Source organism: Bradyrhizobium sp. BR2003, assembly GCF_009720285.1.
GTDB lineage: Bacteria > Pseudomonadota > Alphaproteobacteria > Rhizobiales > Xanthobacteraceae > Bradyrhizobium > Bradyrhizobium elkanii.
In genome coordinates, this window is the sequence record NZ_SMYJ01000026.1 from 393,047 (window position 1) to 506,203 (window position 113,157).

A 113,157-nucleotide genomic window follows, 5' to 3' on the forward strand; every position below is an offset into this window, starting at 1 on the left:
GTCAGGAGCGGGCTCGATCCGATCGCCGCCGGCGCGACGCATTAGCGAGGCATCGCCGCGCAAAGCGCGGCCCGATGACAGGCTCCGCGCGTCTCGAAGGATGCACGGCCCGGCTCGTGGCCGTCGACCCTTGGAGACGCGCGCAAGAGCGCGCTTCTCAGGGTGACACAGGCCGGCGGATTTGATTTTCCCTACCGCAAATGATGCGCACCGTAGGCCAGCAGCAGCACCACGACCAGCGCCAGCAGCAGCGTGGTCGACTTCCAGAACAGCACCGGGTTGCGCTCGATCAGCGGGGTCGATGACGTCGCCAGATATTTCGCGTTGGGATTGCGCAGGTCGAACAAGAACTCCGAAAAGCTCTCGTAGCGCTTGAGCGGGTTGGCGTGCACGGCCCGCTCCAGAGCGCCGTCGACCCAGGTCGGGACGTCGCGGCCGCCATGCGCGGCCGGTCGGTAGACCAGCCGGTTGAAATCGGATCGCGTCCGTGCGCGCGCGATCTGCGCGCCATAGGGCAAGCGTCCCGTCAGCATCTGGTAGGTAACGACGCCGAGCGAGAACAGATCGGAGCGCGCGGTGCCGCCCTCGCCCAAAAAATACTCCGGTGCGGTGTATTGCTGGGTGCCCAGAATATCCTCGACGCCCATCGGCACCGCCTCGGCGACACCCGAGATCCGCGTCGAGCCGAAATCGATGATCTTCACCGTGCCGGTGTTGTCGATCATGATGTTGTCGGGCCTGATGTCCTGATGCAGCATCTCCTTGCGGTGGAAGGCGCGCAGCCCTCTTGCAATTTGCTCGGTGATGTCGCGCACCGTCTCCAGCGCCGGTGCGGGATTGTCCGTGATCCACTGCGTCAAGGTCTGACCGTCGATATATTCCATCGTGACGTAGAGGAAGTTGCGCTTGCGCTGCGGCAGAAACGGCTTCAGCACATGCGGGCTGTCGATCCGCCGAGCGACCCACTCCTCCATCACAAAGCGCTTCAGATAGGCCGGATCGTCGCGCAGGTCGATCGAGGGGATCTTGATCGTGACCGTGGTGGCGCTGTCCTCGTCGACCGCGAGATAGATGTGGCTGCGGTGTGATGCGTGCAGCTCGCGCACGATGCGATAGCCGTCGAACAGCATCCTTGCGTCGAGCAGCGGCGGCAGCGGAAGTTCGGTCGGCTGGCCGAACACCTCGCTGGCATCGCCGTCGGGCAATTCGTCGATCCGGACGATCTGCACGGTGAGATTGTCCGGGCTGCCGTTCTCATAGGCCTGCTCGACGATCGACTTCGCTGTCGCGTCGAGATCGGCGGCGCCGTCTTTGATGGTCTTCGCCAGTTGCCGCGCCGGGACATGCTCGTAGATCCCGTCGGTCACCAGCAGGAAGATGTCGCCGCGCTCCAGCGGGAGCGCCTGGTAGTCGATCTCGAGCTGCGGGTTCACACCGAGCGCACGGCCGAGATAGCTCTGCTGCGAGGAGATCACGACGCGGTGGTCGTTGGTCAGTTGTTCGAGGCTGTTGCCGGCGACGCGGTAGATTCTCGAGTCGCCGACATGGAACAGATGCGCCGTGTTCGACCGGACGACCAGGGCGCTCAGCGTGCAGACGTAACCCTTGTCCTTGTCGTAGGGATTCTGGCTGCGCCTTGTCTGCGCGTGCAGCCAGGAATTGGTCGCCTCGAGCACGCGCTGCGCCGAGCTCTTCACTGACCAGGATTCCGAGGTGCAGTAATAGTCGGTCAGGAAGCTCTTGACCGCGGACTCGGCGGCAATGCGGCCGACGCTGCTCGAGGAGATGCCGTCGGCGAGCACCACCGCGATGCCCTTCAGGCCGAGCAGCGGCTCGTCGGGAATCAAGGCGCCGTGGAAGTCCTGATTGGCGTCCTTGCGGCCCTGATCAGAGAATTGCCCGACTGATATGTTCAGCGCGCGCGGCATCGACCGTCCCAAAGCAATGGGGCCCTCCACGACAGGAGAGCCCCATAAGCCGGCCAGGATCAAGCCGCGAGGCGCTGGCGCTTCGGCGCCGTCTTCACATGCGTCGTGTAGAGCGTGAGCCCGGTGAAGGCGAGGCCGCCGGCGAGATTGCCCAGCACGGTCGGGATCTCGTTCCAGATCAGGTAGTCCATGATCGAAAACTTCGCATGCAGCATCAGTCCGGACGGGAACAGGAACATGTTCACCACCGAATGCTCGAACACCATGTAGAAGAACACCAGGATCGGCATCCACATCGCAATCACCTTGCCGGGCACCGTGGTGGAGATCATCGCACCGACGACGCCGGTCGAGACCATCCAGTTGCACAGCATGCCGCGGATGAACAGCGTGGCCATGCCCGCCGCGCCATGCGCCGCATAACCCAGCGTTCGCCCTTCGCCGATGTTGCCGATGGTCATGCCGACCTTGTCGGGCTCCTGCGTGAAGCCGAACGTCGTCACGAACGCCATCATGAACGCCACCGTGAGCGCGCCTCCGAAATTGCCGATGAAGACGAGAGCCCAGTTGCGCAGCACGCCTCCAAGCGTGACGCCGGGACGCTTGTCGAGCAGCGCCAGCGGCGAGAGCACGAACACGCCGGTCAACAGATCGAAGCCCAACAGATAGAGCATGACGAAGCCGACCGGAAACAGCAGTGCGCCGACCAGCGGCTGACCCGTATTGACGTTGATCGTCACGGCGAACCAGGCCGCCAGCGCGAGGATCGCGCCGGCCATATAGGCGCGGATCACGGTGTCGCGCGTCGACATGAAGATCTTGGATTCCCCGGCATCCACCATCTTGGTGACGAATTCGGACGGAGCGAGATAGGCCATTCGTAAAATCCCCTTGCGCAATTCGGCCGCGCCGGTTGCCTGCCGGAAGCGACGCGGGTTGGTTGTAATGCTCGTTCGTCCGGGAGAGGGGGATTCAACGATTGCTCGAGACGCCCGGGCCGGGCGCCTTGATCCCCTCGCCTCGGCCAGCACTGGCCTAAAGCAATCCGGAGGACGGCAGTCGTCATTGACTGGTGCAGTCAAAAGCAATGGATGTGCCAAGCGGCGACGCTGGCGGTTGGCGTTAAATCGCTGTCAATGCAATGAGTTAGGCTGGTGGCGCAGGAACCGTGCGACGCGATGGCGCGGAATTATGCAGGATGCCCAGATGTCGCCCAGAGGATGCGCGCCCCTCGATCACCGTCATCCCCGCGCAAAGGCCTCGCCTTTGTCGCTGGAGGAGCCGCGGAACGGCGTCTCGAGGATGGACGGCCCGGCTGGTGGCCATCGACCCTTCGAGACGCGCTGCGCGCTCCTCAGGGTGACGGAGAAAGAGTCGATAGGCACCGCTAGTTCACTTCACCTCGGTGCGGACCGGCGCGCCCTTCAGCCCGTTGTTGTCGTAGGCCTTACGCAGCGTGCCGTTGCCAATCGCCTCCGTCATGAACCTGGTGGCGAAGGCCGCGGCGAGCGGATGGTTGAGCGGCACCGCGACCGCGGTGACGGTCTGCTTGAAGGTCTCGTCCAGCACGCGCGTGCCCGGGATCTTCTTCGCCATCGCATTGAGCTGATCGCGCGACAATGCGAACGCGTCGATCTCGCCGCTCTTCAGCAGATTGAAGATCTCGTCATAGGTCTGATAGCCCGTGACCTTGGCGTGCTTGAGATGGGCGATCGCGCCGCGCATCGTCGTGGTGGCGTTGACGGCGGCGACCCTGACGCCGTCCTGGTCGAGCGTGGCGAAATTCGTGATCGTCGAGCCGGGCTTGACGATATAGGTGGCGTCGGCAACCTCATAGATCGGCCCGAACGTCATCTTGGTCTCGCGCTCGGGATCCTTGGGCAGGAAGGTGATATCCCAGGTGTTCTTGGCCGCCGCGTCAGTGATCTGGCCGGAATTCTGATGCACAACATATTCGACCGGGATGCCGAGTTGCGCCGCCATCTCGCGGCCGAGATCGACGGGAACGCCCGCATAGCCGTTCTCGGTCTTGGTCGACCAGAACGCGCCGCCGGCCGGGCTGATCGCGATCGCGACCCGGAGCTTTCCGGTCGGCGCGATCTGATCCTTCAAGGCGTCGGCATCCGCTGAAGTGGCCATGACAATCACTCCCAGAACGAGGCCAGCCAGACGCAGCAGTCGAGACGACATCGGACGTCCTCCACGCCGAATCTCGCTGTCCGGCAGGCGCGCAAGAAACCGCACGGCGCGGCCTTGCGCAAGCGCCGGTTCCCGCAAGGGAGCTATCCGTATCGGGCTATCTGACGCGGATGGTGATCTTTTCGGAGACGACCGGCGGGCTGAATGGATAGTGCTTGGCGTCGCCCAGCACCAACTGCAAGGTGTGCTTGCCGGGCGCCAGATCGAGCTGCGTCTCGGTCTGGCCCGCACCGAAGTGCAGATGAGACTTGTCCGACGGAATCGGCTCATTCGGGTTCAACGGCTCATTCACGTCGATCAGAAGATGGTGATGGCCGCTGTTCGGGTAGTCGTCGCCGGCATGGGTGACGCCCATGTTGCGCAACCCGAAGCGGCACCAGAACGGGCTCTTGAGCTTGGCGCCGTCGCGCGGCCAGATGAAATACAGCTTGGTGTCCTTGCCGGCCGGCTTGTTCTGGGCGTCGGCCGGGGCCGCGAACAGCGTCAGTGCCGCAGCGAGCATGATCAAGCCTGCACGTTTCATAGCCCCTCCATGAAGCCTGGCGATCAGGGATGACCGCTCAGGGAGACAGCGCGACCCGGAAACCGTGGGTCGGATAACGAACATTGGTGTCGTAATTATCGCGATTGGCCGGACGCACATAGCGTGCGTCATTCTTCCAGGAGCCGGAACGGATGACATGCGAGGCGCAGTCGCCGCCGGACCAGACTGCACCGTCGGAAGGCGCGCCCTGGTAATTCCTGTGCCAGCAATCCTCGACCCACTGATCGACCCCGCCGCCCATGTCGTAGAGGCCGAACGGATTCGGCTTGAGGCTGCCGACCTTGGTCGGCTGTTCCGTGGCGGCATCACCGCCGCAATCCTTGCACCCGGCGTGGCCCGGTTGCATCTGGTCGCCCCACCAGTACTTCGATTGCGTTCCGCCGCGCGCCGCATATTCCCACTCGGCCTCGCTCGGAAGCCGGTAGGGCTTCTTGGTGCGCTCGGCGAGCCAGGTCACATATTGCTTCGCATCGCTCCAGCTCACATTGGTGACCGGAACGTCGTCCTTGCCGCTGGCCGTGAAGCCACAGGCCTTGGCCGCCGCGCAGGCGTTCCATTCGCGGACCGTGACCGGATATTTGCCCATGGCAAAGGGCTTGACCGTCACCCGGCGGATCGGCCGCTCGGTAGGATCGTCATTGCTTCCCATCGAGAAGCTGCCAGCTTGAAGCAAGACCAGTTCGGGCTCCGGCAGGTCCGGGGTGGGGCTCGCGGAGGGCGCAGGCTGAGGCGACGCTTGCTGCGTCGGTGCCGCCGGGGTCGGACTTGCGGTTTGCGTCGGAGCCGGGCTTGGTGCCGGCGGCTGGATGGCAGGCGATGCCGTCGGTGACGGAGGCGCCTGCGCCACGTCGGCCGGCTTGCCGCGCGGTTGCGCCAGCAGATACCACAGCACGCCTCCGGCGATGATCGCGACCGCCAATCCGAGCAGCGTGAGCAGAATGGACTCACGGCGCCTGCGCGTCCGTTGGTACGCGGCGGCATCCGGCAACACGCGATAAACCCGGACCGGATCGGTGATGTTCTTGACCTTGCGGTCGCCGAGCGATTCGTATCCGCAGACCATCTTGTGCTTGATCTGCTCGTAGATGCCGCCGGAGATGAAGACGTCACCCGGCGCCGCGATCCCTTCCAGACGCGAGGCCACGTTGACGCCGTCGCCATAGATATCGTCGGGCTCGATGATGACGTCGCCGAGGTTGACGCCGATCCGGTACTCGATCCACTGATCTCTGGCGATCGCCGCATTGCGGCCGATCATGTTCTGCTGGATCACGATGCTGCAACGGACGGCCTCGACCGGACTGTCGAACATCGCGATAAAGCCGTCGCCGGTGGTCTTGACCAGCTTGCCATGGTGCTCGGCAATGGTGGGCTCGATCAGATCGCGCAGGATCCGCTTGACGCGCGTATGGGTGCCTTCTTCATCGCGTTGCATCAACCGGCTGTAGCCGGCGATATCGCCGGCAACGATCGCGGCGAGGCGCCGCGGCATTGAATCGCCGGGAGGCTGTGTATTGTCGGGCTGTGACCGGCCTGACTTGAAGTCGCGAATTTCTCCCATGGCGCTCCGGCTGCTCCAAAAAAATTGCGTGCTCGAGGCGCAACCGGCGCCGTCGTCCCCGAGGCCCGCTTGAACCTACCACACCTTCGGGTTGGAACAAAGTTGGCGAACCGTGACCTGGTCACGGTTCGCCGGCGGTACCCGAGCGGCGCACCGCAGGTCGGCGCACGCATTGCCTCAACGGCAGATGGCGCAAAACGCCCCGTGTCAGCCCGCCTGCGTCGCTGGCGTCCGGATCTCCCGCGGCAGGATGATCGCGGCCGCGATCGCCAGCAGGCACAGTGCCGCGAAGGCGCGCAGCATCATCGAGAAGCCGCCCTGGTCGTACAGCCAGGCCACCAGGCCGACGGAAGCGCCGGCCGCGGTGAAGCCGACGAAATAGCGCACCGCATAGGCGCGCGAGCGCCATTCCTCGGTGGTGTACTTGCCGACCATGGCATCGTTCACCGTGACTTGGCCGAACGCGCCCATCACGATGCCGATCGAGACCACGATCAGCGGCAGGTTGGACAGGCTCGCCGCCAGATAGAGGAACGGCGCCAGCAGGAACGACAGCGGCAGCGCCACCGTCTTCAGCGAATATCGGTCGAGCAGCTTGCCGATGGTGTACTGCGTCATGGCGCCGAATACATAGACCCCGGCCGCGATCACGCCGAGCAGCGCCGGGCTCCTGGTCAGATCGGCGAGCCGTTCGGCGAACAGCTTCGGCAGCGCTACCGTCACCGCGTTGAAGGTGGTGGAGATCGCGATCACCACGATCAGCAGCGACAGCACCACGCGCCACATGTCCTCCTTGGCGACCCGCACCTGCGCGGCGGCCTGCCTGGAGCCCTTGCGGTCCTCATGCACCACCGTCATCGCGAAGGCGATGCCGATCAGCACGGTGACCGTGCCGGGCGCGATGAACGCCCAGCGCCAGCCGAGATACTGGCCGATCACGCCGGTGACCAGCGCCGACGAGGCAACGCCGAGATTGCCCCAGACGCCGTTGATTCCCATCTGGGCGCCGAGCTTCTCGGCATAGGAGACGATCATCGCGGTGCCGACCGGATGATAGATCGAGGCGAAGATGCCGATCGCCAGCAGCGCGGCGCCGAGCTGCAGCGGCGTCTGCACGAAGCCGACCGAGATCATCGACAGGCCGATGCCGACGAAGAAGATCACCATCATATGGCGGCGGCTCCAGCGGTCGCCGAGCCAGCCCGTGACCAGCGAGCCGGCGCCGAAGGCGATGAAGCCCGGGGTCGCATAGGGCAGCAGTTCCGAGTAGGCCATGCCGAGCGCCGGGCCCATGATGATGACAGCGGCGGCGAAAATCAGCATCGCGTAGTGATCGATGAAATGGGCGGCGTTGACGAAGGTGATCACCCGGCTGGGACTGTTGCTTGGACTGTTCATCGGCACGGCTCTCACGCGATTCTTCAATTGCTCGAAAATAGGTTATAGGTGCTTGTCCTGACGGGATGTCGCCAATGACTATCGCTGAGCCGCCAATAAGAGCCCTCCACCAGGACCGGCGCGTCACCGGGGACGGCGTGCATCTGGTGGCGCGCAGCTACCGCAAGGGCGTCCGGCTCGACCCGCACATGCACCGCGAGGCACAGCTGGTCTACGCCGCCAGCGGCACCATGCAGGTGACGACGCCGAAGGGGCGCTGGCTGGTGCCGCCGGACCGCGCGGTGTGGGTCCCTGCCCTGCTCCCGCACGCGATCGACGTGCTCGCCGACATCGAGATGCGCACGCTGTATTTCGACCAGGCCTGGCTGGGGCGCGAAAAGCGCAGCGACGGCCTCGACCACGAATTCGTGGTGCGGGTGTCGCCGCTGGTGCACCAGGCGATCCTGGCGCTGTTCGACGCCCCATGCGGACGCGAGCGCACCGATCTGTTGATCCGCCTCGTGATGCTGGAGCTGCACCAGGCCGAGGATTCCGCGACCTTCATCCCGCTGCCGCATGAGCCGCGCTGCCGACGTGCCGCCGACATCGTGCTGGCCGATCCGACGAAGGACCACGACATCGATGCGCTGGCGCGCGCGGTCGGCACCTCGGCGCGGACGCTGTCGCGGCTGTTCTCGGCGGAGACGCAGCTCTCGTTCAAGAGCTGGTGCCAGCGCGCCCGCATCGCGGCTGCGATCGAGCGCCTGTCGAGCACCGCGAACGTTTCGGTCAAGCAGGTCGCCTCCGACCTCGGCTATGCCAGCGTGCCGGCATTTTCCCACGCGTTCCGCCAGGTTACCGGCAAGACACCGACCGCGTTCGCGGAGAAAACGTGAACGGGATTTGCCACCGGGCGCAGCGACGACGAATTATACCGCTGTCGCGCTGCGACATATTTCCGTACGATCGATGCGCTTGATTGCAGTGCTCCCGACCTTAAATCCCGTGTAAGGTCCGGCTTCACTGGATACGACCTGCTGGATACGACCTGCTCATGGCCAATGCCTTCTTCTCCGATCTGCTCTCGACGATTTCCGAACGCGGCCGCGTCCTGCTCGGCCGCGCCAGCCCGGCCAACGACAAGCAGGATGCTTCCGAACTGCTGGAATTGTGCGAAGCGCTGCTGTCCGGCCGCGGCGAAGCTTCCGGCACCGCGATGGCCCGCGAGGTGCTCGACCGCTACCACCACCTCGATGCCGCCGGTCGCCTGTCGTTCTTCCAGACGCTGGCCCGCGATTTCGGCCCCGATCACGCCAAGCTGGCGCAGGCGATCGAAAGCTGGCGCGCCAAAGCCAATGGCGACGACGCAAGCGACCTGCATTTCGCCTCCGAGCCGCGCCGCCAGGAATTGATCCGCCGGCTCAACCGCGCGCCGGGCGGCACCGGCGAGCTGGTGTCGATCCGCTCGGATCTGCTTTCATTGATGAAGGGCAACAAGGACCTTGCCGCGCTCGATCGCGACGTGGTGCATCTGCTCTCGTCCTGGTTCAACAGGGGATTCCTCGTGCTGCGCAGGATAGACTGGTCGTCTCCGGCCAATATTCTGGAGAAGATCATCCGTTATGAGGCCGTGCACGAGATCCGCGATTGGGACGATCTGCGCCGCCGCATCGATCCGATCGATCGCCGCTGCTACGCGTTCTTCCATCCAGCGCTGGCCGATGAGCCGCTGATCTTCGTCGAGGTCGCACTGACCGAAACCATCCCGGGCGCAATCGCGCCGCTGCTTGCGGAAGAGCGCGAGCCGGTCCCGGTCGAGCGCGCCCGCACTGCGGTGTTCTATTCGATCTCCAACACGCAGCGCGGCCTTGGCGGCATCTCCTTCGGCAGCTTCCTGATCAAGCAGGTGGTCGAGGAGCTGCGCCGCGAATTGCCGAAGCTCGACAACTTCGTGACGTTGTCGCCGGTGCCGGGCTTCATGCAGTGGGTCAAGCAGGCCGACGACGTGCCGCTCACCGATGAGGACCGCCAGCTGCTGGAAAGCCTCGGCAAGCCCGACTGGTTCGAGAACGCCGAGCTCGCCACCCAGCTGCGCGCGGTGCTGGAGCCGCTTGCCGCCTACTATTTCCTGAAGGCGCGCACGCCGAAGGGACGACTGATCGACTCGGTCGCGCGCTTCCATCTCGGCAACGGCGCACGGCTGGAGCGGATCAACTGGCTCGGCGACCTCTCGCCCAAGGGCCTGCGCGAATCCGCAGGCATCATGGTCAACTACCTCTATCGCCTCGACGACATCGAGAAGAACCACGAGGCCTACGCCAACAACGGCGAGGTGATCGCTTCGAGCGCGGTGAAGAAGCTGTTGAAGGGCGAAGGCCGGCGGCTGCTGGACATGCGGCTGTCGTAAGCGGCGACGGCTCGCATCACGCAGTCGCGGACCGCGGCCGCAACGCCGCCGGCAGATGCGCGTCGATCCAGCCAGTGATCGCACGCTCGTTGCGATGGTAGAGCAGGCCGGCGGCGATCACGGCAATGCCGATCAGAGACAGCGAGAACGGAAACCACAGCGAGTCCTTGAACACGACGTCGGCAAGATGGCCGAGATAGAGGCAGATACCGAACGCACCGAACACCGCATAGGCGCGTCGCGACAGGATCACGGCGATCGCGATCAGGCCGACATTGAGCAGGCAGTAGACCGCTTTGCCCAGTTCGGTCGCGCCTTCGGACGCGGTGATTCCGCCCCAGAACGCCATCAGGCCGAACAGATGCAGCCAGAACGCAAAGTCGCCGTTGCGACTGCGATAGTCCACGATCCACGCCACCGCGAGCACGGCCAGCCCGAACCAGATCGACACCCTGCGGCGCATCTCGAAATCGGCGTGAGCCATGCCGCTGAACCACGGCGCCAGGTCCATCGACATGAACCACAGCGCGACCGAGATGATCGCGACGATGAAGGCGAAGCGGTAGTAGCGCAGCGCGACGATGCCGGCGGCGACGGTCGCAATCTCCATGAATATCCAGCTGCCCTTCACCCAGACGTAGAAGTCCTGCACGGTTCCCGGCTTGCCGAACTTGCCCCACCAGCCAAGCTCGTCCTGGATGCCGTAGACCGCGAGCGGCGCCATCGAGACCGCGATCGCGATCAGCAGGCCGCCGGGAACCCGCAGATTCTTCCGGTGCCAGAGATGGTGTCCTGCGAAGGTGAAACCGGTGGCGTAGGCGATCGCGCAGATCGTCAGCGCCCGGCCGCCCATCTGGGTGAAGGCCAGGGTCGAGAGCAGACCCATGGCACCGATCACGATGAGCGCGCCGGCGTACCAGAGCACGTGCGCGGCATCGAATTTGGCGGTGGGGCTAACATCGCCCGCCGGACCCTGCCCGGCGCTGCTCGTCAGGAAGGCAAGCAACCGTTCCAGATCGGCCGGGCTGATCACCCCGGCATTTGCGGCTTCCCGGAGATCCTTGGCTGAATATGGCATGCGGCACTCCTCACGGCCGGTTCCGCGCCTTCTCCCGATCATCCGGGAGAAAGACGCCCTGTTCTCATGAGTATATCCAGAAATGAGCAACGTTCAATAATTTCTTGAGCATCGCTCACAAAATTTTGCAAGCGGGCTCAAGCCACCCCGCGTCCGGTGGATCGGCGGTCGCTGGCCGGGCTTAGTCCGCCAGCGCCTTCATCTCCTTGTAGAGATCCGACTTGCCCTCGAAGCCGATGCCGGGAAGCTCGGGCATCACGATGTGGCCACCCTCGACGCGCACGCCGTCCGGGAAGCCGCCATAGGGCTGGAACAGGTCGGGGTAGCTCTCATTGCCGCCGAGGCCGAGGCCGGCCGCGATGTTCAGCGACATCTGGTGGCCGCCATGCGGGATGCAGCGGCTCGGCGACCAGCCGTGGGTCTTCAGCACCTCGAGCGTCCGCTGATACTCGCAGAGCCCGTAGGACAGCGCGCAATCGAATTGCAACCAGTCGCGGTCCGACCGCATGCCGCCGTAGCGGATCAGGTTCCGCGCATCCTGGTGGCTGAACAGGTTCTCGCCGGTCGCCATCGGGCCGGGATAGAACTCGGCCAGCGCCGCCTGCAGCGCGTAGTCGAGCGGATCGCCGGCCTCCTCGTACCAGAACAGCGGGTACTCGCGCAGCATCTTGGCGTAGGCGATCGCGGTCTCCAGATCGAAGCGGCCGTTGGCGTCGACCGCAAGCTGCGCCGCGCTGCCGATCTCCTTCAGCACCGCCTCGATGCGCTCGCGGTCCTCGGCGAGCGGCGCGCCGCCGATCTTCATCTTCACGACGTTGTAGCCGCGATCGAGATAGCCGCGCATCTCCTTGCGCAGCGCGCCGAGATCCTTGCCAGGATAATAGTAGCCGCCGGCGGCGTAGACGAAGACGCGCGGATTGGCGGTCAGGCCGTGACGCTCGGCGAGCAGCCGGAACAACGGCTTGCCCGCGGTCTTCGCCACCGCGTCCCACACCGCCATGTCGATGGTGCCGACCGCGACCGAGCGCTCGCCATGGCCGCCCGGCTTCTCGTTCGACATCAGCGTCGACCAGACCTTGTCCGGATCGAGATTGCAGCCATCGGCATCGAGCAGCGATTTCGGATCGGCTTCCAGCAGGCGCGGCGCAAAGCGCTCGCGGATCAGACCGCCCTGCCCGTAGCGGCCGTTGGAATTGAAGCCGTAGCCAACCACCCGCTTGCCGTCGCGCACCACGTCGGTGACCACGGCCACCAAGCTCGAAGTCATCTTGGTGAAGTCGATATAGGCGTTGCGGATCGGCGAGGAGATCGGTTTGGTCACCTCGCGGACGTCGACGATACGAACGGACATGGGGAGCTCTTCAACTTGCTGGCACGTCATTCCGGGATGGTGCGCAAGCACCAGACCTCAGATGCGCAGCGCGCATCGGGGAATCTCGAGATTCTCGGTGCGCAATTGCGCACCTGGGGGTTCGATGCTTCGCATCGCCCCGGAATGACGGTTGCTACTTCTTATCCCGGAAATAAGGCTCGACCGGCCCGTGCACCTTGATGGTGAGCGGATTGCCGTAACGGTCCTTGGCATTGCCGGCAGTGACCCGCACCCAGCCTTCGCTGATGCAGTACTCCTCGACATTGGTCTTCTCGACACCCTTGAATCGGATGCCGACATCGCGGGCAAGAATATCCGCGTTGTAGTACGGGCTGTTCGGATCGACCGAGAGGCGGTCGGGGAATTGGTCGTTGGTGTCGTTGTCGTCGCTCATAGCAGCGCCTCGATGTCCTTCCTCAATCCTTCGGGCCGGGCGGTCGGCGCATGCCGCGCCACGACCTTGCCGGCGCGATCGACCAGGAACTTGGTGAAGTTCCATTTGATCGCGGGCCCGAGCAGGCCCGACTTCTCACGTTTCAGGTGTTCGTACAATGGATGCGCACCTGAACCATTGACGTCGATCTTGGCGAACATCGGAAACGTCACGGCATAGTTGGTCTCGCAGAACGCGGCGATCTGCTTCGCATCGCCCGGCTCCTGCGCGCCGAACTGGTTGCAGGGGAAGCCGAGCACGGCAAAGCCGCGCGCCGAGAGGCCGGCGTGCAGCTCCTGCAGGCCCTTGTATTGCGGCGTGAACCCGCAGGCGCTCGCGGTGTTCACGATCAGCAGCACCTGGCCCTCGAACCGCTGCAGCGGCACGTCGTCGCCGGCAAGCGATTTCGCGGTGAAATCGTAGACCGTGACCATCTCAGCTCACCGGATCGATCGGCGACGACGGCGTGCCGCCGGCCTCGACCGCCTCGCCGGCGGCAAGGCAGAGATCCTCGCGGTAGCGTCCGGCCACCAGCTGCACGCCAACCGGAATCCGTCCGACGAGACCGGTGGAGACGACGAGCCCGGGAAGCCCCATGAACGGGATCGCGATCTGCGGCAGCTGCGCGTGCCACACCCGCGCGAACGACGCCTCGTCCTTGCGATCGAGATGGTCGGGGAACGGCAGCTCGCCGGACACCGGCATCAGCAGCACCGGATATTTGTCGAAGAAGGCGAACCATTCGCGCGTCAAGGTCGCGCGGCGGGTCAGCGCCTGCGACAGGTCGAACGGATGCACGCGGGCGCGGACGCCGCGCAGGCAAGCCAGTGCGCCGGGATCGCCCTCGCGCTCGGCGAAGGCGAGCTGGGCCTCATAGCCGTCGCCGAGCCAGAGCCGGGTCTGGATCTCGGCCGCCTCGCGCAAGGACGGCGTGTCGGCGATCTCCTCGACGATCCAGCCGGCCTTCTGCAAGCGCTTGCCGGCATCGGCCACCGCGGCGACCACTTCCGGCACCGGGTTGAGACCATCGGGATTGAGGCACATCGCAACGCGCTTCTCGCGCGGCGGGCCCTCGAGCGGCACCGGCGCATACCAGGGATCGCGATAGTCCGGCGCCGACATCGCCGCGAGCGAGATGCGCAGGTCGTTGACGGTGCGCGCCAGCGGGCCCGACACCGCGCTGATCTGCGGGCCGATCGGCCGCTCCGGCAAAGCCGAATTGAACGCCGGGATGCGGCCCATGCTCGGCCGCAGGCCGTGCACGCCGCAGGCATAGGCCGGATAGCGCACCGAGCCGGCGATATCGGTGCCGTGGGCGATATGCCCGATGCCGGCCGCGACCGCCGAGCCCGCGCCGCCGGACGAGCCGCCCGGCGTGATGCCGCCATCGCGCGGGTTCTTGGTGTCGCCGTGAATGAGGTTGGTGGTGAACCAGCGATATGAGACCGCCGGGCAATTGGTGCGGCCGAGCAGCACCGCGCCGGCCTTGCGCAGATTGGCGACCACCGGATTGTCGACCTTGGCGATGACGTCGCGCTGCGCCTTCAACCCGTTGGTGGTGGCGTAGCCCTCCTGGTCGACATTGACCTTGATGGTGACGGGCACGCCGGCGAGCGGGCCGACCGCCTCGCCGCGCGCAATGGCCGCATCGACCTTGGCGGCCTGCGCCAGCACGTCGTCCGGCCGGTGATCGACCACCGCGTTGAGCTTCGGGTTGACCGCATCGAGCCGGGCGAGCCCGGCCTCCGCCGCCTCCTTCGCCGACACCTTCTTCGATTTGATGAGGCTGGCGAGCTCGGCCGCCGACAGACGCCAAATATCCTGCATGTGACACTCCGTATGACGCAGGCTTTTTACAGCATGATCCGGAAAAGTGTGCAGCGGATTTTCCGAAAAGATCATGCTTACACGAGGCGCACGGAGAACATGGCCAGCGGCCATCCGCCTGATGGTTCAACGGACATGCGCGATGTAATAGGCAAGGTCGCCGATCTGCTCCTTGGTGACCGTCTGCATCACGTCGGCCATGGTGGCGTCATAGCCGTGGCGGCTGTTGTCCTTGTATTCGGCCAGCGTCTTGGCGAGATAGTCCTCGCGCTGATTGGCGATGCGCGGGACATTGTCCTTGCCGGAAAAATCGGTGTTGTGGCAGCTGTTGCAGCGGTTCTGCTGCGCCAGCGCCTGGCCGCGCGCCATCCGTGCCGGATCGCCGGCGTCCGCGGGCGGCGCGGGCTTCGGCAGGGTGGCGATGAAATCGGAGAAGGCGCGCAGATCGTCGTCGGTCATCGACTTCGCCATCTCGTTCATCGGCTCGAATACCCTGAGCTTCTCGCGGAACATGAAGAGCTGGATCAGCGCATAGGGCGCCGTCTGGCCGCCGAGCGACGGCGTGTTCTCGGTCTCCGAGGTGCCATGCTCGCCGTGGCAGGCGAAGCACGCCGCAGCGCGCTCCTGGATGGTCTCGGCATTTGCGGAGAAAACAGTTGAAGCAAGCAGGAGCGCTGGAATGTTCATCTTACGCATCGGTCGCTCCTGGCAATTTCGTCATTCCGGGGCGATGCGCAGCATCGACGAATCTCGAGATTCCGGGTCTGGTGCTAACGCACCAGCCCGGAATGACATCAGCGGTTGTTACTGATTGGCGACCTTCGGCTTGCCGTAGCTGACGCGATAGACCGCGCCGTTCCAGTCGTCGGAGACCAGCAGCGAGCCGTCCTTCAGCAGCATGACGTCGACCGGGCGGCCGACATACTTGTTGTCCTCGAGGAAGCCGGTCAGGAACGGCTCCATCGACTTCACCGTGCCGTCCTTGTTCAGCCTGACGGCGACCACGTCACCACCCTGCTTCTGCGACTTGTTCCAGGAGCCGTGGCGCGCGACGAAGATCACGTTCTTGTAGGTCTTCGGGAACATGTTGCCGGTGTAGAAGCGCATGCCGAGCGAGGCGGTATGCGGACCCATCAGGCCGACCGGCGCGGTGTAGTCCTTGCAGTTCTTGCCCCAGCCGAGCTCCTGGTCGATGATGTTGCCCTGGTAACAGTACGGCGCGCCGAAATCCTCGCCCGCCTTGGTGACGCGGTTGAGCTCGTCTTCCGGCACGGTTTCCGACAGCCAGTCGCGGCCGTTGTCGGTGAAGTACATCTGCTTGTTCTCGGGATTCCAGTCGAAGCCGACCGTGTTGCGCACGCCGAGCGCATAGACCTCGGCGCCGGAGCCATCGAGATTCATGCGACGGATCTGGCCGTGGTCGGCGTCATGCAGCACGTTGTTACCGGGCTGGCCGACCGGAACATAAAGCTTGTTGTCGGGGCCGATGGCGATGAACTTCCAGCCATGCGCCTCGTCCTTCGGCAGCTTGTCGTAGATGACGGTGGGCTTCGGCGGATTGTCCAGATTGTCCTCGATCTTGTCGATCTTGGACACCTTCGAGAGCTCGGCGATGTAGAGCGTGCCGTCCTTGAAGGCGACGCCGTTCGGGCGGTAGAGGCCGGAGGCGATCACCTTGACGGAGCGTTTGCCGTCCTTGTTGACGATCGCATAGACCTTGTCGACGAGCCGGCTGCCGACGAACACCGTGCCCTTGTCGCCGAGCGCCAGCGAGCGCGCATTGGCCATGCCGGCCGCATAGACCTCGACATTGAAGCCGGCCGGCACCTTGAGCTTGGCGAGCGGCAGCTTGTCGGGCGCGGACGGCAGCGGCGGCGGCGCCACCGGCGCGAGCTTGGCGGCAGCCTCATTATCGGGACGCCCGATCAGCGGCGAGCCAGGCGGCAGCGGCTGGGCGGCCGGGGCGGCGCCTGCCGCCGGCGCGGCCGGCTGTTGCGCCGCAGCAGAGAGCGTGAACGCCCCGAGCATGGCCCCCGCGAGCAGCAAGCTGCGCGGTGCGAACGAGTGTTTTTTCATGATGATCTCCCCTGGGTGGAAGCCGTTTTTGATTGCGCCATTGACGTCACGCGGCGCCGTTCGGCTTACCGTTCATAGTCTTGCGAATTTGTCCGGACAATTGCAATCGGAAACATGCTGGCATCGGCCAACGCATGGTTGTGACCACGCGGGCGGGCCAGCGCGCGTCAGTGCCTTGTCATCGAGCGATCCGGGCGGTCGAGAATCGCCTCCGTGAATGGAAACTCCAGCACGATCTCGCCCTCATCGTCCGTCACCTCGATCACGGCGCTGAGCAGCGCGCCGTCGGCGCCCTCGGTCTTGAGCAGTTCGCGAATCATCGCGCGCGCCATCTCCCACGCGCGATCCGGATCCCGCAGGATTTCGCCGTCGGGATCGGAGATCAGCTCGTCGCCGATACGGGTATTGAAGAAATAGCGTGGCATCGGCTGAACTCGGCTCGGTTAGTCGCCTCCCGTCACGGGGAAGCACAGGATCGTCACCAGGACCTTCGGAGGACCGCGGGGCTACTGTCTACTTATTCCAACATCACCATTCACCGTGTGGCGAACAACAGGAAAAAGGTCTGATGCCACGGGCTTTTGACGGGAAATGCGCGCACAAATTTGTGAGTGGGCAGAACTTGCCTGCCGCGGTGCAGCATGCCTTGCGAGGCGGCACCTTACAGAAAATTTAACTGGCGAACTTTTCCAACCACAGTAGTTTACTCTGCAGGGCGGAAAGTTCGTCCGGTTGCAACAAGGAGAGCCAAATGGCCTGGAAAGCACCGAAGATCGTGGAAGTGTCGGTCGGCATGGAAATTAACATGTATATGTGCGCAACCCGCAAGTAAGCGGCAGCGCCCCATACACGTTTAGCGTTTTAGCGCAGGTGGACATCCGGGCGTAACGCGCTCCCGAGCAAGGGAGTGTGTTTCAAATCCGGGGTCCACCTCGTAATGTTTCTGGGTCCAACAGACTTCTCCAGGCCAAGCTTCTCCAGGGGACGGATCATGCTTCGTGTCGTCGTCCTGGGTGCCGCGGCGGGTGGCGGCGTTCCGCAGTGGAACTGCGGCTGTGCCGTCTGCAGGACGGCGCGAAGCGACCATCCCGAACTGCAGAGCACACAAGCCTCGATCGCCGTCAGTGGCGATGGGGTGCACTGGTTCCTGGTCAATGCGTCCCCGGATCTGCGCCAGCAGTTGATTGCCACGCCACAGCTGCATCCGAAGCACGGCGCATTGCGCCATAGCCCGATCGCGGGCGTCATCCTCACCAATGGCGAGATCGACGCGGTCGCCGGGCTGCTGTCGATGCGTGAGGGCTCGCCGTTCACGATCTACGCGCATGAGCGGGTGCTTGCGATCCTGCGCTCCAACAGCATCTTCAATGTGCTCAGCGACAAGAACGTCGACCGCCGGCCGATTGCGGTCGACGAGACCTTCGAACCGGCCCTGCCCGACGGATCGCCGTCCGGGCTCGAGGTGCTGCCGTTCGAGGTTCCCGGCAAGGGCGCGTGGTACCTCGAGGGCAAGGCGCATCCGGCGGGCGCCGACGGCGTCGGCGATACGCTCGGCCTGCGTATTGCGGACAGGCGCAGCGGCAAATATTTCTATTTCCTGGCCGCCTGCGCGCGGGTGACTGACGAGCTGAAATTCCGGCTGAAGGGCGCGCCGCTGGTGTTTTTCGACGGCACGGTGTGGCGCGACGACGAGCTGATCTCGGCGGGCCTTGGCAACAAGACCGGCCAGGGCATGGGACATATCTCGATGTCTGGCGATCAGGGTGCGATCGCAAGCCTCGCCGGGCTCGACATCGGACGAAAAGTGTTTTTGCATATCAACAATTCCAACCCGGCGCTGCTTGGGACCTCGGCCGAACGCAGGGCGGCCGAACAGGCGGGCTGGCAGATTCCCTCCGACGGAACGGAGATCGTGCTGTGAATGTCGTGCCTACAAACGGAATGACCGCGCTCTCGATCGGCAAGGGCATCACGCTCGACAGTGCCGAGGAGATGGAGACGACGCTGCGCACGATCGGTGCCACGCGCTATCACAGCCTGCACCCGTTCCACCGCCTGCTGCACGGCGGCAAGCTCAACAAGGGCCAGGTCCAGGCCTGGGCGCTGAACCGCTATTACTACCAGAGCACGATCCCGCTGAAGGACGCGATGGTGATGACACGCTTCCGCGACCGCATGACACGAGTCGAGTGGCGCCATCGCATCGAGGATCATGACGGCGACCTCGGCAGCGAGGGCGGCATCGAGCGCTGGCTGAAGCTGACCGAGGGCCTCGGCCTCGACACGGCCTATGTCGAGTCCACCGAAGGCATCCTGCCGGCGACGCGCTTTGCCGTGGAAGCCTATGTCCATTTCTGCCGCGACCGCACGCCGCTGGAGGCGATCGCCTCCTCGCTCACCGAATTGTTCGCGCCGAACCTGCACGAGGAGCGCATCTCGGGGATGCTGAAGCACTACGACTTCGTCAATCCCGACATCATGAGCTATTTCAGCCGCCGCCTGACCCAGGCGCCGCGCGACGCCGGCTTCGCGCTTGACTACGTCAAGCAGCACGCCAGGACGCCCGCCGAGCGCGAGGCAGTCTGCAACGCGCTGATCTTCAAGACCAACGTGCTGTGGGTGCAACTCGATGCGCTCTATTACGCCTATGTCGACGGCCAGATTCCACCCGGCGCCTTCGTGCCGAAGGCAAGTTAGGGACGACATCATGGCCAGCCGCAACATCAGCGTCAGCGAAACCAGCCGGCCGCAACTGCCGCGCCATACCAAGCTGAAATTCGACGAGACGCGGCAGGTCTGGGTGATCCTGGCGCCGGAGCGCGTGCTGGCACCGGATGACATCGCGGTCGAGGTGCTGCAACTCTGCGACGGCATGCGCAGCGTCGCCGCGATGGTGGACCAGCTTGCGGAGAAATACGCCGCCCCGCGCGAGGCGATCGCGACCGACGTGATCGCCATGTTGCAGGATCTGGCCGACAAGGGCTTTCTGACCGAAGCGCGCGAGAGCACAGCATGAGTGACACGCTCGCCGACAACAAGACAACGACAGCAGGCCCAACCGACGGGCTCGCGGTGCTCGAGCAAACGCGCTCGGCGGCCGAGACCTACGGCATTCCCCTTGCGGTGCTGCTCGAGATCACCCACCGCTGCCCGCTGCAATGTCCCTATTGCTCCAACCCGGTCGAGCTCGACCGCGCCTCGACCGAGCTCACCACCGAGGAATGGAAGAAAGTGCTGAGTGAGCTCGCCGAGCTCGGCGTGCTCCAGGTCCATTTCTCCGGCGGCGAGCCGACTGCGCGCAAGGACATCGTCGAGCTGGTGCAGCACGCGACCGATGTCGGGCTCTACTCCAACCTGATCACCTCGGCGGTGCTGCTGACGAAGGACAAGCTTTCGGCGCTGGCCGATGCCGGCCTCAGCCATGTGCAGATCAGCTTCCAGGGCAATGAGCCTATCGTCGCGGATCGTGTCGCAGGCCTGAAGGACGCGCACCGGAAAAAGCTCGAAGTCGCGAAATGGACCCGCGAGCTCGACATGCCGCTCACGGTGAATGCGGTGATGCACCGGCAAAACCTGCATCAGCTGCCCGACATCATCCAGATGGCGGTCGACCTCGACGCCGACCGGCTCGAGGTCGCCAACGTGCAGTATTACGGCTGGGCGTTGAAGAACCGCGCCGCGCTGATGCCGACGATCGAGCAGATCGAGGAGACCAGCCGCATCGTCGAGGAAGCCCAAATGCGCCTGAAGGGCACGCTCGCGATCGACTATGTGGTGCCGGATTATTACGCGCTGCGCCCGAAGAAATGCATGGGCGGCTGGGGCCGCCAGTTCTTCAACATCTCGCCGGCCGGCAAGGTGCTGCCGTGCCACGCCGCCGAAAGCATCACCGGGCTCGAATTCGAATCGGTGCGCTCGAACCATTCGATCGCCTGGATCTGGCAGAACTCGGAGGCCTTCAACCGCTATCGCGGCACCGGCTGGATGCCGGAGCCGTGCAAGTCTTGCGAATTCCGCGAGGTCGATTACGGCGGCTGCCGCTGCCAGGCCTTTGCGCTGACCGGCGATGCCGGCAACACCGACCCCGCCTGCGCGCTGTCGCCGCGGCACGAGGAGATCTTCAAGCAGGCCGAGCGAGAGGCGGCCGCCCATCTGGACCGTTTCATCTACCGCAACTTCGCCGGCGGCACGCTGGAGACGGACGAACGCCAGAACGAATCCCGGGACAAGCGCAATGGCGCCTGACGCCGACATCGGCAAGGCCGCGAGGCGTGCCGATCCCTTTGCGCCGCTGACGTCGGAATGGCTCGATGTCGGCGACGGCCACGACCTCCATGTCGAGAGCGTCGGACGTGAAGGCGGCATTCCCGCGGTCTATCTGCATGGCGGCCCCGGCAGCGGCTGCCAGCCCGATCATCGCCGGCTGTTCGATCCCGAGCGCTTTCACGCCGTGCTGTTCGACCAGCGCGGCTGCGGCCGCAGCCGGCCGAAGGGCAGCCGCGACAACAACACGACGCAGCACATGATCGCGGACATGGAGAAAATCCGCGAGCGGTTCGGCTTCGCGCGCTGGATGGTGGTCGGCGGCTCCTGGGGCGCGACGCTGGCGCTGGCCTATGCGCAGGCCCATCCCGAGCGGGTCAGCGGGCTGGTGCTGCGCGCGACCTTTCTCGGCACAGCCGAGGAGCTGGACGACGTTTTCCTGCGCGCCTTGCCACGCTTCTATCCCGCCCTCTCCGAGGACTTCCTCAACTTCCTGCCCGAGAGCGAGCGTGCATCGCCGCTTACGGCCTATTATCGCCGCATCCTCGATCCCGACGCCACCGTGCATGCGCCGGCCGCACGCGCCTGGCACGACACCGAACGCGCGTTGTCGGAGCACACGCCGAAGCAGACGCGGCTCGACCTCAAGGCTTCAGGCGCCCTGCCCTCGACGCCGTTCATGGAGGCGCACTACTTCGCCAACAATTGCTTCATGCGGCCCAACCAGCTGATGGACGAGGCCGGCCAGCTCGCCGGCATTCCCGGCATCCTGGTGCAGGGCCGCTATGATCTGTTGTGCCCGCCCGCAACATCGCACGCGCTCGCCGCGCGCTGGCCGGGCAGCGAGGTCCGTATCGTCGATGGCGCCGGCCACATCCTCTACGATCCCGGCATCCGCAACGCTGTGATGAAGGCGATCTCCGACATCGCCGGCAAGGGATAGGCCGCCGCAGCAACGCCCTCGACATCAGGAGCCGGTGAAGACCTCGACCGGCTCCCTTGCTTCTCTCAATGCTTGCACTTGCCGGGCGGACATGCCGGCGCTGCCCGTGGCGCGGGCGCAGGCCTTGGCGGCGCCGCCATTCGCGGCGGCGGTGCTGCGCGTTGCGCCTGCATCGCCGGCCGTGGCGGCGGCGGCGCAACGTGCGGGGCCGGCGCCGGACGCGGCGCAACGGCGGCGGCGCGCGGCGGCGGGGCAACCGGCCGCGGCGGCGGAGCTGCGGCCCGCACTGGCGGAGCGACGGCATGGACCGGCGGAGCTGCCGCGTGCGCCGGCGCGGGCCGGGAGACCGGCGCCGGCGACACCGCGGCGTGCGGGGGTGCCGGACGCGCGGCCGGCGTCGGCCGTGTCGACATCGCGCGGTTCGCCGGTGACGGCGGCGCCGAGGGCTTCACGTTTGCGGTCGGCGCGGTCGCCGCATGCGGGAGCGGTTGCGCGCCCGGCTTGCCGGCGGTCGCCGGCGAGGCCGGCGCGTTTGTTGCCGGGGCGACACCGGGCTTGGCCGCAGGAGCAGGCTGCGCATTGGCAGGCGCCATCGCGGTCGCCGGCTTGCCCGGCACCACCGCATTCGGCTTTGCCCCCGGTTGCGCGGCGCCGGGTTGCGCGGCTGCCGGCGGTACAGCGCCATGCTGCATGGCATTGGCCGGTGCGGTCGCCGACTGCGGCAGCGGCGGTCCATTCTTTGCGCCCGGCAGGGTATGCGCACCCGGTGTGCCCGGCGCGCCCATCGCATTCGGTGTGGCGGCAGCGTTCGGAGTGGCTGCAGCGTTCGGTGCCGCAGCAGCGTTTGGTGCGGCGCGCGAGGCTCCCATCGCAGCGCCTTGCGCGGGCGTCGCGCCTTGCGGAGCGCCGGGTCGCGCCAGATTGGCGCGCTGCATAGCAGCGGCCGGCAGTCGCGGTGCCGCCGTCACCGGCGCGCCGCCCATCGCCGCCGTCACCCCGGCCGCATGGAGCTGCGCCGGCGTCGGGTTCGGATTGTTGATGACCGTGTTGATGACGGTGGTGTTGTGGATGTTGTTGAACACGATGTTGTTCTGCGGCGGCACGACATAGGCCGGTGCGGCAACATAGGCCGGCATCGCCACGAACATCGGCGTCGGCAGCACGTACAGGCCGATCGGTGGCGGCGGGGGCGGCAGCACGACGAAGTCCGGCGGCGGCGGCGGCAGGAAGACCACCGGCGGCGGCGGGGGCGGTGCGAAGTCGAACACCGGATCGCTGTAGTACAGCACCGGACGGTCGACATAGACGACCTCGTCGGGCGGCGGCGGCGGCACGTCGTAGTCGAGCACGGTGAACTGCGGCGGCGGCTCGAGCGCAGCCGACAGATAGGCGAGCCGGCGCCGGGCGTCGTAGGCATGCGGTCCGCGCGGATAACGCCGCAGGTACGACCAATACGCATCAGGCGTGTCGGCGCTGTAGGTGCGTCGCCAGGTGATCGCCTCGCGCCGCGCCGCCACGATCGCGCGCACGCGCTTGGCCAGCGGATCGCTCGGATAGGCCTGCAGATAATCCTCGTAGCCCTGCAGCGTGTCGCGCTCCAGCGCCGCGGCGTAGGCATCCTGCGCCGAGAAATCGCGGATCGGCTTGGTGCGCAGCCCGGCATCGACCTGCTGCGGCGGCGCGTCCGGCTTGCGCTCGAAGAACATGAAGGGCGCGTCGACCTTGTGCGCATCCCACGGGATCTCGGCGCCCTTGGTCATCTCGTTGACGCGCAGGCGGACGCGGTCGAACACCTCGGGCAAGGTCAGGCCGCCGGTGCGGATCATTTCCGCCAGCGCTTGCGCGTAGGGCCCGTAGGGCGGGGCACCGTCAGGGGCAACGGTGCCGGGCGCCGAATTGAAACCGATCAGCATCTTCGGATCGGGATCGACCAGCGCAAGACCGCCGGCCAGCGGCGGGCCTTCCTTGGCGAAGGGATTGCTGCGCGCCGCATCGAGCACGATCACGCCGGCCTTGATCGGCAGCGCCGAGAGTTGATGGCTGTAGTCGGAGATGCGGATCGCCTCGACCGGCACGTCGGTGTCGCGGGCGATCTTGGCGTCGACCGGGACGAAGTAGTTCTCGCCGGTGAGCTGCACGCCGTAGCCGGCGAGATAGACGAAGGCGACGGCATTGGGCCCCGCCTCCTGCACCTTCTGGATGAAATCGCGGAACGATTTGCGCAGCGTCTCGCCATCGAGATCGCGCGCGCCGGTCACGTCGAATCCGGCGGCCTGCAAGGTCTGCGCGATCAATCCGGCATCGTTCGCGGCGGTCTGCAACGCGCCAGCCTCATAGGCGCCGTTGCCGACGACAAGTGCGAGACGCTTCTCCTGATCCTGCGCATGCACGGGAAGCGAGGCGAGCGACACCAGACCGACGATCAATGCCCACAGAATGCGTGCCATGGTGGTCGTCCCTTTTCTTCTCGAGAGTTGGTGTAACGAATGAAATGCTACCTCTGTGAACCGGTGCTGAACAGCATTGCAGCAATTGTGGCAATCCTTGGTCTGCGGTGCCGGGAACCGGCTTCCCTGGTCCACGCGATCAGGCGATATTGCGTGGATAAAACAGGCAAAAAAGGAGCACTCGATGCCAATCGCCGGACAAGGCATGCTGCTGACCTCGATGGATATCGACAGCTTGCACGAAGCTGAGTTCAATCGCTGGTACGACCGCGAGCATCTCGAGGAACGGGTCGCCATCGACGGCTTCCTGGAAGCCCGCCGCTACGTCGCCCATGACGGCAAGCCGAAATATCTCGGCCTCTACTCGACCGCGACCTTCGACGTGCTCGAGAGCCCGGCCTATCGCAAGGCGCTCGCCAACCAGACCGACTGGTCGAAGGCCAACATCGCGCGCTTTCAGAACATGATCCGCGGGGTTGCGCGCATCACGATCAGCCGCGGCGTCGGCAGGGGCTCGGCCCTCGGCATCATCCGCCTGCGCCCGCCCGCCGAAGGCGCGGACAAACTCCGCGCTGCTTTGCGGGAGCAACTCGATCCAGCTTCGCGCGACGGCATCGTCTCGATGCACCTTCTGGAGAACGACCCTGACCTGTCGAAGCCGCTGACGCCGGATGCGGAGAAACCCGATCCCGGTGCCGGCGACTGGTTCGTGCTGATCGACGCCACCGATGTCAGCGCGGTCCCTGCGGCCGCTACAGCCATCACCGGCAATGCCGCGTTGAAGCCGCTCGTGGTCACCAGCGGCGTCTACAGGCTGTTGTGGGATATCGCGAAGAGCGATCTTCCACGCGAGCAAACCTGATCCGGAAACGTGCGCAGCGGTTTTCCGAAAACATCTTCTCAACAAGCCGGCGGGCGCAGATCATGCTGCACCGCCACATAACGCAATCGAGATTAACGCTACACGCGCATCAGCCGCGCGAAAGCTGATGGTCGGACAATTTAGCCTTTGCCTTCCCTGGAACGGCTCTAATAAGATAAGCCTATGATCCAATTCAAAAACCAGAACAACGCCACGTGAGCGTTCGTCGTCAACGATAAGGCCGCGCGGGTCTGGCATTTTCGCGCGGGTCAAAGGTAGGAATGAAACCGACTGATATCTCGGCGCCGGATTACTTTCACAAAGTAGTCGATTGCCAATGGGCCTGTCCCGCACACACCCCTGTTCCCGAGTACATCCGGTTGATTGCTGAGGGGCGTTACAGCGACGCCTACATGATCAATTGGAAGTCCAACGTGTTCCCCGGCATTCTCGGGCGCACCTGTGACCGTCCGTGCGAGCCGGCATGCCGCCGCGGCCGGGTTGAGGACAATCCGGTCGCGATCTGCCGCCTGAAGCGCGTCGCGGCGGACTTCAAGGACGACATCAAGCACCGGCTGCCGAAGCCCGGGCCGAAGAACGGCAAGCGCGTCGCGCTGGTCGGCGGCGGCCCCGCCTCGCTCGCGGTGGCGCGCGATCTCGCGCCGCTCGGCTATCACTGCACCGTGTTCGACGGCGATCCGAAGGCCGGCGGCATGATGCGTAGCCAGATTCCGAAATTCCGCCTGCCCGACAGCGTGATCGACGAGGAGACCGACTACATCCTGAACCTCGGTGTTGAATTCAGGGGTGGCCAGCGCGTCGACAGCTTGAAGCAGCTGCTCGCCGAGAACTATGATGCGATCTTTGTCGGCAGCGGTGCGCCGCGCGGCCGCGAGCTCGACATTCCCGGCCGCAAGGAGGCGGCCGCCAACATCCATATCGGCATCGAGTGGCTGGCCAACGTGTCGTTCGGCCACGTCGACAAGATCGGCCGTCGCGTCATCGTGCTCGGCGGCGGCAACACGGCGATGGATTGCTGCCGCACCGCGCGCCGCCTCGGCGGCGAAAGTGTCAAGGTGATCGTCCGCTCCGGCTTCGAGGAAATGAAGGCCTCGCCGTGGGAGAAGGAAGACGCGCTTCACGAGGACATCCCGATCCTCAACTACATGGTGCCGGTGGCGTTCAAGCATGTGGCCGGCAAGCTGATCGGCGTCACCTTCCAGAAGGTGAAGGCGGAGTACGACGCCAAGGGCCGGCGCAACCTGGTGCCCTCGGGCGAGCCTGACGAGACCGTGCCCTGCGACGATGTGCTGGTTGCGGTCGGCCAGGAGAACGCGTTCCCCTGGATCGAAGCCGATTGCGGCATCGAATTCGACAAGTGGCACATGCCGAAGGTCGATCCCAAGACGTTCGTCTCGACCAATCCGAAGGTGTTCTTCGGCGGCGATGCGGCGTTCGGGCCGAAGAACATCATCTGGGCGGTGGCGCACGGCCACGACGCCGCGCTCTCCATCCACCGATTGCTGTCCGGCGAGGACATCAACGAGCGCCCGCTGCCCGAGGTGCACATCTCCTCGCAGAAGATGGGCATCCACGAGTGGAGCTACGACAACGACATCTCCGCCGACAAGCGCTTCAAGGTGCCGCATCGCGACAAGGTGGTCGCGCTGAAGGACATCCGCGCCGAAGTCGAGCTCGGTTACGACCTCAAGCTCGCGCTCGGCGAGGCGCAGCGCTGCCTGAATTGCGACGTACAGACGGTGTTTTCCGCGCCGCTCTGCATCGAGTGCGACGCCTGCGTCGACATCTGTCCGATGGACTGCATCACCTTCACCCAGAACGGCGAAGAGGATGAGGTGCGGCAGCGGCTGAAAGCGCCCTCGCCGCATCACGACCAGGCGCTCTACGTCTCCGGCGGCCTCAAGACCGGCCGCGTCATGGTGAAGGACGAAGACGTCTGCCTGCATTGCGGGCTGTGTGCCGAGCGCTGCCCGACCGGCGCCTGGGACATGCAGAAGTACCTCATCGATATGGTTCAAGCGGGATCAACATGCCAGTCCAAAGCCCGATCAGCAGCGTAAACGACTTCGTCGTCCGCTTCGCCAACGTCAACGGTTCGGGCTCGGCTTCCGCCAACGAACTGTTCGCGCGCTCGATCCTGCGCCACGGCGTGCCGGTCTCGCCACGCAACATCTTCCCGTCCAACATCCAGGGCCTGCCGACCTGGTATGAGGTGCGCGTCACCGAGGACGGCCATCTCGGTGCCCGCGGCGGCGTCGACATGATGGTGGCGATGAACCCGCAGACCTGGGACAAGGACGTCGCCTCGATCGAGCCCGGCGGCTATCTGTTCTACGACTCGACCAAGCCGATGCCGTCGTCGAAATTCCGCGAGGACATCACCGTCATCGGCGTGCCGCTGACCGCGATCACCAACTCGACCTACACCGATCCCAGGCAGCGCCAGCTGTTCAAGAACATCATCTATCTCGGCGCGCTCTGCGCCCTGCTCGACCTCGATCCCAAGCTGGTCGAGCAGCTGATCGGCGAGCAGTACAAGGGCAAGGAGAAGCTGCTCTCCTCGAACGTCCACGCACTGCATCTCGGCCGCGACTGGGCGCTGCAGAACCTGAAATGCCCGCTTGGGCTGCGGGTGAAAAAGTCCGACAAGGTCGGCGACCGCATCTTCGTCGAAGGCAACAGCGCGGCCGCGCTCGGCGCCGTCTATGGCGGCGCCACCGTGTGCGCCTGGTATCCGATCACCCCGTCATCGTCGGTAGCGGAAGCCTTCACCAGCCACTGCAAGAAGTATCGCCACGATCCCGAAACCGGCAAGGCGAAATACGCGATCGTGCAGGGCGAGGACGAGCTCGCCTCGATCGGCATCGTGATCGGCGCCTCCTGGAACGGCGCGCGGGCCTTCACCGCGACCTCGGGTCCCGGCATCTCGCTGATGACCGAGTTCATCGGCCTGTCCTATTTCGCCGAGATCCCGGCCGTGATCATGAACATCCAGCGCGCCGGCCCCTCGACGGGCATGCCGACCCGCACCCAGCAATGCGACGTGATCGCCTGCGCCTATGCCTCGCATGGCGATACCAAGCACGTGCTGCTGTTCCCGGAGGATCCGGCGGAGGCGTTCGAGTTCGCCGCGGCCGCCTTCGACCTCGCCGAGCGGCTGCAGACCACGATCTTCCTGATGCTCGATCTCGACATCGGCATGAACCACCGGCTGTGCCGTCCGCTGAAGTGGGACGACGCGAAGCAATACGACCGCGGCAAGGTGATGACGGCGGAGATGCTCGAGGAAGGCCGCGACTTCGGCCGCTATCTCGACGTCGACGGCGACGGCATCCCCTATCGCACCTATCCCGGCACGCATCCGACCAAGGGCTCCTACTTCACCCGCGGCACCTCGCGCGACCGCTACGCGCGCTATTCCGAGGAAGGCGCGGTCTACGCCGACAACATGCAGCGCCTGGTACGCAAGTTCGAGACCGCCCAGGACATGGTGCCGCGGCCGCTGCAGGCCAATGCGGCGAAGCCGACCAAATACGGCGTGATCTATTTCGGATCGACGTCGCCCGCGATGGACGAGGCGATCGGGATCCTGGAGGCGCGCGGCCACCAGCTCGACCGCATGCGCATCCGCGCCTTCCCGTTCCACTCCAGCGTCGCGAGCTTCATCGCCGACCACGACTTCGTCTACGTTGTCGAGCAGAACCGCGACGCGCAGCTTCGCCAGCTGATCGTCAACGAGAACGGCATCGACCCCGTCAGGCTGGTGCCGATCCTGCACTATGACGGCACGCCGATCACCGCGCGCTTCATCGCTGGCGCGATCGGCGACCACCAGGATCATCTCAAGGTGACCCCACTCCGCAAGGCCGTGACATGACCTACATTGCAAAGCCGAAGTTTCACCATCCCGGCCTGAAGAAGAACGAGCTGGGCTATACCCACCGCGACTACGAGGGGAAGATCTCGACCCTGTGCGCCGGCTGCGGCCACGATTCGATCACCGCCTCGATCATCGAGGCCTGTTACGAGCTCTCGATCGAGCCGCACCGGGTGGCGAAGATTTCCGGCATCGGCTGCTCGTCGAAGACGCCGGACTACTTCCTCGGCAATTCGCACGGCTTCAACTCGGTACACGGCCGCATGCCGTCGGTCCTGACCGGCGCCAACCTCGCCAACCGCGACCTGATCTATCTCGGCGTCTCCGGCGACGGCGATTCCGCCTCGATCGGCTTCGGCCAGTTCGCGCATTCGATCCGGCGCGCCGTCAACATGACCTATATCGTCGAGAACAACGGCGTGTACGGCCTGACCAAGGGCCAGTTCTCGGCCACCGCCGACCGTGGATCGAAGTCGAAAAAGGGCGTCACCAACACCGACAATGCGATCGACCTGGTCGCGATCGCCCTGCAGCTCGGTGCCACCTTCGTGGCGCGCAGCTTCTCCGGCGACAAGACCCAGCTGGTGCCGCTGATTGCCGCTGCTATTCGCCACAAGGGCGCGTCGTTCATCGACGTGATCAGCCCCTGCATCGCCTTCAACAACCACGCCGGCTCGACCAAGAGTTTTGACTATGTCCGCGAGCACAATGACGCGGTGAACCGCCTCGACGTGCTGGTCGGCCGCGATCCGATCAGCGTCGACTATGCGCCGGGCACCGTGCAGGTGGTCGAGCAGCATGACGGCTCGCGCCTCGCGCTGCGCAAGCTCGACGCCGACTACGATCCGCATGATCGCCTGGGCGCGATGACCTTCCTGCAGAAGCATGCGGCCAAGGGCCAGATCGTCACCGGCCTGCTCTATGTCGATCCGGACGCCGAGGATCTGCACACCCATCTCGACACCGTCGAGACGCCACTCAACACGCTGGACGAGAAAGCGCTGTGCCCTGGCTCGGCGGTGCTCGACAAGATCAACGCGAGCCTGCGCTGAGCACTCATTCTCGCCGTCACAATGACGTGGCGAGGACGGGCAACAAACTCTGTGTCGTCCCTGCGAAAAGCAGGGACCCATAACCACCGATGCAGATTGTCTAACTACGCCGGGACGACGAGTCCCGTTTACAAAAGAAGCCGCGGCGTATGGGTCCCTACTCCCGTGCGCAATTGCGCACCAGGCAGGGACCACAGCGAAGTTGGTGACGGCTACTTGTCGCTCAAGACGTCGCCGAACAGCGCCCACGACTTGCCGTCGAACCGCGCCATCTGGATTTGCCGGATCGGCGTCACATTGTCGGGCTCGGTCTGCACCTTGATGCCGGGCAGCAGCATCGGCAATTCGAGCGCCTTCAGATTGGTCGCCTGCTTGATGATGTTGTCGCGGCTGTAATCGCCGTTGCAGTTCTTCAGCACCGCCGCCATCACCTGCGCCACCGTATAGCCCTGCACGTTGAAGAGGTCGCCCGGGCTCGCATTCGGCTGGTACTTCTTCATCCAGGCCGCAAACTCCTTCTGCGCGGGATCGTCGGCCCAGCGCGGATCGGTCGGATCCTTCAGATAGAGCCCGGTCACGACGCCGATCACGTTCTCGAGGCCGGCCGGTTCAAGCACCGCGGAGACGGAATTGGAGACGGTCGGCAGGATGGTCAGCGGCTTCCAGCCCATGCTCGCCGCCTTGCGCAGCGCCTGGGCCGCGAATTTCGGCGTCGCCTCGGCGAAGAAGACGTCCGCGCCGGACTCGCGCATCGTCACCATCTGGGAATCGATGGTGGGATCGGTCGTGAGATACGTGGTCTCGGCGACGATCTGGCCGACATGCTCGCCGAGCCCGTCCTTGAAACCCCTGAGATAGTCCTTGCCGGCGTCCTCGTTCGGCGTAATGACGGCGATCTTCGCATCCGGCTTGGTCTTCAGGATGTATTTTGCGTAGAGCCGGCCTTCGAGCTCGTAGGTCGGATTGAAACCGACCGTCCACGGGAACTGCTTCGGATCGTTCCAGCGCGTCGCGCCGGAGGACACGAACAGCTGCGGCACGCGCTTGATGTTGAGGTACTTCTGCACCGAGATGTTCGGCGCGGTGCCGACCGCACTGAAGACCGCGAGCACCTCGTCCTGCTCGACGAGCTTGCGGGTCTGCTCGACCGTCTTCGACGGCGAATAGGCGTCGTCGAGACTCTCGAAGTCGATCTTGCGGCCGTTGATGCCGCCGTGATCGTTGAGCATCTGGAAATACGCGGCTTCGGCACGCGCGATCGTGCCGTAGGCCGACGCCGGGCCACTATAGGGCGCGGTGTTTCCTATTCTGATCGCGGTGTCGGCTGCGATGGATGGCGAGATCGACGAGGCCGTGAGCGTGGCGACGGCGAGAAAGCCCGCCAGGCGGGAGCGAGTTGACAAGAGCATATCCTTTTCTTGGTTTTCTTGACGCGGCGCACATTATCCATCGCGCCCGCGCAGGCAATCACCAAGAACGTCTCGCGAGATTTCCGCATGCCGGCAATGCACGTTCGCGCACGGAACGTCATGCGCTTCAAATCCGAAATGTTTCCGTGATGTTCATGATGTGAGCCTTCGATAGAAGCGAAGGTTCACCGAGCAAGACTCGCATTCCGCGCGGCGGTGTCCGCCGTGCTCATGTCAGCGAGAGCCTCATCCTCAAGCCGCGACGGCAGCCGCGCGCGGGCTGACGACATATTCCTTCAGCACCTTGTCGGTGCCGTCGATTTCGGTCAGCGCGACGTCGTAGGACCACAGATCGGCGAGATGCTGCAGCACGCGCCGCGCGTCGGTCTCGTTGAGCTGGGCGCCCTTCACGGTGGTGTGACGCAGCATCAGGCGGCGATCGCCGTCGAGATCGACATCCACGACCTCGATATTGGCGTCGACGAAGCCGACGTCGTATTGCCGCGCCAGCTCGCGGCGGACCCGGCGGTAGCCGCGCTCGTCGTGGATCGCGTCGACCTTGATCCCCTGGCTTTCCGCGGGGTCGTCGTGCAGATGGAACATGCGGAAGCGCCGGATCAGCGCCGGGCTGAGAAACTGGTTGATGAAGCTCTCGTCGCGGTAGTTGCCCCAGATCTCGCGCAGCACGCCCTCGACGTCGCCCTTGCCGGCGATGTCGGGGAACCACTCGCGGTCCTCGTCCTCCGGATTTTTCACGATCCGCTCGATATCCTGCATCATGGCGAAGCCGAGCGCATAGGGATTGAAGCCGGAATAGCGGCGGTCGTCGAATTCGGGCTGGAACACCACGTTGGTGTGCGACTGCAGGAATTCGAGGAAATTGCCGTCGGTGATCCGGCCCTGCTGATGCAGCCGGCTCATGATGCGGTAATGGACGTAGGTCGCGGTGCCCTCGTTCATCACCTTGGTCTGACCCTGCGGGTAGAAATACTGCGCAATGTGGCGCACGATGCGGATGAGCTCGCGCTGCCAGGGTGCAAGGCGCGGTGCGGTCTTCTCGAGGAAATAGAGGATGTTCTCCTGCGGCAAGCCGAGCAGCGCGCGGCGGCGCTCGGCCGTGAGCGCAGCCTTGCTCTTGGCCTTGGTATTCGGCACCGTCCGCCACAAATCGTTGAACACGCTTTCCTCGTGCTGCCGGCGCTCGCCGGCCCGCTTCTCCTCGGCACGCAAATCGAGCGTCTTCTTTCCGGGATAGCGGTCGACGCCATGCGACATCAGCGCATGCGCGGCATCGAGCGTCCGCTCCACCGTCTCGCGGCCATGGCGGTCCTCGCAGACCGCGATGTAGCCCTTGGCGAATTCCAGATAGTCGAGAATGCCGTCGGCATCGGTCCACTGCTTGAACAGATAGTTGTTCTTGAAGAAGTGATTGTGCCCGAACGCCGCGTGCGCGATCACCAGGGTCTGCATCGTCGCCGTATTCTCCTCCATGAGATAGGAGATGCACGGCGAGGAATTGATCACGATCTCATAGGCGAGGCCCATCAGGCCCTTGCGATAGGACGCTTCCTGGAACGCGAACTGCTTGCCGAACGACCAGTGCTTGTAGAACAGCGGCATGCCGACCGAGGAATAGGCGTCGAGCATCTGCTCGGCGGTGATCACCTCGATCTGGTTGGGATAGACGTCGAGCCCAAGCTCGGTGCGCGCGATCTTCTCGCAGGCGTCGTGAACCCGCTGCAATATCTGGAAATCCCAATCGGCGCCCTCGAACAGCCGTTCCCCGGAAGAACCCATCACGCTACACCCTTTCCTGCTTGCTGCGGCGCTTGAACAGGTCCTGGAACACCGGGAAGATCTCGCCGCGCTCGCTGACCTTGCGCATCGACAGCGGCGCGCCCTCGTTGCGCAGACGCTCATAAAGCGTCCAGAGCGAGGAGTCCGGCATGTCGAAGGTGTAGTTGGCGGCTTCACCGACCTCGAGATAGGCGAAGAACTGGCAGATCGGCAGGATCTTGTCGGTCAGGAGGTGACCGGTCAGCGCGCTGTCGGAGGTCATATTGTCGCCGTCCGAGGCCTGGGCGGCATAGATGTTCCAGTCGGCCGGACGGAAGCGGGTCCGGACGATATCGTTCATCGCGACCAGCGCGCTCGACACCAGCGTGCCGCCGGAAGCCGGGCCGTGGAAGAACGTATCCTCGTCGACCTCCTCGGCGCGGTCGGTGTGGCGGATAAACACGATCTCGACGTGCTTGTAGCGCCGCTTCAGGAAGACGTAGAGCAGCATGTAGAACCGTTTCGCCAGATCCTTCATGTGCTCGGACATCGAGCCCGAGACGTCCATCAGGCAGAACATCACGGCCTGCGCCACCGGCTTCGGCACCGTCTCGAAGCGGCGGTAGCGGATATCGATCGGATCGATGAACGGGATCCGCTTGGCCTTGGCCTTCAGCGCTTCGAGCAGCGCCAGCAGCTCGCGGCGCCGCGCATCATCGTCGCATTCCGCAAGCTCGGCCTCGAGCGCCTCGATGTCGTCCTTGCGCGGCCGGCGCAGTGCCACGCGCCGTGCCAGCGCCCGGCTGACCGTCCGGCTGATCGAGATGTTGGCGGGCGAGCCCGAGGTCGCGTAGCCGGCGCGTTGAATGCCCTCGCTCTCGGTCTCCGCGAGCTTGCGCTTGGCAAGATCGGGCAGTTCGAGGTCGTCGAGGAAGAGATCGACGAATTCGTCGCGGCTGAGCACGAAGCGGAAGGCGTCCTCGCTGTCGCCCTCGCCTGCGCCGGAGCCCTTGGCACCGCTTTGGTTCGGGCGCTGCAGCCAGTCGCCCTCGACGAACTTCTTGTTGCCGGGCAGCACCATGTCACGCGTGCCGCCCTCGCGCCGGAACCGCGGCTCGTCCATGCCGTCCAGCGGGATTGTCACTTCGCCGCCCTCCAGGACATCCTTGATGTCCCGGTCCTGCGACGACTTCTTGACGGCTCCCTGCACCAGCGCCTTGGCGCGCCGCAGGAAGCGCTGGCGGTTCTCCAGGCTCTTGCTACCCGGATTCAACCGCCGATCGACGATATGCATGACCACGTTGCATCTGCCTCACCGGATGCGATCATGACAGTCGCATCGCATTTTTCTTGGACGGGACGGGACGAAACGGAAAGCCGGTGCCGGCTTTCCGGATCGTGCATTAGCCGGCTTGCTTCACCCGCATGTACCACTCGACGAGCCGGCGGACCTGGCGCTCGGTATAGCCGCGCTCCACCATCCGCTCGACGAACTCGCCGTGCTTCTTCTCGGTCTCGCCGTCCTTCTTGGAGCCGAACGAGATGACCGGAAGCAGATCCTCGACCTGCGAGAATATCCGCTTCTCGATCACGTCGCGAACCTTTTCGTAGGAGGTCCAGCTCGGATTCTTGCCGCCGTTATGCGCCCGCGAGCGCAGCGAGAACTTGACGACCTCGTTGCGGAAGTCCTTCGGGTTGGCGATGCCGGCAGGCTTCTCGATCTTGGTCAGCTCCTGGTTCAGGAGCTCGCGGTTCATCAGCTGGCCGGTGTCGGGATCCTTGAAGTCCTGATCCTCGATCCAGGCGTCGGCGTAGTCGACATAGCGGTCGAACAGGTTCTGGCCGTAGTCGGCGTAGGATTCCAGATAGGCCTTCTGGATCTCGTTGCCGATGAACTCGGCATAACGCGGCGCGAGGTCTGCCTTGATGAACTCGAGATAGCGCTTCTCGGTCTCGTCAGGCAGCTGCTCGCGGCGGATCGCCTGCTCGAGCACATACATCAGATGCACCGCGTCGGCACCGACTTCGGTGGTGTCGTGGTTGAAGGTCGAGGCCAGCACCTTGAAGGCAAAGCGGGTGGAAGCGCCATCCATGCCCTCGTCGACGCCGGCGGCGTCCTTGTACTCCTGCACGCTGCGCGCCTTCGGATCGGATTCCTTGAGGCTCTCGCCGTCATAGACCCGCATCTTGGCAAACAGCGTCGAGTTCTCGTGCTTGCGCAGGCGCGACATCACCGAGAAACGGGCCATCGTTTCCAGCGTCGCCGGCGCGCAGGGTGCGGCGGCGAGCTCCGAGCCCTGGATCAGCTTCTCGTAGATCTTCTGCTCCTCGGTCACCCGCAGGCAGTACGGGACCTTGATGACGCAGATGCGGTCGATGAAGGCCTCGTTGTTCTTGTTGGTCTTGAAGCTCTGCCACTCGGCTTCGTTCGAGTGCGCCAGGATGATGCCGGTGAACGGGATCGCACCGATATTCTCGGTGCCGATGTAGTTGCCCTCCTGCGTCGCGGTCAGCAGCGGGTGCAGCATCTTGATCGGCGCCTTGAACATCTCGACGAACTCGAGCACGCCCTGGTTGGCGCGGTTGAGGCCGCCGGAATAGCTGTAGGCGTCGGGATCGTTCTGGGCATAGGTCTCGAGCTTGCGGATGTCGACCTTGCCGACCAGCGAGGAGATGTCCTGGTTGTTCTCGTCACCGGGTTCGGTCTTGGCGACCGCGATCTGGCGCAGCCTCGAGGGCTGGATGCGCGCGACGCGGAATTGCGAGATGTCGCCGCCGAAGGCCTCGAGCCGCTTGTAGGCCCAGGGCGACATCAGCCCGCTCAACCGTCGGCGCGGAATGCCGTACTTCTCCTCGATCATCGGCCCGAGTTGCTCCGGATCGAACAGCCCGAGCGGGCTCTCGAACACCGGCGAGAGCTCGTCACCCGCCTTCAGCACATAGATCGGATGAATTTCCATCAGCGCCTTGATGCGCTCGGCGAGCGATGACTTGCCGCCGCCGACCGGCCCGAGCAGATAGAGGATCTGCTTGCGCTCTTCGAGACCCTGCGCGGCGTGGCGGAAGAAGCCGACGAGGCGCTCGATCGTGTCCTCCATCCCGTAGAAGCCGGCGAAGGCCGGATACGACCTGATCGTACGGTTCAAAAAGATACGGCCAAGGCGTGGGTCCTTGGCCGTGTCGATCATCTGGGGCTCACCGATTGCCGCCAATAACCGCTCGGCCGCATTTGCATATCGCATCGGATCGCTTCGACACGACTCCAGATACTCGGCCATCGACATGTCGGTCTGGCTTCGCGCTTCAAACGACCTTGCGAAGGCGTTGAACAAAGAATCGTTGTACATGATCCCTCTCTCCACGATATGTATCGCCGCACGACTGACACGAGTCGTAACAAGAGCGTCCTAGGATCGAATCAGCGTCGGCACGCTGGGTCCATTGGACACTCGACCGACTCAGTTCGGCAATGCACGGCGCGTGCAGCCTCTGCCTTATCAACAGGCAGGAAGCTTAATGGTTCATCAATATCCCCTTGTTTTTGGTGGTTGTAACCCCTTCGCCACATCCGTGGTTTACCGGGGCCCAGGCCTCCGAAGCGGACATCCGAGCGGGGCAACTTCCCCGTCCGGCGATGAACGTTGGCTTCCTTGAAAAAGTGTGACCGTCCAGCCGTGGCGTCAAGATGTACGCGTCACAGACTTGCATGAACAAACGTTCAGCAGCCGTTGAACGTGCCTTCGTGTCGCCGCGACTAAGGCAACGAGCCCGCGCAGTTCCGCGCGGCACCATTGCCGCGCTTTAAAGATGACACCTTGGAGGCGCCGGCTATTCCCGAGGCCCGGCCATGAAGCTGGCGGTCCTTGTTGTCGCACGCGCAGCCACCGCCTGTACCGGCGCGCCGTCAACCGTCCAGGCGCAGGAAGGCGTCGACAAAGGCCGCGGCGGCCGCCTTCGATAACAGGATGTTCGCTGGCCCGCCCGGCGGCGCGGAAGCCTATGCCTGCTTTGTGCGGCGCTACGATGCAGATCATCTGGCGCAGCATCCGAAGCAGACGCGATGAAACCCTTGGTGTCGGCGGAATGCGGCGTGGATTGTAAGGGCGCCGGTATCACCGTGGCGTTATGCGGAATCGCGACGCGCCCGACCACGAAGCAGGCGAAGCGCTGTTCGCCGGCGCCGACGACAAGGTCTTCGCGTCGATCGCGCGGACTTGAGCGAATGCGCCGAACTTGTGACCGGAACTGGCTGCGCGCCGGCACGAATGACAGGCTTGCCCCGGTCAACAATAATTGCGCGATGGACGCCATGCGCCAACGGAGCATCCTCTGAGGCACGCTCTCGGCGATCAGCGCCGTCCTCGCAGCGGCAGATGCCGCTGCAAAAGCCGAAGGCGGTCTATCACCTCGACGACCTCGACAAGGTCAATTTCGTGATCGGCAACATCCAGAACCATCTCGACGGCGTCGGCGGCCCCGGCAATGTGACGATCGCGCTGGTGGTGCATGGCCAGGCGCTGAAGGCGTTTCATTCAGCAGCCGCCAACCCCGACCTGTCAAAACATGTCGCGCGGTTCACCAAGGATGGGATCGCGTTCGCCGCCTGCGCCAACACCGTGAAATCGCAGAACATCGGCCTCGCCGACTTGCTCCCCGGCATCGTCGCCGCCGAACGCGGCGGGGTAGTCCGCCTCGCCGAGCTGCAATCCCAGGGTTACCTCTACCTGCGGCCCTGACCCGCGGTCGTGCGCCGCAACGCGTCATAAAAATGTGCTGAGATCAGGGTCTGCTCGGACCGCGTCCGAGGGGATCGAACTGTTGTGAGTGGCGTTATCCCTTGGAAACACTGATATTCCGCCCGGGCCTCCCGTCATGTTGACAATCCCCCTCCGCCCCCGAAAGCTGCCCGGGAACCCAAAAATCGACCCTCGATCGAACGAGAACAGGCACCCATGAACCCCGTCAAAGCACTCGAAAACCACCGCCAGGCCGTCTGGCTGGACTTCCTCGCCCGCGGCTTCGTCGCCAACGGCGACCTGAAGCGGCTGATCGAGACCGACGGCGTCAAAGGCGTGACTTCCAACCCCTCGATCTTCGAGAAGGCGATCGGCAGCTCCGACGAATATGACGGGGCGATCGGCAAAGCCCTCAAGAACGGCGACCGCTCGGTCGCCGACCTGTTCGAGCACCTTGCGGTCGAGGACATCCAGCACGCCGCCGACGTGCTGCGCCCGGTCTACGACCAGAGCCACGGCGGCGACGGCTTCGTCAGCCTCGAGGTGTCGCCCTATCTCGCGATGGACACCAAGGGCACGATCGCGGAAGCCGAACGGCTCTGGAAAGACGTCCACCGCAAGAACCTGATGGTCAAGGTACCGGCGACGCCGGAGGGCCTGCCGGCGATCGAGTACCTGATCGGCGAAGGCATCAGCATCAACATCACGCTGCTGTTCTCGCAGAAGGTCTATCGCCAGGTCGCCGAGGCCTATCTCAAGGGCCTGGAGAAGTACGTCGGCAAGGGCGGCGATCCCTCCCACGTCGCAAGCGTCGCGAGCTTCTTCGTCAGCCGCATCGATACCGCCGTCGACAAGCAGCTCGACGAAAAGATCGCAAAGGCCAACGATCCGCACGAAAAGGAGCGGCTCGCGGCCTTGAAGGGCAAGGTCGCGATCGCCAATGCAAAGCTCGCCTATCAGGACTACAAGCACCTGTTCGCAGGCAACCGCTGGGACAAGCTCACGGCCAAGGGCGCCAAGCCGCAGCGGCTGCTCTGGGCCTCGACCGGCACCAAGAACAAGGACTATAGCGACGTGCTCTATGTCGAGGAGCTGATCGGCCCCGACACCGTCAACACCGTGCCGCCGGCGACGCTCGATGCCTTCCGCGACCACGGCAAGGTCCGCGACAGCCTCGAGGAGAATGTCGAGGACGCCCGCCATGTGCTGGAGGAGCTGGAGAAGTCCGGCATCTCGCTCGATGCGATCACCGAGGAGCTGGTCAAGGACGGCGTCAAGCTGTTCGCCGACGCGGCCGACAAGCTCTACGGCGCGGTCGCCAACAAGCGCGCCACCTCGCTTGGTGGCGGCATCGACCGCCAGAAGCTCGCGCTCGGCGCCGCCATCGAGAAGGCGGTCGAGAAGAGCACCGAGGAATGGCGCGCCTCGGCCAGGATCCGAAGGCTCTGGCACAAGGACAAATCGGTCTGGACCGGCGACGACGAGGACAAATGGCTGGGCTGGCTCACCAGCGCGGCCACCGCTGATGTCGCCGACTACGAGGACTTCGCCCAGCGCGTGAAGGGGCAGAACTTCACCGATGCCGTCGTGCTCGGCATGGGCGGGTCGAGCCTCGGGCCGGAGGTCCTGGCCCAAACCTTCCCGCACCGGTCCGGTTTCCCGCGGCTGCACGTGCTCGACTCCACCGATCCGGCGCAGGTGCGGGCGATGGAGGAGTATGTCGACATTGCAAGGACGCTGTTCATCGTCTCTTCCAAATCCGGCGGCACCACCGAGCCGAACGTGATGAAGGACTATTTCTTCGATCGGGTGGCGAAGGCGATCGGCAAGGACAAGGCCGGCCACCGCTTCATCGCGGTGACCGATCCGGGCTCATCGCTGCAGAAGGTTGCGATCAAGCAGGGCTTTGCCCGCATCTTCTACGGCGACCCTGCGATCGGCGGCCGCTATTCCGTGCTGTCGCCGTTCGGCCTGGTGCCGGCGGCCGCTGCCGGCATCGACGTCCGCAGCCTGCTCGGCCATACGCTCGCCATGGTGCGCTCCTGCGGCGCCGACGTGCCGCCGCAGCAGAACCCGGGCGTGCAGCTCGGGCTCGCGATGGGCATCGCGGGGCTCGAAGGCCGCGACAAGGTGACGATCTTCGCCTCGCCGGACGTCGCCGATTTCGGCGCCTGGGCCGAGCAGCTGATCGCGGAATCGACCGGCAAGGACGGCAAGGGCCTGATCCCGATCGAGGGCGAGACGATTGGCGACGCCGCGGTCTACGGCAACGACCGGTTCTTCATCGACCTCCGGACTGATGGCGAGAACGACGCCGCGCATGAGGCCAAGCTCGCGGCGCTCGAGGCCGCCGGCCATCCCGTGGTTCGGATCGTGATGAAGTCGATCGACCATATCGGCCAGGAGTTCTTCCGCTTCGAGATCGCGACCGCGGTCGCCGGCTCGATCCTCGGCATCAACCCGTTCAACCAGCCCGACGTCGAAGCCGCCAAGATCAAGACCCGCGAGCTGACGGCGGCGTTCGAGAAGACCGGATCGCTGCCGGCCGAACAGCCGGTGGTGTCGGCGGACGGGGTCGATCTCTACACCGACGCGCAGAACGCCGAGGAGCTGCGCAAGGCCGGTGCGAACGGCGATCTCAACTCCTGGATAAGAGCGCACCTCTCGCGCTCCGGCCGCGGCGACTATGTCGCCCTGCTCGCCTATATCGAGCGCGACGGCGACACCATCGACGCCATGCAGGCGATGCGGCTCAAGCTGCGCGACGCAAAGCACCTTGCGACCTGCGCCGAGTTCGGTCCGCGCTTCCTGCATTCGACCGGGCAGGCCTACAAGGGCGGGCCCGACAGCGGCGTATTCCTGCAGGTCACGACCGACGACACGGAGGACCTGCCGGTGCCCGGCCAGAAGGCGAGCTTCGGCGTGATCAAGGCGGCGCAGGCCCGCGGCGATTTCGACGTGCTCACCGAGCGCGGCCGGCGGGCGCTGCGCGTGCATCTCAAGGGCGATCTCACCTCCGGGCTCGCGGCGCTCGATGCCGCGATCTCGGCTGCACTGAACTGACGGAGGCGAGGGATGCAACTCGGCATGATCGGCCTCGGGCGGATGGGCGGCAACATCGTCCGCCGCCTGATGACCCAGGGCCACACAACCGTGGTCTACGACAAGGACCCGAAGGCCGTCGCGGCGCTCGTCGCCGACAATGCCACCGGGTCCTCGTCGCTGGAGGATTTCGTCCTCAAGCTGGAGGCGCCGCGCACCGCCTGGGTGATGCTGCCGGCCGGCAAGATCACCGAAGCCACCATCGAGGCGCTGTCGAAGCTGATGCAGCCGGGCGACGTCATCATCGACGGCGGCAACACCTTCTGGCAGGACGACGTCCGCCGCGGCAAGGCGCTCAGGGAGCGCGGGCTGCATTACGTCGACGTCGGCACCAGCGGCGGCATCTGGGGCATCGAGCGCGGCTACTGCATGATGATCGGCGGCGACAAGAAAGTCGTCGACCGGCTCGACCCGATCTTCAAGACGCTGGCGCCAGGGATCGGCGACATTCCGCGCACCTCCGGTCGCGAGGGCCGCGATCCGCGCATCGAACAGGGCTACATCCACGCCGGCCCGATCGGCGCCGGGCATTTCGTCAAGATGATCCATAACGGCATCGAATACGGCCTGATGCAGGCCTATGCCGAAGGCTTCGACATCCTGAAGAACGCCAATATCGAGGCGCTGCCGCCGGAGCATCGCTTCGACCTCGACATCGCCGACATCGCGGAGGTCTGGCGGCGCGGCAGCGTGATTCCGTCCTGGCTGCTCGACCTCACGGCATCGGCGCTGGCGCAGAACCACACGCTCGACAAATATTCCGGCTTTGTCGAGGATTCCGGCGAAGGCCGCTGGACCGTCAATGCCGCGGTCGACGAGGCGGTGCCGGCCGAGGTGCTGACGGCCGCGCTCTACACGCGCTTCCGCTCGCGCAAGGATCACACCTTCGCGGAGAAGATCCTCTCGGCGATGCGCGCAGGTTTCGGCGGCCACAAGGAGCCGCCGAAAAAAGCTTAATGCGAACCGCGGAAGGTCACGTGCAGAAGAAACCCGATCCTTGCTCCTTCATCATCTTCGGCGCCACCGGTGATCTGACGCACCGGCTGGTCATCCCGGCGCTCTACAATCTCGCCGCCGGCAATCTGCTGCCGGACAAATTCTGCGTCGTCGGCATCGCCCGCAAGGGCATGTCGAGCGACCAGATGAAGGACAGCCTGATGCAAGGGCTGCGCAAATTCGCGACCCGGCCGCTCGATGAGGCGGTCGTCACGCGGTTGTTCGAATGCGTCACCTCGGTCGAAGCCGATCCGAGCGATCCGCCCTCCTTCGATGCCATGAACGAACGGCTCGACAAGCTCGAGACGGCGCGCGGCACCGGAGGCAACCGGCTGTTCTATCTCGCAACCCCGCCGCGAGCGTTCCTGCCGATCAGCCAGCAGCTCGGGCGCACCGGCATGCTGGAGGAGAACGGCGCCTGGCGGCGGCTGATTATCGAAAAGCCGTTCGGCACCGATCTGGCGTCGGCCAGGGCGCTGAATTCAGCGCTGCTGAAGCTGATGGACGAGCACCAGATCTACCGGATCGATCACTATCTCGGCAAGGAAACCGTCCAGAACATCCTGGTGCTGCGCTTCGCCAACGGCATGTTCGAGCCGATCTGGAATCGCAACCACATCGACCATATCCAGATCACCGTGGACGAGAAGCTCGGCGTCGGTCATCGCGGCAGCTTCTACGACGCCACCGGCGCGCTGCGCGACATGGTGCCGAACCATCTGTTCCAGCTGCTGTCGCTGGTGACGATGGAGCCGCCGGCGCGGTTTGACGCCCATGCCGTGCGCTCCGAAAAGGCCGAGGTGCTGAGCGCGATCCAGACCCAGAGCGAACAGGAAGCGCTGCACAATTCGGTGCGCGGCCAGTATCGCGCCGGCCGGATCGGCGACACCGAGATCGAGGATTTTCTCAAGACGCCCGACGTCAGGCCCGACAGCTCGACCGAGACCTACGCCGCGCTGAAGCTGACCATCGACAATTGGCGCTGGGCCGGCGTGCCGTTCTACCTGCGCACCGGCAAGGCGCTCACCACCAAACGCACCGAGATCGCGATCAAGTTCAAGCAGGCGCCGTTCGCGATGTTCCGCGACACCGCGGTCGACCGTCTGTCGCAGAACTACCTCGTCATCTCCACCGAGCCGACCGAGGGCATCGAGCTGCAGTTCAACACCAAGGTACCCGGGCCGATCATCAATATCGACGGCGTCGAGATGAAGTTCCGCTACAAGGACTACTTCAAGGCCGAGCCGTCGACCGGCTACGAAACGCTGATCTATGACTGCATGATCGGCGACAACATCCTGTTTCAGCGTGCCGACAGTGTCGAGGCCGGGTGGCAGGCGGTGCAGCCGTTCCTCGACGCCTGGAAGAGCGCCGGCGGGCGCGGTCTGCAACCCTACAAGGCCGGAAGCGAAGGCCCGGAGGCGGCCAACGCGCTGCTGACGCGCGACGGCCGCAGCTGGCGGAAACTGGGCTGACATGACCGCGACCGGCGAGCGCAGGATCATCACGGTCGCCGATCCGGTGGCACTGGCGCAGGCGGCCGCCGAGCGGCTGATCGCCAGGATCGATCAGAACACCGGCCGGATCGCCGTGTGCCTCACCGGCGGCTCCAGCCCCAAGGCGCTCTACCAACTGCTGGCGACGCCCGACTATCGCCAAAGGATTCCGTGGGACCGCGTCGACTGGTTCATCGGCGACGAGCGCCTGGTGCCGCGCAAGGACCCGCTGCACAACATGAGCATGGCGCGTCAGGCCTTCCTCGACCGCTGTGCGCCGGCCGCGAATGTCCATCCGATCGCGACCGACACCGCCGATCTCAGGGATCCCGACGTCAGCGCGGCGCTGTACGAGAATGAGTTGATGGCGTTCTACGGCGCCGAACAGCTCGATCCGAAGCGTCCGCTATTCGACCTGGTGCTGATGGGCATCGGCCCCGACGGCCACACCGCTTCGCTGTTTCCGGGTTATCCCGCGGTCGAGGAAACCCAGCGCTGGGTGGTCGGGGTGCCCAAGGCCAATGTCGAGCCGTTCGTGCCGCGCGTGTCGCTGACCCTGCCCGCGCTCGCCTCATGCCGCGAGATGCTGTTCGAGGTAGCGGGCGAGAACAAGCGCGCGATCTTGACGCGCCTGTTCGCAGGCGAGAACCTGCCGGCAAACCGCGCGCGATCGCAGGGCGAGACCGTCTGGCTGATCGATCAGGCCGCGCTGCCGGAGGACTTTCGTGGGTGACAGGCAAAACCCCTGCGCGCTGGTCGTGATGGGCGTGTCGGGTTCGGGCAAGAGCACCATCGCTGATCATCTCGCGGTCAGGATCGGCTGGCGCTACGAAGACGGCGACACGTTTCATCCGCCGAGCAATGTCTCGAAGATGCACTCCGGGCAGCCGCTGACCGATGAGGACCGCTGGCCGTGGCTCAGGGCGATCGCGGCCGAGATCGACCGGACCTGCAAGGCGAGCGAGCGCGCGGTGATCGCCTGTTCAGCCCTGAAGCGCAGCTATCGAGACATCCTGGTGCATGGCCGCCACGATGTCCGCATCGTGTTCCTCGAAGGCACGCAGGAGCTGATCGCCTCGCGGTTGATCGCACGCAAAGGCCATTTCATGCCGGCCGGACTGTTGGCGAGCCAGTTCAGGACGCTGGAGCCGCCAACGCCGGATGAACGTCCGATTACAGTTGCAATCGATCGCACTGTGGACATCATCGTCGAAGACATCGTCACTCAACTGAAGCTGGACCGCCCATGACCCGCATCGCCCTTGTCGTATCCGATGTCGACGGCACGCTGCTCACCAAGGACAAGACCTTGACCGACGGCGCCAGGGCGGCGGTGCGCAGGCTGCATGAGGCCGGCATCGGCTTCACCATCGTCTCCAGCCGACCGACGATCGGGATGGGCTTCCTGATTGCGCCGCTTGCGATCACACAGCCGATTGGTGCCTTCAACGGCTCCTCGATCGTCGATCCGCAGCTCAAGCCCCTCGAGCAGCATTTGATCCCGGCAGCGGTCGCAAAACGCTGCATCGACATGCTGCACGAGCGCGGCGTCGATATCTGGCTGTTTACCAACGATCGCTGGCTGACGCTGAACCCCGACGGCGAGTACACCGCTCACGAGCAGCACACGATCAAGCATGATCCGACCATCGTCGGCGATTTCACGCCCTATCTCGACCAAGCCTGCAAGATCGTCGGCGCGAGCTCGGATGCAGCCCTGCTGCAACGCTGCGAGGCGGAGATGCAGCAGATGGTCGGACGCGATGCCACCGCGGTGCGCTCGCAGACCTACTATCTCGACGTCACCCCGCCCGGTCACGACAAGGGCACCTTCGTCGAGGGCATCGCGAAGCGCCTTGGCGTGCCGCCGGAGAATGTCGCCACGATCGGCGACATGCAGAACGATCTGCCGATGTTCGCCAGGAGCGGCGTCTCCTTCGCGATGGGCAATGCCAGCGATGACGTCAAGGCGCGCGCCACACATGTCACCGAAACCAACGAGCGCGACGGCTTCGCGCGCGCCATGGACACGGTGCTGCAGCTTCGCTGAGGCGTCTGCCGCGGTCCTCGGACCGCTTGCGTTATTTCGGAATATTGGAAATATATTCCTGATTTGCCCGACGTGTCAAGTTGCCTGGTCGCAGCCGCCGGCTCCTTTGCATGGGGTTGTTTTCGATATTTTGGCGGGGCGCACCTGCGGCGGTCCCGCAAGCGGAAGACGGACGGCGGCATCGCCGCGGTGGTTTAAGTCGACCGCTGCACCGCGGGCTTCTCGGCGTCGGACCTGGCGGCGCTGAGATTGTGCGCGGTGTTGATCAGCGCGATATGGGTCAGCGCCTGCGGGAAATTGCCGGTCTGCCGGCCGGCGCCGGAATCGAACTCCTCTGCCAACAGTCCGAGATCGTTGGCGACCGCGACCACGCGGTCGAACATGATCTGCGCCTTGCCGACATCTCCCGCCAGCACATGAGCGTCGGCAAGCCACAGGCTGCAGGCCAGGAACGCGCCCTCGATCGGCTGGATCTCATCGGACACCTCGCGCGGATCGTGCCGCAGCACGAACCCGTCGCGCATCATGTGCCGCTCGACCGCGTCGATGGTGCCGCGGATGCGCGGATCGGCCGGCGGCAGGAAGCCGATCGACGGCAGCAGCAGCAGGCTGGCGTCGAGCAGCTTTGAGCCATAGCTCTCGACGAAACTGTTGAGGTCAGGGTCGAAGCCACGTTGGCAGACGTCGCGATGAATGGCCTCGCGCAGCACCCGCCATTTGACCAGCGGCCCCTTGAAGCCGAACCGCTCCGCGCTCTTGATGGCGCGGTCGAAGGCGACCCAGCACATCACCTTGGAGAACACGTAGTGTCTGGGCACGCCGCGGCGCTCCCAGATGCCGTGATCCGGCTGATCCCAGACATCGGCGAGATGGGTGACGACGGTACATTCGAGCGACCAGCTCTCTTCGTCGAGCTTCAGCTTGGCCATGCGGGACTGGTGGAAGGCGTCGATCAACTCGCCATAGACGTCGAGCTGAAGCTGCGCGTGCGCGGCGTTGCCGGCGCGGACCGGCTGCGCCCCTTCATAGCCGGACAGCCATCCGGCCTCCCATTCCAGGAGGCGCCGCTGGCCTAGGATGCCGTACATGATCTGCATGCTGGCCGGCGCGCCGGCCGCGGCCCGCAGCAGCCAGTTGTGCCAGGCCGCCGCCTCCTCGGTGTAGCCCGAATTCATCAGGGCCAGCAGCGTAAAGGTGGCGTCGCGCAGCCAGCAGAACCGGTAGTCCCAATTGCGCCCGCCGCCGAGCTTTTCCGGCAACGACGTGGTGGGTGCCGCGACGATGCCGCCGGTCGGCCTGAAGGTCAGCGCCTTCAGCGTGATCAGCGAGCGCATCACGAGGGCGCGTTGATAGCTGCCGTCATAGGTCGAACGGCTGCACCATTCCCGCCAATATTCCTCGGTGTCCTTCAGCGCAGCCTCAGGGTCGATCGCCTCCGGCACCGGGTGATAGGACGGTCCATAGGTCAGGACGAACGGCACCGTGTCGCCCTCGCCGACCTCGAAATCGGCAATCGTGGTCAGGTCCTTGCCGCGGGTTTCGACCGGCGTGCGCAGCACGGTCATGTCCTGACCGCTGATCGCCAGAAGTCCGTCGCCATCCGGATTCTTCCTCACCCAGGGGACATCGACCCCGAAGCCGAAGCGGATCACCAGCTCCATGCGCATCTTGACGCGGCCGCTGATGCCGCGAACCAGGCGGACCACATCGGAGGCGTTGCCGCGCGGCGGCATGAAGTCGATCAGCGCGACCGCGCCGGCTTCGGTCTCGAACCGGGTCTCCAGGACCAGCGTATCGTCCCAGTAGCGCCGCGCGGTCTGCTTGATCTCGCCTGTGGGCGCCAGCAGCCAGCGACCATTCCTCGAGGTGCCAAGCAGCGCCGCGAAGCAGGGGTCGGAATCGAACGCGGGCCAACACAGCCAGTCGATCGAGCCGTCGCGGCCGACCAGGGCTGCGGTCTCGCAATCTCCGATCAGTCCATAGTCTTCGATACGAGAGGCCACGCGCTGCGCTCTGCGTTGTCAGGTGTGGGAGCGCTCACGGGTCGCGCGCTTGAGCGCGTCGACGTCGATCGCCGAGGCGAGATGCTCGATCGAGACCGGGAGCCGCCGCTTCCAGTTCGGATGCTCGTAGACGGTGCCGGGGATGTTCGGCTGCTCGACAATGCCGAGCAGGTCCTCCATCGAAACCGCCAGCATCCGCGACCGCGTCCGTGCCAGGAAGCTCGCCACCGAATAGAAATCGTTGGCGTGGATGTCGTGCCGACGCAGCACGTCGTCGAGTTGGCCGAGCGCGTGCCAGCGCCCCTCGTCGGTCTCGCCGGGATCGATCCCGAGCGCACGCTTGGTCTTGAGGTCGCTGAACGAGCGCCAGCCCGCATAGGTCGAAAGGTCGTGGGTGTTGAAGGTCACCAGCGCATCCGGCAAATAGTAGTCGGCGTTGCGGAAGACGCCCCGGTCGTCGGTCTCGAACATCATCACGAGATAGGACCAGATGCCCCAGCCGTTCATCTGCTCGCGGAACCCGGGAGGTACGGTGCCGAGGTCCTCGCCGATCACGACGCAGCGGCTCGCCGCGCTCTCCTGCGCGGTCGCCGCCAGCAGCGCTTCGAACGGCATCAGCACATAGGCGCCATTGGCCGGGCCGAAGCCGCGTGGCACCAGATAGAGCCGCTTCAGCCCGAACGCGTGGTCGAGCCTGATTGCGCCGGCATGGTGCATCGAGGCGCGCAGCATCTGCCTGAACGGCTCGAACGAGCGCTGTTCAAGGCCCGCGGCATTGAAGCCGGCAAGCCCCCAGTCCTGGCCCGCCGTGTTGAGCGGGTCCGGCGGCGCGCCGACGCCGAGATGGCGCGAGATCGCGGTCTGCTCATTCCAGGCGTCGAATCCGTCCGACTGCACGCCGACGGCAACGTCGAGATAAAGCCCGACCCGCATGCCGAGCTTGTGCGCAAGCGCCTGGCAGGCGCCGAGTTGACGGTCCGCGGTCCATTGCACGAATTCGACGAACTCGACCTCGGCGGCAGAGTCGCGCGCACGGCGCAATCTGGCGCAAGCTGCATCGCTCGGCCGCCGCCATTCGTCCGGCCATTCCCACCACGGCGTGTTGAATTTGTGCCGCATCACCTCGAAGCAGGCGAAGCGCGACAGCAGCGTGCCCTGCTCGTTGCGATAGGCCTCGAAATCCTGCCAGCGGCCAAGGCCGGGATTGGCCTTGAAGGCCGCGAACGCCGCGCGCAGCGCGGGCCATTTCTGCGCGGCGACGCCGACATAGTCGACCATGTCGTGGCTGCGGAGCTGTGCCAGCGTGGCCTTGGTCTCGGCATCGACGCGGAATTCGGGAATCTGCTCGACATCGATGTAGAGCCCATTGAGGAACAGCCGGCTGTTCGGTGAGTACGGACTGCAATCGCCGGGCCGATCGTCGAACAGCGCATGCAACGGATTGAGCCCGACGCCGTCGGCGCCGAGCCGGTGGGCGAATTCGAGCAGGTGCTGCAGGTCGGTGAAGTCGCCGATGCCCCAGTTGCGCGCTGACCGTACGCCGTAGAGCTGCACCGCGATCACCCAGCAGCGGTCGAATTCGCCGCCGAACGCGCCCTGCGGCGCCACCAGCAGCGGCAGTTCCTCGCTGACGCCCGATGCGTCCGACAGCTGCAGCCGATGCACGCCTTCGGGCAGACCGGACGGCCACGTCACACTCCGCTCACGCGCCTCGCCCTGCGCGAGCACCTCGGTGCCATTCGCAAGCTTCCATTGCACCGGAAGCCGGGCAGCCTCCGCGAGCTGCGTTCGCGCAGCGTGGCCGCCTCTGACCACCACGGGATCGGCGATGATCCGACGGGGCGCCTGCGGCGGCAGCGCGTCGAGGATCGCCGTGAGCGCCTCGGGGGTTGTCACACGGCGGTGACCGCTGCCATCGATATACTCGCTCTGGATTCCCAGGGTCTGGGCTTTGGCGTAAAGGTCCATTCGGCACGCTGCCTGCTCGCAACGGTAGGTGGGTCGTTGCTAAATTGTACAGATACGGGAAAGGGATAGTTGATGTTCAACGCTCTACCCTATCCGGCGTTCCCGCCGGGAACCATTGCCCGGCGAGCGGCTTTCTATATGGGTCTGGCGCGCCTCCTTCCCGGCGCCGGGACGTCATTTGCATTTTTAATGGCGGCATCACCGTGAACAAAACCCTCCGGCCTGTCGAGAGTGCCAATGGCACTTTTCATATCACCGATGTCTATCCGTCGGTTGATGGCGGCCGCTTTCCGGTCAAGCGCATTGTGGGCGAACCTGTCGAGGTGTGGGCCGACATCTACCGTGCCGGACATGACGTGATGTCGGCGGCATTGGTGTGGCGGCGCGAGGGCGACGACGAATGGCAGGTCGCGCCGATGGCGCCGCACAGCGATGACCGCTGGGGCGGCGCCTTCGTGCCCGACCGGCCTGGCCGGTACGCGTTCGCGATCGAGGCCTGGACCGATGAATTCGCCAGCTGGCGGCATAGCTTCGAGCAGAAGCCGCGCGATGGCAGCGATCACACGCTGGACGCGCTCGAAGGCGCGGGCATGCTGACCCGGGCGCAGGCCGGCAGCCCGGCGGCGGCGGCCGTCATCATCAGGCAGTGCGAAATCTTTCTGCAGACCGGCGAACCAGGTGCGCTGCTCGCGCCCGGATTGCGGGAGGCGATGGCCGGCAGCCAGTTTCGCCGCGATCTGATGCGATCGCAACTCTACCCCCTCACCGCGGACCGCCCGCGGGCACGCAGCAGTGCGTGGTACCAGATGTTTCCGCGCAGCCAAGGCAAGACACCAGGCATGCATGCAACCTTCAACGACTGCATCGCGCGACTTCCCGACATCGCCGCGATGGGCTTTGACGTCGTCCTGCTCGCGCCGATCCACCCGATCGGCCGCCAGCACCGCAAGGGCCGCAACAGTGCCGCGATCGCACAGGCGGACGATCCCGGCAGCCCTTATGCGATCGGCGCAGCCGAGGGTGGCCACGACGCCGTGCATCCGGAACTCGGCACGCTCGACGACTTCCGCGCCTTCGTGGCGGCATGCCAGGCGCATGGCCTCGAGGTCGCACTCGATTTCGCCGTGCAGTGCTCCCCCGATCATCCCTGGCTGACCGAGCATCCGGAGTGGTTCAAGCGGCGCCCGGACGGATCGATGCGCACAGCTGAGCATCCACCGCAGCGCTGGGATGATGTCGTCAACCCGGATTTCGGGTCCGAAAATGCCGGCGCCTTGTGGCGCGCGCTGCGCGACGTCGTGCTGTTTTGGGTCGAACAGGGCGTCAGGATCTTCCGGGTCGACAATCCGCACACCAAACCGCTGGCGTTCTGGGAATGGCTGATCCGCGAGGTGAGAGACCGCGACGCGGACGTGCTGTTCCTTGCGGAAGCCTTCGCGCGCCCGAAACTCATGAAGGGCCTCGCCAAGCTCGGCTTCACACAGTCGTACAGCTATTTCACCTGGCGGACGCAGCGCTTCGAGCTCGAACAATATCTCGGCGAGTTGACCTCCTATCCCGAGCGTGACTTCTTTCGGCCGAATTTCTTCGTCAACACACCGGACATCCTGCCCTTCCACCTGCAAAGCGGCGAATCCTGGATGTTCAAGTCGCGTCTCGCGCTGGCCGCGACGCTTTCAAGCAGCTATGGCATCTACAGCGGCTTCGAATTGCTCGAGCACACGCCGGTCCCCGGCCGCGAGGAATATCTCAACTCCGAGAAGTACGAGATCAAGGTTCGTAACTGGGAGCAGCCGGGGAACATCAAGCCCTATATCGCGGCTCTCAACCGGATCAGGCGCGGCAATCCGGCCCTGCAACAATTCGCCAATTTGCGCTTTATCAGTGTCGATGACGGTGGCGTGATCGGCTTCATCAAGGAGGCGGTCGATCAGAGCAATGTGATCGCGGCCGCGATTGCATTGTCGTCCGAGCCGCGTGAGGTCTGGCTGCCGCTCGGCGACGTCATGGTCGGCCGAGGCGATGCCCGCCGCCCCGTCTCGGCAGTGGAAGACCTTGTCACCGGCGAGCGCCACGCGCTCGAATGGGGAGGCATCCGCCTACATATCGATCCTGCGCGCGATCCCGCGTTGCTGCTGCGCTGTGTCGCCTGAAGGAGCCGTCATGAACGTATTCTCCTCCGTCAATACCCAGGAGAAGATCGCAACCGAGACTGCGGACCAGCTGTGGTACAAGGACGCGATCATCTACCAGTTGCATGTCAAGGCATTTGCCGACAGCAACAATGACGGCATCGGCGACTTCGCGGGGCTGACGGAGAAACTCGGCTATCTGCAGGAGCTCGGCGTCACCGCGCTGTGGCTGTTGCCGTTCTATCCCTCGCCCGGCCGCGACGACGGCTACGACATCGGTGACTATGGCGACATCAATCCCGATTTCGGGACGATGAAGGACTTCAAGCGCTTCATCCAGGAGGCCAAGAAGCGCGGCCTGCGCGTCATCACCGAGTTGGTCGTCAATCACACCTCGGACCAGCATGCGTGGTTCAAGCGCGCGCGCCGCAGCCCGCCGAATTCGAGCGCGCGAAGCTGGTATGTCTGGAGCGACACCGACCAGAAATACCTCGATACAAGGATCATCTTCACGGATACGGAGAAGTCGAACTGGACCTGGGATCCGGAGGCCGGTCAGTTCTACTGGCATCGCTTCTTCTCGCACCAGCCGGACCTGAATTTCGACAATCCGCGCGTGGTGCGCGCCATCGTGCAGGTGATGAAGCGCTGGCTCGACACCGGCGTCGACGGTTTCCGGCTCGACGCCATTCCCTATCTGTGCGAGCGCGACGGCACCAACAACGAGAACCTGCCGGAGACGCATGCCATCATCAAGCGGCTGCGCCAGGAGCTCGACGCCTATGCCAAGGGCAAGATCCTGCTGGCCGAAGCCAATCAATGGCCGGAGGACGTGCAGGAATATTTCGGCCATGGCGACGAATGCCACATGGCCTATCACTTTCCGCTGATGCCGCGCATCTACATGGCGATCGCCCAGGAAGACCGCTTTCCGATCACCGACATCCTGCGGCAGACACCCGACATTCCCGCCGCTGCCCAGTGGGCGCTGTTCCTGCGCAATCACGACGAGCTGACGCTGGAAATGGTCACCGACGTCGAGCGCGACTATCTGTGGTCGACCTACGCCAACGATCCGCGCGCCCGCATCAATGTCGGCATCCGCCGGCGCCTTGCGCCGCTGATGGACAACGACCGCCGCAAGATCGAGCTGATGAACTCCCTGCTGCTGTCGTTCCCGGGCACGCCGATCATCTATTACGGCGACGAGATCGGCATGGGCGACAACATCTATCTCGGCGACCGCAACGGCGTGCGGACGCCGATGCAGTGGTCGCCGGACCGCAACGGCGGCTTCTCGCGCGCCGACCCGGCGCGGCTCTACGCGCCGATGATCATGGACCCGGTCTACGGCTATGAATCGGTCAATGTCGAGGCGCAGTCGCGCAGCCTGTCGTCGCTGCTTTCGGCGACCAAGCGGCTGATCGCGGTACGCAAGTCGACGCTTGCCTTCGGGCGCGGCACCATGACCTTCATCCGCCCGGAGAACCGCTCGGTGCTGGCCTATGTGCGCCAGTACCAGGGTGAGGCGATCCTGTGCGTCGCCAATCTGTCGCGGTCGGCGCAGGCCACCGAGCTCGACCTCTCCGCCTTCAAGGACCGCATTCCGCTCGAGATGCTCGGGCGCACGCGCTTTCCGGCGATCGGCGAGCTGCCCTACATGATCACGCTCGCGCCGTACGGCTTCTACTGGTTCCAGCTGCAGGAGCGCGACAAGTCCGAGCCGGTGACGCCGCGCGCGGTGCCGGAATTCGAGACGCTGGTGGTGCCGCTGAATTCGACCTGGATGTCGCTGGCACGCACCCGCGGCGTGTTCGAGCACGACGTGCTGCCCGGCCACCTCGCCCGCACGCGCTGGTATCCGGAGCGCTCGGCTAGCGCGATCCAGCCGATGCTGGTCTCCGCGATCCCGTTCTGCGACATCGGCGACAACCGGCCGTGGCTTGCCTTCTTCGAGACCACGCAGCGCGGCACCACCAGCCGCTACGTGCTGCCGATGCAGATCGAGTGGGTGCGCTTCGACCGCGAGCGCTACAATCCGCGCGCGTTCGCCGCCGTACGCCAGGGCGCGCGCGAGGGCACCTTGCTCGATGTCGCCACCGACCAGATCTTCACCGGCCTGTTCCTGCGAAACTTGCGGGAAAACCTCACGGTCGACGAAGGCGAGCAAGGCCTCAAGCTCGAATTCCGCCCGACCAGCCGCTTCTCCGACCGGCCGGTGCGGCAGCCCGAGCGCATCCGGGTCTTCGAGAACGACCAGCCGCATTCGACCGCGCTGGTCGACAACGAATATGTCACCAAGATCTATCGCAAGCTCGAGGTCGGCATCAATCCGGAGATCGAGATGGGCCGCTTCCTCACCGAAGTGGTCAACTTTCCGAACACTCCTGCCTTGCTCGGCACCGCCGAGCTGATCGAGGGCGACAAGCGCAGCGCCATCGCCGTCCTGCATGCGATGGTCGTCAACCAGGGCGACCTCTGGACCATTGCAGGCGCGCACCTCGACCGCCTGGTGGAACGGCAGCGCCTGCTCACGGTGAGCGAGCACCCGGTGGAGAACGGCGACCAGGCGACCTATCTGCGCCACATGTCGCATAGCGGAAAGCGGCTCGCCGAGCTGCATATGGCGCTCGCCAGCAACCGCGACCTGCCGGACTTCGCGCCCGAGCCGACCAAACCCGACGACCTGCAGCGCTGGGCCGACGAGATCATGGCGCGCGCCGAGCGCGTGTTCGATACGCTGAAGCAGCGGCGCGGCTCGCTGAAGGAGGCCGACCGGCTGCTGGCCGATCAGTTGCAGGCCCAGCACGACACGCTGCCGGAGCGGCTCAAGGCACTGCTGCCGCGCGAGACCGACGGCTTCAACATCCGCCATCACGGCGACCTGCATCTCGGTCAGCTGCTGGTCGTCAAGGACGACGTCTTCATCATCGATTTCGACGGCGGACCGGGCCGCACCATCGCCGAGCGGCGGCGCAAGGCACCGCCGGCGCGCGACGTCGCCGGCCTGATCCGTTCGATCGACTATGCGGCGACGGCCGCGCTGGAGCGGACGCTCAAGGTCTCCCCCGACGAGAGCGGCCGGCTGAGCCTCGCCTTGGCCGAATGGCGCGACCAGGCCGCGGATACCCTGCTGGCGGCCTATCGCGAGACGGTGGCCGGCCAGCGGCTGTGGTCCGCCGACGCCAAGACGGCCGATCGCCTGCTCAGTTTTTTCCTGCTTGAGAAAGCCTTCTACGAGATCGAGTATGAGCTGGCCAACCGGCCGGATTGGCTGCGGGTGCCGCTCACCGGCCTGCTGAGGATCCTGGCGCAACAGCCGCATGAGGTTGCATGAGCAAACTGCCCGCCGAGGCCTATGCCATCATCGAGGGCCGCCACTCCGACCCCTTCCACTATCTCGGGCTTCACCCCGAGGGGGATCGCAACGTCGTGCGCGCCTTCCTGCCTGATGCCAGCAATGTCGAGGCGATCGGCGAGCATGGCGAGACGGCGCCGCTGGCGCGGATCCATGACGCCGGCCTGTTCGCAGGTCCCCTGCCGAACGGCTCGACGCGCTACCAGCTCCGCGCCCGCTTCGGCGACAACGTCGTCGAGCTGGAGGATGCCTACCGCTTTCCGCCGATCCTGAGCGATTTCGATCTCTATCTGCTCGGTGAGGGCACGCATCAGCGCGTCTACGACACGCTCGGCGCGCATCCGATGACGCTCGACGGTGTCGACGGCATCGGCTTCGTGGTGCTGGCGCCGAATGCGCGCCGGGTCAGCGTGGTCGGCGACTTCAATTTCTGGGACGGACGGCGCCATCCGATGCGCGTGCGCGGCCCTGGCTACTGGGAACTGTTCATCCCGCGTGCACGGGTCGGCGACCACTACAAGTTCGAGATCATCGGGCGCAACGGCCAGCATTTGCCGCTGAAGTCCGATCCCCTGGCGTTCGCCGCCGAGGTGCGCCCGAAGACCGCCTCGATCGTGATCGACGAGCGCAGGATCCCGCATCCGCGTCCGGCGCCGGATCGCGCCAATGCGCTGAGCTCGCCGATGTCGATCTACGAGGTTCATCTCGGGTCGTGGCGCCGCAAGGGCCGTAACGAGTGGCTGACCTATCGCGAGATGGCGGAGCAGCTGCCGGCCTATGCCAGCGACATGGGCTTTACCCATGTCGAATTCCTGCCGATATCAGAGCATCCGTTCGACGGCTCCTGGGGCTACCAGCCGACCGGCATGTTCGCGCCGACCAGCCGGTTCGGCTCGCCGGACGATTTCGCCGCGCTGATCGACGCCTGCCACGGCGCAGGACTTGCCGTGCTGCTCGACTGGGTGCCCGGGCATTTCCCCGACGATCCGCATGGGCTCGGCAATTTCGACGGCACCGCGCTCTACGAGCACGCCAATCCGCTGCAGGGCCGTCACCTCGATTGGGGCACGCTGATCTACAATTACGGGCGCACCGAGATCACCAACTTCCTGGTGTCGAACGCGCTGTTCTGGCTCGATCGCTACGGCATCGACGGGCTGCGCGTCGATGCCGTAGCCTCCATGCTCTATCTCGACTACAGCCGCCCCGCCGGCGGCTGGATCCCGAACAAATATGGCGGCCGGGAAAACATCGAGGCGATCGACTTCCTGCGCCGCTTCAACACCGAATTGTTCGCGCATTTTCCGCAGGCGACGACGGCGGCGGAGGAATCCACGGCATGGCCGCAGGTGTCGCGCCCGGTTGAATATGGCGGGCTCGGCTTCGGCTACAAATGGAACATGGGCTGGATGCACGACACGCTGAAATATATCGGCAAGGATCCGATCCACCGCAAATACCATCACGGCGACATCCTGTTCGGCCTGCACTACGCCTTCTCGGAGAATTTCATCCTGCCGCTGTCCCACGACGAGGTCGTGCACGGCAAGCGCTCGATCCTCGGCCGCATGCCCGGCGACGACTGGCAGCGCTTTGCCAATCTGCGCGCCTATTACAGCTTCATGTTCGGCCACCCCGGCAAGAAGCTGATGTTCATGGGCTGCGAGTTCGGCCAGGAGCGCGAGTGGAATCACGACTACTCGATCGATTGGCATCTGCTGCAACAGCCGAGGCACAGCGGCATCCAGAACCTGGTCCGCGACCTCAATCGGCTCTATCGCGCGCTGCCGGCGCTGCACGAGCTCGATTGCGACCAGGCCGGCTTCGAGTGGGTCATCACCGACGATGCCAACAACAACGTGTTCGCCTGGATTCGCAAGGGCAACGGTGAGCGCGCACGCTGCCTCGTCGTCACGAACTTCTCGCCCAACGTCTACCGCGACTATCGCGTCCGGGTGCCGTTCGCGGGCAAGTGGCACGAGGTGTTCAACTCGGATTCCGCGCATTACGGCGGCACCAATGTCGGCAACGTCGGCGAGGTGCGCGCATCGGAGGGCCCCACGCCCGAACTGAGCCTGACCATTCCGCCGCTGGCTGCGATCTTCCTCGTACCGGAAAGCTGATTGATGCGACTGACCGGGGGTACGTCCGCACGGCTCGGTGCAAGCTGGGACGGCAGAGGCACCAATTTTGCGCTGTTCTCGGCGAATGCGGAGAAGGTCGAGCTGTGCCTGTTCGACGGCCAGGGCCGCCGCGAGCTCGAGCGGATCGAGATGCCGGAGCGCACCGAAGACGTCTGGCACTGCTACCTCAACGACGTCTCGCCGGGCCAGCTCTACGGCTATCGCGTCTATGGGCCCTACGCGCCGGAGCGCGGCCACCGCTTCAACGCCAACAAGCTGCTGCTCGATCCCTACGCCAAGCGGCTCGCCGGCCGGCTCGTATGGAGCGACGCGCATTTCGCCTATCGCACCGGCAGCGCGCGCGAGGACCTCTCGTTCGACCGGCGCGACAATGCCCGCGGCATGCCGAAGGCGGTGGTGGTCGACGAGAGCTTCAACTGGGGCCGCCGCGAGATCCGGCCGCAGATTCCCTGGGAAGACACCATCATCTACGAGGCCCACGTCAAGGGCCTGACGCAGAGGCGCGAGGACGTGCCGCCGAATCTGCGCGGCACTTATGGCGGATTGTCGTCGCCGGCGATGATCGACCACCTCAAGCGGCTCGGCGTCACCACCATCGAGCTGTTGCCGATCCACGGCCTGATCGACGACCGCATCCTGGTCGAGAAGAAGCTGGCGAATTACTGGGGCTACAACACCATCGCCTTCTTCGCGCCTGAGGCACGCTACGCCCAGGACAATGCGCTCGATTCCTTCCGCACCACGGTGGCGCGGCTGCACGATGCCGGCATCGAGGTGCTGCTCGACGTCGTCTACAACCACACCGCCGAGGGCAACCATATGGGCCCGACGCTGTGCTTCCGCGGCATCGACAATGCCTCCTATTACTGGCTGAACCGCGAGAACCCGCGCTTCTACGACGACTTCACCGGCTGCGGCAGCTCGGTCAACCTCACCCATCCGCGCGTGCTGCAGATGGTGATGGATTCGCTGCGCTACTGGGTCGAGGTCTGCCATGTCGACGGCTTCCGTTTCGATCTCGCCACCACCCTGGCGCGCGGGCCGAACGGGTTCGATCGCAACCACCCCTTCCTCACCGCGATCCGCCAGGACCCGGTGCTGGCGACCGCCAAGATGGTCGCCGAGCCCTGGGACCTCGGTCTTGGCGGCTACCAGGTCGGCGCGTTTCCATCGCAATGGTCGGAATGGAATGACCGCTATCGCAGCGCGATGCGGCGCTACTGGAGCGGCGAAGGCAGCCTGATCGGCGACATCTCGGGCCGGATGACCGCGTCCTCGGATCTGTTTCACCACGACAACCGCGCGACCCGCGCCAGCGTCAACCACATCACGGTGCATGACGGCTTCACGCTCGCCGATCTCTTCAGCTACAACGAGAAACACAACGAGGCCAACGGCGAGGACAATCGCGACGGCTCCAACGACAATCACAGCAACAATTGCGGCCATGAGGGCCCGACCGACGATCCTGCCATCATCGCGCTGCGCCGCCAGCTCAGGAAGAATGCGCTGGCCTGCCTGCTGCTCGCACAGGGCACGCCCTTGATCCTCGCCGGCGACGAGATCGCGAACACGCAAGGCGGCAACAACAACGCCTATTGCCAGGACAACGAGACCGGCTGGATCGGCTGGGAAAACCTCGGCACGGACGACGACGCCATCGATTTCATCGGCCACCTCACCGCGCTGCGCCAGCGCTTCGGCCAGATCCGCTGCCAGCGCTGGCTCGACGGGCGCCGCACCGACGGCAGCTACGGCGTGCTCTGGCTGACGCCCGCGGCGGAAGAGATGAAGGAATCCGACTGGAAATTCCCCGAGAGCCGATTCCTCGCCTATGTGCTGGGGCCGATGGAACCAGGACAGGCGCCGATCTTTATCGTTCTCAATGCCGCACCGCAGGAGATCGTGTTCAGGATGCCGAGGATGGCGGAATACAAGAGCTGGCAGCAGGTCCTGAACACGACCAAGGCGGAGCAAACGGCTGAGCAATTCGCATCCGGCGCCGATACCACGGCACCCCCGCGCTCGGTGCTGGCATTTGCAGGCTCCACATGAATAGACAACATTTCGGCGCCGAGCTGACACCTGACGGCACGCGCTTCCGGCTGTGGGCGCCGGCGGCCAAGCGCGTCGACCTCCTGCTCGACAAACCGCATCGGCTCACGCGCGATGCAGCCGGCTGGTACGTCGCCGAGATCCCGGGCGCGCGCGCCGGCACGCGTTACAAATTCCGCATCGATGACGAGGTCGATGTGCCGGATCCCGCCTCCGCGTTCCAGCCGGACGACGTGTTCGGCCCGAGCGAGGTGATCGATCACGCCGCCTTCAAATGGCGCGCCACCGAGTGGCGCGGCCGCCCCTGGCACGAGGCCGTCGTTCTCGAAGCCCATGTCGGCACCTTCACGCCGGAGGGCACCTATCGCGCCATGATCGACAAACTCGATCATCTCGTGGCGACCGGCATCACCGCGCTCGAGCTGATGCCGCTGGCGGATTTCGCAGGCAAGCGCAACTGGGGCTATGACGGGGTGCTGTGGTACGCGCCCGACAGCGCCTATGGCCGCCCCGAGGACCTCAAGACCCTGATCGACGAAGCGCATCTGCGCGGGCTGATGGTGATGCTCGACGTGGTCTACAACCATTTCGGCCCCGAGGGGAACTATCTCGGCCGCTATGCGCGCGCCTTCTTCAGTGAAGCGCACACACCCTGGGGCAGCGCGATCGATTATCGCGTGCCCGAGGTGCGCGCGTTTGCGATCGGCAGCGTCGTGAGCTGGCTGCGCGACTATCGGTTCGACGGGCTGCGCTTCGATGCGGTCAACACCATCGTCGAGGCCGGCGAGATCTCCGTGCTCCATGATTTCAGCAGGGCCGCCGGCAAGCTCGCCACCGAGACCGGCCGCGACATCAACCTCGTGCTCGAGAACGGCGACAACATTGCAAGCCTGCTCGATGCCACCGAGGATCCGCCGCACGGCAAATTCCGCGGCCAGTGGAACGACGACTATCATCACGCCTGGCACGTGCTGCTGACCGGCGAGACGCAGGGCTATTATGGCGACTACCGGGCGCCGAAGCAGGACCTCGCACGCGCGCTGTCGTCCGGTTACATCTACCAGGGCGAAATCTCGGAGTTCTGGGGCGGCAAGGCCCGCGGCGAGCCAAGCGGCGCACTGTCGCCGACCTGCTTCATCAACTTCCTGCAGAACCACGACCAGATCGGCAACCGGCCGCTCGGCGATCGTCTGGTCAGCATTGCAAAGCCACAGGCGGTCGCGGCGGCGCTGGCGGTGACGCTGATCGCGCCGACCACGCCGATGCTGTTCATGGGCGAGGAATGGGGCGCGACGACGCCCTTCCCGTTCTTCTGCGATTTCAAAGGCGCTCTCGCCAATGCTGTCCGCGCCGGACGGCGCAAGGAGTTCGCCTGGGCCTATGCCAAATATGGCGACGACATTCCCGACCCGCTCGCCGACGAAACGGTGCGGTCGGCCGTGCTGGACTGGGCGGCGCTTGGCCATGATCCGGCGCGCGCACGGCTTGCGCTGGTGCGCGACCTGCTCGCCGTACGCCGGCAGGAGATCATGCCCCGGCTCAGAGGGTGTCGCTTCGGCGATGCCGTCGTAGCAGGCGACCTGTTGACGGCACATTGGCAGATGGGCGACGGCGGCACGCTGCGGCTGACCGCCAATTTGTCCGATCGCGACATCGCCGATGGACCGGAGCCGAAGGGAACTGCGATCTGGGGCGGCGCGTTGTCGAGCGACCTCCCCGGCTGGGCGGTGCGCTGGCACATCGGATAGCACAATGCCTTCGGCGATCCCGATCGCAACTTACCGTCTGCAACTCACTGCCGATTTCGACTTCGATGCCGCCGCCGGCGTGGCGCCGTATCTGAAGGCGCTCGGCATCAGCCATGTCTATGCGTCGCCCTTCATGAAGGCGCGCAAGGGCTCGACCCACGGCTATGACGTCGTCGACCACACCAAATTCAACCCGGAACTTGGTGGCGAGGATGGTTTTGCGCGGCTGAGCGACGCATTGAAGCGCCATGATCTCGGCCTGATCCTGGATTTCGTGCCGAACCATGTCGGCGTTCACTTCGCCGATAATCCATGGTGGCTCGACGTGCTGGAATGGGGACCGGTGTCGCCGCACGCGGTCTCCTTCGACATCGACTGGGACCAGCTGCCCTATCGCGCGCGCGGCGGCGTGCTGCTGCCGATCCTCGGCTCGTCCTACGGCCAGGCGCTGGAGCGCGGCAACATCGAGCTGCGCTATGACACGAACGAAGGCAGCTTCTCGGCCTGGTATTTCGAGCACCGCCTGCCGATCGCGCCGGAGCGCTATGGCGAGGTGCTGCGCACCATCGTCCGCGAGGCCGCCGCCGAACAGAGCACCGCCGGACGCGCGATGCTCGATCTCGCCGCGCAATACAGAGGGCTGCGTCACCCCAACCGCTTCGAGGCGCCGGCGCTGAAGGCGGCGATGAAGGCGATCGAGGGCGGCGCCGACATCATCGCACGCGGCCTCGATGCCTATCGCGCTGGCGAGGACCGGCCGACCCAGACGCTGGCGCTGCATCATTTGCTGGAACGCCAGCACTACAAGCTCGGCCACTGGCGGCTGGCGTCCAGCGACATCAACTATCGCCGCTTCTTCGACGTCAACACGCTGGCCGGCCTCAGGGTCGAGGACGCCGCCACCTTCGAGGCGAGCCATAGCCTTGTGAAGCGGCTGATCGCCGAGGACCGGCTGCAGGGCTTGCGGCTCGACCATATCGACGGCCTGCGCGATCCCGCGCAGTACTTCCAGCGGCTGCGCCGCCTGATCCGCTCCGCGCAGGGCGCGAAGGCCAGACCGTTCTACATGGTAATCGAGAAGATCCTCGGCGAGGACGAGAAGCTGCCGAGATTCAGCGGCGTTCACGGGACCACCGGCTATGAATGGATGAACACGATCAGTCAGGCACTGGTCGACGGTCGCGGCCTCGATCCGCTCAACGAGATCTGGCGCCAGATCAGCAACCAGTCGCCGAACCTGACGCCGGTGTTGCGCGAGGCCAAGCAGCGCGTGCTGGAGACGCTGCTCACCAGCGAATTCACCGTGCTGGCGCGGCTGCTCGCGCGCATTGCCAGCGGACACTACTCGACCCGCGACTTCTCCGGCGACAGTCTGCGGCAGGCGCTCGAGCTCTATGTGCTGCACTTTCCGGTCTATCGCACCTATCTCACCGCCTCGGGACCAGCCGGGCATGACCGCGCGCTGATCAGCGAGACCATCGAGCGCGCCCGCGCCGATTGGTTCGCCGCCGACGAGGGTATCTTTGATTTCCTGCGCGATGCCTTGACCATGGACCTTTTGCAGCCCGGCCGGCCGCCGCATGGCGCGCCGCGGGTCCGACGCTTCGCGCTGAAGGTGCAGCAATTCACCGGGCCGATGATGGCGAAGTCGCTGGAGGATACCGCCTTCTACCGCTATCACCGGCTGCTCGCGCTCAACGAGGTTGGCGGCGATCCGGCGGCGAGCGCGATCGCGCCCGAGACCTTCCACGCCATGATGCAGGCCCGCGCCCGCGAATGGCCGCACGGCATGACGGCGACCGCGACCCACGACACCAAGCGCGGCGAGGACGCCCGCGCCCGCATCATGGCGGTTGCGGAGATCCCCGGCGAATGGACCAGCGCGGTGGCGCGCTGGAAGGTGCTGAATGCGCCGCACCTCGTGCTCGACGGCGAGATGCGCGCGCCGTCGGCGACGTTCGAATACATGCTGTATCAGGCCCTGCTCGGCGCCTGGGATCCCGATGATGCGTCGCTCGTCGGTCGCATCCAGGCCTACGCGTTGAAGGCGGCGCGCGAGGGCAAGCAGGAAACCAGCTGGCTCAATCCGCACCAGCCTTACGAGGCCGGCGTAAAAGCCTTTATCGAGCGAATCCTTGATCGCAAGACCTCGCCAGAGTTCCTCGATGCGCTGGGGACGCTAGCGCAGCGCACGGCGTTGATCGGCGCGCTGAATTCGCTCAGCCAGATCACGCTGAAGGCAACCATGCCGGGCGTGCCGGATTTCTACCAGGGCACCGAACGCTGGGATCTTTCGCTGGTCGATCCGGACAACCGCCGCCCGGTCGACTTCGCCGAACGGGCGGGAATGCTCGCCGCACTGGACACGCCGGATTGGGACGCACTGGCGCAAAACTGGCGCGACGGCCGTCTCAAATTCGCATGGACGCGGCATCTGCTACGGCTCCGTAACGAGATGGCCGATGTGTTCACCAGCGGCGACTATGTGCCGCTCGCGGTCAGCGGCCCGCACCGCGATCACGTCATTGCCTTCGCGCGGCGCCATGGCCGCGAGGCGGCCATCGTTGCGGTGGCAAGATCATTCGCCCCGTTTACGCAGGGCGGCCGCAACTGGCCGCGCCCCGAAGCTTTTGAGGGTGAGATCGACGTGACGGGGTATGCACTCCCGGATGGAGCCACCAGGATTCAGCTCCCGGCGCTGTTCGCCAATCTTCCGGTCGCGGTGCTAAAGGCCAAGGCCGCAACGGCGTCGAAGCCAACCTCGAGGCGAGCGCGCTCGCACGCCTAAGGCGCGATGAGATTGGGTTGAATCCTCATCGCGCTTTAGCTGCTTTGAGCATGATCTTTTCAGAAAACCGCTTCACACTTTTCCGGATCATGCTTTAGCGTCCTGCGTCATCGCTTGGTCAGCAGCAATTTCCCGCGCTTCTGGATCGCCGCCTGCGCGACCTCGGCGAACCGTTGCAGCAGCCACGGCAGCGTCACCTCGACGCGCACATGGGCATCCTCGACATCGACATGCCCGGCCGCGACCTGCCCCAGCGCGCGGACGCGAAAGCTCATGCGGTTATCGTCCCAGCGCACCTCGTCGACGCTCAGCACCGGCAGGTTCGCCGTCGCGCGCGACAGGCCCGTTTTCAAGCGGCGCATCGCCTCGTCGCGGCCGAGGCTATGGGGTATCGAAACGATCAGCGGCGCCGACATTGCGATGCACTCCTCTGTGGATTTCGTTGATGTAGTTCTGTTCCAAGGCAAACGGAAGAACCACACAGTTTTATCGCACCGCCAACTCCGGAACCTTCACAGTCACGGGTTGTTTTCCTTCCCGAAGGGCAGAAACGAGACGAGCCCGCGGGGCTGAGGAGACGCTAGATGTCAATTGGAACGATCATTCTCATCATTCTCGTCATTGCGCTGCTTGGTGGCTTCAGCGGCATCGGCGGCGGACCGTTTTACGGCACCGGTTATTACGGCGGCGGCGGGCTCGGTCTGGTCATCGTGATCCTGCTGATCCTGCTCCTGATGGGACGATTGTAGCGCGTGGCGGCACTGTACCCGATCCACATCAACGACTGTCATCACCCGCGAAAGCGGGTGATCCAGTATTCCGGAGACGCTTGCGATTGAACCGATAGGCCGCGGCGTACTGGATACCCCGCTTCCGCGGGGTATGACGAACCAAACCGGCGGCACGAGCTTGCCCAACAGTTTCTACTGCGCCGCGAGCTTCCTCATCGCCGACTTGATCGACGACGCCGCGTCCTCGTAGCCATCCCAGGCTTTCGTCTTGGCGAGCAAGGCCGGCACGGTGCGTAGCGTGAATTTCTTCGGATCGAGATCACCGCGCAGCTGCGGCCAGGTCAGCGGCATCGACACCGTCGCTCCCGGACGCGCCCGCGGCGACAACGCCGCGACCGCCGTCGACATCCTGTCGTTGCGCAAATAGTCCAGGAAGATCTTTCCCGTGCGCTTGGCCTTGGACATGTTGATCAGATAGCGCTCGGGATCGTCCTGGGCCATCCACTGGCAGACTGCCTGCGCGAACGCCTTGGCCTCCTTCCACGTCACCTTGTCTCTGCTGCCTGCGAGCAGCGGTGTGACGACGTGCAGACCCTTGCCGCCGGTGGTCTTGCAGAAGCTCTCGAGGCCGACCGCGGTCAGCCGTTGCCGCATGTCCTTGGCGGCGTCGATCACGTCGGTGAATGCGACATCGGGCGCGGGATCGAGATCGAACACCAGCCGGCCCGGCGTGTCATAGGCATCGGGCGCGCAATTCCAGGGATGCAGCTCGAGGCCGCCGAGCTGCGCGACCGCCGCCAAGCCCTCGATCTGGTCGATCTGCAAATAGGGTTTGCGGTCGCCCGAGACCTTCGCGAGCTTGAGGAGTTTCGATGTGCCGGCCATCGCATGACGCTGGAAGAAGGTCTCGCCCTTGATGCCGTCGGGGGCGCGCACGATCGAGCACGGTCGGCCCTTGAGGTAGGAAATCATCCATTCGCCGACCGCTTCGAAATAGTTGGCGAGGTCGAGCTTGGTGACCGGCTCGCCATCGCCCGCATCAGGCCACAGCGCCTTGTCCGGGTGCGAGATGACGACACCCATCACCTCGCTGGACGCTTTCCTGACGCCCTTCTTCGCCACGCCCTTTGCCATCGGCTTCACCACTTTGGTTACAACCGGCCGCTCGGCCTCGACTTCATGCGCCGGCTTGTCCTGGCGCAGGCCCTTGAAGGCGGCCTGGCGGATATTGCCGGCGTCGGTCCAGCCGGCGAATTCGATCTCGGCGACCAGCTCCGGCTTCAGCCAGTGCACGTCGCGGGTCTTCTTCGGCGCGTCCTTGCCGCCGAACGGGCTCTCGTCCGCCTCCGCCGCCTTCAGCGCCGGCATGATGCGGCGGACCGTGTCCTGGCCGAAGCCGGTGCCGACGATGCCGACAAATGCCAGATGATCGCCGCGATAGATGCCCGCCATCAGCGAGCGGAATTTGCCGTTGGTGGTCTTCCAGCCGCCGAGCACCACCTCATGGCCGGCGCGGATCTTTGCCTTGGTCCAGTCGTCGGAGCGGCTGGAACGGTAGGCACCGCCGAGCCGCTTGGAGACGATGCCTTCGAGGCCGAGCTTGCGCGCGGATTCCAGCACCGCCTCGCCACGCTCCTCGAAATGTTCGACATAGCGGATCAGGAGGTTCTTGCCCTTGCGCGCCGCGAGCAATTGCTTCAGCCGCGTCTTGCGCTCGGCGAGCGGCAGCGGGCGAAGGTCCTCGGTGCCGGCGAACAGCAGGTCGAATGCGTAGAAGATCAGCCGATCCGTCTTGCCGTCGGAGAGCGCGGCCTGCAGCGTCGAAAAATGCGGCGTGCCGTTCTTGTCGAGCGCGACGATCTCGCCATCGATCAGCACGTCGGGCAGCTTCTCCGCCTCCTTCACGATCGCGTCGAACTTGGCGGACCAGTCGAGCCCTTTGCGCGTCTTCAGCACGGCCTCGCCGTCTTCGACGCGGAGCTGCACGCGATAGCCGTCGAACTTGATCTCGTGGCACCAGCCCGTGCCATTGGGCGGAGACTCGACCGCGGCGCAGAGCTGCGGCGCGACGAAATCGGGCATCTCCGCCATCTGTTTTGGTTTCGCCTGCCGCGCCACTTTCAGCCGCTCCTTGGGCGCCGGCGCCTTGGTCCTGGCGCGCGCGTCCGCAGCCATGCCATGGTTGGACTGCCAGACCGCGTCCGCTTTGGCCTTGCCGTTGCCCTTGGCCAGCATGAACGGCTTCGGCGCCCGGCCCTTGCCGGCCGCGATCTGCGCCATCGAGCGTCCGGAGGCGACCGAACGGTCCTCGTTGAGGATCTGCTCGCCGTTGCCGTCAACGGCAAATTCGTCGCGGTGCTTGATCAGGAGCCAGTTGGTGCGCTTGCCGCCAAAGCGGTCGCCCTTCATCCGCACCAGCACCCAGCTGCCGTGCAGCTTGTCGCCCTCGAGCGTGAACTTCAGGTCGCCCTTCCTGAAGCCGCGCTCGGGATCGTCCGATTCCCAGGTCCCGCGATCCCACAGCTGCACCGTGCCGCCGCCATACTGGCCTTCGGGAATGGTGCCCTCGAAATCGCCATAGTCGAGCGGATGATCCTCGACCTCCACCGCCAGCCGCTTGTCATGCGGATCGAGCGACGGCCCGCGCGTCACCGCCCAGGACTTGAAGACGCCGTCGAATTCGAGCCGCAGATCGTAATGCAGCCGCGTCGCGTCGTGCTTCTGGATGACGAAGCGCCGCTGCTTGCTGGGTGCGACCTTGACGTCGCCCGACGGCTCGCTGGTCTTCTCGAAGTCACGCTTCTTGCGATAGGTGGACAGGTTTCTCAGCGACACAACAAACCTCGGCAAACCCCGGCGCAAACGACGGCCGCCGCCTCCGTGCGGCCATTGGGAACCAAAACCCACGGTATCCGTTCAAGTTCCAAACTCAAGCTGTTTGGAGGCGATCATGGCCGCTCCCCGCGCCTACTGGAAAGGCACGCTCAAGCTCTCGCTGGTGTCATGCCCGGTGGCGCTCTACCCGGCCTCGACCGCGGTCGAGAAGACCCGCTTCCACATGATCAACCGGGAGACCGGCAACCGGCTGAAGCAGCAGATGGTCGATACCGAGACCGGCGACGTTGTCGAGGGCGATCAGAAGGGCCGCGGCTACGAGGTCAGCAAGGGCAAATATGTCGAGATCGAGAAGGATGAGCTCGAGGCGGTCCAGATCGAGAGCAACCATACCATCGACATCGACAGCTTCGTGCCCGAGGGCGAGATCGACAAGCGCTATCTCGACCACCCCTATTACATCAGGCCCGACGGCAAGGCCGGCGTCGACGCGTTCGCGGTGATCCGCGATGCCATGAAGGATCAGGACCGCGTCGCGCTGGCGCGGATCGTGCTGACCAACCGCGAGCATGTGATCGCGATCGAGCCGCTCGACAAGGGCATGCTCGGCACCACCTTGCGCTATCCCTACGAGCTGCGCGACGCCGACGATTATTTCGACGACATCAAGAGCCCGAAGGTCACGAAAGACATGATCGAGCTCGCCGGCCATATCCTTGACAGCAAGGCCGCTCATTTCGACCCGTCGAAATTCAAGGACGAGTATGAGACCGCGCTGAAGGCCCTGGTCCGCCGCAAGGCGGCCGGCAAGCCGATCAGGGCCGCCGAGCGCGAGGAGAAGCCAAGCAACGTCGTGAGCCTGATGGACGCGCTGCAGCAGAGCCTCAAAGGCGGAAAGCGCGGTGCAAGGCGAGCCGGCTCTTCCGCACGCCGCCCGACCTCGCACCGCCGTGCCGCCAAGAAGGCGCACCGGTCCAGTGCGCGGTCGCGGAAGGCTAGTTGATCCATCCTCCCCTCGTCATGCCCGGGCTTGACCCGGGCATCCATCCAGTTGGCGAGAAATACGTCGATGGCCGGGGGTCAAGCCCGGCCATGACAGAGGTAGGCAGCAAGCGCGCCTACCGCTTCTTCGCAGTCTTGCGCTTCTTGGCCGTCTTGCGCTTCTTCGCGGCCTTCTTGGACGATTTCTTCGGCACCTTGCGGCCCTTGGCGCGCGCCTCGGACAGGCCGATCGCGATTGCCTGCTTGCGGCTCTTCACCTTCTTCTTGGAGCGGCCGCTGCGCAGCGTCCCGGCCTTGCGCTTCTTCATCACACGCTCGACATCGCTTGATGCCTTCCGCGAGTATTTTCTTGCCATGGCTTCTCTCCCGGTAACGGAAAACAAGCCTCGATGGGAGCGAAAGTTCCGAAGCTAGTCCGCCGCGCGTAGCCGATAGCCGATGCCGGTCTCGGTCAGCACGAATTGCGGACGCTCCGGGTCCGCCTCGATCTTCTGGCGAAGCTGGCGCACATAGACCCGCAGATATTGCGCGTCGGTCAGCTCGTCCCACAATTCCTTCAAGAGGAAGCGGTGAGTCAGCACCTTGCCGGCATGCTGGACCAGCACGCGCAACAGGTCATATTCCTTCGGCGACAGCTTGATCTCCCTGTCGCCGACCTTGACGATCCGGCGCACCAGGTCGACCGAGAGATCGCCGGAGCGGAACACCGGCCGCTCGCCCTGCACCTGCAGCTGGTGGCGCAGCGCCGCGCGCAGCCGCGCCAGCAATTCGTCCATGCCGAACGGCTTGGTCAGATAGTCGTCGGCACCGAGGTCGAGCGCCTGCACCTTGCCGGCCTCGTCGCCGCGGCTCGACAGCACCACGATCGGCACGCTCTCGTTGCGGCCGCGGATCATGCGCAGGAGATCGTGGCCCTGGATGTCGGGTAAGCCGAGGTCGAGGATGATCAGCGCCGGCCCCTCGGCCAGCATCTCCAGCGCGATCTTGCCGTTGGAGGCTTCGAGAATGTCGTAGCCCTGCGTGCTCAGCCCCATCCGCAGCAGCTTGCGGATCGGCGGTTCGTCGTCGATGACCAGGACCTTGATCGGCGTGGCGTTCATGCAGCAGTGTCCAGCGCGTTGGTATCGGCGGGGATCGGCAGGCGGATGGTGATGACGGCGCCGCTGCGGTCGGCGCGGTTGGCTGCCGCGATCGTGCCGTGCATCGCCTCGACGAAGCCGCGCGAGATCGCGAGCCCGAGGCCGGTGCCGGGGCGGACATGGTCGCCCTTCTCGGCGCGATAGAATTTGTCGAACACACTTTCGAGCTCGGCCGCGGGAATCCCGTTGCCTTCGTCGAGGATCTGCAGCGCGATCGCGTCGCGATCGCGGGCGCCGCGGATCGAGATCGTGGTGTCCGACGGGGCGTATTTGGCGGCGTTGTCGAGCAGGTTGAACAGCACCTGCTCGAACAGCACGGCGTCGAGCCCCAGCATCGGCAGGTCGGCCGCGAGCTCCAGCGACACCCGGTGATGCACCAGGATCTTGCTCGCCCGGCGCAGCGCGCTGCCGACGATCTCGCCGACATCGTGCCGCGCCGTGTTCGGCACGATCGCGCCGGATTCCAGCTTGGTCATGTCGAGCAGATTGGCGATAAAGCGATTCAACCGTTCGGACTCGTCGATCACGGTTGCGAGCAGATCGTGCTTCTGGGCATCGCTCAGGTTGGCGCCGAGATCGCGCAGCGTCGAGGCCGAGCCGAGCACCGAGGCCAGCGGCGTCTTGAGGTCGTGCGAGATCGAGGTCAGGAGCGCGCCGCGCAGCCGGTCGGATTCCACCGTGCGCTTGACGCGGTCCATGTCCTCGACCAGCAGCACGCGCTCGATCGCCAGCGCGCCCTGGTCGACCAGCGCGTCGAGCAGCCGGCGCTGGTCCGGCGTCAGCAAGGGCCCGGTGCGGTCGTCGTCGATGCCGATCACCCCGATCGGACCGCGGCCGGTGCGCATCGGCAGGAACAGCCGTTTCCCCCCCGGCAGCGTGTCGGAGCCGCGGCCGGCCGGGCGATCGTTGCCCCAGGCCCAGTTGGCGGCGGCGAGATCGGCCTGGTCGAGCTGATCCTCCGGCGGATAGCCGCTCTTGACGGTCAGCATGCCGTCCTCCGGCAGCAGCAGCACGACGCGCACCTTGAGCATCAGCGCGGTCTGGTAGGCGGTCGCCCACAGCACGTCGTCCAGCGTCGCGGTGCCGGCGAGCTTGCGGCTGAAGGCGTAGAGCGATTCGGTGGTGCGGACCCGGCTGATCGCGGTGTCGGCCTGCGTGCGCACCCGCGCCGCGACGTTGGAGACCAGAAGCGCGATCAGCATGAAGAAGAAGAACGCCGCGACATTGGTCGGGTCGGTGATGGTGAAGGTATAGACCGGCGGCAGGAAGAAGAAATTGTAGCACAGCGAGGCCGCGACGCTCGCCAGCAGCGACGGCCCGAGGCCGTAGCGCGCCGCGGCGCCGACCACGGCGGTCAGGAAGACGAGGTCGACATTCTCGATGCCGAAGAACGGCTGGATCAGCTTGGCCGCGACGAGCCCGAGCGCCGCCAGCAGCAGCGCCATCAGATAGGGCCGCGGATTGAACGGCTCCTGCCGCTGCGCGGTCTGCACCGCCGCCTTGCCGACCGGCAGCTCGTCGCCGGCGATCACGTTGACGCTGATATTGCCGGCACGGCGCACCAGATCGTGCACCACGGATCCATGCGTCAGCTCGAACCAGCGCGAGCGCGTCGACTTGCCGATGATGATCTGGGTGACGTTGTTGGCCTGGGCGAAATTGATGACGTCGTCGGCGATGCGGCGGCCGACGCCGGGAAGCGTCAGCGCCTCGCCGCCGAGCGATTCCGCGAGCCGCATGGTGTCGGCCAGCCGGTCGCGCTGCTCGTCGGAAAGTTGCAGGCTGCGCCGCGTCTCGATGCTGACCGCGGTCCATTGCGCGTGCAGCCGGTCGGCCAGCCGCTTGGTGTAGCGCACGAGGCCGGCCGCGCGCGGATCCTCGCTGAGACACACCAGGATGCGCTCGCCAGCGGCCCAGGGCCCCTGGATGGCATTGGCCTGCATGTGGGTGAGCAGCTGCTCGTCGACCCGCTCGGCGGTGCGGCGCAGCGCCAGCTCGCGCAGCGCGGTCAGATTGCCGGGCGAGAAATAGTGCTCCAGCGCCCGCTCGGCCTGCTTGGGCACGTAGACCTTGCCCTCCTTCAGCCGCTGGATCAGGTCGTCGGGCGTGAGGTCGATCAGCTCGATCGCATCGGCACGATCGACCACCGAGTCGGGGACGGTCTCGCGCACCCGCACATGGGTGATTTGCGCGACGACGTCGTTGAGGCTCTCGATGTGCTGGATGTTGATCGCGGTGTAGACGTCGATGCCGTGCGACAGCAGTTCCTCGACGTCGAGATAGCGCTTGGGATGCCGGCTGCCCGGCGCGTTGGTATGGGCGAGCTCGTCGACCAGCGCGAGTTGTGGCCGCCGCGCGATCAGGGCGTCGAGATCCATCTCCTCGAGAGTCTGGTCGCGATAGGCCAGCCGCTTCCGCGGTATCACCTCGAGCCCCTTCAGCAGCGCCTCGGTCTCCGCCCGGCCGTGGGTTTCGACGACGCCGACCACGACGTCGACGCCCGCCCTGAGGCGGGCGTGGGCGCTCGTGAGCATCTCGTAGGTCTTGCCGACGCCGGGAGCGGCGCCGATGAAGATCTTCAGCCGCCCCGACCGATCGGTCTCCCGGCGCGCCGCCTCCAGCAGCGCGTCCGGCGAGGGTCTTTTTTCGGGGTCACGCTGATTGGCCATACCGCAATATAGTCATCCTGCGAGAGCGGGCCTACTCCCCTATTTCGGCTTTGCCGCGTCAAGCGCCAGGTTGAGCGCAAGAACGTTAACGCGGGGCTCACCGAGCACGCCGGCGAAGCGGCCTTGGGTATTCTGCGTCACCAGCTGGCGCACCGCGTCCTCGGACATGCTCCGCGCCTTGGCGACCCGCGGCACCTGGAACAGTGCGGCGTCCGGCGAGATGTCCGGATCGAGCCCGCTGGCCGACGTGGTCACGAGATCGACCGGTACGCTGGCGGTCGGATTCTCCGCCTTCAGCTTCTCGACGTCCTCCTTGACCCGGTCGTTGAGCGCCTTGCTGGTCGGGCCGAGGTTGGAGCCGCCGGAATTGGCCGCGTTGTAGGGCGCCGGCACGGTCTTGGAGGAATCGTTCGGATCGGGCGCGACCGTCGCCGACGGCCGGCCGTGGAAGTACTTATCCTCCTTGAACTCCTGCCCGATCAGGGCGGAGCCGATCACCCTGCCGTCCTGCTCGATCAGGCTGCCTTGCGCCTGCCGCGGAAAGACGACGTCGGCGATCCCGGTGATGGCGAGCGGATAGGCAAGGCCGGTGATCGCGGTCAGCAGGACCAGCACGAGGATGGCGGGGCGGATTTCTCTCAACATGATTGCGGCTCCTTAAGCCAGGCCCAAGGCGGCGACGATGAGGTCGATCGCCTTGATGCCGATGAACGGGATGATGATGCCGCCCAAGCCGTAGATCATCAGGTTGCGGCTGAGCAGCGCGCCGGCACCGACCGCGCGATACTTGACCCCCTTCAGCGCCAGCGGGATCAGCGCGATGATGATCAGCGCGTTGAAGATGATCGCCGACAGGATCGCGCTCTGCGGGCTTGCCAGGTGCATGACGTTCAGCACCTGGAGCTGCGGATAGAACGCGAGGAACATCGCCGGGATGATCGCAAAATACTTCGCGACGTCGTTGGCGATCGAGAACGTGGTCAGCGCACCGCGGGTCATCAGCAGCTGCTTGCCGATCTCGACCACCTCGATCAGCTTGGTCGGGTTGGAATCGAGGTCGACCATGTTGCCGGCCTCGCGGGCCGCCTGCGTGCCGGTGTTCATGGCGACGCCGACGTCGGCTTGCGCGAGCGCGGGCGCATCGTTGGTGCCGTCGCCGCACATTGCGACCAGTTTGCCCTTGGACTGCTCGTCGCGGATCAGCTTGAGCTTGTCCTCGGGTGTCGCCTGCGCAAGGAAGTCGTCGACGCCGGCCTCGGCCGCGATCGCGGCCGCGGTCATCGGGTTGTCGCCGGTGATCATCACGGTGCGGATACCCATGCGGCGCAGCTCGGCGAAGCGCTCGCGGATGCCGCCCTTGACGATATCCTTGAGATGCACGACGCCGAGCAGTTTGCCGTCCTTGGCCACCGCCAGCGGCGTGCCGCCGGCCTTGGCGATCTCGTCGGCGCTCGACTGGATCTCGCGTGCTTCGGCGCCCATCGTCGTCTGGATCGAGCGGACGACGTTGCCGGAGGCAACGGTGCGGGGCTCACCGCCTTCGACATAACTTAGGATCGCGTCCACCGCGCCCTTGCGGACCGACGACGAGCCGGCATCGATGCCGCTCATGCGGGTTTGCGCCGTGAACGGCACGAAGGTTGCGGCGAGCTCATGCATCTCGCGACCGCGGATGCCGTATTTCTCCTTTGCGAGCACCACGATCGAACGGCCCTCAGGCGTCTCATCGGCGAGCGAGGCGAGTTGCGCCGCGTCCGCCAATTCCTGCTCGGAAACGCCGCGAATCGGCCGGAACGCGGTCGCCTGGCGGTTGCCGAGCGTGATGGTGCCGGTCTTGTCCAGCAGCAGCGTATCGACGTCGCCGGCGGCTTCCACCGCGCGGCCGGACATCGCCAGCACGTTGAAGCGCACCAGGCGGTCCATGCCGGCGATGCCGATCGCCGACAATAGCGCGCCGATCGTGGTCGGGATCAGCGTCACAAACAGCGCCACCAGCACCACGACCGAGATCGAGCCGCCGGCATAGGCCGCATAGCTCGGGATCGTCACCGTGGCGAACACGAAGATGATGGTGAGGCCTGCCAGCAGGATGTTGAGCGCAATCTCGTTCGGCGTCTTCTGCCGCTCGGCGCCCTCCACCAGCTTGATCATGCGGTCGATGAAGGTCGATCCCTGGGCCGCGGTGATGCGGACGCGGATCCAGTCCGACAGCACCTGGGTGCCACCGGTGACCGCGGAACGATCGCCGCCGGACTCGCGGATCACAGGCGCGGATTCACCCGTGATCGCGGCTTCGTTGACCGAGGCCACACCTTCGATTACCTCGCCGTCGGACGGGATGTTGTCGCCGGCCTCGACGAGCACGATGTCGCCGACCTTCAACGAGGTGCCGGGCACCATGCGATAGGTCCGGTCAGTGCCGGTCATCAGCTTGGCCTGGCTCTCGGTGCGGGTCTTCTTCAGCGATTCCGCCTGGGCCTTGCCGCGGCCCTCGGCGACGGCCTCGGCGAAGTTGGCGAACAGCACCGTGAACCAGAGCCACAGGATGATCTGGAAGGTGAAGCCGAGATTGGCGCCGCCGGTGACGAGATCGCGCAGGAAGATCACTGATGTCAGCGCCGCGACTACCTCGACCACGAACATGACGGGGTTCTTCACCATCAGCCGGGGATCGAGCTTGACGAAGGCCGACGTGATCGCCGGCACCAGGATCTTCGGGTCGAGCATGGTCGACGCCTTCACCTGCTTCTGCAGTTTCATGGTTTCCATGGATGTCACTCCAGTCAAATTCGATCAGAACAGGGTATTGGCGTTGCTGGCGAGCTGCTCGACAATCGGTCCGAGCGCCAGCGCCGGGAAGAAGGTCAGGCCGCCGATGATCAGGATCACGCCGACAACGAGGCCGACAAACAGCCCGCCCGTCGTCGGGAATGTGCCGGCGGACGGCGGATGGGACTTCTTCTCCGCAAGCGAGCCCGCAATCGCCATCGCCGGGACAATCATGAAAAACCGGCCGACAAACATGGCGCAGGCACCAGCGAGGTTGTAGAATAATGTGTTGCCGGTGAGGCCCGCGAAGGCCGAGCCGTTATTGCCCGTCTGCGAGGTGAAGGCGTAGAGTACCTCGGTGAAGCCATGCGGTCCTGCGTTGGCCATCGAGGCAACTGCCGTCGGATAGACGACCGCAACCGCGGTCCAGCCGAGATACATCAGCGGCAGCACCAGGATCGCCAGCATCGCCATCTTGACCTCGCGGGCCTCGATCTTCTTGCCGACATATTCCGGGGTGCGGCCGACCATCAGGCCGGCGACGAAGATCGCCAGCACGACGAACAGCAGCATGCCGTAAAGGCCGGCGCCGACGCCGCCGACGATAATTTCGCCGAGCTGCATGTTGATCAGCGGGATCATGCCGCCGAGCGCGGTGAAGCTGTCATGCATCGCGTTGACCGCGCCGCAGGAGGCGGCGGTGGTGATCACGGCGAACAGCGAGGACGCGACGATGCCGAAGCGGACCTCCTTGCCCTCCATGTTGCCGCCGGTGAGACCAAGCGCGTGCAGCGCCGTGGTGCCGTTGGCTTCCGCCCAGTAGGTGACGGTGACGCCGGCAAGGAACAGCACGCCCATCACGGCGAAGATCGCCCAGCCCTGGCGCTCGTTGCCGACCATGCGGCCGAACACGTTGGTCAGCGCGGCGCCGAGCGCGAAGATCGAGATCATCTGCACTAAATTCGATAGCGCGGTCGGGTTTTCGAAGGGGTGCGCGGCATTGGCATTGAAGAAGCCGCCGCCATTGGTGCCCAGCATCTTGATCGCGACCTGCGAGGCCACCGGCCCGAGCGCGATGGTCTGCTTGCCGCCCTCCAGCGTCGTGGCGTCGACATAGGCGCCGAACGTCTGCGGCATGCCCTGCCAGACCAGGAACAGCGCATAGACGATGCAGATCGGCAGCAGGACGTAGAGCGTACAGCGCGTGACGTCGACCCAGAAATTGCCGATCGTGCGCATCGACGCGCGCGAGAAGCCGCGGATCAACGCCACCGCGAGCGCGATGCCGGTCGCCGCCGACAGGAAGTTCTGATGGGTCAGACCGACCATCTGGACCAGATAGGACAGCGTGCTCTCGCCGCCGTAGTTCTGCCAGTTGGTGTTGGTGATGAAGGAGATCGCGGTGTTGAAGGAGAGGTCCTCGGCAACCGCCGACTGCCCGGCCGGGTTGAACGGCAGCACCGCCTGCAGCCGCATCAGGCCATAGATGATGGCGAAGCCGCCGACATGGAACAGCAGCATGGCGACCGTATAGGTCAGCCAGTGCTGCTCGCGCCGCTCGTCGACGCCGCCGACCCAGTAGATACCGCGCTCGACCGGGCGCAGCACGGGTGACAGGAAGGTGCGCTCGCCATTGAACACGCGGGTCATGTACCAGCCGAGCGGTTTGACCAGCGCGGCAACGATCGCGCAAAACAGAATAATTTGAATCCAGCCGATGACGGTCATTGCGTCAAACCTTTCGAATGGGAGCGAAGCGCAGCATCGACGCCAACAAGCCGACCAACAGCCCGGTCAGCATCGCGTCGGCTAACAGAATTGTGCAAAGCGCTGACATCACGGGCCGCCTAGAAGCGTTCGGGCCGCAACAATGCGTAAGTGAGGTAGAACAGCAGGCCGAGCGAGACGAGGCCGGCGAGCGAATAGTCGAAGATCATCGCCGCCTCCCTTAGAGCCGTTCGCAGGCGTAGGCGTAGCCGATGCCGGCTGCGAACAGGCCGATCACGAGCGCCGCCATGAGAATGTCCATCATGTGAGACTCCTATGCGTCACAGGGCGCGGGGCGATCTTATAAACGCTCCGCGCCAGATACTGGTGAGGTGCCATCCGGGGCATAGGTTTTCGAGAGGTGGTGAATAAGGACGTTATAGGAATCCTATAAAGGCCCAGTGCACTCTCTTCTTGCGCGAGCAGGAAACGACCGTGTGTTTGACCAAGATCAAACCCGCCTCGCCTCTCGATGGAAAATAGTTAGGTTCGTTCCATCTTTATGGAATCCCTATATCTCCATCACTCGCCTCATCTCGTTTTCAAATGGCTGTCCGGCCATTTTGGACGTGCGGCCAATCCCTTGAGCTTCACCTTCTTGGGCCGCGCCTTCGACGGGATGACGTCATGTCAGTACTATCCCAAAATACCTCCGCCGACCTTGGCGAACGGCTGCGCGACGCCTATGCCGTCACCGCCGAGTTCATGGCCGACATCATCAGCCAGACCTGCCGGCGCTTTCCCTCGGTCGGACAGAGTGGCAAGAGCGCCCGGGTCGAGCGGCTGATCCAGTCAGGCGCCTGGACCGACGCCGCGATCGCACTGCTCGATCTGGAACTGCCGCAATGGCAGATCCGCCGTCTGGTCTATGACGAGGGCGAGTGGCACTGCGCGTTGTCGCGCGAACGCGAGCTGCCGGATTGGCTCGACCAGTCGATCGAGTCCCGCCATGCCGATCTTGCGCTCGCGATCCTCAGCGCCTTCGTCGAGGCGCAGCGGATCTCCACGCCCGATAGCCGAACCAGCGTGCCGACCGTCGGTCGCGACACGCGCGCGCTGTACGAGCCGCTGTTCGTCGACAATATCGGCTGAAGGCGGCGCAGCCGTGGACACCAAACAACTGCCGCGGCAGCTGCAGTCGGTCCAGGTCATGGTCCGGTTCGGCTTCCGGCTTGCCATCATGATCGGCTTTGCCGTGTTCGCCGGCGTCGGCTTCGGCAAGGGCCTCGTCACGCTGTTGTGGATGTCGGCCGTGATCTGCGCCTTTGCCGGGATCGCCAGGCGCGAAATGCCGTTTGCCGCGAACCTCAACCACTGGGACGAGATGACCGCCTACGTCGCGCTGTGCGCGCTCGGCACCGGTATCGTCCAGCGCCTCTGAAATCACCCCACAAATCCTATGCCGCTCCTATGAAGTCGCTGCTTGCACGCGCTCGATTTCATATCCGGCAAATCAGACATTGATCGCGTGACCGTGACTGAAGCGTTTTCGAGCGATCCGGATGCCGGTTCGCGTGAGGAAAACGCGCCAGAAACAAAAAGAAGGACACCCACCGTGAAACTCGTCGAGCCTCCCTCGTGTAGCGCAGCGTCCAGCATCGTCTTCATCGGCCGCAACCATCGCGGCCAGTGGGTCGCCCAGCAACAGAACGGCCTCTATGGCGGCCTGTTCGTCAACCGCGCCCAGGCCGTCAAATATGCGCTGTTCGAGAACGGCCAGCATCCCGAAATGATCGTCGAGCTGTCGCGTGAGATCGAGCTCGATATGCGCGGCGAGACCGCGAGCTTCCCCGCAAGCCGCGCGGCGTGAGCCGCTCCCATGACTTGGCAAGCGGTTGCGAAAGCCGACAAGGCCGCATGGCTGTCGGGCTTCATCCCCGATCTTCCGACCCCCTTCAGCCTTCGGGGCGAAATCGACGCGGACGCGTTCGGCCGGCTGTGCGAGCGCCAGATCGCGGCGGGTGCCACCGCGCTGGTGGTCGGCGAGACCGCCGGTGAAAGCGCGACGTTGGAGCCCGCGGAACGCGCGCAGCTGGTTGGCATCGCCGCCGGCGTCGCGCGGAAGCGGGTTCGCATCATCGCTGGCGCCGGATCGAATGCGACCGATCATGCCGTCACGCTGGCCCGGGCCGTGGAAGCGGCCGGCGCCGACGCCGTCATGTCGGTCGTGCCGTATTACAACAAACCGATGCCACGGGGCACGGCGGCGCATTTCCTCGCCGTCGCCGCGGCCACCACCCTGCCTGTCATCCTGCACGACATTCCGTCACGCACGGTGAAGGGCCTTATCGACGAGACGCTGCTCGAGCTCGCCGCATCGCCCCGCTTCGTGGGGTTGCGCGACGGCAGCGGTGACGTTGCCCGGCTGGCGCGCCTGCGCTCGCGCCTGCCGGCGACATTCCGGATGCTGACCGGCGACGACGCCTCCTCGCTGGCCTGGCTCGCCGCCGGTGGCGATGGCTGCATCTCGGCCGTGACCAACGTCGCGCCCGATCTGTATGTGGCCGTTCACAGGCATTTCCGCGAGGGACGGTTGTATCAGGCGCGGGAGTTGCACCAGCGGCTGGTGCCGCTTGCGACTCTGCTGGAGCGCGAGCATCCCGCCGCATTGAAGTTCGCGCTGGCGCTGCTGGGATTCATGCAGCCGGCGACGCGGCTGCCGATCGTGCAATTGAACGGGTCGGCAAAGGCCGAGGTCTCGCAGGCGATGGCTGAGCTTGCCGACGAGTACCTCGCAGCCGCGCATTGAGATTTGCTGACCCGACATAAGCCATCGCAATGCACAATGCGGGTCCGTGACACCGCGCCAACTTGAGGTTCCGAAACGGCGCCCCATATCCACGGCAAGGGAGTGCTTGCCGTGCACACTACCTTCAAGGCGGCCCTCGTTGTTGCGACCATCCTGGTCGCTCTGGTTGTCTCCATCCGTCCCGGTCCGGCCGCGGACAACAGCCATCTTGCCCTGACCATTTCAATTGACGGGGCAATCGGGCCGGCGGCGGCCAGCTACGTCAAGGACGGCCTGGCCAAGGCCGCCGAGCGTCACGCCGAAATTGTCATCCTGCGTTTGAATACGCCGGGCGGCCTCAGCACCAGCATGCGTGACATCATCGCCGACGTGCTGGCCTCGCCCGTTCCCGTGGTCGGCTATGTTGCGCCCTCCGGCGCCCATGCCGCGAGCGCCGGGACCTATATCCTCTATGCGACCCATCTCGCGGCCATGGCGCCCGGCACCAATATCGGCGCCGCGACGCCGGTGCAGATTGGCGGCCCGATACCGGGGCTGCCGGGCAGCACCCCGGACAAGGGCGGCAAGGACCAGAAGGACGGCGGCCATCCGTCCGAAACCAAGGATGCCATGACGGCGAAGGCGACGAATGATGCCGTTGCCTTCATCCGCAGCCTCGCCGAATTGCGTGGCCGCAATGCCGACTGGGCCGAGAAGGCGGTGCGCGATGCCGCTACCCTCTCCGCCAACGCTGCGCTGCAGGCCAACGTCATTGATCTCACCGCGCGCGATCCGGCCGACCTGCTCAGGCAGGTCGACGGCCGGACCATCGAGCTCCCCGGCGGCAAGACGCAACGCTTGGCGACCAGGGACGCCGCGATCGAGGCCATCGATCCCACCTGGATCGCGCGCGTGCTTGCGGTCATCACCGACCCCAACATCGCATTCATTCTCCTGATGGTCGGCATCTACGGCCTGATCTTCGAGTTCATGTCGCCCGGTGCCGTGGCGCCGGGGGTTGTCGGGACGATCTGCCTGCTGCTCGGTCTCTACGCGCTCAACATGCTGCCGATCAACTACGCCGGCTTCGCCCTGATGCTGGTCGGGATCGCGCTGCTCGCAATCGAAGCCTTCAATCCGACCGTCGTGATCGGCCTCGGAGGAATGGTCGCCTTCGTGCTTGGAGCAGCCATGCTGTTTCGGATCGAGGCGCCCGGATACCGGCTGTCATGGCCGGTCATCGGCATCGTGGCCGCGATGTTCACCGGGCTCATTCTCGTCGTGCTCGGCGCGCTCCGCCGCGCGCGCAAGGGCCCGGCGCGGATCGGTGCGCAAGCCATGCGCGGGCTATCGGCCGAGGTGCTCGACTGGTCCGAGACCACGGGTCACGTCTTCACCAACGGCGAACGCTGGCAAGCGCGCAGCACCGAGACGTTCACGGCGGGTGACACGGTCGAGGTCGCCAACATCATCGATTTGACGCTGGTCGTGCGGCGTGCGCCGGCATCCGCCGGCGAAGGAGGCACAGCATGATGCTTGATTATTTCACCTATGCGGCGATCGCGCTGCTGTTGGTCATCTTTCTGACCCAGGCGGTGCGCGTGCTGCGCGAATACGAGCGCGGCGTCATCTTCACGCTCGGCCGTTTCACCGGGGTGAAGGGCCCGGGGCTCATCATCCTGATTCCGGTGGTGCAGCAGCTGGTGAAGGTCGATCTCAGGGTGGTGGTGCAGGTGGTGCCGCCTCAGGACGTGATTTCGCGCGACAACGTTTCGGTCAAGGTCAACGCCGTGCTCTACTTCCGCATCGTCGATGCCGAGCGCGCCATCATCAAGGTCAGCGACTACATGGCCGCGACCAGCCAGCTTGCGCAAACCACACTGCGCTCGGTGCTCGGCAAGCACGAGCTCGACGAGATGCTGGCGGAACGCGACCGGCTCAACGCCGATATCCAGGAGACCCTCGACAAGCAGACCGACGTCTGGGGCATCAAGGTCACCGCGGTCGAGATCAAGGATATCGATATCAACGAGACGATGGTGCGGGCGATCGCCAAGCAGGCCGAGGCGGAACGGCTGCGGCGCGCCAAGGTGATCAACGCGATGGGCGAGCAGCAGGCCGCCGAGAAGCTGGTCGAGGCCGGCCGGATCCTCGCCCAGGAGCCGCAGGCGATGCAGCTGCGCTACTTCGCGGCGCTGCACGACATTGCCGGCGAGCGCTCCTCGACCGTGGTCTTCCCGCTCCCGATGAACCTGCTCGATCATCTGGCGCCGCGACGTGAAGCGACGTGAACCAGGACCCTAGCTCCTGTGATGCTTGGCCCGCCACGCAGGTCCCGGACCGCGCATGTAATGCGCCTCTGGCCGGTAGCCGCTGATCGGCTCCTCGCCGATCCAGGCGAGGAATGTGAGCAGCCCTCCTGCGGCGCGGCGCAGCAGGGCACCGAGGAATGAAGCCGCGTGCATCTCAGTAGTCCCACTTCTCGCCGAGCACGACCGGCGCCCGCGGATATCTCTCGGCGTCGCCGCCGAGCATGCCGACATTGAGATGGGTCCGCGCCCAATCCTCGTGGCCGCGATGCAGCAGCAGCTCATTGCGCAGCCGATGGATCTTGGCGGCGGCGATCGCGCGGTGAACAGTCCTGAAGACGAGGCCGATCCGCCTGACGGTCCGCCGCAGCATCAAGGGCATGGCGCCGGCCGAACCGTGCGGCCGGGCATCGTGGTAATGGAGCAAGGTCATGTGCCACCTTCCCGTTTGGCGGCGCGCGCGAGCGCACCGCGTCGCGGCAAAAGATGCGGGGAAGGGCGTAGGAATTCGAGAGGGCACGCCGCGGTGCGGTATAGGAGCCGTATAGGGGTCGCCAACCGGCGATCGGCTCGGGCCGCTCCATCCCCACGATCCGGAACGCAACGTCCCTGCCTGTGTTGACCGGGACCCGTTCAGTGCTAGCCTTTCGGCAACGAATAGCGTCAAGCGGGTTCGATAACCGAGGGTGGAGACCATGGACCTCGTATCGCCAACTGTCGCAACCGCCGGGCCGGTCCACTCTGATGGCGTAATCGCGGCAGGCGTCTATGTCGAGGGACGACGCGTCGCCGATATCGCGATCGACGAGGCTGCGAATTGGCGCAGCAAGCCGGATCACGTTGTCTGGATCGGCCTGCATGAACCCGACATGACGTTGCTGAGCAGCCTGCAGCGGCAGTTCCAGCTGCACGATCTCGCGATCGAGGATGCGGATCATGCGCATCAGCGGCCGAAGATCGAACAATATGGCGATGCGTTGTTTATCGTGGCGCGCACCGCGCAACTCGACGGCGAAAGCATCGCGTTCGGCGAGACGCATCTGTTCGTCGGCGAGGGATACATCGTCTCGGTGCGACACGGCGCCTCGACATCCTATACGCCGGTCCGCGAGCGCTGTGAGAGCTGCCCGCGCGCCCTTGCTCGCGGCGAAGACTACATCCTCTATGCCATTCTCGATTTCATCGTCGACAACTACTCGCCCGTGCTCGAGACGATCCAGGAGGAGGTCGAGACGATGGAGGCGGAGGTGCTGGCGAGCGCGATGACACGCGCTCAAATCGAGCGGCTTTATCTGCTGCGACGTGACCTGCTGAGGCTGCGCAACGCGGTAGGACCGCTGGTGGAGGTCTGCCGCAGACTCGAGCGCGATAACCTGCCGATGGTGCGCGACACGACGCGTCCCCTGTTCCGCGACGTCACCGACCACGTCCGCACCATCCAGGAGCGGATTGACTCGCTGCGTGAGGTGCTTGCCTTTGCATTTGAAGCAAGCCTGCTGGTCGGTCAGGCGCAGGAAACGGCGATCTCCAAGAAACTCGCCTCCTGGCTTGCCATTGTTGCGGTGCCGACCGCGATTGCCGGCATCTATGGCATGAACTTCAAGAACATGCCTGAGCTGCAATGGGAGTACGGCTATTTCGCCGTGATGGGCCTGATCTTGACCGTGTGCGGCGCCCTCTTCTGGCAATTCCGACGCGCAGGCTGGCTGTAGGGCTTGTCATCGCACAACCCGATCCTGCGCACCGGGATCAAGCGGCGCCGTTGCATCGCTGTCATGCCGCAAATCGCGACATTTCGGACGATTTTATCCCCGATCGGCGGCGCGAGGGGCCGGTTTACGGTCGGCGGCAAGACCGGTAACCTCGCCTCCCAATGCGACGTGGAGGGTGCCCATGCGGCCCAAGGATCAGATCAACTGGATGCTGTCGGATGCGATCGAGGCGCTCGCCCGCGCCGAGCGGTTGCACCAGAGCTTCCTCAATTTGCACCCGCGCGCGGGAAGCAGCGAGCCGAGCTGGGAACCGCCGACCGACGTGATCGAGACCGAGGATGAAATCCTGATCCTGGTCGCGTTGCCGGGGGTCGATCCCGACGAGGTCGAGGCCGCGCTCGACGGCGGCACGCTGGTGATCTCCGGCCGCCGCACCCTGCCCCCTGAACTCCGCAACGCCCGCATCCTGCGCCTCGAGCTGCCGCAGGGCCGGTTCGAGCGCCGCATCGCGCTGCCGACCGGCCGCTACACCATCAGCCGTTTTGCCGCGCATGGTTGCGTCGGCCTGCGGCTCGGAAAGTCGAGTTAAAGGATTTCGACATGGCTGCCTCAGACGTTTCAAGCCCAGCATCGACTTCGACGCCGATCCCGAGCGACGCGCTGATCATCGTCCCGGTGCGCAACACCGTGCTGTTTCCGGATGTCATCATTCCGATCACGATCGCCCGCGCGACGTCGATCGCCGCGGCCCAGCAGGCGGTGCGCGAGCAGCGGCCGATCGGCATCCTGCTGCAGCGCGATCCCGAGACCAACGATCCCGGTCCGGACGGGCTGTACCGCGTCGGCACCGTCGCCAACATCGTGCGCTACATCACCGGCGCCGACGACACTCATCACCTGGTCTGCCAGGGCGTGCAGCGCATGCGCGTGCTCGACTATCTGCCCGGCACGCCGTTCCTCGCGGCCCGCGTGCTGCAGATCCCGGAGCCGACCACCACCTCGCCCGAGATCGAGGCGCGCTTCCTCAATCTGCAGCGCCAGGCGCTGGAGGCCGCGCAATTGCTGCCGCAAGTACCGCAGGAGTTGATCGCCGCGCTGCAGGGCACCACCTCGCCGGCGACCCTCGCCGACCTTGCGACCTCCTACATGGACATCAAGCCGTCGGAGAAGCAGGACATCCTGGAAACCATCGACCTCGTGGCGCGGATGGACAAGGTGTCGCGTCACCTCGCCGAGCGCATCGAGGTGCTGAGGCTGAGCCAGGAGATCGGGCAGAAGACCAAGGCGGTGTTCGACGAGCGGCAGCGCGAGGCGATCCTGCGCGAGCAGATGGCGACGATCCAGCGCCAGCTCGGCGAAGGCGACGGCAAGGCCGCGGAAGTCGCCGAGCTGACCAAGGCGATCGCCGATGCCAAGATGCCGCCGGAGGCCGAAAGCCAGGCGCAGAAGGAACTGCGCCGCTACGAGCGGATGCCGGAGGCCGCGGCCGAGTCCGGCATGGTGCGCAGCTATCTCGACTGGCTGATCGAGCTGCCCTGGAGCCTGCCGGAGGAGAAGCCGATCGACATCGCGGAGGCACGCAAGATCCTCGACCAGGACCATTATGGCCTCGAGAAGATCAAGAGCCGCATCATCGAATATCTGGCGGTGCGCAAGCTCGCGCCCGGCGGCAAAGCGCCGATCCTGTGCTTCCTCGGCCCGCCCGGCGTCGGCAAGACCTCGCTCGGACAATCGATCGCGCGCGCGATGGGACGGCCGTTCGTCCGCGTCTCGCTCGGCGGCGTGCATGACGAGGCCGAGATCCGCGGCCACCGCCGCACCTATATCGGCGCGCTGCCCGGCAACATCATCCAGGCGATCAAAAAGGCCGGCGCACGCAATTGCGTCATGATGCTGGACGAGATCGACAAGATGGGCCGCGGCATTCAGGGCGATCCGTCGGCCGCGATGTTAGAGGTGCTCGACCCCGAACAGAACTCGAGCTTCCGCGACAATTATCTCGGCGTGCCGTTCGACCTCTCGCGCGTCGTGTTCATCGCCACCGCCAATATGCTCGACGGCGTCCCCGGCCCGCTGCTCGACCGCATGGAGCTGATCAGCCTCGCCGGCTACACCGAGGACGAGAAGCTCGAGATCGCCAAGCGCTATCTGGTGCGGCGCCAGCTCGAGGCCAACGGGATCAAGGCCGAGCAGGTCGAGATCGATCCGGATGCGCTGCGGCTGATCATCCGCAGCTACACCCGCGAGGCCGGCGTGCGCAACCTGGAGCGCGAGATCGGCAAGGTGCTGCGCAACGTCGCGGTGCAGATCGCCGAAGGCAGCACGAGCCACGTCACCATCGCGCCGAAGGACATCGTGTCGCTGCTCGGCCAGCCGAGGTTCGAGAACGAGATCGCGATGCGCACCAGCATTCCCGGCGTTGCCACCGGCCTCGCCTGGACCCCGGTCGGCGGCGACATCCTGTTCATCGAGGCGTCGCGCACCCCGGGCCGCGGCGCGCTGATCCTCACCGGCCAGCTCGGCGAGGTGATGCGCGAGAGCGTGCAGGCCGCGCTGACCTTGGTGAAGAGCCGCGCCTCCCAGCTCGGCATCGATCCCGCCGTGTTCGAGAAGAGCGACATCCATGTCCACGTTCCCGCCGGCGCGACGCCGAAGGACGGCCCGAGCGCGGGCGTTGCGATGTTCACCGCCCTCACCTCGCTCCTGACCGACCGTACGGTGCGCAGCGACACCGCGATGACCGGCGAGATCTCGCTGCGCGGCCTGGTGCTGCCGGTCGGCGGCATCAAGGAGAAGGTGGTCGCGGCCGCGGCCGCTGGCCTGACCCGTGTGATGCTGCCGGCGCGCAACAGGCGCGACTTCGACGACATCCCCGCCGGCGCCCGCGCCAAGCTGGAGTTCATCTGGCTCGAACGGGTCGACGAGGCGATCGCCGCCGCACTGGAGCCCGCCAAGACGACGCCCGCCGCCGCGGAGTGATCGCGTCCCAAACGCAACAAGAGGGCGTGACGGCCATCGCCGTCACGCCCTCTTGCGTTGCAGATACCGGAGCGGTATCGCTCAGCTCTTGCCCATGCATTCTTCGATGTAGAACCAGCGGTCGTCGCCGGTCAGGCCCTTCGACTTCACCTCGGCGCGGCAGACCTTCAGTTTTGGCTTGTTGGCCTTCCACTGCGCCTTCATGTCCTTCAGCTTCTGCATGGTGAGCTTGACCTTCGACGGCTTGGCCTCGGTCGTCTGGGCTGACGCGGTGTGCAGCGAGCCGGCGAGAAGCAAGGCGGCCACAAGATAGCTTGCGGTACGAAACATGGCTGAAATGTCCCTTGATTATCTGTTGAATTGAACGGCGTAGAGCTTCTTGTCTGACGCGTTTTCTTCACGCGAACCGGCATCCACTTAGCTGGAAAACGCTGCGGGCCGCGCGCGGGATGCCAGATGTCCCGCGCGCGGCCCGGTGTGCGATCAGAGGATTTTGACCGCGCTGAGCAGCGTCATGTAGACGCCCCACGCCAGCGGAATGCCGACGAACAGCCAGAACAGCGCCGCCTTGGCGTCGAGGCCGCCGAACCCGATCCCGTAGGAACCGTGCGGTCCGGCCGCCGCGGCGCTGGCGCTCGCATCCTGCAGCTTGGCGACCTCGGCGTCGCTCATATGCCATTTCGGATCGACCGGCTTGATCAGGTAGTTGCAGATCAGGCCCGCGATCAGCATGGCGCACAGGATGTACATCGTGGTGTTGTAGAGCTGGTCGCGCGGCACGCCGGCGGCCAGCTGGAACTCGCGGATGTAGTTCACCACGACGGGACCGATGATGCCGGCGGTCGACCACGCCGTCAGCAGACGGCCGTGGATGGCGCCGACGAACTGGGTGCCGAACATGTCGGCGAGATAGGCCGGCACGGTCGCGAAGCCGCCGCCATACATCGACAGGATGATGCCGAAGCCGAGCACGAACAACAGCTTCGATCCCATCGCGGCGAAGGTCGGCGCCAGCGCGTAGAGCGCGATGCCGAGGATGAAGAACGTGTAGTAGGTGTTCTTGCGGCCGATCTTGTCCGACAGCGACGCCCAGAAGAAGCGGCCGCCGATGTTGAACAGCGACAGCAATCCGGCGAAGCCGGCCGCGATCGCCGCGATCTGCGCCTTCTGTCCGGCATCGAGCTGGTTGAAGCCGACATTGGGCAGGCCGATCAGCTTGCCCGCGAATATCTCCTGCAACATCGGCGAGGCCATGCCGATCACGCCGATTCCCGCCGACACGTTCAGGCAGAGCACCCACCAGATCAGCCAGAACTGCGGCGTCTTGTGCGCGTTGTCGAGATGGACGTTCTTGCTCGAGATCATCGCGTTGGCCTTCGTCGGCGGCGTCCAGCCCTCGGGCTGCCAGCCGGCCGGCGGAATGCGATAGCGGAACGCGCCGATCATCATGAACACGAAGTAGATCGCGCCCATGGCGAGGAAGGTCTCCCAGACGCCGACCGAGGTCGGGGTCTTGAAGTAGTTCATCAGCTTGTCGGCGAGCGGGGCACCGATCATCGCGCCGCCGCCGAAGCCCATGATCGCCATGCCGGTCGCCATGCCGCGCCGGTCGGGGAACCATTTCACCAGCGTCGACACGGGCGAGATGTAGCCCAGGCCGAGGCCGACGCCGCCGATCACGCCGGAGCCGAGCCACATCAGCCAGAGCTGGTGCGTGTAGACGCCGAGCGCGCCGATCACGAGACCGCCGGCCCAGCACAGCGCCGCGACGAAGCCGGCCTTGCGCGGACCGACCTTCTCAAGCCAGCCGCCCCAGATCGCGGCGGAGACGCCGAGCAGCACGAAGAACAGCGTGTACATCCACCCGAGGCTCGCGACCTTCCAGTCGCAGGTGGTGGTGAACAGCTCCTGCACCAGCGAGATGTCGGGGCACGCCTTCGGCGCGGTCAGGCCGATCGCGCGCGACAGCGGCAGCCAGAACACCGAGAAGCCGTAGGCCATGCCGATGCACAGATGGATGCAGAGCGCGGCCGGCGGCACCAGCCAGCGGTTGAAGCCGGCGGTCGCGATTGTATGTTCCTTGTCGAGGAAACCTGCACCTGACGCGGATACGCGTCCGGCGCTGCTCACTGTGGTCATTGACACCTCCCCTGCAGCCGCCATTACGACAGGCGCATCTGCGTCTTCGATCCCGTCTCGGCCCATTGCGGCCAGCGTCAACCGGCAGCTCCGCACATTCCCTCAATGCGCCGGGACCAACCACGCACATTCCGGAAATGCTAACCCCCAATACGACCGGATATGCCCGGCCGTGCAGCCCGTGATCTGGACACAGGCCCAGTCGTTGTCCGTCGATGCGCCCACGCTCGAGCACAACTTCAGCACCACAACCCGGCGGACATTATCAATTCGCGCAGAATGGAAAATAGGTGTCGATAGGCAAAAGGTAGATATCAAGCTGCATCTAGCGCGTACGCGGCAACGCAGCATTTGAGTTATCTATCGCTCCATTGATCTTCTCGATCAAGAATACGATCCTTGCATCGCTTCGTTCGGTGATCTCGACCTTGTCGCCGGTCTCCTGGATCAGGGCCGGGATATCGATCACCGAAAGCGGATCGGTGCAATGCACCTCGAGGAAATCTCCCGCCATCACGCTCCTGAGGGCCTTGCGCGTCTTCAGCGCCGGCAGCGGGCATTTCAGGCCGGTGAGATCGAGCTTCGTCGTTGTCATGGTTCGACCATGGCGAAGCCGTCCTGCATCGTCAACGCCGCCTCCATCCACTTCAGCCTTCGGCAGGAGCCGATGCGAGCACGTCGTCGACGGGGATCGCGGCGCGCAGCATCAATTCGGCAACGTCCTCGATGTCGTCGAGATGTGCGACCGGCAGCGTGGTTGCAACCGCGACGTCGCTGGCGATCCCGACCACGCGCGGGTCGTCGGGAAACAGCAGCGGCTTGCCGTTGGCGGCACGGTACACCTCGATCTTGTTGACCGGCTCGCGCTTGAAGCCTTCGACCACGACCAGATCGACTTGCGCCATCTTGGCAAGCAGCTCCGGCAACCGCGGCTCATCGGCGCCGCGCAGCTCGTGCATCAGCGCCCAGCGCCGCGTCGAGGACACCAGCACCTCGGTCGCACCGGACTGCCGGTGCACCCAGGAGTCCTTGCCGGGCACGTCGACATCGAATTCATGGTGGGCATGCTTGATCACCGAGACGCGCAGGCCGCGGCCCAGCAGGCAGGGGATCACCCGCGACAGCAGGGTGGTCTTGCCGGCACCGCTCCATCCCGCGAGGCCAATCACTTTCATACACGTCTCCGAAGACATACCGATCGTTAGGGCATCGGCGCCTGCTGTTCCGCCCGACATGGATGGCCGGGACCAGCCGCGACGACGGAAAGCCGCGAGTTGCGCCCAACGCTGCTTATATCAGCCTTGGAGCAATGTCATGCCAGGCTTGCCGGCGGATGAGGATCGACTGGCTCGCTAGAGGGCGGCCCTCGGAAACTCCTGCAGCAGCTGTGCCCACAGCACCGCGAACGCGATCAGGCCACAGGCCGCAAGCGCCGCGGTGAATCTCGGCAATCGGCCGATGGCGACGAGCAGCCAGGCCGGCAGGAAGAAGAGGCCGAACACCATGCCGAGCGGAAACACCGCCAGCCACTGGAAGCCGGTGCCGTCGCCAGGCGGCACATGGGCGATGGCGTAGAAGGTGTAGAGCCAGAACAAGGTGCCGGCCGCCGCGATGAGCGCGGCGATCCCGCGAAAATTGACGGTGTCGAGCGCCATGATGGATTGGTCGCCGCAATCGGCGAACCCGTTCACGGGCCGCTGCGCAAGTCGGCTCGGCACGCTGTCCCGCAGGGTCAGTCGGTCCGTTGACTGACCGGCCGCCCCGGCTTGGCAAGCCTTGCCGATCGGCTCTCTCTCGGGGGCTGGTCACGCATCCGCAGCCTCTTCCGCGGCCGCTGCGTATCGACCGCCAACACCTCTTCCAGCGTTGTGTTCCTAAAACGAAGCCTTCTCAACATCGCACCGCTCCTCGAGCGGGTGGGAGCCCCATCGGTCGCTCAACCACCGACGTCCGCAACAGGGCCCATGTCGGTGATGAGAGATAACCGGCGACGGGACACATTGCTCCAAGGCAACCACTGCATCTTTCGTCTGACGGCGCGCGATCCCGCTATCCACCGGATTTACCTCAAAATTTCCAATGCGCAGGGCGATCGGAACACGATAATGTGCGCCGCGGAGGACCATGTATGCCTCGCTCGCCTTCGATCGTACCGCATTCAATCGACCATGACATCTATCTGGTGCTGAACGATTTTGGCCGACTGGGTCGTGCCTGGAGCGAAACCGATGAGGAAGGCACTGACCGGAAAACGCTGATCCGGCGTCTCTTGGACGATCAGTACAGCCGTCCGGTCCGCATCGTGGCTTTCAATACCAACGAAGGATGGTCGCGCGACGTCACGACCGACATTGCCGACGAGCTTCGGCGCCGTTTCGTCGAATACGAAGAGGTCCCGCGCTCCGTGCTGGAGTTCGTGGAGACGGCCATGCGGCACTGAGCTGGATCCGCAACGCGCGGGCCTCTCACAGCGCGATCGCTCGGCCCCGGCAAGCATCCGCCAAACGGCAATTTTCCGAGCAATCTCAACGCGATTCGGCCGCCTCGCAGCGCCGCTCCGCCATAAGGCAATATTAAGAGCATTTGCCTTACCTGTTCTCCCGTTCAACGGGAGACCGGTCCAGTGCGCAATCGTGGTGGCGTTCGAGACGCCGTAAGCCTGAAAAACCGGGTTCTGGTCACGGCGATCTTTTTGGCGTCGGGCGCGGCATCGCTGATCCTGCAGGTTCTCTGGTTCAAGCAACTGCAATTCGTGCTGGGAAGCGCGACCGTCTCCGTCAGCGTCACGGTGGCAAGCTTCTTTTTCGGCCTCTCGCTGGGCAGCGCCTTGGGAGGCCGGATCGCCGACACCGTCAGCCGCCCCCTGAAAATCTACGGGTTTCTCGAACTCGCCCTCGCCCTCGTTTCTCTCGCGGTCACCGCGTTGCTGTCGCATTGGCCGACATGGGTGGGCTGGCTGTCACCGATGCTGGACCTGGAGTCTCCATTCCGGCTGCCTCTCATGGTCGCCGTGTCGCTCGCCATCCTGTCGCTGCCGACGATGTTGATGGGCGCGACCCTGCCCTTCCTGGTGAAATTCCTGACCCGCACACAAGCCGACCTCGCCAATCGCATCGGTCTGCTCTACGGGTTCAACACCCTGGGCGCCGCCATCGGCACCCTGGCTGTCGGCTTTGTGCTGATGGGCCTTTGGGGGATCGCGGGATCGAGCCTGGTGGCGGCAGCGCTGTACATCTGCGTCGGCGTTGTGGCGCTGTTCGTTGCGCACGGCGCAAGCCCGCTCTTGCCGGTCGCTGCACCGGCGCCGGTGCAAACCGCCGCGACCGCGAGCGACAGGACGTCGATCCTGATCTGGATTTTCGCGTGCTCCGGTTTTGTGTCGATCGCCTATGAGGTCGTCTGGTTCCGATTCCTGACCAATGTCAGCACCTCGAGCGTCTACGCCTTCTCGGGCATGCTCGGCGTTTACCTGCTCGGGCTCGTGATCGGCGCCCTGGTCTGCGCCAGGCTGCTCGCCCCCCGCAAGGATCGATTGCTGCGATACTTCGCCGTAACGCAGCTGCTGATCGCGGTTGCGGCCACGCTGACCATCGGAATACTCGGCAAGGCGCGGACCATGGGAGTAGCGCTGTCTCCCGTCGTATCTGGCCTGCTTCCCGTCCCGGTGCAGGAGCTGTTGGGAGGTGACGTTTCGTTCTTCCTGGTCTGCGCTGTTGCCCTGTTGCTGCCGACGACGCTGATCGGCATCAGCTTTCCGCTGGCCAGCGAACTGACCGTGATGCAGATGAGCGCGCTGGGCCGCAGGATCGGCACGCTCTACGCCTTGAACACGATTGGCGGCGTCGTGGGCTCGCTGGCGGCGGGGTTTCTGCTGATCCCCTCTCTGGGCAGCCAGGGCGCGCTCACCGCGCTGATTGTCGTGAACGTTCTGCTGTTCGTCGCAACGACCGTGTCGCAGCCGGATCTTCTGAGAGAAAGGAGCCTGTGGCGGCAAGGGACGATCGCCGCGAGCGTCATCGCCGTAGCGCTGCTGATCTTCACGCCACACTATCTGGAGCGGGTCCTGACCGCGATCGAAGGCGCCAATGTGCTCGAGTTGCAGGAAGCCCGGCAAGCGACGTTTGCGGTGGTCGAGTATCGCGAGAAGGCGGCGGGCACCTATCAGCAGCTGGTGGTGAATTCGAAGAGCTATGCCAACAACCGTCCCGAGGGCAGACGCTACATGGCGGCGATGGGGCACTATCCCATTCTGCTGCACCAGGGCCCGGTTGAAACGGCTGTCGTCATTTGCATCGGGACCGGAACCACGGTGGGAGCGGTCAGCACCCATGAGGAACTGCAATCCATCGACGCGGTCGATCTGGCGTCGACGGTTTTCGAATTCGCGCCCCACTTCGTGCCGATCAACAAGCAGTTCTATCAAAACCCCAAAGTCCATCAGATCGTCGCAGACGGGCGCCACTTCCTGCTCGGGACCAAGGAGACATTTGACGCCATCACGCTCGAGCCGCCACCACCCCATGATGCCGGCGTCATCAACCTCTACACGGAGGAATTCTATGCATTGGCAAAGCAGAAGATGCGTCCCGGCGGCGTTCTCGCGCAATGGGTGCCGCTGGATTTCAACCGCGGCATTCTTCCGAAGATGATACTCAAGGCCATGATGGGCCAGTTCAAGCATGTCTCGCTGTGGCTGCCGTCCAGAATGGAAGGCGTGGCGATCGCCTCCGATGAACCGTTGAACATCGATCCGCGCGAGCTCGCCATGCGCATGTCGAAGCCCGCGGTGGCCGAAGACCTGACGGCAAACGGCCTCGGCTCGCCCGAGGATTTCCTGGCGACATTCATCGCCGCCGATGAAAAACTCGCGGCCTTTGTCGGGGACGTGCCGAGCCTCACGGATGATCGGCCGCGTCTCGAATATTACAACTGGTACCCGCTGAGTTCGGTCGGCGTGGACGAACTGAAGCGCCTCCGCGAGCCGGTGGAAGCCTATCTTGCCGACCGATCCATCGACGAGGCCCGTCTCGACACCGCGCGCACGGTGGCCAATGCGATCCTGGATGAGCACAAGGCCACGGCCGACGGCGACAAGTCCGCCGCCCGAGCAGCGCTTCGCCTGGCCGTCAAACTGGACCCGGACAATTCCTATGTCGACTTCCTGGACCGCAAGCTGAGCGAGTGATCAGGGTGCCTCCGGCACAATTCATGTCGCGAGAACGCGGATATGTGACCCTCTGGCCGCGCAACACATTCAGAGTCGTCCCTGCGAAAACAGGGACCCATAACCACAAATGCAAGTTGTTGCGTGATGCTGGAACGACGAGTCCCGCCTGCGACGCCCGCCGCGGCGTATAGGTCCCTGCTTTCGCAGGGACGACAGCTGTGATTGGTGCGGCAGAGCCGCACACCGGCTACGCCGGCCTGAATCCGGCCTTCGTCAATGCAGCCCGCCCTTCATCCGACGCCAGTGCATCGAGAAAGGCCTGCACTGCCGGCCGCTGCTTGCGCGCCGTCACCAATGCGAAGTCATAATGCTCTTCAGCAAGCGGTATGAAGCCGAGTCCCGACGCATCGGCGACCGGCGCGATGGTCATGCCCCAGTCGGCGCGGTGCTGCGCCACGGCGGCCGCAACCGCATTGTGCGAGCGCGGCTGATTCCAGTAACCATCGGGCCGGCTGCCCGCCAGCAGGCGATCGATCAGGATGCGGGTGCCGGCGCCCTGGTTGCGGTTGACCATAATGCAGGCGGGATCGGCGAGCGCGGCGCACACCGCCTGCTCTGCACTCAAGCCGGCAAAGCGGGTGTCGTCCCTGCGAAACACGATGCCCTGCATGCGCCGCCAGCCCGGCACCAGCTCGATCCCGTCGGCCAGAAACGGCGTGTTGTAGGTCTCGGTCTTGTCGTCGAACAGATGGATCGGGGCGAGATCGCATTCGCCGCGCTTGGCGGCAGCGAGCCCGCCGAGGCTGCCGACCGCGATCGAACGCACCACGAGACCGGCATGCGCCAGCGGCGCGGTGACGAGATCGAGCCCGGTGCAATGGCTGCCGACGATGACGAGATCGGGCACCCGCACATGCGGCGTGAACAGCGTCACCTCGGCCTCGCTGCCGGCCGGCAGCTGGTCGGCCAGCGCCTCGATCTTCAGGAAGCCGTCGGCCTGCGCGAACGAGGTGATCGCACCCGAACCCTTGCCGCTGGGATAGGCGATCAGCCCGTCGGCACCTTCGACCAGCGACACCATCACGAACTCGGTGCGCCCGAGCTCGGAGGCGATGCGCACCGGCACCTTCGCCGCCACCTTGGCATCCGATCGCGGCGGCAGCCCGGCCATCCGGCGCAGCGCCGGCACGATCATGTCGTGGAAGGTGAACATCGCGGAAGTCGGAAAGCCGGGCAGGATGATTACCGGCTTGCCGTCACACACCGCAAGGCACAGCGGCTTGCCCGGCTTCAGCGCCACGCCATGCGCGATGATGCCGGGCTTGCCGAGGCGAGCGATGATCCGATGCGAGACGTCGCCCGCGCCCTTGGAGGTGCCGCCCGATAGCACCAGCATGTCGCTGTCCGCCAACGCCCTGCGCATCTCGGCCTCGAGCATCGCCTCGTTGTCGGCGATCGCGCCGAGGAACGCCGCGTCACCGCCGTTCTCGGCAATCGCCGCGGTGACGATCGCACCATTGGTGTCGTAGATCGCGGCCGGCCGCAGCGTCTCACCCGGCTGCACCAGTTCGTCGCCGGTCGAGAGGATTGCAACGCGCGGACGGCACGTCACCGCAACCTCGGCGATGCCGCAGGCCGCGAGCATGCCGATCTCGCGCGACCCAATAATGGTTCCCGCGCGCAGCAGGGCCTCGCCGCGCGCGATGTCGGAGCCGGCATAGGACACGAACTGACCGGGCGACGCCGCACGCCGGACCTCGATGGTGCCGTGGCCGGCAGGCTGGGTTTGCTCGACCATCACGATGGCATCAGCGCCGCGCGGCACCGGACCGCCGGTCGCAATCGCGGTGGCAGTCCCGGGGAGCACCGGCAGGGCCGGCGCAGTCCCGCACGAAATCGTCTCGCCGTTCAGCGCGAGTTGCACCGGCGCGGCCTCGCCGGCGCGCGCCAGATCGGCCGAGCGCACGGCAAAGCCGTCGACATTGGAGCGATCGAATGGCGGCACATCGATCGGCGCCACCACGTCCTCCGCCAGCGCACGGCCGAGCGCATTGGCGAGCAGCCGTCTCTCGGACGGCAATTGGCGCGGGAACAGCGCCGCCTCGAAGCGCGCGAGCGCCTCCTCGCGCGACAGGATGGTCAGGAACTGGTCCTGCTCGAAGCGGGAGGTGTCATTCCGGGATAGTGCGCCAGCACCAGACCTCAGATGCGCATCGCGCATCGGGGAATCCCGAAATTCCGGGTTAGCGCTATCGCGCGCCCCGGAATGACGTTGCTGCTTACTATCGTTCGATGCGGGCATCTTGCTCATCTCGGGAACTCACTCCCGCAACATATAGGCATCGACCACCGTGGCCGCAGCGAAGCCCTCGGCGGCGCCAGGCACGATCAGCAGGGCTTCGGCGCGCGCGATGGCATCGAGCGACAGGTCGCCGGTCGCAAGTGCCGCCCAGGAATCCTTTTGAGTAACTTGCTCGCGTATCAGCAACACGACCTCGGCAACGCCGACGCCGGAGGCGATCTTGCGTTCCAGCGGCAGCGCCAGCGTTTTGCGCGGGCGCCGGCCCGACAGGCGGTCGAGCAGGGGAAGCGCAATCGCCCACCAGGCCGCGAAGGCCTGATCCGGCGCGCCAGGCAAGGCGACGACCGGAGTGGTATGGATCCGTCCGATCGCAGTGGTGCGCCCGGGCTGCAGCGCGATGCCGTGCGCGATGAGCGTGCCGCGCGTTGTCAGTGCCTTCACCACAGCATCGGTGTGACCGACGCCGGTGCCGCCGATCGTGACCATCAGATCGCAGCCGTCGGTATCGAGTGCGTTTGCAATCGCCGCCACATCGGGTGCCGAATCGATGCCGACGACCTCAGCACCGGCGAGGCGCGCGGTGTCAGCGATCAGTTGTGCGGTCAGCTCACCATTGGCGATGTTGACGATGCAAAGCCGCGGCCGTCGCACGCGCAACATCTGCAGTCCGGCCGCGCGCGCGAGCAGCAGGCCGCGCGGCAGCAGCGGCTCCCCTGCTGCGATCACGGTGCGCCCAACGGCGATGTCGCTGCCGGCGCGCCTGACGCCCTGCCCCGGGATTGCTTCGGCGAGCACCTGTGGAAGCGGACCCGAGATATCGACGGCATCGGCATCGACCACGCAGTCGGCGCCTTCAGGCATTGCGGCGCCTGCCGCGACCCAGACCGGAGGCTCGGCCAGCGGCAGCGGCGCATAGGACGACGCGCCGACCAGGTCATTGGCGCACATCGCCCACCCGTCGCTGACCGCGACATCGTGCGGCGGCCAGGCGCGCAAGGCCGGCATCTCGGCGGCAATGCAGCGCAAGGCGTCGGCCGGCGGCAACGCGATCGGCTGGACCGGCACGACGTCGTGCAACACGGCAGCCAGTGCCGCATCGAGCGGGGTGAGCGAAGGCGGAAGGCGCTGGGCGGTGACCATGGCCCGCTATGGACTGAATCGGCCCCGAAAGAAACTGCCTCTCGCCGCACCGGGGCTGCGTCATTAGACCGATGGCGCGTTGACGCGGCCCCCAATATAGTTGCAAAAGAAACCAATATGACCGGGTCCCCGAAGGCCCGGCACAACCAATAATGGCCAATGCGCCAATTCAGGAGGGAGACAGAATGAAGGCCACCAGACTAGCCATGTTCGGGACGCTCGCAGCCGCGCTGCTGGCCTCCCCGACCGTATCGGCGCAGGTATCCGACGACATCGTCAAGATCGGCGTGCTGACCGACATGAACGGCCCCGCCTCGACGCCGACCGGCCAGGGCTCGGTCACCGCCGCGCAGATGGCGGTCGACGATTTCGGCGGCAAGGTGCTCGGCAAGCCAATCTCGGTGATCGTCGGCGATCACCAGCTCAAGCCGGATATCGGCGCGACCATCGCGCGACGCTGGTATGACGTCGATCAGGTCGACCTCATCGTCGACGTGCCGGTCTCGGCGGTCGGGCTCGCGGTGCAGAACATGGCCAACGAGAAGAAGAAGCTATTCATCACGCACTCGACCGGCGCGACCGATTTCCACGGCAAGTTCTGCTCGCCCTATGCGATACAGTGGGTGTTCGACACCAGGGCGCTCGCGGTCGGCACCGCGCAGGAGGTGGTGAAGCGCGGCGGCGACAGCTGGTTCTTCATCACCGACGATTATGCATTCGGCCACTCGCTGGAGAAGGACGCCTCCGCGATCGTGACCAAGAACGGCGGCAAGGTGCTTGGCGCGGTGCGTCCGCCGTTTGCGACGCCAGATCTGTCGTCCTTCATCCTGCAGGCGCAGGCCTCGAAGGCCAAGATCATCGGCATTGCCGGCGGACCGCCCAACAACACCAACGAGATCAAGACCGCCGCCGAGTTCGGCGTCTTCGCCGGCGGGCAGCAGATGGCGGCGCTGCTGGCGCTGATCACCGACATCCACTCGATCGGGCTGTCGGCCGCGCAGGGCCTGCTGCTGACCACCTCGTTCTACTGGGACATGGACGACAAGACCCGGGAGTGGTCGAAGCGCTATTTCGCCAAGATGAACCGGATGCCGACGATGTGGCAGGCCGGCGTTTACTCCTCCGTGACCGCCTATCTGAACGCGATCAAGGATGCCGGCACCGACGATCCGCTCAAGGTCGCGGCCAAGATGCGCGAGAAGCCGGTCGAGGATTTCTTCGCCCGCAACGGCAAGCTGCGCGAGGACAATCTGATGGTGCACGACCTCTGGCTGGTGCAGGTCAAGACCCCGGCCGAGTCGAAATATCCGTGGGACTACTACAAGATCCTGACCAAGATCTCCGGCGAGGACGCGTTCGGCCCGCCGGACCCGGCCTGCGCGATGGCGAAGAAATGACTGCGCAGCAGTCATTCTGGGGCACGCGAAGCGTGAACCCGGAATCTCGAGATTCCGGGTCTGGTCCTTCGGACCATCCCGGAATGACCTCTGCGTAGACGCGATAACGCGTCCATGCAGAGGTCACTTCGCTACCCCGATCTCGCGGAAATATCTGAGCACGCCGGGATGGATCAGGTTGATATCAGGCGCGGCGGCGACGGTGTTCGCCGCCGTGGTCTCGCACGCCTGGGCCAGCTTGTTGCAGAAGGTCGCCTCGATACCGTGCAGCGTCTTCGCCAGCCGGTAGGCGACGTCGTCGGGCAAGGTCTCGCGCACCAGGATGTAGCTCCAGGAGCCGACCGAAGAGATGGCTGCGGTCTGGTTCGGATAGCTGCCGGCGGGGATCGTCAGAGGCTTGAGGAAAGTATGCTTGGCGCGGATGCGGGCGATCTCATCCGTGGACGGCGCGATGAAGCGCGCGCCGGTGGCGCTCTCGGCCATCTTGGTGAAGCCGGGCCAGCCGATGCCGGCGCCCCACAATGCGGCGGCGCGGCCGTCCTCGACCATCGCCGGCCCGTCGCCGGCGCGATCGAGATAGATCGACTTGAAGTCCTCGTCCTGCTTCAGCCCGATGCCGTCGAGGATGTAGCGCGACAGGATCGGCAGGCCGGAACCCTTGGCGCCGAACGCGACGGGCTGGCCGACGAGATCCTGGATCGTCTTGTACGGGCTGTCCGCCCGCACCACGAACATGCCCGGACTCGAATACATCGCGGTGAGGATCTTCAGCTTAGTGGCCTTCGGGCGGCCGATGCCCATGAAGGCTTCATAGGACGGCTCGCCGGCGACCGTTGCGATATCGACGTTGCCGGCCTCGAGCAGCGGAATGTTCTCATTGGAGCCCTTGGTGTTGCGCGGCTCGATCGAGAGCGTCGGGTCTGCTGCATTCATCACCTCGGCGAAGGCATTGCCATAGAGCGGAAAGCCGCCACCCGGCGTCGCCGTGGCGAAACTGATCGTGGTTCTGGAAATGGTCTTGCTCCCCTCTTGCGCCGCCGCCCCGCCCGCGAGCAGCAGCGCGCCGGCGCATATCATAACAGCGAATTTCATCCCGAGCCTCAAGCATTCCAAGTAAGCCCGACTATCGTCGCACGGGCGACGTCGTAGGCAAAGCCAGCGTTTTGTGAAACCATGCCGGCAACAGTCACAAGAAAATGACGGGAGAGACGATGATCCGGTTCGCGCGTGCTGCCTTGCTTGGTTTGGTTTGCTGCCTCGCCTCGATTGCCCCCTCATCCGCATCCGACTATCCGAACCGCCCGGTGCGCTGGGTGATCGGGTTTGCCGCCGGCGGCCCGGTCGACATCGTCGCCCGCATCATGAGCCAGTGGCTGTCGGATCATTTCGGCCAGCAATTCATCGTCGAGAACCGCACAGGCTCGGGCGGCAACATCGCCGCCGCCGCCGCGATCAACTCGCCGGCTGACGGCTATACGTTGTTGTTCGTCGCGCCCAACAACGCGATCTCGACCTCGCTCTACAAGAAGCTGCCGTTCGACTTCCTGCGCGACACCACCCCGGTCGCGAGCATCATGCAGCTCACCAACATGCTGGTGGTCTCGAACGCGATGCCGGTGAAGACCGTCCAGGAGTTCATCGACTACTGCAAGGCCAATCCGGGCAAGATCTCCTATGCCTCTTCGGGCAACGGCACCTCGGTGCACATGTCGGCCGAGCTGTTCAAGGCGATGACCAAGTGCGACATGCTGCATGTGCCGTATCGGGGATCCGCGATCGCCTTCCCCGACATCATCTCCAACAAGGTACAGCTGATCTTCGACAATCTGCCGTCGGCGCTGGAGCAGGCCCGCGGCGGCAACGTCCGCGCGCTCGGCGTCACCTCGCCGAAGCGCTGGGCGGGCGTGCCCGACGTGCCGGCGATCGCCGAGACCGTGCCGGGCTTCGAGGCGGTCGGCTTCTACGGCATCTCGGCGCCGAAGGGCACCCCGCCGGAGATCGTCGACGCGCTCAATGCGGCGGTCGGCGAAGCGCTGAAGGATCCCAAGCTCGTGGCGCGACTTGCCGAAGTCGGCGGCATCCCGAAGCCGATGGCCCCGGCGGAATTCGGCAAGCTGGTGGCCGACGAAACCGAGAAATGGCGCAAAGTCGTCGAGTTTGCCGGCGTCTCGGTGGATTGAGGTGCCGGTCGCGAGGGAGACGGAGGGCCAGGCAAGATGGCAGCCGGCCGCTGTTCCAGCATGCCGGCTGCGAGACGTGGCTGGCCCGGCGGCGACGGCACCGGAACGCGGGGGCGGCATTGCCGAAACCGCGGTCACCCTGTAAACGGAGCCCGCACCGTTGCCGGCCGCGCCCCGCGGCCCGCAAGGCGGCGGGGCCTGTAGCTCAATGGTTAGAGCCGGCCGCTCATAACGGTCTGGTTGCAGGTTCGAGTCCTGCCGGGCCCACCAATGAGATCAATAGCTTACTTCGTTCTCGTTGCCCGCCGCGCGACGACCGCACCAGAAACCGCACCAGATACGTGCTGTTTTCGTTCACACGAAAGTTCGCAACGGCGTCAGGCAAGTTCACCTGCTGATGAGTGGACGCGACAGTGCCATCATGATCCTCGCCTTCGGCCGACGGAGAGGCACCGACAGAAGCAGTTTCTCCCTTTGGCGGTGAAGTCGGCTATCTCCGGCAAAGCGGAAGTCAGCCCAACGCTAATCAAGAACGCTAAGGGCCCGTAACAGACATACGGCGCGATGCGGTGACCAGATCAACATGGACGAGGTTGACGGCACCCACAGGTGCCGGCCGCAAACGCGGCCGGTCCTCAAGGACGCGGAATGAGCAACGGCTGCACGTTTACGCCCCCTGCTATCAGGGGACTCGACGGCTCGAAGCGCGCGCGCAGTTCTCGCTGCTGGACGAGCGAGCGTGCAACAACAAAGGCGTTCTTCAGGCTTCTGGCTTGCCGGAGTGCGACATTGAAAAAGGCGTTGCCGAAGTAGGTCCACCTGGCATTGTCCCGACAGCCGCACGATGAATGGTCGGCATCGGCCGGGGTGATGACCAACGTATCGGGTTCGCGAGACGAGGGATAAAGACCCCGGAATAACGGGCAGAGATGACCACCACCTTGTATCGCATGCCGGTCCGCGCCAGCATGGCGGCGAGATGGGACGGCGTGAGCGTTTGCGTAAGCCGCCCCGCTCCGCCTTTCTTCGAATTGAATTGCACGTTGACTGGGCCGCTCGGGACACAACCCGCTACGACCTGTGCTGCCCCGGTCGCCCGCTTCCCAATATGCCCTGATCGCCGAAAAAGGCCGAACGACACCACGCTCACCTTGCTAGCATCCTTAACGGCGTGCACCGGCGAAGCCAACGGCGCGATGGTCAAAACAAAAGCGACGAGCCGCGCGCCAAGCCGGCTGATCTAAGAGCCGATCCAAGAGCCGTTCCAAGAAACGCTCCAAGACTTGCACGCCATGGCGAACCTCGTTTGGTGATCGCCACCTAGCATATGGCGATTCAACTTGACGACACTCCGCTCCAGTTCAGCGAATCCTTACCGCAACCCGCCTCGGTCGATATTTTTCTCCGATCACGCGAAAACTTGCGATGCCGGCTCAGCGAACGCCGGCAACGATCACGCGCGCTCCGGTATCGGCGAGACGCTTGCACTGCTCCTCAGATGCGCCGACATCAGTCACCAGAGTCCAGCGCGGCGGCAGCGGCGCCCAGGCCATCTGTTCGGCGCGGCCGAGCTTGCTGGCGTCGGCGAGAACGATGACTTCCTTCGACTGCTGCATCATCAGCGACTTCAGTGCGACCTGTTCGAGATCCGCTTCGCACAGGCCACGGCCATTCACCACGCCGTCGGCGCTCATGACGGCGCGGTCGGCGGTCATGCGCCGCAGCGCCTCATTGGCGAGCGGCCCCATGGTGCTCATGCTCGTGGTGCGCAGCGCGCCGCCCAGCACCACAAGCTCTATGCTCGGAGTCTTGGCGAAGAAGGGCAGCAGCGCAAGATTGTTGGTGATGATGCGCAGCCGCCGCTGCTGCAGCAGTCGGCCGAAGGCTGCGACCGTCGAGCCGGCATCGAGAATCAGCGTGTCGCCATCCTCAATCAGATCGATCGCCGCGCGCGCGATCGCCTGCTTCTGTTTGCCCTGAACCGCGAGGCGCTGCTCGAGCGTCGTCTCGTTCGCGTGGGCGGTGAGAATGGCGCCGCCATAGGTGCGGCGCACGGCATTGTTCTTGGAAAGATGCTGCAAGTCGCGCCGCACGGTGGAAGCGGAGACGTCGAAGCGCCGCGCGAGATCGTCGACATCGATCTCTCCCGCGTTCAGTGCTTCCAACAGACGAGCGTGACGCTCCTTGCTGCGTATCGACATCGAACCTCAGCCCCCGGATTCACTGCCGTCAGCCGAGCTCGACCGTATCGGCTTCGCGGCCCGGCCGATGGATACCACGATGCATCGGCCGCGCAATATCAGCGCTCAACGCGCATCTCACTCTTCATCCTGAGGAACCCGCGCAGCCCCCTCAAGCCGCCTTCTTCGGCGCGAGATCGACCGCCTGCCGCAGCGCCTCGATCAGGCTGCGCTCGTCGGCGATGCCCTTGCCCGCGATGTCGAAGGCGGTCCCGTGATCGACCGAGGTGCGGATCACCGGCAGACCAACAGTGATGTTCACGCCGGCTTCCAGCCCCAGCACCTTGATGGGTCCATGGCCCTGATCGTGATACATCGCGACCACCATGTCGTAGTCGCCGCGGCCGGCCAGGAAGAACAGCGTGTCGGCAGGCAGGGGGCCGTGCACGTCCCAGCCCTTGCGCTGACAGGCTTCCACGGCCGGCGCGATCTTCGCGGCTTCCTCTCCGCGACCGAACAACCCGTTCTCGCCGGCATGCGGATTGATGGCGCAGACGCCGATCTTCGGATTGGCGACACCGGCGCGCACCAGCACGTTATGTCCGCGTGCGATGACACGCTCGACGAGGCCGGGCTCGATCTTCTCGATCGCATCGAGCAGGCCGATATGCGTCGTCACGTGAATGACGCGGAGTTTCGGCGAAACCAGCATCATCGATACTTCCGGCGTGCCGGTCAGATGCGCCAGGAGCTCGGTATGGCCGGGATATTTGTGGCCGGCCGCATGCAGCGCTTCCTTGGAAAGCGGCGCGGTGCAGATGCCCTGCGCGAGCCCTGCCTGCACCACCTGCACGGCTTTCTCGATATAGCGATATGCCGCCTCACCTGCCGTCGCCGACACCTTGCCGAACGGCAGATCGTCCGGCACCAGCTTCAGGTCAACGCACTGCACGGCCTTTGACGCAAATTTCGCCTGCTTCGCGTCGCTCAACGCATCGACCTCAAGCGGCACGCCGACGATCTGACCGGCCTTGCGCAGACGGTTGGAGTCGCCGATCACCAGCGCGTTGCAGATCGCCTGCACCTGCGGCTGCGCCAGCGCCTTCATGATCACCTCGGGCCCGATACCGGCCGGATCTCCCATGGTGATCGCAATGGTCGGACGAGTCATATGAAACTTCCTCTGGTTCGGACGGCGCGAAGCCGCTCGCTGATGCGGATGAGGCTGTTCTTGTCACCGAACGCGCCCGCTTTGGTGGCGATCGGAACGGACAATCGGCCAAGAGTAAGGCCGAGCGACACGCCCGGCTCGATTTCGTCGGCAAGACGGATGCCGTTGACGCCGAAGCGCGACAGCATCGCCGCGGCGGTTTCGCCGCCGGTCGCAGCGAAGGCGCCGATCGCGGATGCGACGGCTTCGAGAGCGTCGGCGAGCCCCTTGGCGAGCTGCGGGCCGAGCGACATGTCGGGGTGATCATCCATCATGATCTCAACCAGTGTATCGCCGCCGCCGGCAAGTCGTTTCATCACGTCCGCGGCGAGCGCCGCCCGGCCGGCACCATCGTTGAGCAGCATCTCCGGCGCGACCGGGAAATGCGCCACGGTGCCGGCCGCCTCCAGCTCGCGCGCGGCGGCGCGAGATGCGCCGGCGAGCGAGCCCACCACGATCAGGGTGCCGGATGCGCTCGTCGGAATGCGCAGCGGCTCGACGGCATGGCTGACTTCGAGGCCGGCCAGCGCGTGCGCGAGGCCGGCGCTGCCGATGAAGAAGGTTGCGGGCGATGCATTCAGGCTTGCCTCCGCGATCAAACGCAGATCGTGTTCAGTCTCGGCGTCGCAGGCCGCGACCACGTCGCCCTCCCAGGCGAGCCTCGCGAAGGTAGCTTTGAGATCGCCACCGCGCACCGCAGCAAGCTTGACCTTCTGACCGCGAACGCCCGCGGTCGCGAGAACGTCGACAAGATCGGCATTCGGGTAGGTGTGGTCGCGGTGCCAGACCTCGGCCTCCTCGAGGGGACGGCCTTTGACCAGGATACGCCCGTCGATGGTGGTGCGGCCGGTGGCCGGAAAGGCCGGCGCGAACACGCCAAAAGCCGGACCCGACCGTGACTTGAGATGCGCAAGCGCAGCGGCAGTCTCCGCTGCAGGTTGCCCCCGTAGCGTCGAGTCAATCTTCTTGAAAAGAATACGTCCGCCTTCGCAAAGGCGCGCCAGCACATCGGCATGGCGGGCTGCAGCGGCCCCGGCCGAAAGGCCTCGACTCGCGGCATCGTAGGCCAGGACGGGCAGCTGGTGGCCCGACGCGTCGGTCACCTCACCCCACGTCACCGCAGCCGCACGCCCCCTTCTGCCGAAGGCGATCGCACAGTCCGCGGCACCGGTGAGATCGTCAGCGACGATCAGCCAGCTTTGGCTTGACGCGTTTTCTTGACGCGAACCGGTATCCACTTCGCTCGAAAACGCTTTAGGGGCCATCTTCAGCGACCTGCTTCAGTGACTTTGCCTTAGTGACTTGCCTCAGTGACAACCGAGCGCGCCGCGGGGGTCATCTTGCCGGCAGAAGCCACGTTGTTCTCTTCTGCGGGCTCCTCAACGTCGCGACCAACAACGCGGGCTGTCCAGGCGGTGACGATCGGCACGAGGATTGCGGTAACCACGACGCACGCCGCGACGAGGATAGTCGCCGGCCGCGCCGCGTCCGCATAGGCTGGATTCGCCGCGGCGACAATCGCCGGGACGGCCGCCGCATTACCGGCCGTCGAGGCCGCCGCAACACCCGCGACACCATTCCCGCCAGTGATGCGATCGGCGAGGAACAGCGGGATGCCGGTCACAACCACCACGGCCACTCCCATGCCGAGACCGAGCAGGCCGGCCTGCCAGACCTTTGATAGATCGAGGCCGGCGCCGAGCGCGAAGGCGAAGAACGGGATCATCACAGGCACCGCGCGACTCAGGAAGTCGCGCATCTCTCTGTCGAGATTGCCGATGATCATACCCACCACCAGAGGCAGGATAGCGCCCACGAGGGTCTGCCATGGAAATGCCGAGAGGCCGGCGACGCCCAAAGTGATCATGGTGAGGAAAGGACCGCTCTCCAGCGACATGACGGTATAGGCGCCGACGTCACGCGGACGTCCATATTGGCCCATCAAGGCCATATAGAGACCGCCATTGGTGTCGTTCATGGCGGCGACGATCGCGAGCGTCGAGACACCCGCGAACATGCCAGCTGCGACCGGCGTCTCTCCCAAAATGCGGCCGAAGATCAGGCCAAGGACAACGGCCACGCCGACCTTCACGATCAGCAGGGTGCCGCCCTTCTTCACAATGTAGGGGGTCGCGCGGAAGTCGATGCTCGCGCCCATGCAAACGTAGAACACGGCGAGAATTGTCAGTGCGCCAGAGAACAGTGCGCCGGTGAAGGAGCCAAAAAACTTCGGGGTATCGGGAAAGAAGGTGGCAATAAGCGCCCCGACCAACAGCGGGACCACCATCATCCCGCCAGGCACGCTCTCGATTGCCCGCTTAATTGGAACCTGCATTTCTGTTGTCCTCCCGCGCACCGCGCAATTCCGATCGTTTCGCGCGTTTTGCTATAAAAACGAGCAAACATCCGGGCGTATATGCTCATATCACGCAGTATTCAAGGTTTGTTGCGCATTTTGCGCAAAAATGACACGGATCATCCGCTCAGATACGTCCATTTTCCGTTCGTGCGCAGCTCGCGAGAGCGCGCCCTGCATCAGGCTGCCCGCACCGACGCCGTTGCCAGATATCTGGGTCACGAGCGGAACGTTGATCTGCTTGCCGTCCGATTCCAGATCGGACATGCGAATGATCGGGTTGGTCGGCGTCGAGCCCATGAAGGGGTCAAGGCGGTTCCGGCGCAGGAAGTCGGTTGCGACATCCTCGCGGAACTTGATAACTTCGTTGTTTACGTGGTTCGTAGTGAGGACCAGCCGATCGATCGCGCCAAGAGCTACCTGCTCGAGCTTCTCGATGAGCAGCTTGTGATGCGCAGCAGGTTCGAACCCGCAAGCGGCGCTTCAGAAGCTCCTTCGCCGCTTCCTGCGGCGATAATCGTAAGTACATCGTCGGCAGCGGCTAGCCGGGCATGGACATAGGGCGCAGCCGCCTTAGCGGCCTCGAACCGGTCCGCCCGCGGAATATCCTCGCCGCGCATGATCGCAAGCATGAAATCGAGCGGGCTCGTCCCGCTGGCTATTAGCACTTTCTCGCGCGCCGCCTGATTTAGCTCTGTCGCCGCGCCCGGCTTTCGGCCCGCGCCCTTCGATGCTCCGGCACGTCCCATGTTTGAAAACTTTGAATGTTTGGTTTTAACTCAACCGAAAAAAATGTATCTCGACATGATACAAAATCCTTGCAGGTCCGTATCACAGCATGATACAAACTAGCTCGTGATCAAGAGCTTCAAAGACGAACTGACCGAAGCGGCCTTCAACGGCAAAGCCAAGAAAGGCTTTCCGGCTGATCTGCTCAAGGTAGTTCGCCGTAAGCTCCAGTACCTGAACGCAGCCGTGAATCTTGACGACCTGTTGGCCCCTCCCGGCAATCGGCTCGAAGCCCTGAAGGGCGACCGTAGGGGCCAACATTCCATCCGCGTGAACGATCAGTTCCGCATCTGCTTTACGTGGACTGAGGACGGTCCAAACGAGGTCGAGTTCGTCGACTACCACTAGCCGGAAGATGTCCGCTGGCCAATTGGCTGGTAGATCCGAGACCAAGGAGGGTCCCACATGGCGAAGAAACTACCCCCGATGCACCCGGGTGAGGTGCTCCGAGAGGAATTTCTTATTCCCCTCGATATTTCAGCCGGCGCGCTCGCAAAGGCCTGCGGCGTACCCCGCACCAGGATCGAGCGCATCGCGAGCGAGGAGACCTCGATTACCGCGGACACTGCACTTCGCCTGTCCAAGGCTCTCAAGACTTCTGCCCAGCTCTGGCTAAACCTGCAGAATGCCTATGACGTGCAAATGGCTGAACAGGAACTCGGCGACGATCTCGACAAGATCAAACCGATCGACGTGAAAGCCGCCTGAAACACGCGCCGGCAATTCGACACAAGCCGCCCGGCGGGTGAAAGCTGCGAGACCGGCCGCAACAATCAGATATTGATTTGCACGCGCTTGTCATTTGAGAGTTGCTTAAAGAACCCATCTTCCACGCTGCATAATGGTGACTATTGGCAGAACGGTTGTAAGGCCCTACAAGCACTTGGGCATACACAGTTCCGCAGAGTGATGACCTTCACATCAGGCCGTTTGCAATCTTCGTTGGCGTGGTCTTCGCCATCTATTACCTGCCCTCCTTGAGGCGAGCACAAGTCTACGTCCTCATCGCCGCAAGCATCTTCTTCTATGGATAGCAATCCGAGTGGCAGACGGGAATGGGGTGCCGTTTCGAAGGCCGCAGTCCTGATGGACTCTTCCGTAAGCAGCTGCCAGATATTTCCACTACCTGAGGGAGGATTCGATGGCGAAGTCGACGCGGAGCAGCGGCAGACCTTGGACACCAGCTGAAGTGAGCAGCTCAAGCAAGAAGCTAGGGGCAACATGCCCACCCGAGTGATCGGTCTGAAACATGGTCGAACCGAAGCTGCTATTCGGAACAAGGCCCATGATGAGGGGATCTCGCTTAAGCCGACAAACCGACTCGCTGCCAAGTCGATAGCGCGCGGGGATGGCAGAAGTAAAGATCACCCTTGGCGAGATGCGCCCAGTCGGGCGCCCGCGGCCTCCTCGCCTTCTGCTCGGACCATCGCTGCAGCCATTCCGTCGAGTTACCACCGAGCAAGGTCGATCAGTGGCCGGATCGCGTCCGCCTCTCCGACCTTGAACCCCACTTAACCTGCATTGCTTGCGGCAGGCGCGGCGCCGACGTGCGACCGCACTTCTCCCCGGCAAACATGGGAACGGGGTGACGATCCCAAGAAGACGCGGCAAAGGGACGACGGCCAGTCTGAGGAACGATGACTGAGCTTGATTGTTAAGAGGCATTATGGCGCCTCTCGTCACTGTTCATTTCATCTGTAGCGGCTGCGGCATCGTCTATTCAGCGAGCCAGGTACGCAACGCAAACCATACCAATACTTCCGGGACCTTCGATTGCCGGCAATGCGGAAAGCTTATCCATCACTGGGCTGGGATCTACGACTATGACGAATGGAGAATCGCTTCCCTGCCCCGTCCAAGCCAACCCAAGATGAGAAATGAAATACGTGGGTGATCGCCCCTACCCCGACCCGAAAAAGCTGCCCGCAGGCTCATGGAGCACGCCCGCGCATTCGAGCCGATCCAGGACGGCCGGGTATTGGACCGGTCTATAGCATGCGATCGGCCAAGGCTGGCTCGAGTACCATGAGAGCGGGGCGTTTGTGCGAATGCCGCAGGCAGGTAAAGACCTGTTCGCATAAACCGCCCGCCCAGGTACCTGTTCGCGAGCTCATGTAGGATGATGACGGCGCCAAATCCCGTGCCGGACTGGCCACGGGTCCCGACGGGCCTCCAAGGTTGTCGCGGCCATTCCTATTTCGGTGCGCGGGCATTGTCTGATGTGCACAAAGAGGCCCCAGCGAGGGGTACAAGCTGAGGCCGGAGCAACTTAGTGTATTTGATCGTAGCCCTGCTCGATCTCTTTTCCACACCTCCCTTGGATTACCGAATTTCGACTCTCTCACATGGCACCGGCTGCAGCCCGACCGCGCCGGTTTTCTAGAATCGCTTCGATGAAAAGCGAAGGAATACGATGACGATCAGCATGCTTGACCAAATGCTTTTCACCTTCAATTTGCGGGCATGAAGTGGTGATCGGATCGGATGGCTGGAGCGAGCTAAACTTGGAAATGCGAGAAATGCGGCCGATCGATGGATTTAGGTGTGCGGCCGCGAAAGAACGCCCTGGCACACAGCTCGTCAAATCGATCTGCAGGCTATCGAGCGTGGCTAGAAAATTAGCCGGTTGGATTGAAATTTACCAAAAGAAAAGGCTCCAGCGCCCCGGGGGAGAGAACTGAAGCCGAGGGTCGCACCACTCCTTAGAACGAGATTTCAACCGCGCTGGTCGCCGCTGGTTCCCGAAAGAAAAGGCCCCCATTGCCCTATTGGAACGTCAGGACCCTGCAGCTGTTTTGTCTGGAAACAGGGTTGGAACCAAGGACGTGGCAGACGAGCTCGAATATTCGGCGCACCGACTAGTGGTCATCGAACAGCCTGGCGGTGGTTTCCTGGTCCAGATCACGCCTCTCGCTGGCGGTCAAACGGTTAGGACGATGACGTATCAGAGCACGCTGGAAGCGATTTCGGCAGCGAAGAGGACCGTCGACAAACATCCTGAACGCGGGCGATAGGGCATGTTCAGCGGCACACGACCGGACTAAGAGTTTAAGATCATTCGTTTGTTGCGGAGTGCGTTGTGGCGTTTCAGCAGACGAAGCCCGAGGCGATCGGGGCAAGGGCGCTTTTTCCCGGCTTCATTGCGCCGGCCCTGGCATCGCCGATCGATAAGGTGCCGAGCGGCACACGTTGGATTCACGAGATCAAGTTCGATGGCTAGTGGCTGCAACGAGCTGTATGACGTCTCGCGCGCACAGGGGCCGATCAGGTCCGCACTCTGTTGGGCCATGCCAAGCGCGAGTTCTTTGAACTGGCCGACATCGCGGCCAATGCAAGGCGCGACAGGAATGCCGCAGCGATCTCGCCGATTGAAGGCGGTCAAGCGCATCGATGCGCTGTTCGATATTGAGCGTGGCATCAACGGCCAAAGCGCCGAAGAGCTCTGCGCATGCGCAAGCAGCAAAGCGCTCCGCCTTTGACGGCATTGAAAGCACGGCTGCACGAGCAGTTTGCCCGGCAGGTCGAACTCGTCTGCGGTTGCCAAGCCAATCGACTATATGCTGCGCCGCTCAGACCGGTTTGCTCGCTTCATCGATGATGGGCGGATCTGCCTGACAAACAATGCGGCGGAGCGCGCGCTGCGAGGCTTTGCCCTCGGCCGCAAGTCATGGCTCTTCGCCGGTTCCGAACGTGGTGTCGACCCGGCCACCACCATGGCGACGCTAATCATCACGGCAAAGTTCAATGACGTCGATCCGCAAGCCTGGTTGGCGGACGTCTTGGCCCGCATCGTCACCCCCCAGCAAGTCGGCTCAATGAGCTACTGTCTTGGGAATGGAAGAGGACCCCCGTTCAGTCTGCGGCCTGATCGGGCCATCGCGCCGCGCGATCATCCCGCGGCCCTCACCGGACTGTTACGTTTGATATGAGGCCGCATCAAGACGACTAGCGCGCTCTGCGCGGCTCGTCGGTATCGATATCGCTGCGCTTGAGCAGGTAGTCTAGCCCACCGACCCGATACCAGCGATAGCCGTAGGCCTCGATCAGAAGCTTGTGGCGACCGGCATCGTCGGCGCGGCTGTGGTCCTCGGTCAGGAGATTGACGAGGAGATTGCCGGCGTCGTCGGGCAGCCCGACGTTGAAAGATATCTCGAGCGGCTTTTCCGCGAAATTGTGCACGAACAGCACAGAGTTGTTACGCCAGTCGTACCGGACGATCAGGATGGCGCGATTTCGGGTTGCGATAACCTTGAAATCTCCCCAGCCGACCTCGGGGACTTCCTTGCGCATCCGGACGATGCGCTCGGTCCAGTTCAGCATCGAATTGGGGTCGCGCCGTTGCTTGGCCGCGTTGACGTGCTCGTAGCCATACGGTCCATTGTCGATGATGGGCACACATGGGCAGTCGCTCTCGGTGAAGCCGGCGTGGGGCTCAGTGGACCATTGCATCGGCGTGCGCGCGCAACCGCGTTCGGGCAGGTCGAGATTGTCGCCCATGCCGAGCTCATCGCCGTAGCGGATCACGGGCGTGCCGGGAAGCGTGCACATCACGCTGTAGGCGAGCTCGATGCGCCGGCGGTCGCCGCCTAGCATGGGCGCAAGCCGTCGCCGGATGCCCCGGTCGTAGAGCTGCATGCTCTTGTCGGCACCGAATGCCTTGAACACCGTCTCGCGCTGCGGCTTGGAGAGGCGGCCGAGGTCGAGTTCATCATGGTTGCGCAGGAACAAGCCCCATTGTGCGGTCGCGGGCCGTGGCTTGGTTGCCGTCAGGGCCTTCGCTAGCGGCTTCGTGTCGGCGGACGCCAGCGCGTAGAACAGATGCTGATTGACGTGGAAGTTGAACATCATGTGCATGCGGTCGCCGTCACGCCCGAAATATTCCATGTCCGTCTCGGGTAATACGTTGGCTTCGGCGAGAATGATCGCGTTGCCCTGGCGCCATTGCAGGAATTCCCGAAACGATCGCAGCATGTCGTACTGCTCGACCGGCTTGCGACTGGAGGCGCCCTTGGTCGCGATCACGAACGGCACGGCGTCCATGCGGAAGCCCGAGACGCCGAGCTGAATCCAGAACCCCATGATCTTGAGGTCTCGGCCTGCACATGCGGGTTCGACGTGTTGAGGTCCGGCTGGAAATCGTAGAAGCGGTGAAAGTACCAGGCACCGGCTTGCTTGTCGCGCGTCCAGGTCGATTTCTGGACGCCGGGAAATACCATGCCGGTGTTGGCATTGGCGGGCTTCTTGTCCGACCAGACGTACCAGTCGCGGTACGGCGAGTCCTTCGAGCTGCGCGCTGATCGAAACCAGTCGTGCTGATCGGAGGTGTGATTGACGACGAGATCGATGATGACGCGGATGCCGCGCTGCTGGCAGCCATGGGTAAATTCAACGAAATCGCCCAGCGTGCCGTAGCGCGGATCGACGCCGTAATAGTTCGAGATGTCGTAGCGTCGTCCCTGTTGGGCGAAGGCTGAAACGGCATCAGCCAGATCGCGGTGATGCCGAGCCCGTGCAGATAGTCCAGTCGCCGCAGCAAGCCGCTGAAATCGCCGACGCCGTCGCCATTGGCATCCATGTAGGTGCCGACGGAGAGGCAGTAGATCACGCCATTCTTGTACCAGAGGTCGTC

Annotated in this window: 90 protein-coding genes, 1 tRNA gene and 3 pseudogenes (1 of these 94 running past the window's edge); 46 read left to right on the forward strand and 48 right to left on the reverse strand. The window is 64.7% G+C overall.

The annotated features are described in order from the left end of the window. A protein-coding gene (locus E2I15_RS20865; protein ID WP_137480437.1) for a substrate-binding domain-containing protein crosses the window boundary here: on the forward strand, positions 1-45 show its end. Its footprint begins 750 nt before the window's first position; only the last 45 of its 795 coding nucleotides appear in the window; the start codon falls outside the window, past its left edge; the stop codon is at positions 43-45. Positions 46-191: 146 nt separating this feature from the next. On the opposite strand, the gene E2I15_RS20870 is transcribed toward E2I15_RS20865, so the two are convergent. From E2I15_RS20870 to E2I15_RS20895, 6 genes are all read right to left on the reverse strand, one after another. Beyond that, complete coding sequence (locus E2I15_RS20870) at positions 192-1,928, reverse strand: bifunctional protein-serine/threonine kinase/phosphatase (protein ID WP_137480435.1); 1,737 nt, start codon at positions 1,926-1,928, stop codon at positions 192-194. 59 nt (positions 1,929-1,987) lie between these two features. Further along, positions 1,988-2,806 (reverse strand): formate/nitrite transporter family protein, encoded by an 819-nt coding sequence (locus E2I15_RS20875; RefSeq protein ID WP_137480433.1) that lies wholly within the window; start codon positions 2,804-2,806, stop codon positions 1,988-1,990. A 514-nt stretch (positions 2,807-3,320) separates the two neighbouring features. Further along, the gene (locus E2I15_RS20880; protein ID WP_137480431.1) at positions 3,321-4,067 is read right to left on the reverse strand and encodes a transporter substrate-binding domain-containing protein; all 747 of its coding nucleotides are present in this window, start codon (positions 4,065-4,067) and stop codon (positions 3,321-3,323) included. A 157-nt stretch (positions 4,068-4,224) separates the two neighbouring features. Then, positions 4,225-4,650 (reverse strand): DUF4399 domain-containing protein, encoded by a 426-nt coding sequence (locus tag E2I15_RS20885; RefSeq protein WP_137480429.1) that lies wholly within the window; start codon positions 4,648-4,650, stop codon positions 4,225-4,227. A gap of 37 nt (positions 4,651-4,687) precedes the next feature. Further along, positions 4,688-6,232 (reverse strand): SUMF1/EgtB/PvdO family nonheme iron enzyme, encoded by a 1,545-nt coding sequence (locus E2I15_RS20890; protein WP_137480427.1) that lies wholly within the window; start codon positions 6,230-6,232, stop codon positions 4,688-4,690. A gap of 207 nt (positions 6,233-6,439) precedes the next feature. After that, a complete protein-coding gene (locus E2I15_RS20895) occupies positions 6,440-7,630 on the reverse strand; it encodes an MFS transporter (protein WP_137480425.1) in 1,191 nt (396 codons plus the stop codon). A 74-nt stretch (positions 7,631-7,704) separates the two neighbouring features. On the opposite strand from E2I15_RS20895, the gene E2I15_RS20900 reads away from it, so the two are divergent. Continuing rightward, complete coding sequence (locus E2I15_RS20900; protein WP_170991625.1) at positions 7,705-8,505, forward strand: AraC family transcriptional regulator; 801 nt, start codon at positions 7,705-7,707, stop codon at positions 8,503-8,505. A 158-nt stretch (positions 8,506-8,663) separates the two neighbouring features. Continuing rightward, positions 8,664-10,016, forward strand: a complete 1,353-nt coding sequence (locus E2I15_RS20905) for a malonyl-CoA decarboxylase (RefSeq protein ID WP_137480421.1) — start codon at positions 8,664-8,666, stop codon at positions 10,014-10,016. A 16-nt stretch (positions 10,017-10,032) separates the two neighbouring features. Here E2I15_RS20905 and E2I15_RS20910 read toward each other — a convergent pair whose 3' ends face one another. The 8 genes from E2I15_RS20910 to E2I15_RS20945 all read right to left on the reverse strand — a co-directional run bounded on the left by E2I15_RS20910 (position 10,033) and on the right by E2I15_RS20945 (position 17,227). Next, complete coding sequence (locus E2I15_RS20910) at positions 10,033-11,094, reverse strand: hypothetical protein (protein WP_137480419.1); 1,062 nt, start codon at positions 11,092-11,094, stop codon at positions 10,033-10,035. Between the two features lie 181 nt (positions 11,095-11,275). Next, the gene (locus E2I15_RS20915) at positions 11,276-12,445 is read right to left on the reverse strand and encodes a mandelate racemase/muconate lactonizing enzyme family protein (protein WP_137480417.1); all 1,170 of its coding nucleotides are present in this window, start codon (positions 12,443-12,445) and stop codon (positions 11,276-11,278) included. 154 nt (positions 12,446-12,599) lie between these two features. Next, entirely contained in the window at positions 12,600-12,860 is a 261-nt protein-coding gene (locus tag E2I15_RS20920; RefSeq protein WP_028332657.1) for a DUF3297 family protein, read from the reverse strand. Beyond that, positions 12,857-13,333: a glutathione peroxidase gene (locus E2I15_RS20925; RefSeq protein ID WP_137480415.1), complete on the reverse strand. Its 477-nt coding sequence runs from the start codon at positions 13,331-13,333 to the stop codon at positions 12,857-12,859. The genes E2I15_RS20920 and E2I15_RS20925 overlap by 4 nt, the downstream gene beginning before the upstream one ends. A 1-nt stretch (position 13,334) precedes the next feature. After that, entirely contained in the window at positions 13,335-14,726 is a 1,392-nt protein-coding gene (locus E2I15_RS20930; RefSeq protein WP_137480413.1) for an amidase family protein, read from the reverse strand. Positions 14,727-14,852: 126 nt separating this feature from the next. Then, the gene (locus E2I15_RS20935) at positions 14,853-15,422 is read right to left on the reverse strand and encodes a c-type cytochrome (RefSeq protein WP_137480412.1); all 570 of its coding nucleotides are present in this window, start codon (positions 15,420-15,422) and stop codon (positions 14,853-14,855) included. 108 nt (positions 15,423-15,530) lie between these two features. Then, on the reverse strand, positions 15,531-16,802 hold the full coding sequence (locus tag E2I15_RS20940) for a PQQ-dependent sugar dehydrogenase (protein ID WP_137480410.1): 1,272 nt from the start codon (positions 16,800-16,802) through the stop codon (positions 15,531-15,533). Positions 16,803-16,969: 167 nt separating this feature from the next. After that, positions 16,970-17,227: a DUF6894 family protein gene (locus tag E2I15_RS20945; protein WP_016839844.1), complete on the reverse strand. Its 258-nt coding sequence runs from the start codon at positions 17,225-17,227 to the stop codon at positions 16,970-16,972. Positions 17,228-17,553: 326 nt separating this feature from the next. Here E2I15_RS20945 and pqqA point away from each other — a divergent pair, with 326 nt between their 5' ends. The 6 genes from pqqA to pip all read left to right on the forward strand — a co-directional run bounded on the left by pqqA (position 17,554) and on the right by pip (position 22,008). Continuing rightward, the gene (pqqA, locus tag E2I15_RS20950) at positions 17,554-17,634 is read left to right on the forward strand and encodes a pyrroloquinoline quinone precursor peptide PqqA (RefSeq protein WP_035635412.1); all 81 of its coding nucleotides are present in this window, start codon (positions 17,554-17,556) and stop codon (positions 17,632-17,634) included. 159 nt (positions 17,635-17,793) lie between these two features. Further along, a complete protein-coding gene (gene pqqB, locus E2I15_RS20955; protein WP_137480408.1) occupies positions 17,794-18,723 on the forward strand; it encodes a pyrroloquinoline quinone biosynthesis protein PqqB in 930 nt (309 codons plus the stop codon). 20 nt (positions 18,724-18,743) lie between these two features. Then, entirely contained in the window at positions 18,744-19,499 is a 756-nt protein-coding gene (gene pqqC / locus E2I15_RS20960; protein WP_137480624.1) for a pyrroloquinoline-quinone synthase PqqC, read from the forward strand. 10 nt (positions 19,500-19,509) lie between these two features. Continuing rightward, on the forward strand, positions 19,510-19,818 hold the full coding sequence (gene pqqD / locus E2I15_RS20965; protein WP_155262476.1) for a pyrroloquinoline quinone biosynthesis peptide chaperone PqqD: 309 nt from the start codon (positions 19,510-19,512) through the stop codon (positions 19,816-19,818). After that, the gene (gene pqqE / locus E2I15_RS20970) at positions 19,815-21,047 is read left to right on the forward strand and encodes a pyrroloquinoline quinone biosynthesis protein PqqE (RefSeq protein ID WP_137480407.1); all 1,233 of its coding nucleotides are present in this window, start codon (positions 19,815-19,817) and stop codon (positions 21,045-21,047) included. Before pqqD ends, pqqE begins: the two co-directional genes overlap by 4 nt. Next, complete coding sequence (gene pip, locus E2I15_RS20975; RefSeq protein WP_137480405.1) at positions 21,037-22,008, forward strand: prolyl aminopeptidase; 972 nt, start codon at positions 21,037-21,039, stop codon at positions 22,006-22,008. The genes pqqE and pip overlap by 11 nt, the downstream gene beginning before the upstream one ends. Positions 22,009-22,073: 65 nt before the next feature. On the opposite strand, the gene E2I15_RS20980 is transcribed toward pip, so the two are convergent. Further along, positions 22,074-24,455 (reverse strand): caspase family protein, encoded by a 2,382-nt coding sequence (locus E2I15_RS20980; RefSeq protein ID WP_137480403.1) that lies wholly within the window; start codon positions 24,453-24,455, stop codon positions 22,074-22,076. 184 nt (positions 24,456-24,639) lie between these two features. On the opposite strand from E2I15_RS20980, the gene E2I15_RS20985 reads away from it, so the two are divergent. The 4 genes from E2I15_RS20985 (at position 24,640) to E2I15_RS21000 (ending at position 30,267) form a co-directional block, all read left to right on the forward strand. Further along, positions 24,640-25,317, forward strand: coding sequence for a DUF4286 family protein (locus E2I15_RS20985; protein WP_137480401.1), 678 nt, complete (start codon positions 24,640-24,642; stop codon positions 25,315-25,317). Positions 25,318-25,598: 281 nt separating this feature from the next. Continuing rightward, a complete protein-coding gene (locus E2I15_RS20990; RefSeq protein ID WP_137480399.1) occupies positions 25,599-27,398 on the forward strand; it encodes an FAD-dependent oxidoreductase in 1,800 nt (599 codons plus the stop codon). Then, entirely contained in the window at positions 27,368-29,215 is a 1,848-nt protein-coding gene (locus E2I15_RS20995) for a 2-oxoacid:acceptor oxidoreductase subunit alpha (RefSeq protein WP_155262477.1), read from the forward strand. Before E2I15_RS20990 ends, E2I15_RS20995 begins: the two co-directional genes overlap by 31 nt. Beyond that, positions 29,212-30,267: a 2-oxoacid:ferredoxin oxidoreductase subunit beta gene (locus E2I15_RS21000; protein ID WP_137480395.1), complete on the forward strand. Its 1,056-nt coding sequence runs from the start codon at positions 29,212-29,214 to the stop codon at positions 30,265-30,267. Before E2I15_RS20995 ends, E2I15_RS21000 begins: the two co-directional genes overlap by 4 nt. 212 nt (positions 30,268-30,479) lie before the next feature. On the opposite strand, the gene E2I15_RS21005 is transcribed toward E2I15_RS21000, so the two are convergent. The 4 genes from E2I15_RS21005 to E2I15_RS21020 form a co-directional block, all read right to left on the reverse strand. Further along, a complete protein-coding gene (locus E2I15_RS21005; RefSeq protein WP_422109859.1) occupies positions 30,480-31,676 on the reverse strand; it encodes an ABC transporter substrate-binding protein in 1,197 nt (398 codons plus the stop codon). Between the two features lie 252 nt (positions 31,677-31,928). Continuing rightward, on the reverse strand, positions 31,929-33,473 hold the full coding sequence (locus tag E2I15_RS21010) for a SpoVR family protein (protein WP_137480391.1): 1,545 nt from the start codon (positions 33,471-33,473) through the stop codon (positions 31,929-31,931). A gap of 4 nt (positions 33,474-33,477) precedes the next feature. Then, complete coding sequence (locus E2I15_RS21015; RefSeq protein WP_155262494.1) at positions 33,478-34,746, reverse strand: YeaH/YhbH family protein; 1,269 nt, start codon at positions 34,744-34,746, stop codon at positions 33,478-33,480. A 109-nt stretch (positions 34,747-34,855) separates the two neighbouring features. Then, positions 34,856-36,799 carry a PrkA family serine protein kinase gene (locus E2I15_RS21020; protein ID WP_137480387.1) on the reverse strand — a complete coding sequence of 648 codons (1,944 nt, stop codon included), beginning with the start codon at positions 36,797-36,799 and terminating at the stop codon, positions 34,856-34,858. 918 nt (positions 36,800-37,717) lie between these two features. Here E2I15_RS21020 and E2I15_RS21030 point away from each other — a divergent pair. The 7 genes from E2I15_RS21030 to E2I15_RS21060 all read left to right on the forward strand — a co-directional run bounded on the left by E2I15_RS21030 (position 37,718) and on the right by E2I15_RS21060 (position 45,832). Then, on the forward strand, positions 37,718-38,188 hold the full coding sequence (locus E2I15_RS21030; RefSeq protein WP_422109858.1) for a DsrE family protein: 471 nt from the start codon (positions 37,718-37,720) through the stop codon (positions 38,186-38,188). A gap of 216 nt (positions 38,189-38,404) precedes the next feature. Further along, the gene (locus E2I15_RS21035) at positions 38,405-41,251 is read left to right on the forward strand and encodes a bifunctional transaldolase/phosoglucose isomerase (RefSeq protein ID WP_137480383.1); all 2,847 of its coding nucleotides are present in this window, start codon (positions 38,405-38,407) and stop codon (positions 41,249-41,251) included. Positions 41,252-41,263: 12 nt separating this feature from the next. Further along, the gene (gnd, locus tag E2I15_RS21040; RefSeq protein ID WP_137480381.1) at positions 41,264-42,247 is read left to right on the forward strand and encodes a phosphogluconate dehydrogenase (NAD(+)-dependent, decarboxylating); all 984 of its coding nucleotides are present in this window, start codon (positions 41,264-41,266) and stop codon (positions 42,245-42,247) included. Continuing rightward, positions 42,247-43,761, forward strand: a complete 1,515-nt coding sequence (zwf, locus tag E2I15_RS21045; RefSeq protein WP_137480379.1) for a glucose-6-phosphate dehydrogenase — start codon at positions 42,247-42,249, stop codon at positions 43,759-43,761. The genes gnd and zwf overlap by 1 nt, the downstream gene beginning before the upstream one ends. A gap of 1 nt (position 43,762) precedes the next feature. Next, complete coding sequence (gene pgl, locus E2I15_RS21050) at positions 43,763-44,515, forward strand: 6-phosphogluconolactonase (RefSeq protein ID WP_137480377.1); 753 nt, start codon at positions 43,763-43,765, stop codon at positions 44,513-44,515. Between the two features lie 28 nt (positions 44,516-44,543). Then, positions 44,544-45,032, forward strand: coding sequence for a gluconokinase (locus tag E2I15_RS21055; RefSeq protein WP_137480620.1), 489 nt, complete (start codon positions 44,544-44,546; stop codon positions 45,030-45,032). Beyond that, entirely contained in the window at positions 45,029-45,832 is an 804-nt protein-coding gene (locus E2I15_RS21060) for an HAD family hydrolase (protein WP_137480375.1), read from the forward strand. The genes E2I15_RS21055 and E2I15_RS21060 overlap by 4 nt, the downstream gene beginning before the upstream one ends. A 194-nt stretch (positions 45,833-46,026) precedes the next feature. Here the strand turns inward: E2I15_RS21060 and E2I15_RS21065 are convergent, their stop codons facing one another. Both E2I15_RS21065 and malQ read right to left on the reverse strand, forming a co-directional pair. Further along, on the reverse strand, positions 46,027-47,835 hold the full coding sequence (locus E2I15_RS21065) for a glycoside hydrolase family 15 protein (protein WP_137480373.1): 1,809 nt from the start codon (positions 47,833-47,835) through the stop codon (positions 46,027-46,029). 18 nt (positions 47,836-47,853) lie between these two features. Next, positions 47,854-49,803 carry a 4-alpha-glucanotransferase gene (gene malQ / locus E2I15_RS21070; protein ID WP_137480371.1) on the reverse strand — a complete coding sequence of 650 codons (1,950 nt, stop codon included), beginning with the start codon at positions 49,801-49,803 and terminating at the stop codon, positions 47,854-47,856. Positions 49,804-50,006: 203 nt separating this feature from the next. Between malQ and E2I15_RS21075 the strand changes: the two genes are divergently transcribed. From E2I15_RS21075 to treY, 6 genes are read left to right on the forward strand one after another with little or no spacing between them, the layout of a single operon-like run. After that, entirely contained in the window at positions 50,007-51,956 is a 1,950-nt protein-coding gene (locus E2I15_RS21075; RefSeq protein WP_137480369.1) for an alpha-1,4-glucan--maltose-1-phosphate maltosyltransferase, read from the forward strand. A gap of 10 nt (positions 51,957-51,966) precedes the next feature. Next, the gene (gene treS / locus E2I15_RS21080) at positions 51,967-55,272 is read left to right on the forward strand and encodes a maltose alpha-D-glucosyltransferase (protein ID WP_137480366.1); all 3,306 of its coding nucleotides are present in this window, start codon (positions 51,967-51,969) and stop codon (positions 55,270-55,272) included. Continuing rightward, positions 55,269-57,416, forward strand: a complete 2,148-nt coding sequence (glgB, locus tag E2I15_RS21085) for a 1,4-alpha-glucan branching protein GlgB (protein ID WP_137480364.1) — start codon at positions 55,269-55,271, stop codon at positions 57,414-57,416. Before treS ends, glgB begins: the two co-directional genes overlap by 4 nt. Before the next feature lie 3 nt (positions 57,417-57,419). Continuing rightward, complete coding sequence (gene glgX / locus E2I15_RS21090) at positions 57,420-59,492, forward strand: glycogen debranching protein GlgX (protein ID WP_137480362.1); 2,073 nt, start codon at positions 57,420-57,422, stop codon at positions 59,490-59,492. After that, positions 59,489-61,240, forward strand: a complete 1,752-nt coding sequence (treZ, locus tag E2I15_RS21095; RefSeq protein ID WP_137480360.1) for a malto-oligosyltrehalose trehalohydrolase — start codon at positions 59,489-59,491, stop codon at positions 61,238-61,240. The genes glgX and treZ overlap by 4 nt, the downstream gene beginning before the upstream one ends. A gap of 4 nt (positions 61,241-61,244) precedes the next feature. Continuing rightward, the gene (treY, locus tag E2I15_RS21100) at positions 61,245-64,028 is read left to right on the forward strand and encodes a malto-oligosyltrehalose synthase (protein ID WP_137480359.1); all 2,784 of its coding nucleotides are present in this window, start codon (positions 61,245-61,247) and stop codon (positions 64,026-64,028) included. Between the two features lie 107 nt (positions 64,029-64,135). Here the strand turns inward: treY and E2I15_RS21105 are convergent, their stop codons facing one another. Beyond that, the gene (locus E2I15_RS21105; RefSeq protein WP_137480357.1) at positions 64,136-64,444 is read right to left on the reverse strand and encodes a polyhydroxyalkanoic acid system family protein; all 309 of its coding nucleotides are present in this window, start codon (positions 64,442-64,444) and stop codon (positions 64,136-64,138) included. A gap of 168 nt (positions 64,445-64,612) precedes the next feature. Between E2I15_RS21105 and E2I15_RS21110 the strand changes: the two genes are divergently transcribed. Continuing rightward, positions 64,613-64,777 (forward strand): DUF3309 family protein, encoded by a 165-nt coding sequence (locus tag E2I15_RS21110; RefSeq protein WP_082190472.1) that lies wholly within the window; start codon positions 64,613-64,615, stop codon positions 64,775-64,777. Positions 64,778-64,951: 174 nt separating this feature from the next. On the opposite strand, the gene ligD is transcribed toward E2I15_RS21110, so the two are convergent. Next, positions 64,952-67,594: a DNA ligase D gene (gene ligD / locus E2I15_RS21115; protein WP_137480355.1), complete on the reverse strand. Its 2,643-nt coding sequence runs from the start codon at positions 67,592-67,594 to the stop codon at positions 64,952-64,954. Positions 67,595-67,709: 115 nt separating this feature from the next. On the opposite strand from ligD, the gene ku reads away from it, so the two are divergent. Then, positions 67,710-68,597: a non-homologous end joining protein Ku gene (gene ku / locus E2I15_RS21120; RefSeq protein ID WP_137480353.1), complete on the forward strand. Its 888-nt coding sequence runs from the start codon at positions 67,710-67,712 to the stop codon at positions 68,595-68,597. 115 nt (positions 68,598-68,712) lie between these two features. Here ku and E2I15_RS21125 read toward each other — a convergent pair whose 3' ends face one another. From E2I15_RS21125 to E2I15_RS21155, 7 genes are all read right to left on the reverse strand, one after another. Continuing rightward, complete coding sequence (locus tag E2I15_RS21125; RefSeq protein ID WP_137480351.1) at positions 68,713-68,952, reverse strand: DUF6496 domain-containing protein; 240 nt, start codon at positions 68,950-68,952, stop codon at positions 68,713-68,715. A 54-nt stretch (positions 68,953-69,006) separates the two neighbouring features. After that, positions 69,007-69,696 (reverse strand): response regulator, encoded by a 690-nt coding sequence (locus tag E2I15_RS21130; protein ID WP_137480349.1) that lies wholly within the window; start codon positions 69,694-69,696, stop codon positions 69,007-69,009. Beyond that, positions 69,693-72,404 (reverse strand): DUF4118 domain-containing protein, encoded by a 2,712-nt coding sequence (locus E2I15_RS21135; RefSeq protein WP_137480347.1) that lies wholly within the window; start codon positions 72,402-72,404, stop codon positions 69,693-69,695. Before E2I15_RS21135 ends, E2I15_RS21130 begins: the two co-directional genes overlap by 4 nt. A 39-nt stretch (positions 72,405-72,443) precedes the next feature. Then, positions 72,444-73,049, reverse strand: a complete 606-nt coding sequence (locus E2I15_RS21140) for a K(+)-transporting ATPase subunit C (RefSeq protein ID WP_137480346.1) — start codon at positions 73,047-73,049, stop codon at positions 72,444-72,446. A 12-nt stretch (positions 73,050-73,061) separates the two neighbouring features. After that, positions 73,062-75,173: a potassium-transporting ATPase subunit KdpB gene (kdpB, locus tag E2I15_RS21145; RefSeq protein WP_137480345.1), complete on the reverse strand. Its 2,112-nt coding sequence runs from the start codon at positions 75,171-75,173 to the stop codon at positions 73,062-73,064. A gap of 24 nt (positions 75,174-75,197) precedes the next feature. Next, on the reverse strand, positions 75,198-76,901 hold the full coding sequence (kdpA, locus tag E2I15_RS21150; protein ID WP_137480343.1) for a potassium-transporting ATPase subunit KdpA: 1,704 nt from the start codon (positions 76,899-76,901) through the stop codon (positions 75,198-75,200). Between the two features lie 119 nt (positions 76,902-77,020). Continuing rightward, positions 77,021-77,110 carry a K(+)-transporting ATPase subunit F gene (locus E2I15_RS21155; protein WP_016846764.1) on the reverse strand — a complete coding sequence of 30 codons (90 nt, stop codon included), beginning with the start codon at positions 77,108-77,110 and terminating at the stop codon, positions 77,021-77,023. A gap of 457 nt (positions 77,111-77,567) precedes the next feature. On the opposite strand from E2I15_RS21155, the gene E2I15_RS21160 reads away from it, so the two are divergent. From E2I15_RS21160 to E2I15_RS21185, 6 genes are all read left to right on the forward strand, one after another. Further along, positions 77,568-78,032, forward strand: coding sequence for a hypothetical protein (locus E2I15_RS21160; protein ID WP_137480341.1), 465 nt, complete (start codon positions 77,568-77,570; stop codon positions 78,030-78,032). 13 nt (positions 78,033-78,045) lie between these two features. Next, a complete protein-coding gene (locus E2I15_RS21165; RefSeq protein WP_137480338.1) occupies positions 78,046-78,321 on the forward strand; it encodes a hypothetical protein in 276 nt (91 codons plus the stop codon). 174 nt (positions 78,322-78,495) lie between these two features. Next, positions 78,496-78,750, forward strand: coding sequence for a hypothetical protein (locus tag E2I15_RS21170; RefSeq protein ID WP_137480618.1), 255 nt, complete (start codon positions 78,496-78,498; stop codon positions 78,748-78,750). A gap of 9 nt (positions 78,751-78,759) precedes the next feature. Continuing rightward, positions 78,760-79,689: a 4-hydroxy-tetrahydrodipicolinate synthase gene (gene dapA, locus E2I15_RS21175; protein ID WP_137480336.1), complete on the forward strand. Its 930-nt coding sequence runs from the start codon at positions 78,760-78,762 to the stop codon at positions 79,687-79,689. Positions 79,690-79,791: 102 nt separating this feature from the next. Next, on the forward strand, positions 79,792-81,201 hold the full coding sequence (locus E2I15_RS21180; protein ID WP_170991624.1) for an NfeD family protein: 1,410 nt from the start codon (positions 79,792-79,794) through the stop codon (positions 81,199-81,201). Beyond that, complete coding sequence (locus E2I15_RS21185; RefSeq protein ID WP_137480333.1) at positions 81,198-81,959, forward strand: slipin family protein; 762 nt, start codon at positions 81,198-81,200, stop codon at positions 81,957-81,959. Before E2I15_RS21180 ends, E2I15_RS21185 begins: the two co-directional genes overlap by 4 nt. A 9-nt stretch (positions 81,960-81,968) precedes the next feature. Here the strand turns inward: E2I15_RS21185 and E2I15_RS21190 are convergent, their stop codons facing one another. Both E2I15_RS21190 and E2I15_RS21195 read right to left on the reverse strand, forming a co-directional pair. Next, positions 81,969-82,133 (reverse strand): hypothetical protein, encoded by a 165-nt coding sequence (locus E2I15_RS21190; RefSeq protein WP_155262478.1) that lies wholly within the window; start codon positions 82,131-82,133, stop codon positions 81,969-81,971. A gap of 1 nt (position 82,134) precedes the next feature. Continuing rightward, positions 82,135-82,410, reverse strand: coding sequence for a hypothetical protein (locus tag E2I15_RS21195; protein WP_137480331.1), 276 nt, complete (start codon positions 82,408-82,410; stop codon positions 82,135-82,137). A gap of 262 nt (positions 82,411-82,672) precedes the next feature. Between E2I15_RS21195 and corA the strand changes: the two genes are divergently transcribed. The 3 genes from corA to lon all read left to right on the forward strand — a co-directional run bounded on the left by corA (position 82,673) and on the right by lon (position 86,668). Then, positions 82,673-83,689 (forward strand): magnesium/cobalt transporter CorA, encoded by a 1,017-nt coding sequence (corA, locus tag E2I15_RS21200; RefSeq protein WP_137480328.1) that lies wholly within the window; start codon positions 82,673-82,675, stop codon positions 83,687-83,689. 181 nt (positions 83,690-83,870) lie between these two features. Then, a complete protein-coding gene (locus E2I15_RS21205) occupies positions 83,871-84,278 on the forward strand; it encodes an Hsp20/alpha crystallin family protein (protein WP_016842263.1) in 408 nt (135 codons plus the stop codon). 11 nt (positions 84,279-84,289) lie between these two features. Further along, positions 84,290-86,668: an endopeptidase La gene (lon, locus tag E2I15_RS21210; RefSeq protein ID WP_137480326.1), complete on the forward strand. Its 2,379-nt coding sequence runs from the start codon at positions 84,290-84,292 to the stop codon at positions 86,666-86,668. Between the two features lie 81 nt (positions 86,669-86,749). Here lon and E2I15_RS21215 read toward each other — a convergent pair whose 3' ends face one another. From E2I15_RS21215 to E2I15_RS21235, 5 genes are all read right to left on the reverse strand, one after another. Then, complete coding sequence (locus E2I15_RS21215; protein WP_137480324.1) at positions 86,750-86,998, reverse strand: hypothetical protein; 249 nt, start codon at positions 86,996-86,998, stop codon at positions 86,750-86,752. A 153-nt stretch (positions 86,999-87,151) separates the two neighbouring features. Further along, positions 87,152-88,807, reverse strand: a complete 1,656-nt coding sequence (locus E2I15_RS21220; protein ID WP_137480322.1) for an OFA family MFS transporter — start codon at positions 88,805-88,807, stop codon at positions 87,152-87,154. Positions 88,808-89,132: 325 nt separating this feature from the next. Beyond that, a complete protein-coding gene (locus E2I15_RS21225; protein ID WP_137480320.1) occupies positions 89,133-89,402 on the reverse strand; it encodes a sulfurtransferase TusA family protein in 270 nt (89 codons plus the stop codon). A 52-nt stretch (positions 89,403-89,454) separates the two neighbouring features. Further along, positions 89,455-89,982, reverse strand: a complete 528-nt coding sequence (gene mobB, locus E2I15_RS21230) for a molybdopterin-guanine dinucleotide biosynthesis protein B (protein ID WP_028332715.1) — start codon at positions 89,980-89,982, stop codon at positions 89,455-89,457. Positions 89,983-90,159: 177 nt separating this feature from the next. After that, positions 90,160-90,498 (reverse strand): hypothetical protein, encoded by a 339-nt coding sequence (locus E2I15_RS21235; protein WP_137480318.1) that lies wholly within the window; start codon positions 90,496-90,498, stop codon positions 90,160-90,162. 437 nt (positions 90,499-90,935) lie between these two features. Between E2I15_RS21235 and E2I15_RS21240 the strand changes: the two genes are divergently transcribed. Together E2I15_RS21240 and E2I15_RS21245 are read left to right on the forward strand one after the other, a co-directional pair. Continuing rightward, a complete protein-coding gene (locus E2I15_RS21240) occupies positions 90,936-91,247 on the forward strand; it encodes a hypothetical protein (RefSeq protein ID WP_028342466.1) in 312 nt (103 codons plus the stop codon). A gap of 183 nt (positions 91,248-91,430) precedes the next feature. Next, positions 91,431-93,992 (forward strand): fused MFS/spermidine synthase, encoded by a 2,562-nt coding sequence (locus E2I15_RS21245; protein ID WP_137480316.1) that lies wholly within the window; start codon positions 91,431-91,433, stop codon positions 93,990-93,992. Positions 93,993-94,221: 229 nt separating this feature from the next. On the opposite strand, the gene E2I15_RS21250 is transcribed toward E2I15_RS21245, so the two are convergent. Together E2I15_RS21250 and E2I15_RS21255 are read right to left on the reverse strand one after the other, a co-directional pair. Beyond that, entirely contained in the window at positions 94,222-96,195 is a 1,974-nt protein-coding gene (locus E2I15_RS21250) for a molybdopterin biosynthesis protein (RefSeq protein WP_137480314.1), read from the reverse strand. A 99-nt stretch (positions 96,196-96,294) separates the two neighbouring features. Further along, entirely contained in the window at positions 96,295-97,416 is a 1,122-nt protein-coding gene (locus tag E2I15_RS21255; protein WP_137480312.1) for a molybdopterin-binding protein, read from the reverse strand. 185 nt (positions 97,417-97,601) lie between these two features. Here E2I15_RS21255 and E2I15_RS21260 point away from each other — a divergent pair, with 185 nt between their 5' ends. Further along, the gene (locus E2I15_RS21260) at positions 97,602-98,813 is read left to right on the forward strand and encodes an ABC transporter substrate-binding protein (protein ID WP_137480310.1); all 1,212 of its coding nucleotides are present in this window, start codon (positions 97,602-97,604) and stop codon (positions 98,811-98,813) included. A gap of 123 nt (positions 98,814-98,936) precedes the next feature. On the opposite strand, the gene E2I15_RS21265 is transcribed toward E2I15_RS21260, so the two are convergent. Continuing rightward, on the reverse strand, positions 98,937-99,905 hold the full coding sequence (locus tag E2I15_RS21265; protein WP_137480308.1) for a TAXI family TRAP transporter solute-binding subunit: 969 nt from the start codon (positions 99,903-99,905) through the stop codon (positions 98,937-98,939). Positions 99,906-100,024: 119 nt separating this feature from the next. On the opposite strand from E2I15_RS21265, the gene E2I15_RS21270 reads away from it, so the two are divergent. Beyond that, the gene (locus tag E2I15_RS21270) at positions 100,025-100,993 is read left to right on the forward strand and encodes a Bug family tripartite tricarboxylate transporter substrate binding protein (RefSeq protein WP_137480306.1); all 969 of its coding nucleotides are present in this window, start codon (positions 100,025-100,027) and stop codon (positions 100,991-100,993) included. Between the two features lie 194 nt (positions 100,994-101,187). After that, a tRNA-Ile gene (locus E2I15_RS21275) sits at positions 101,188-101,263 on the forward strand. 365 nt (positions 101,264-101,628) lie between these two features. Here E2I15_RS21275 and E2I15_RS39710 read toward each other — a convergent pair. The 7 genes from E2I15_RS39710 to E2I15_RS21310 form a co-directional block, all read right to left on the reverse strand. Then, positions 101,629-102,060: a C13 family peptidase gene (locus E2I15_RS39710; protein WP_349629399.1), complete on the reverse strand. Its 432-nt coding sequence runs from the start codon at positions 102,058-102,060 to the stop codon at positions 101,629-101,631. 366 nt (positions 102,061-102,426) lie between these two features. Further along, positions 102,427-103,194: a DeoR/GlpR family DNA-binding transcription regulator gene (locus tag E2I15_RS21285; protein WP_137480304.1), complete on the reverse strand. Its 768-nt coding sequence runs from the start codon at positions 103,192-103,194 to the stop codon at positions 102,427-102,429. A 151-nt stretch (positions 103,195-103,345) separates the two neighbouring features. Then, positions 103,346-104,344 (reverse strand): 4-hydroxythreonine-4-phosphate dehydrogenase PdxA, encoded by a 999-nt coding sequence (gene pdxA, locus E2I15_RS21290; RefSeq protein ID WP_137480302.1) that lies wholly within the window; start codon positions 104,342-104,344, stop codon positions 103,346-103,348. After that, positions 104,341-105,648, reverse strand: a complete 1,308-nt coding sequence (locus tag E2I15_RS21295) for a four-carbon acid sugar kinase family protein (protein ID WP_137480300.1) — start codon at positions 105,646-105,648, stop codon at positions 104,341-104,343. The genes pdxA and E2I15_RS21295 overlap by 4 nt, the downstream gene beginning before the upstream one ends. Before the next feature lie 29 nt (positions 105,649-105,677). Further along, complete coding sequence (locus tag E2I15_RS21300) at positions 105,678-106,718, reverse strand: 2-keto-3-deoxygluconate permease (protein ID WP_092090551.1); 1,041 nt, start codon at positions 106,716-106,718, stop codon at positions 105,678-105,680. 90 nt (positions 106,719-106,808) lie between these two features. Further along, complete coding sequence (locus E2I15_RS39715) at positions 106,809-107,183, reverse strand: phage capsid family protein (protein WP_349629400.1); 375 nt, start codon at positions 107,181-107,183, stop codon at positions 106,809-106,811. Beyond that, a complete protein-coding gene (locus E2I15_RS21310) occupies positions 107,156-107,488 on the reverse strand; it encodes a hypothetical protein (RefSeq protein ID WP_196238924.1) in 333 nt (110 codons plus the stop codon). Before E2I15_RS21310 ends, E2I15_RS39715 begins: the two co-directional genes overlap by 28 nt. 106 nt (positions 107,489-107,594) lie before the next feature. On the opposite strand from E2I15_RS21310, the gene E2I15_RS21315 reads away from it, so the two are divergent. The 4 genes and pseudogenes from E2I15_RS21315 to E2I15_RS39290 form a co-directional block, all read left to right on the forward strand. Next, entirely contained in the window at positions 107,595-107,876 is a 282-nt protein-coding gene (locus E2I15_RS21315; RefSeq protein WP_137480296.1) for a type II toxin-antitoxin system RelE/ParE family toxin, read from the forward strand. A gap of 57 nt (positions 107,877-107,933) precedes the next feature. Beyond that, entirely contained in the window at positions 107,934-108,236 is a 303-nt protein-coding gene (locus tag E2I15_RS21320; protein WP_069278478.1) for a HigA family addiction module antitoxin, read from the forward strand. 2,371 nt (positions 108,237-110,607) lie between these two features. After that, a pseudogene (locus tag E2I15_RS21325) lies at positions 110,608-110,745 on the forward strand (non-homologous end-joining DNA ligase); the annotation flags it as partial. A 69-nt stretch (positions 110,746-110,814) separates the two neighbouring features. After that, positions 110,815-111,396 (forward strand): annotated as a pseudogene (locus E2I15_RS39290) (IS66 family transposase); the annotation flags it as partial. Positions 111,397-111,473: 77 nt separating this feature from the next. On the opposite strand, the pseudogene E2I15_RS21335 reads toward E2I15_RS39290, so the two are convergent. Beyond that, positions 111,474-113,157, reverse strand: a pseudogene (locus E2I15_RS21335) (alpha-amylase family protein); the annotation flags it as partial.

Coding starts and splice junctions, on each gene's coding strand:
- E2I15_RS20915 (WP_137480417.1), bottom strand. CDS start 12,445: ATGTCCGTTCGTATCGTCGACGTCCGCGAGGTGACCAAACCGATCTCC.
- kdpA (WP_137480343.1), bottom strand. CDS start 76,901: ATGACCGTCATCGGCTGGATTCAAATTATTCTGTTTTGCGCGATCGTT.
- pdxA (WP_137480302.1), bottom strand. CDS start 104,344: ATGACTCGTCCGACCATTGCGATCACCATGGGAGATCCGGCCGGTATC.
- E2I15_RS21135 (WP_137480347.1), bottom strand. CDS start 72,404: ATGGCCAATCAGCGTGACCCCGAAAAAAGACCCTCGCCGGACGCGCTG.
- E2I15_RS21185 (WP_137480333.1), top strand. CDS start 81,198: ATGATGCTTGATTATTTCACCTATGCGGCGATCGCGCTGCTGTTGGTC.
- E2I15_RS21030 (WP_422109858.1), top strand. CDS start 37,718: ATGACAGGCTTGCCCCGGTCAACAATAATTGCGCGATGGACGCCATGC.
- E2I15_RS20885 (WP_137480429.1), bottom strand. CDS start 4,650: ATGAAACGTGCAGGCTTGATCATGCTCGCTGCGGCACTGACGCTGTTC.
- kdpB (WP_137480345.1), bottom strand. CDS start 75,173: ATGGAAACCATGAAACTGCAGAAGCAGGTGAAGGCGTCGACCATGCTC.
- treS (WP_137480366.1), top strand. CDS start 51,967: ATGAACGTATTCTCCTCCGTCAATACCCAGGAGAAGATCGCAACCGAG.
- E2I15_RS21260 (WP_137480310.1), top strand. CDS start 97,602: ATGAAGGCCACCAGACTAGCCATGTTCGGGACGCTCGCAGCCGCGCTG.
- pqqC (WP_137480624.1), top strand. CDS start 18,744: ATGACCGCGCTCTCGATCGGCAAGGGCATCACGCTCGACAGTGCCGAG.
- E2I15_RS21155 (WP_016846764.1), bottom strand. CDS start 77,110: ATGATCTTCGACTATTCGCTCGCCGGCCTCGTCTCGCTCGGCCTGCTG.
- pqqA (WP_035635412.1), top strand. CDS start 17,554: ATGGCCTGGAAAGCACCGAAGATCGTGGAAGTGTCGGTCGGCATGGAA.
- E2I15_RS20925 (WP_137480415.1), bottom strand. CDS start 13,333: ATGGTCACGGTCTACGATTTCACCGCGAAATCGCTTGCCGGCGACGAC.
- E2I15_RS20900 (WP_170991625.1), top strand. CDS start 7,705: ATGACTATCGCTGAGCCGCCAATAAGAGCCCTCCACCAGGACCGGCGC.
- E2I15_RS21295 (WP_137480300.1), bottom strand. CDS start 105,648: ATGGCCCCTAAAGCGTTTTCGAGCGAAGTGGATACCGGTTCGCGTCAA.
- E2I15_RS20890 (WP_137480427.1), bottom strand. CDS start 6,232: ATGGGAGAAATTCGCGACTTCAAGTCAGGCCGGTCACAGCCCGACAAT.
- glgB (WP_137480364.1), top strand. CDS start 55,269: ATGAGCAAACTGCCCGCCGAGGCCTATGCCATCATCGAGGGCCGCCAC.
- E2I15_RS21160 (WP_137480341.1), top strand. CDS start 77,568: ATGTCAGTACTATCCCAAAATACCTCCGCCGACCTTGGCGAACGGCTG.
- dapA (WP_137480336.1), top strand. CDS start 78,760: ATGACTTGGCAAGCGGTTGCGAAAGCCGACAAGGCCGCATGGCTGTCG.
- E2I15_RS20875 (WP_137480433.1), bottom strand. CDS start 2,806: ATGGCCTATCTCGCTCCGTCCGAATTCGTCACCAAGATGGTGGATGCC.
- glgX (WP_137480362.1), top strand. CDS start 57,420: ATGCGACTGACCGGGGGTACGTCCGCACGGCTCGGTGCAAGCTGGGAC.
- E2I15_RS21225 (WP_137480320.1), bottom strand. CDS start 89,402: ATGACAACGACGAAGCTCGATCTCACCGGCCTGAAATGCCCGCTGCCG.
- corA (WP_137480328.1), top strand. CDS start 82,673: ATGGACCTCGTATCGCCAACTGTCGCAACCGCCGGGCCGGTCCACTCT.
- E2I15_RS21285 (WP_137480304.1), bottom strand. CDS start 103,194: ATGTCGATACGCAGCAAGGAGCGTCACGCTCGTCTGTTGGAAGCACTG.
- gnd (WP_137480381.1), top strand. CDS start 41,264: ATGCAACTCGGCATGATCGGCCTCGGGCGGATGGGCGGCAACATCGTC.
- pqqE (WP_137480407.1), top strand. CDS start 19,815: ATGAGTGACACGCTCGCCGACAACAAGACAACGACAGCAGGCCCAACC.
- E2I15_RS21270 (WP_137480306.1), top strand. CDS start 100,025: ATGATCCGGTTCGCGCGTGCTGCCTTGCTTGGTTTGGTTTGCTGCCTC.
- E2I15_RS21000 (WP_137480395.1), top strand. CDS start 29,212: ATGACCTACATTGCAAAGCCGAAGTTTCACCATCCCGGCCTGAAGAAG.
- E2I15_RS20905 (WP_137480421.1), top strand. CDS start 8,664: ATGGCCAATGCCTTCTTCTCCGATCTGCTCTCGACGATTTCCGAACGC.
- E2I15_RS21055 (WP_137480620.1), top strand. CDS start 44,544: ATGGGCGTGTCGGGTTCGGGCAAGAGCACCATCGCTGATCATCTCGCG.
- treY (WP_137480359.1), top strand. CDS start 61,245: ATGCCTTCGGCGATCCCGATCGCAACTTACCGTCTGCAACTCACTGCC.
- E2I15_RS20920 (WP_028332657.1), bottom strand. CDS start 12,860: ATGAGCGACGACAACGACACCAACGACCAATTCCCCGACCGCCTCTCG.
- E2I15_RS21130 (WP_137480349.1), bottom strand. CDS start 69,696: ATGAACGCCACGCCGATCAAGGTCCTGGTCATCGACGACGAACCGCCG.
- E2I15_RS21060 (WP_137480375.1), top strand. CDS start 45,029: ATGACCCGCATCGCCCTTGTCGTATCCGATGTCGACGGCACGCTGCTC.
- malQ (WP_137480371.1), bottom strand. CDS start 49,803: ATGGACCTTTACGCCAAAGCCCAGACCCTGGGAATCCAGAGCGAGTAT.
- E2I15_RS20910 (WP_137480419.1), bottom strand. CDS start 11,094: ATGCCATATTCAGCCAAGGATCTCCGGGAAGCCGCAAATGCCGGGGTG.
- E2I15_RS21310 (WP_196238924.1), bottom strand. CDS start 107,488: ATGGGACGTGCCGGAGCATCGAAGGGCGCGGGCCGAAAGCCGGGCGCG.
- zwf (WP_137480379.1), top strand. CDS start 42,247: ATGCGAACCGCGGAAGGTCACGTGCAGAAGAAACCCGATCCTTGCTCC.
- E2I15_RS21250 (WP_137480314.1), bottom strand. CDS start 96,195: ATGCGCGATGCGCATCTGAGGTCTGGTGCTGGCGCACTATCCCGGAAT.
- E2I15_RS21035 (WP_137480383.1), top strand. CDS start 38,405: ATGAACCCCGTCAAAGCACTCGAAAACCACCGCCAGGCCGTCTGGCTG.
- E2I15_RS21125 (WP_137480351.1), bottom strand. CDS start 68,952: ATGGCAAGAAAATACTCGCGGAAGGCATCAAGCGATGTCGAGCGTGTG.
- E2I15_RS21010 (WP_137480391.1), bottom strand. CDS start 33,473: ATGGGTTCTTCCGGGGAACGGCTGTTCGAGGGCGCCGATTGGGATTTC.
- pqqB (WP_137480408.1), top strand. CDS start 17,794: ATGCTTCGTGTCGTCGTCCTGGGTGCCGCGGCGGGTGGCGGCGTTCCG.
- pip (WP_137480405.1), top strand. CDS start 21,037: ATGGCGCCTGACGCCGACATCGGCAAGGCCGCGAGGCGTGCCGATCCC.
- E2I15_RS21265 (WP_137480308.1), bottom strand. CDS start 99,905: ATGAAATTCGCTGTTATGATATGCGCCGGCGCGCTGCTGCTCGCGGGC.
- E2I15_RS21105 (WP_137480357.1), bottom strand. CDS start 64,444: ATGTCGGCGCCGCTGATCGTTTCGATACCCCATAGCCTCGGCCGCGAC.
- pgl (WP_137480377.1), top strand. CDS start 43,763: ATGACCGCGACCGGCGAGCGCAGGATCATCACGGTCGCCGATCCGGTG.
- E2I15_RS20930 (WP_137480413.1), bottom strand. CDS start 14,726: ATGCAGGATATTTGGCGTCTGTCGGCGGCCGAGCTCGCCAGCCTCATC.
- E2I15_RS21220 (WP_137480322.1), bottom strand. CDS start 88,807: ATGACCACAGTGAGCAGCGCCGGACGCGTATCCGCGTCAGGTGCAGGT.
- E2I15_RS21195 (WP_137480331.1), bottom strand. CDS start 82,410: ATGACCTTGCTCCATTACCACGATGCCCGGCCGCACGGTTCGGCCGGC.
- E2I15_RS20935 (WP_137480412.1), bottom strand. CDS start 15,422: ATGCGTAAGATGAACATTCCAGCGCTCCTGCTTGCTTCAACTGTTTTC.
- E2I15_RS21140 (WP_137480346.1), bottom strand. CDS start 73,049: ATGTTGAGAGAAATCCGCCCCGCCATCCTCGTGCTGGTCCTGCTGACC.
- E2I15_RS21020 (WP_137480387.1), bottom strand. CDS start 36,799: ATGTACAACGATTCTTTGTTCAACGCCTTCGCAAGGTCGTTTGAAGCG.
- E2I15_RS21015 (WP_155262494.1), bottom strand. CDS start 34,746: ATGCATATCGTCGATCGGCGGTTGAATCCGGGTAGCAAGAGCCTGGAG.
- E2I15_RS20895 (WP_137480425.1), bottom strand. CDS start 7,630: ATGAACAGTCCAAGCAACAGTCCCAGCCGGGTGATCACCTTCGTCAAC.
- treZ (WP_137480360.1), top strand. CDS start 59,489: ATGAATAGACAACATTTCGGCGCCGAGCTGACACCTGACGGCACGCGC.
- pqqD (WP_155262476.1), top strand. CDS start 19,510: ATGGCCAGCCGCAACATCAGCGTCAGCGAAACCAGCCGGCCGCAACTG.
- E2I15_RS20945 (WP_016839844.1), bottom strand. CDS start 17,227: ATGCCACGCTATTTCTTCAATACCCGTATCGGCGACGAGCTGATCTCC.
- E2I15_RS21205 (WP_016842263.1), top strand. CDS start 83,871: ATGCGGCCCAAGGATCAGATCAACTGGATGCTGTCGGATGCGATCGAG.
- E2I15_RS20985 (WP_137480401.1), top strand. CDS start 24,640: ATGCCAATCGCCGGACAAGGCATGCTGCTGACCTCGATGGATATCGAC.
- E2I15_RS21300 (WP_092090551.1), bottom strand. CDS start 106,718: ATGCAGGTTCCAATTAAGCGGGCAATCGAGAGCGTGCCTGGCGGGATG.
- E2I15_RS21005 (WP_422109859.1), bottom strand. CDS start 31,676: ATGCTCTTGTCAACTCGCTCCCGCCTGGCGGGCTTTCTCGCCGTCGCC.
- lon (WP_137480326.1), top strand. CDS start 84,290: ATGGCTGCCTCAGACGTTTCAAGCCCAGCATCGACTTCGACGCCGATC.
- mobB (WP_028332715.1), bottom strand. CDS start 89,982: ATGAAAGTGATTGGCCTCGCGGGATGGAGCGGTGCCGGCAAGACCACC.
- E2I15_RS21110 (WP_082190472.1), top strand. CDS start 64,613: ATGTCAATTGGAACGATCATTCTCATCATTCTCGTCATTGCGCTGCTT.
- E2I15_RS21320 (WP_069278478.1), top strand. CDS start 107,934: ATGGCGAAGAAACTACCCCCGATGCACCCGGGTGAGGTGCTCCGAGAG.
- E2I15_RS21255 (WP_137480312.1), bottom strand. CDS start 97,416: ATGGTCACCGCCCAGCGCCTTCCGCCTTCGCTCACCCCGCTCGATGCG.
- E2I15_RS21240 (WP_028342466.1), top strand. CDS start 90,936: ATGCCTCGCTCGCCTTCGATCGTACCGCATTCAATCGACCATGACATC.
- E2I15_RS20995 (WP_155262477.1), top strand. CDS start 27,368: ATGCCAGTCCAAAGCCCGATCAGCAGCGTAAACGACTTCGTCGTCCGC.
- E2I15_RS21215 (WP_137480324.1), bottom strand. CDS start 86,998: ATGTTTCGTACCGCAAGCTATCTTGTGGCCGCCTTGCTTCTCGCCGGC.
- E2I15_RS20980 (WP_137480403.1), bottom strand. CDS start 24,455: ATGGCACGCATTCTGTGGGCATTGATCGTCGGTCTGGTGTCGCTCGCC.
- E2I15_RS20990 (WP_137480399.1), top strand. CDS start 25,599: ATGAAACCGACTGATATCTCGGCGCCGGATTACTTTCACAAAGTAGTC.
- E2I15_RS20880 (WP_137480431.1), bottom strand. CDS start 4,067: ATGGCCACTTCAGCGGATGCCGACGCCTTGAAGGATCAGATCGCGCCG.
- ku (WP_137480353.1), top strand. CDS start 67,710: ATGGCCGCTCCCCGCGCCTACTGGAAAGGCACGCTCAAGCTCTCGCTG.
- E2I15_RS21190 (WP_155262478.1), bottom strand. CDS start 82,133: ATGCACGCGGCTTCATTCCTCGGTGCCCTGCTGCGCCGCGCCGCAGGA.
- E2I15_RS20870 (WP_137480435.1), bottom strand. CDS start 1,928: ATGCCGCGCGCGCTGAACATATCAGTCGGGCAATTCTCTGATCAGGGC.
- E2I15_RS20940 (WP_137480410.1), bottom strand. CDS start 16,802: ATGAAAAAACACTCGTTCGCACCGCGCAGCTTGCTGCTCGCGGGGGCC.